100 protein-coding genes and 6 pseudogenes are annotated in these 102,390 nt (G+C 60.6%); 56 read left to right on the plus strand and 50 right to left on the minus strand.

Features of this window, described 5'->3' with window-relative positions:
• Positions 1–203: pseudogene (locus FJW08_RS32715) on the minus strand (hypothetical protein); the annotation flags it as partial.
• On the opposite strand from FJW08_RS32715, the pseudogene FJW08_RS23080 reads away from it, so the two are divergent.
• Positions 136–387: pseudogene (locus FJW08_RS23080) on the plus strand (cold-shock protein). The pseudogenes FJW08_RS32715 and FJW08_RS23080 overlap by 68 nt on opposite strands.
• A 134-nt stretch (positions 388–521) precedes the next feature.
• On the opposite strand, the gene FJW08_RS23085 reads toward FJW08_RS23080, so the two are convergent.
• Together FJW08_RS23085 and FJW08_RS23090 are read right to left on the minus strand one after the other, a co-directional pair.
• Positions 522–986, minus strand: a complete 465-nt coding sequence (locus tag FJW08_RS23085) for a MucR family transcriptional regulator (RefSeq protein WP_140812435.1) — start codon at positions 984–986, stop codon at positions 522–524.
• A 302-nt stretch (positions 987–1,288) separates the two neighbouring features.
• Complete coding sequence (locus tag FJW08_RS23090; RefSeq protein WP_140812436.1) at positions 1,289–1,861, minus strand: DUF309 domain-containing protein; 573 nt, start codon at positions 1,859–1,861, stop codon at positions 1,289–1,291.
• A gap of 304 nt (positions 1,862–2,165) precedes the next feature.
• On the opposite strand from FJW08_RS23090, the gene FJW08_RS23095 reads away from it, so the two are divergent.
• The 12 genes from FJW08_RS23095 to FJW08_RS23150 all read left to right on the plus strand — a co-directional run bounded on the left by FJW08_RS23095 (position 2,166) and on the right by FJW08_RS23150 (position 15,252).
• Complete coding sequence (locus FJW08_RS23095; RefSeq protein ID WP_140764284.1) at positions 2,166–2,414, plus strand: DUF982 domain-containing protein; 249 nt, start codon at positions 2,166–2,168, stop codon at positions 2,412–2,414.
• 317 nt (positions 2,415–2,731) lie between these two features.
• On the plus strand, positions 2,732–3,928 hold the full coding sequence (locus FJW08_RS23105) for a DUF932 domain-containing protein (protein ID WP_140812437.1): 1,197 nt from the start codon (positions 2,732–2,734) through the stop codon (positions 3,926–3,928).
• A gap of 408 nt (positions 3,929–4,336) precedes the next feature.
• Positions 4,337–5,212, plus strand: coding sequence for a polysaccharide deacetylase family protein (locus FJW08_RS23110; protein WP_181183018.1), 876 nt, complete (start codon positions 4,337–4,339; stop codon positions 5,210–5,212).
• Between the two features lie 495 nt (positions 5,213–5,707).
• Positions 5,708–5,953 carry a DUF982 domain-containing protein gene (locus tag FJW08_RS23115; RefSeq protein ID WP_140812439.1) on the plus strand — a complete coding sequence of 82 codons (246 nt, stop codon included), beginning with the start codon at positions 5,708–5,710 and terminating at the stop codon, positions 5,951–5,953.
• 64 nt (positions 5,954–6,017) lie between these two features.
• Complete coding sequence (tal, locus tag FJW08_RS23120) at positions 6,018–7,115, plus strand: transaldolase (protein WP_140812440.1); 1,098 nt, start codon at positions 6,018–6,020, stop codon at positions 7,113–7,115.
• Positions 7,115–7,342, plus strand: a complete 228-nt coding sequence (locus FJW08_RS32720) for a hypothetical protein (RefSeq protein WP_210241212.1) — start codon at positions 7,115–7,117, stop codon at positions 7,340–7,342. The genes tal and FJW08_RS32720 overlap by 1 nt, the downstream gene beginning before the upstream one ends.
• Before the next feature lie 20 nt (positions 7,343–7,362).
• On the plus strand, positions 7,363–9,474 hold the full coding sequence (gene tkt, locus FJW08_RS23125; protein ID WP_140812441.1) for a transketolase: 2,112 nt from the start codon (positions 7,363–7,365) through the stop codon (positions 9,472–9,474).
• A gap of 10 nt (positions 9,475–9,484) precedes the next feature.
• A complete protein-coding gene (gene pgm / locus FJW08_RS23130; protein WP_210241210.1) occupies positions 9,485–11,146 on the plus strand; it encodes a phosphoglucomutase (alpha-D-glucose-1,6-bisphosphate-dependent) in 1,662 nt (553 codons plus the stop codon).
• A 748-nt stretch (positions 11,147–11,894) separates the two neighbouring features.
• The gene (locus tag FJW08_RS23135) at positions 11,895–14,036 is read left to right on the plus strand and encodes a ParB/RepB/Spo0J family partition protein (RefSeq protein ID WP_140812442.1); all 2,142 of its coding nucleotides are present in this window, start codon (positions 11,895–11,897) and stop codon (positions 14,034–14,036) included.
• Positions 14,037–14,413: 377 nt separating this feature from the next.
• Positions 14,414–14,608: a hypothetical protein gene (locus tag FJW08_RS33385; protein WP_348642694.1), complete on the plus strand. Its 195-nt coding sequence runs from the start codon at positions 14,414–14,416 to the stop codon at positions 14,606–14,608.
• A 67-nt stretch (positions 14,609–14,675) separates the two neighbouring features.
• Complete coding sequence (locus FJW08_RS23145) at positions 14,676–15,002, plus strand: conjugal transfer protein TraD (RefSeq protein ID WP_140812443.1); 327 nt, start codon at positions 14,676–14,678, stop codon at positions 15,000–15,002.
• A gap of 1 nt (position 15,003) precedes the next feature.
• Entirely contained in the window at positions 15,004–15,252 is a 249-nt protein-coding gene (locus FJW08_RS23150; protein ID WP_140812444.1) for a conjugal transfer protein TraD, read from the plus strand.
• Between the two features lie 212 nt (positions 15,253–15,464).
• Here the strand turns inward: FJW08_RS23150 and FJW08_RS23155 are convergent, their stop codons facing one another.
• The 5 genes from FJW08_RS23155 to FJW08_RS23175 all read right to left on the minus strand — a co-directional run bounded on the left by FJW08_RS23155 (position 15,465) and on the right by FJW08_RS23175 (position 20,511).
• The gene (locus FJW08_RS23155; RefSeq protein ID WP_140812445.1) at positions 15,465–16,709 is read right to left on the minus strand and encodes an aminotransferase class V-fold PLP-dependent enzyme; all 1,245 of its coding nucleotides are present in this window, start codon (positions 16,707–16,709) and stop codon (positions 15,465–15,467) included.
• Between the two features lie 385 nt (positions 16,710–17,094).
• Complete coding sequence (locus tag FJW08_RS23160; protein WP_140812446.1) at positions 17,095–18,315, minus strand: FAD-dependent oxidoreductase; 1,221 nt, start codon at positions 18,313–18,315, stop codon at positions 17,095–17,097.
• 106 nt (positions 18,316–18,421) lie between these two features.
• Positions 18,422–18,745 (minus strand): 2Fe-2S iron-sulfur cluster-binding protein, encoded by a 324-nt coding sequence (locus tag FJW08_RS23165; protein WP_140812447.1) that lies wholly within the window; start codon positions 18,743–18,745, stop codon positions 18,422–18,424.
• A 24-nt stretch (positions 18,746–18,769) separates the two neighbouring features.
• Positions 18,770–20,092 carry a (Fe-S)-binding protein gene (locus FJW08_RS23170; protein WP_140812448.1) on the minus strand — a complete coding sequence of 441 codons (1,323 nt, stop codon included), beginning with the start codon at positions 20,090–20,092 and terminating at the stop codon, positions 18,770–18,772.
• Between the two features lie 29 nt (positions 20,093–20,121).
• Positions 20,122–20,511, minus strand: a complete 390-nt coding sequence (locus FJW08_RS23175; RefSeq protein ID WP_140812449.1) for a Rid family hydrolase — start codon at positions 20,509–20,511, stop codon at positions 20,122–20,124.
• A gap of 224 nt (positions 20,512–20,735) precedes the next feature.
• On the opposite strand from FJW08_RS23175, the gene FJW08_RS23180 reads away from it, so the two are divergent.
• Entirely contained in the window at positions 20,736–22,154 is a 1,419-nt protein-coding gene (locus FJW08_RS23180; RefSeq protein ID WP_140812450.1) for a PLP-dependent aminotransferase family protein, read from the plus strand.
• A 319-nt stretch (positions 22,155–22,473) separates the two neighbouring features.
• Here FJW08_RS23180 and FJW08_RS23185 read toward each other — a convergent pair whose 3' ends face one another.
• The 5 genes from FJW08_RS23185 to FJW08_RS23210 all read right to left on the minus strand — a co-directional run bounded on the left by FJW08_RS23185 (position 22,474) and on the right by FJW08_RS23210 (position 28,592).
• Positions 22,474–23,616 carry an epoxide hydrolase family protein gene (locus FJW08_RS23185; RefSeq protein ID WP_140812451.1) on the minus strand — a complete coding sequence of 381 codons (1,143 nt, stop codon included), beginning with the start codon at positions 23,614–23,616 and terminating at the stop codon, positions 22,474–22,476.
• A gap of 335 nt (positions 23,617–23,951) precedes the next feature.
• A complete protein-coding gene (locus FJW08_RS23195; RefSeq protein WP_140812452.1) occupies positions 23,952–24,248 on the minus strand; it encodes a cupin domain-containing protein in 297 nt (98 codons plus the stop codon).
• On the minus strand, positions 24,226–25,914 hold the full coding sequence (locus FJW08_RS23200; RefSeq protein WP_140812453.1) for a choline dehydrogenase: 1,689 nt from the start codon (positions 25,912–25,914) through the stop codon (positions 24,226–24,228). Before FJW08_RS23200 ends, FJW08_RS23195 begins: the two co-directional genes overlap by 23 nt.
• A gap of 193 nt (positions 25,915–26,107) precedes the next feature.
• A complete protein-coding gene (locus FJW08_RS23205; RefSeq protein WP_210241211.1) occupies positions 26,108–27,304 on the minus strand; it encodes a Xaa-Pro peptidase family protein in 1,197 nt (398 codons plus the stop codon).
• Between the two features lie 64 nt (positions 27,305–27,368).
• Entirely contained in the window at positions 27,369–28,592 is a 1,224-nt protein-coding gene (locus FJW08_RS23210) for a Xaa-Pro peptidase family protein (protein ID WP_140812455.1), read from the minus strand.
• A gap of 66 nt (positions 28,593–28,658) precedes the next feature.
• On the opposite strand from FJW08_RS23210, the gene FJW08_RS23215 reads away from it, so the two are divergent.
• Both FJW08_RS23215 and FJW08_RS23220 read left to right on the plus strand, forming a co-directional pair.
• A complete protein-coding gene (locus tag FJW08_RS23215; RefSeq protein ID WP_140812456.1) occupies positions 28,659–29,195 on the plus strand; it encodes a TetR/AcrR family transcriptional regulator in 537 nt (178 codons plus the stop codon).
• 139 nt (positions 29,196–29,334) lie between these two features.
• Positions 29,335–29,694 (plus strand): annotated as a pseudogene (locus FJW08_RS23220) (IS6 family transposase); the annotation flags it as partial.
• Positions 29,695–29,704: 10 nt separating this feature from the next.
• On the opposite strand, the pseudogene FJW08_RS33040 reads toward FJW08_RS23220, so the two are convergent.
• From FJW08_RS33040 to FJW08_RS23245, 5 genes and pseudogenes are all read right to left on the minus strand, one after another.
• Positions 29,705–29,879 (minus strand): annotated as a pseudogene (locus FJW08_RS33040) (IS21 family transposase); the annotation flags it as partial.
• Between the two features lie 395 nt (positions 29,880–30,274).
• Positions 30,275–30,634, minus strand: coding sequence for a hypothetical protein (locus FJW08_RS23230; protein ID WP_246682504.1), 360 nt, complete (start codon positions 30,632–30,634; stop codon positions 30,275–30,277).
• 340 nt (positions 30,635–30,974) lie between these two features.
• Positions 30,975–32,951, minus strand: a complete 1,977-nt coding sequence (locus tag FJW08_RS23235; protein ID WP_181183019.1) for a bifunctional diguanylate cyclase/phosphodiesterase — start codon at positions 32,949–32,951, stop codon at positions 30,975–30,977.
• A 401-nt stretch (positions 32,952–33,352) separates the two neighbouring features.
• Complete coding sequence (locus FJW08_RS23240) at positions 33,353–33,817, minus strand: DUF2231 domain-containing protein (RefSeq protein WP_140812459.1); 465 nt, start codon at positions 33,815–33,817, stop codon at positions 33,353–33,355.
• A 224-nt stretch (positions 33,818–34,041) separates the two neighbouring features.
• Positions 34,042–35,232 (minus strand): DUF1173 domain-containing protein, encoded by a 1,191-nt coding sequence (locus tag FJW08_RS23245; protein WP_140812511.1) that lies wholly within the window; start codon positions 35,230–35,232, stop codon positions 34,042–34,044.
• Between the two features lie 185 nt (positions 35,233–35,417).
• Between FJW08_RS23245 and FJW08_RS23250 the strand changes: the two genes are divergently transcribed.
• The 6 genes from FJW08_RS23250 to FJW08_RS23275 all read left to right on the plus strand — a co-directional run bounded on the left by FJW08_RS23250 (position 35,418) and on the right by FJW08_RS23275 (position 43,959).
• Positions 35,418–39,956: a bifunctional class I SAM-dependent methyltransferase/DEAD/DEAH box helicase gene (locus tag FJW08_RS23250; RefSeq protein WP_140812460.1), complete on the plus strand. Its 4,539-nt coding sequence runs from the start codon at positions 35,418–35,420 to the stop codon at positions 39,954–39,956.
• An 11-nt stretch (positions 39,957–39,967) separates the two neighbouring features.
• Positions 39,968–41,035, plus strand: coding sequence for a toprim domain-containing protein (locus FJW08_RS23255; RefSeq protein ID WP_140812461.1), 1,068 nt, complete (start codon positions 39,968–39,970; stop codon positions 41,033–41,035).
• Between the two features lie 247 nt (positions 41,036–41,282).
• A complete protein-coding gene (locus FJW08_RS23260) occupies positions 41,283–42,224 on the plus strand; it encodes a DUF2493 domain-containing protein (protein ID WP_140812462.1) in 942 nt (313 codons plus the stop codon).
• Positions 42,225–42,430: 206 nt separating this feature from the next.
• Positions 42,431–42,715 carry a DUF1778 domain-containing protein gene (locus FJW08_RS23265; RefSeq protein ID WP_140812463.1) on the plus strand — a complete coding sequence of 95 codons (285 nt, stop codon included), beginning with the start codon at positions 42,431–42,433 and terminating at the stop codon, positions 42,713–42,715.
• Entirely contained in the window at positions 42,716–43,225 is a 510-nt protein-coding gene (locus tag FJW08_RS23270; protein WP_140812464.1) for a GNAT family N-acetyltransferase, read from the plus strand.
• Between the two features lie 200 nt (positions 43,226–43,425).
• The gene (locus FJW08_RS23275; protein ID WP_140812465.1) at positions 43,426–43,959 is read left to right on the plus strand and encodes a hypothetical protein; all 534 of its coding nucleotides are present in this window, start codon (positions 43,426–43,428) and stop codon (positions 43,957–43,959) included.
• A gap of 611 nt (positions 43,960–44,570) precedes the next feature.
• On the opposite strand, the gene FJW08_RS32495 is transcribed toward FJW08_RS23275, so the two are convergent.
• Positions 44,571–44,984: a hypothetical protein gene (locus FJW08_RS32495; protein WP_181183020.1), complete on the minus strand. Its 414-nt coding sequence runs from the start codon at positions 44,982–44,984 to the stop codon at positions 44,571–44,573.
• A gap of 163 nt (positions 44,985–45,147) precedes the next feature.
• Here FJW08_RS32495 and FJW08_RS23285 point away from each other — a divergent pair, with 163 nt between their 5' ends.
• The 3 genes and pseudogenes from FJW08_RS23285 to FJW08_RS23305 all read left to right on the plus strand — a co-directional run bounded on the left by FJW08_RS23285 (position 45,148) and on the right by FJW08_RS23305 (position 48,767).
• On the plus strand, positions 45,148–46,662 hold the full coding sequence (locus tag FJW08_RS23285) for a polysaccharide biosynthesis C-terminal domain-containing protein (protein WP_140812467.1): 1,515 nt from the start codon (positions 45,148–45,150) through the stop codon (positions 46,660–46,662).
• A gap of 919 nt (positions 46,663–47,581) precedes the next feature.
• A pseudogene (locus FJW08_RS23300) lies at positions 47,582–48,107 on the plus strand (DUF2493 domain-containing protein); the annotation flags it as partial.
• A 237-nt stretch (positions 48,108–48,344) separates the two neighbouring features.
• On the plus strand, positions 48,345–48,767 hold the full coding sequence (locus tag FJW08_RS23305; protein ID WP_140812469.1) for an antirestriction protein: 423 nt from the start codon (positions 48,345–48,347) through the stop codon (positions 48,765–48,767).
• Positions 48,768–48,840: 73 nt separating this feature from the next.
• Here the strand turns inward: FJW08_RS23305 and FJW08_RS23310 are convergent, their stop codons facing one another.
• The 3 genes from FJW08_RS23310 to FJW08_RS23320 form a co-directional block, all read right to left on the minus strand.
• Positions 48,841–49,071: a hypothetical protein gene (locus FJW08_RS23310; protein ID WP_246682506.1), complete on the minus strand. Its 231-nt coding sequence runs from the start codon at positions 49,069–49,071 to the stop codon at positions 48,841–48,843.
• An 84-nt stretch (positions 49,072–49,155) separates the two neighbouring features.
• Entirely contained in the window at positions 49,156–49,437 is a 282-nt protein-coding gene (locus FJW08_RS23315) for a helix-turn-helix domain-containing protein (RefSeq protein WP_140812471.1), read from the minus strand.
• On the minus strand, positions 49,434–49,766 hold the full coding sequence (locus FJW08_RS23320; RefSeq protein WP_140812472.1) for a type II toxin-antitoxin system RelE/ParE family toxin: 333 nt from the start codon (positions 49,764–49,766) through the stop codon (positions 49,434–49,436). Before FJW08_RS23320 ends, FJW08_RS23315 begins: the two co-directional genes overlap by 4 nt.
• 212 nt (positions 49,767–49,978) lie before the next feature.
• Between FJW08_RS23320 and FJW08_RS23325 the strand changes: the two genes are divergently transcribed.
• From FJW08_RS23325 to FJW08_RS23335, 3 genes are all read left to right on the plus strand, one after another.
• Entirely contained in the window at positions 49,979–50,272 is a 294-nt protein-coding gene (locus FJW08_RS23325) for a hypothetical protein (protein ID WP_246682508.1), read from the plus strand.
• Positions 50,273–50,975: 703 nt separating this feature from the next.
• A complete protein-coding gene (locus tag FJW08_RS23330; RefSeq protein WP_027144402.1) occupies positions 50,976–51,299 on the plus strand; it encodes a DUF736 family protein in 324 nt (107 codons plus the stop codon).
• Positions 51,300–51,354: 55 nt separating this feature from the next.
• Positions 51,355–51,681, plus strand: coding sequence for a hypothetical protein (locus tag FJW08_RS23335; RefSeq protein WP_140812473.1), 327 nt, complete (start codon positions 51,355–51,357; stop codon positions 51,679–51,681).
• Between the two features lie 68 nt (positions 51,682–51,749).
• Here FJW08_RS23335 and FJW08_RS23340 read toward each other — a convergent pair whose 3' ends face one another.
• From FJW08_RS23340 to FJW08_RS23355, 4 genes are all read right to left on the minus strand, one after another.
• A complete protein-coding gene (locus FJW08_RS23340) occupies positions 51,750–52,028 on the minus strand; it encodes a WGR domain-containing protein (RefSeq protein ID WP_348642695.1) in 279 nt (92 codons plus the stop codon).
• A 199-nt stretch (positions 52,029–52,227) separates the two neighbouring features.
• Positions 52,228–52,710 carry an XRE family transcriptional regulator gene (locus FJW08_RS23345; RefSeq protein WP_140812475.1) on the minus strand — a complete coding sequence of 161 codons (483 nt, stop codon included), beginning with the start codon at positions 52,708–52,710 and terminating at the stop codon, positions 52,228–52,230.
• Positions 52,711–52,891: 181 nt separating this feature from the next.
• Positions 52,892–53,176 (minus strand): hypothetical protein, encoded by a 285-nt coding sequence (locus tag FJW08_RS23350; protein ID WP_227792322.1) that lies wholly within the window; start codon positions 53,174–53,176, stop codon positions 52,892–52,894.
• 53 nt (positions 53,177–53,229) lie between these two features.
• Entirely contained in the window at positions 53,230–53,931 is a 702-nt protein-coding gene (locus tag FJW08_RS23355; protein ID WP_140812476.1) for a ParA family protein, read from the minus strand.
• 441 nt (positions 53,932–54,372) lie between these two features.
• Here FJW08_RS23355 and mobC point away from each other — a divergent pair, with 441 nt between their 5' ends.
• The 4 genes from mobC (at position 54,373) to FJW08_RS23375 (ending at position 58,776) form a co-directional block, all read left to right on the plus strand.
• Positions 54,373–54,600: a plasmid mobilization relaxosome protein MobC gene (gene mobC, locus FJW08_RS33045; protein ID WP_246682510.1), complete on the plus strand. Its 228-nt coding sequence runs from the start codon at positions 54,373–54,375 to the stop codon at positions 54,598–54,600.
• Positions 54,600–57,428, plus strand: a complete 2,829-nt coding sequence (locus FJW08_RS23365; RefSeq protein WP_140812478.1) for a hypothetical protein — start codon at positions 54,600–54,602, stop codon at positions 57,426–57,428. The genes mobC and FJW08_RS23365 overlap by 1 nt, the downstream gene beginning before the upstream one ends.
• 4 nt (positions 57,429–57,432) lie before the next feature.
• Entirely contained in the window at positions 57,433–57,648 is a 216-nt protein-coding gene (locus FJW08_RS23370; RefSeq protein ID WP_140763081.1) for a hypothetical protein, read from the plus strand.
• Positions 57,649–57,867: 219 nt separating this feature from the next.
• On the plus strand, positions 57,868–58,776 hold the full coding sequence (locus FJW08_RS23375) for a nucleotidyltransferase and HEPN domain-containing protein (RefSeq protein ID WP_140763195.1): 909 nt from the start codon (positions 57,868–57,870) through the stop codon (positions 58,774–58,776).
• A 15-nt stretch (positions 58,777–58,791) separates the two neighbouring features.
• Here the strand turns inward: FJW08_RS23375 and FJW08_RS23380 are convergent, their stop codons facing one another.
• From FJW08_RS23380 to FJW08_RS23400, 5 genes are all read right to left on the minus strand, one after another.
• Positions 58,792–60,351: a M81 family metallopeptidase gene (locus FJW08_RS23380; protein WP_140812479.1), complete on the minus strand. Its 1,560-nt coding sequence runs from the start codon at positions 60,349–60,351 to the stop codon at positions 58,792–58,794.
• A 60-nt stretch (positions 60,352–60,411) separates the two neighbouring features.
• Positions 60,412–61,209 (minus strand): ABC transporter permease, encoded by a 798-nt coding sequence (locus FJW08_RS23385; protein WP_227792347.1) that lies wholly within the window; start codon positions 61,207–61,209, stop codon positions 60,412–60,414.
• Positions 61,210–61,255: 46 nt separating this feature from the next.
• A complete protein-coding gene (locus FJW08_RS23390) occupies positions 61,256–62,143 on the minus strand; it encodes an ABC transporter permease (RefSeq protein ID WP_140763075.1) in 888 nt (295 codons plus the stop codon).
• A 2-nt stretch (positions 62,144–62,145) separates the two neighbouring features.
• A complete protein-coding gene (locus FJW08_RS23395) occupies positions 62,146–63,249 on the minus strand; it encodes an ABC transporter ATP-binding protein (RefSeq protein WP_140812480.1) in 1,104 nt (367 codons plus the stop codon).
• Between the two features lie 94 nt (positions 63,250–63,343).
• A complete protein-coding gene (locus tag FJW08_RS23400) occupies positions 63,344–64,489 on the minus strand; it encodes an extracellular solute-binding protein (RefSeq protein ID WP_140812481.1) in 1,146 nt (381 codons plus the stop codon).
• Between the two features lie 226 nt (positions 64,490–64,715).
• Between FJW08_RS23400 and FJW08_RS23405 the strand changes: the two genes are divergently transcribed.
• From FJW08_RS23405 to FJW08_RS23425, 5 genes are all read left to right on the plus strand, one after another.
• Complete coding sequence (locus FJW08_RS23405) at positions 64,716–65,444, plus strand: GntR family transcriptional regulator (RefSeq protein WP_140812482.1); 729 nt, start codon at positions 64,716–64,718, stop codon at positions 65,442–65,444.
• Positions 65,445–65,612: 168 nt separating this feature from the next.
• Positions 65,613–66,911 carry an aspartate aminotransferase family protein gene (locus FJW08_RS23410; protein ID WP_246682518.1) on the plus strand — a complete coding sequence of 433 codons (1,299 nt, stop codon included), beginning with the start codon at positions 65,613–65,615 and terminating at the stop codon, positions 66,909–66,911.
• The gene (locus tag FJW08_RS23415) at positions 66,911–68,653 is read left to right on the plus strand and encodes an acetolactate synthase catalytic subunit (protein WP_140812483.1); all 1,743 of its coding nucleotides are present in this window, start codon (positions 66,911–66,913) and stop codon (positions 68,651–68,653) included. Before FJW08_RS23410 ends, FJW08_RS23415 begins: the two co-directional genes overlap by 1 nt.
• On the plus strand, positions 68,653–69,432 hold the full coding sequence (fabG, locus tag FJW08_RS23420; RefSeq protein ID WP_140812484.1) for a 3-oxoacyl-ACP reductase FabG: 780 nt from the start codon (positions 68,653–68,655) through the stop codon (positions 69,430–69,432). Before FJW08_RS23415 ends, fabG begins: the two co-directional genes overlap by 1 nt.
• A 47-nt stretch (positions 69,433–69,479) precedes the next feature.
• Positions 69,480–70,895, plus strand: a complete 1,416-nt coding sequence (locus tag FJW08_RS23425) for an amidohydrolase family protein (protein WP_140812485.1) — start codon at positions 69,480–69,482, stop codon at positions 70,893–70,895.
• Between the two features lie 8 nt (positions 70,896–70,903).
• Here the strand turns inward: FJW08_RS23425 and FJW08_RS23430 are convergent, their stop codons facing one another.
• The 8 genes from FJW08_RS23430 to FJW08_RS23465 form a co-directional block, all read right to left on the minus strand.
• The gene (locus FJW08_RS23430) at positions 70,904–72,298 is read right to left on the minus strand and encodes an amidohydrolase family protein (protein ID WP_140812486.1); all 1,395 of its coding nucleotides are present in this window, start codon (positions 72,296–72,298) and stop codon (positions 70,904–70,906) included.
• Positions 72,299–72,336: 38 nt separating this feature from the next.
• Positions 72,337–72,900: a GNAT family protein gene (locus FJW08_RS23435; protein WP_140758325.1), complete on the minus strand. Its 564-nt coding sequence runs from the start codon at positions 72,898–72,900 to the stop codon at positions 72,337–72,339.
• Between the two features lie 23 nt (positions 72,901–72,923).
• Positions 72,924–73,850: an EamA family transporter gene (locus tag FJW08_RS23440; RefSeq protein ID WP_140812487.1), complete on the minus strand. Its 927-nt coding sequence runs from the start codon at positions 73,848–73,850 to the stop codon at positions 72,924–72,926.
• Between the two features lie 9 nt (positions 73,851–73,859).
• Positions 73,860–75,197, minus strand: coding sequence for an aspartate aminotransferase family protein (locus FJW08_RS23445; RefSeq protein WP_140812488.1), 1,338 nt, complete (start codon positions 75,195–75,197; stop codon positions 73,860–73,862).
• A gap of 101 nt (positions 75,198–75,298) precedes the next feature.
• The gene (locus FJW08_RS23450; protein WP_140812489.1) at positions 75,299–76,555 is read right to left on the minus strand and encodes an aminotransferase class I/II-fold pyridoxal phosphate-dependent enzyme; all 1,257 of its coding nucleotides are present in this window, start codon (positions 76,553–76,555) and stop codon (positions 75,299–75,301) included.
• Between the two features lie 311 nt (positions 76,556–76,866).
• Entirely contained in the window at positions 76,867–77,427 is a 561-nt protein-coding gene (locus FJW08_RS23455) for a type II toxin-antitoxin system VapC family toxin (protein ID WP_140758329.1), read from the minus strand.
• 11 nt (positions 77,428–77,438) lie between these two features.
• Positions 77,439–77,807 (minus strand): hypothetical protein, encoded by a 369-nt coding sequence (locus tag FJW08_RS23460; RefSeq protein WP_227792314.1) that lies wholly within the window; start codon positions 77,805–77,807, stop codon positions 77,439–77,441.
• A gap of 152 nt (positions 77,808–77,959) precedes the next feature.
• Positions 77,960–78,664 (minus strand): response regulator transcription factor, encoded by a 705-nt coding sequence (locus tag FJW08_RS23465; protein ID WP_181183022.1) that lies wholly within the window; start codon positions 78,662–78,664, stop codon positions 77,960–77,962.
• A 414-nt stretch (positions 78,665–79,078) separates the two neighbouring features.
• Here FJW08_RS23465 and FJW08_RS23470 point away from each other — a divergent pair, with 414 nt between their 5' ends.
• From FJW08_RS23470 to FJW08_RS23485, 4 genes are all read left to right on the plus strand, one after another.
• The gene (locus tag FJW08_RS23470; protein WP_140812491.1) at positions 79,079–79,360 is read left to right on the plus strand and encodes a hypothetical protein; all 282 of its coding nucleotides are present in this window, start codon (positions 79,079–79,081) and stop codon (positions 79,358–79,360) included.
• A 172-nt stretch (positions 79,361–79,532) separates the two neighbouring features.
• On the plus strand, positions 79,533–80,255 hold the full coding sequence (locus FJW08_RS23475; protein ID WP_181178508.1) for an autoinducer binding domain-containing protein: 723 nt from the start codon (positions 79,533–79,535) through the stop codon (positions 80,253–80,255).
• Positions 80,256–80,344: 89 nt separating this feature from the next.
• The gene (locus FJW08_RS23480) at positions 80,345–80,911 is read left to right on the plus strand and encodes an acyl-homoserine-lactone synthase (RefSeq protein ID WP_181183023.1); all 567 of its coding nucleotides are present in this window, start codon (positions 80,345–80,347) and stop codon (positions 80,909–80,911) included.
• Between the two features lie 90 nt (positions 80,912–81,001).
• Positions 81,002–81,391: a hypothetical protein gene (locus FJW08_RS23485; protein WP_140758334.1), complete on the plus strand. Its 390-nt coding sequence runs from the start codon at positions 81,002–81,004 to the stop codon at positions 81,389–81,391.
• Positions 81,392–81,457: 66 nt separating this feature from the next.
• On the opposite strand, the gene FJW08_RS23490 is transcribed toward FJW08_RS23485, so the two are convergent.
• From FJW08_RS23490 to FJW08_RS23505, 4 genes are all read right to left on the minus strand, one after another.
• The gene (locus FJW08_RS23490; RefSeq protein ID WP_140758335.1) at positions 81,458–81,934 is read right to left on the minus strand and encodes a hypothetical protein; all 477 of its coding nucleotides are present in this window, start codon (positions 81,932–81,934) and stop codon (positions 81,458–81,460) included.
• A gap of 26 nt (positions 81,935–81,960) precedes the next feature.
• Positions 81,961–82,545 carry a thermonuclease family protein gene (locus FJW08_RS23495; protein ID WP_246682512.1) on the minus strand — a complete coding sequence of 195 codons (585 nt, stop codon included), beginning with the start codon at positions 82,543–82,545 and terminating at the stop codon, positions 81,961–81,963.
• An 89-nt stretch (positions 82,546–82,634) separates the two neighbouring features.
• A complete protein-coding gene (locus FJW08_RS23500) occupies positions 82,635–83,165 on the minus strand; it encodes a thermonuclease family protein (protein ID WP_140812495.1) in 531 nt (176 codons plus the stop codon).
• The gene (locus FJW08_RS23505) at positions 83,162–83,767 is read right to left on the minus strand and encodes a hypothetical protein (RefSeq protein WP_140758450.1); all 606 of its coding nucleotides are present in this window, start codon (positions 83,765–83,767) and stop codon (positions 83,162–83,164) included. The genes FJW08_RS23500 and FJW08_RS23505 overlap by 4 nt, the downstream gene beginning before the upstream one ends.
• 571 nt (positions 83,768–84,338) lie before the next feature.
• Here FJW08_RS23505 and FJW08_RS33050 point away from each other — a divergent pair.
• From FJW08_RS33050 to FJW08_RS23570, 12 genes and pseudogenes are all read left to right on the plus strand, one after another.
• Positions 84,339–84,812 (plus strand): lytic transglycosylase domain-containing protein, encoded by a 474-nt coding sequence (locus FJW08_RS33050; RefSeq protein WP_246682514.1) that lies wholly within the window; start codon positions 84,339–84,341, stop codon positions 84,810–84,812.
• Positions 84,813–84,824: 12 nt separating this feature from the next.
• Entirely contained in the window at positions 84,825–85,166 is a 342-nt protein-coding gene (locus tag FJW08_RS23515) for a TrbC/VirB2 family protein (RefSeq protein WP_140758339.1), read from the plus strand.
• A 3-nt stretch (positions 85,167–85,169) separates the two neighbouring features.
• Positions 85,170–85,469 carry a VirB3 family type IV secretion system protein gene (locus FJW08_RS23520; protein ID WP_140758340.1) on the plus strand — a complete coding sequence of 100 codons (300 nt, stop codon included), beginning with the start codon at positions 85,170–85,172 and terminating at the stop codon, positions 85,467–85,469.
• Positions 85,470–85,471: 2 nt separating this feature from the next.
• A pseudogene (locus FJW08_RS23525) lies at positions 85,472–87,886 on the plus strand (VirB4 family type IV secretion system protein).
• The gene (locus tag FJW08_RS23530) at positions 87,883–88,947 is read left to right on the plus strand and encodes a lytic transglycosylase domain-containing protein (protein ID WP_140812497.1); all 1,065 of its coding nucleotides are present in this window, start codon (positions 87,883–87,885) and stop codon (positions 88,945–88,947) included. Before FJW08_RS23525 ends, FJW08_RS23530 begins: the two are co-directional and overlap by 4 nt.
• 13 nt (positions 88,948–88,960) lie before the next feature.
• Positions 88,961–89,659, plus strand: a complete 699-nt coding sequence (locus FJW08_RS23535; RefSeq protein ID WP_140758343.1) for a type IV secretion system protein — start codon at positions 88,961–88,963, stop codon at positions 89,657–89,659.
• Between the two features lie 230 nt (positions 89,660–89,889).
• The gene (locus FJW08_RS23545) at positions 89,890–90,891 is read left to right on the plus strand and encodes a type IV secretion system protein (RefSeq protein WP_140812499.1); all 1,002 of its coding nucleotides are present in this window, start codon (positions 89,890–89,892) and stop codon (positions 90,889–90,891) included.
• A gap of 48 nt (positions 90,892–90,939) precedes the next feature.
• Positions 90,940–91,632 (plus strand): type IV secretion system protein, encoded by a 693-nt coding sequence (locus FJW08_RS23550; protein ID WP_140812500.1) that lies wholly within the window; start codon positions 90,940–90,942, stop codon positions 91,630–91,632.
• Positions 91,632–92,444 (plus strand): TrbG/VirB9 family P-type conjugative transfer protein, encoded by an 813-nt coding sequence (locus FJW08_RS23555; protein WP_140812501.1) that lies wholly within the window; start codon positions 91,632–91,634, stop codon positions 92,442–92,444. The genes FJW08_RS23550 and FJW08_RS23555 overlap by 1 nt, the downstream gene beginning before the upstream one ends.
• Positions 92,444–93,664, plus strand: a complete 1,221-nt coding sequence (virB10, locus tag FJW08_RS23560; protein WP_140812513.1) for a type IV secretion system protein VirB10 — start codon at positions 92,444–92,446, stop codon at positions 93,662–93,664. The genes FJW08_RS23555 and virB10 overlap by 1 nt, the downstream gene beginning before the upstream one ends.
• Positions 93,645–94,664 (plus strand): P-type DNA transfer ATPase VirB11, encoded by a 1,020-nt coding sequence (virB11, locus tag FJW08_RS23565; RefSeq protein ID WP_140812502.1) that lies wholly within the window; start codon positions 93,645–93,647, stop codon positions 94,662–94,664. The genes virB10 and virB11 overlap by 20 nt, the downstream gene beginning before the upstream one ends.
• A 2-nt stretch (positions 94,665–94,666) precedes the next feature.
• Positions 94,667–96,649, plus strand: a complete 1,983-nt coding sequence (locus FJW08_RS23570; protein WP_140812503.1) for a type IV secretory system conjugative DNA transfer family protein — start codon at positions 94,667–94,669, stop codon at positions 96,647–96,649.
• A gap of 229 nt (positions 96,650–96,878) precedes the next feature.
• On the opposite strand, the gene FJW08_RS23575 is transcribed toward FJW08_RS23570, so the two are convergent.
• The 5 genes from FJW08_RS23575 to FJW08_RS23595 all read right to left on the minus strand — a co-directional run bounded on the left by FJW08_RS23575 (position 96,879) and on the right by FJW08_RS23595 (position 99,350).
• Positions 96,879–97,133 carry a hypothetical protein gene (locus FJW08_RS23575; protein ID WP_140812504.1) on the minus strand — a complete coding sequence of 85 codons (255 nt, stop codon included), beginning with the start codon at positions 97,131–97,133 and terminating at the stop codon, positions 96,879–96,881.
• A 38-nt stretch (positions 97,134–97,171) separates the two neighbouring features.
• Complete coding sequence (locus FJW08_RS23580; RefSeq protein WP_140812505.1) at positions 97,172–97,474, minus strand: 4-fold beta flower protein; 303 nt, start codon at positions 97,472–97,474, stop codon at positions 97,172–97,174.
• Between the two features lie 10 nt (positions 97,475–97,484).
• Positions 97,485–98,156: a hypothetical protein gene (locus tag FJW08_RS23585; RefSeq protein ID WP_140812506.1), complete on the minus strand. Its 672-nt coding sequence runs from the start codon at positions 98,154–98,156 to the stop codon at positions 97,485–97,487.
• 34 nt (positions 98,157–98,190) lie between these two features.
• Entirely contained in the window at positions 98,191–99,021 is an 831-nt protein-coding gene (locus FJW08_RS23590; protein WP_140758351.1) for a thermonuclease family protein, read from the minus strand.
• A gap of 110 nt (positions 99,022–99,131) precedes the next feature.
• Entirely contained in the window at positions 99,132–99,350 is a 219-nt protein-coding gene (locus FJW08_RS23595; RefSeq protein ID WP_140812507.1) for a hypothetical protein, read from the minus strand.
• A 425-nt stretch (positions 99,351–99,775) separates the two neighbouring features.
• Here FJW08_RS23595 and FJW08_RS23605 point away from each other — a divergent pair, with 425 nt between their 5' ends.
• A complete protein-coding gene (locus FJW08_RS23605) occupies positions 99,776–100,636 on the plus strand; it encodes an ATP-dependent DNA ligase (RefSeq protein WP_140812508.1) in 861 nt (286 codons plus the stop codon).
• A 15-nt stretch (positions 100,637–100,651) separates the two neighbouring features.
• On the opposite strand, the gene FJW08_RS23610 is transcribed toward FJW08_RS23605, so the two are convergent.
• Positions 100,652–100,897 carry a hypothetical protein gene (locus FJW08_RS23610; protein ID WP_140758354.1) on the minus strand — a complete coding sequence of 82 codons (246 nt, stop codon included), beginning with the start codon at positions 100,895–100,897 and terminating at the stop codon, positions 100,652–100,654.
• Positions 100,894–101,187: a hypothetical protein gene (locus FJW08_RS23615; RefSeq protein WP_140758355.1), complete on the minus strand. Its 294-nt coding sequence runs from the start codon at positions 101,185–101,187 to the stop codon at positions 100,894–100,896. Before FJW08_RS23615 ends, FJW08_RS23610 begins: the two co-directional genes overlap by 4 nt.
• A 286-nt stretch (positions 101,188–101,473) precedes the next feature.
• On the opposite strand from FJW08_RS23615, the gene FJW08_RS23620 reads away from it, so the two are divergent.
• The gene (locus FJW08_RS23620; RefSeq protein ID WP_140812509.1) at positions 101,474–101,683 is read left to right on the plus strand and encodes a hypothetical protein; all 210 of its coding nucleotides are present in this window, start codon (positions 101,474–101,476) and stop codon (positions 101,681–101,683) included.
• A gap of 93 nt (positions 101,684–101,776) precedes the next feature.
• Positions 101,777–102,145 carry a hypothetical protein gene (locus FJW08_RS23625; RefSeq protein ID WP_227792300.1) on the plus strand — a complete coding sequence of 123 codons (369 nt, stop codon included), beginning with the start codon at positions 101,777–101,779 and terminating at the stop codon, positions 102,143–102,145.
• Positions 102,146–102,390: the final 245 nt, after the last annotated feature.

Genomic DNA, 102,390 nt, shown 5'->3' on the forward strand with positions numbered 1-102,390 from the left:
GGATTGTGGCGCATGCCGATCGTGCAAGGTCCAAGCCAGATCGGCTTTCCCGGACACAGATGCCGCGCCGTCGCGATAACCGAGGGGTAAACGGTCAACGTCTCCATGACCGAACGATCGTCCGCGGCATGGACGATGGCTGCGTTGCCGAAGAAGACGAAATCGGCGTCGCCGGTCGGTGGATTTCGATTGAAGTGGTTCAACAGCACCAAAGGATTTGGATTTATTCAGCCCGACAACGGCGGTCAGGATGTTTTCGTCCACGTTTCCGCTGTCGAACGCGCGGGCCTCTCGACTCTGAATGAAGGTCAGAAGATCAACTAAGAAATCGAACAGGACCGTCGCACTGGCAAGTCCTCTGCCGGCAGCCTCAGTAAAGCCGGCTAAATTTTCTCCTGCGTCCCGGCAAGAGGGAATGAACGCGAGATAAGGCGGAGTTGGTCTTCCGCCTTTCTTTCACATTCTGAGCAGATCATGCCGACAGCAGCCGCGCGCTCCCGCACGACGCTAGAGAGATAAAGTCAGGCCGCGACCTTCTTGCTCGCCCGCTTCGCCGGCGCCGGCTTTTCCGGCTCTTTCGGTTTGCGGCCGAGCCCCATCGTCTTGGCCAACGCCGAGCGCGCAGCGGCGTAATTTGGCGCGACCATCGGATAATCCGCCGGCAGGCCCCATTTGGCGCGGTACTCGTCAGGCGTCAGCCCGTAGTGGGTCGACAGATGGCGCTTGAGCGATTTGAACTTCTTCCCATCGTCAAGGCAGATGATGTAGTCCGCCATCACGGACTTTTTGATCGGGACAGCAGGCTTGAGAGCCTGCGGCTGTTCTACGGAAGCGCTGCTGGCCGTTCCTTTCAGCGCCGCATGTACTTGGCCGATCAGGGCGGAGAGGTCCCCCACTGGAACCGGATTGTTCGAGACATAGGCTGAGACGACCTCGGCGGTAAGCTCGATGAGGGCATCGAGGTTGTGGTCGGCTTCTTCTGTCATGAAATTCTCCAGGTCGTTTGAAAGGGGGCAGGGAAGTCTCACTATATAGTGATGGTTATGGCTGAAAGCAATAAATGTCTCAGCAGCTTAAGTATCGCCTAAGCTATCGCTGATAGGCGTCGGCATGGAAATCGTTTCGGCTGCCGGGCGCCGGAACCGATGCGCAGCCATGCCGTCTTGGGCTTTGTAACTCCGAAAATACGTGACGAAATTCCGCGCTACACGAAAATACGGCCAGTGAATTAAACCTGGCATTCCTCATTCGCCGGTGACGTTGACTCAACGAGCCCTCCTGGTGTCTTCTACGGATGACCGTTTCTTCTTTTTTGCGAACCGTTTGGCCTGTCGCCGGAGCTCGGTCCGAGAATGAAGTCAAACACGGGTTGGGGCTGACCGAGCACTGTCACCTGCAAGCCTGCCGGGGTCCGCACCGCGGCTTCTGCATGGTCGGCGAGCCCTGCGGGCGACATGCCGAGCGCGCGCTCGAAGGTATGATCCGCAGTGTTCAGCCGACGAAGGAGCGCCGCGGCGCGTCCGGCATGACGTATCGCTGCCACGTGCTTGCCCTCGCGGATCTTCACGCCGGCTGCCGATAACAGGATCAATCCCTTGAAGAGCGTCCGAAGCGGAGCGCCTCGGCCTGCAACTTGCCACAGCCCTTCCCACGCCTCATGGGCTTCCCAGTAATAGCCGTGGTTGAAGAGGTCGAGACCCCAGAGGAATATGTCTGAATCCAGCGACGCCTTTGCCGCCAACGGCATGGCTTCGCTGTTGTAGCTATGTCCCGCGGGATCGCGCACGGGATGCGGTTGCCTGCCCGGCAGATACGCATAGGACGGAAAGCTCTTTTCCGGCAGCCAGCGCCGGCGCACCATTGAACCAATAGCCATCAAAGCCGTATAGCACACCCGTGGGAGGACCCAACCTGCGGTATGCAGTGGGTAGCAGCGGGCAGCGGGAAAGTGCAGGCATAGGCTTCCACAAACTGTGCGAGACTGCCCCAAGGCACATTCTCAGAATTGAGCTAGCCAAATCCCACGCCACCAGACATTAACCAGACAGCGTTCATGACCACCGCTGCTTAGCGATCAAGCTTAGCAGTCGGGGATGCAGCCGAATCGTTCGGCTGAGGAAATATGTGCGAGCGAGGCTTTCGCCGCTGGGTCTAGAGGGGGAGTGATGACCGGCTCGAGCAGATTTGAAAGGCCAGTCGTTGTTCAGATCAGTCGCCACAGCTCGGAGCGTGTCGTGTTCGATATCAATGACGCGTCCAATATCTTGCTGCGACATCTCGATCGTCAGACTGAGAAGAGCAAGACAGCGATGGACGCCTGTCTGCGCGTATTGCGTGGAGAGGCTCATCCAACATCCGCTCGGCGTGCTTTCGTCGCTGCCGCGCTCGAAGCAAAGATTTTGCGTGGCGATTGAGAGCTATGACGGCGCTCATGAATCTCGTCCATCTCTGCATCGCCGTCGGAGATACTTTATGTGCGGGGCACCCGGTCCTGCCGAACTGGCAATGTCGGCATTGTGGCCGCTCCGAGCCGGGCCGAATTCCTTGACCTCGCCGACGAGGATCATCAGTTTTCTGGGACCGCTCTTCGGGGGCAGCGCGGAAGCAAGCGCGTAGGCGGCGCTTCGATAGGCGACGGTGCGGCCAGCAGAGGAGGAGGGCAGGCGGGGTTGCGGTTGGCGGATGAAGGTCCGGGAGAGAGGCTCCCCGGCGTCCGCCGCGGAGCAAACCCATGATACAGATGGAAATTCAGGCACCGACGCGGAACGCGCGTGCAGGCTACAAGGTGGATGTGAGCCGTGGCCAGTGCGTCGGCCGCGTGTCGTCGGAGTGGTTCAACCGACCGGCCGACGAGCGCTACCTGTCCCTCACCGACCTCCGGAACTCGGTAAGGGCGCGATCGCAGCGCAGCCGCACGCGCATTGTCGAAAGCGAACGGATCCGCGTCGAAGCCAGCCGCGACGACGCGGAACGCCTCCTACTCATGCTGCCCGATGCCGAGGCACCCGTTGCCCCCACGCATTGGAGTTTTGGTCAGCTTGCCAGCCTGGTCGGCGCACCGGCTGCATACCTGCGCCAGCTCCCGGCCCCGCTCGCCGCCATCAATCTCCAGTACGGGCTGAATTCGCAGCGGGCAGAGCAGGTAAAGACACTCGAAATCCAAAACGGTCGCCTTGAGTTGCGAGCGGTGACCGGTCCCGACTACGGCAGGATTTTCGACCATGAGTTGGTCGAGGCCGTGCAGAAGATTGCCGGCAATGGCACCGGGGATACGCGCTGGAAGGTGCCAGGTGTCCTCGACTGGGCGACGGGGATCTACAATCCGAACGTCGACATCTCTAAGGACACCACGACGCTCTACGCGTCTGATCGCGATGTCTTTTTGTTCCTCGTCGATGACTTGAACCCGATCGAGGCCGGGCGGCTGCTGAATGGGGAACCGGATCTTTATTTTCGCGGTTTCTACTGCTGGAATTCCGAAGTCGGAGCCCGCACCCTCGGGATCGCCAGCTTCTATCTGCGCGCCGTGTGTCAGAACCGCAATCTGTGGGGCGTTGAAGATTTCGAGGAAATCACCATCCGCCATTCAAAATATGCGGCCTCGCGGTTCGCAATGGAAGCCGAGCCGGCGCTGATCCAATTCGCCGATTCCTCGCCCATGCCGTTCGTCAACGGCATCAAGACAGCGCGGCAACGGATCGTCGCTCGGGATGACGAAGATCGCCAGACCTTCCTGCGCAAGCGCGGCTTCTCAAAGTCCGAGACCACGAAGATCATCGATACTGTGCTGCTGGAGGAAGGCCGGCCGCCAGAATCGATTTTCGACTTCGTACAGGGCATCACGCGGGTCGCGCGCGACAAGGCGCATCAGGATGTTCGCCTGGACATGGAAGGCAAGGCCAAGAAGCTTCTCGATTTCGCCGCCTGATCCTGCGGAGGCCGGCAGCGAAAACTTCGTTGCTGACCTCACGTCCGGTTCGCCATCTGCATCAATCCCAGCGCCGTCCTTCGAAGCACGAGGACGGCGCTTTTTTCGGGACGGATGAGGTGCCGCAAGAAGCATTCGGTCGCCCGTCGTGGAGCAAGCCGACGGACGAACCTTCGCTCGCAAGATTTTGCCGAGCACATCCTCGCCGGCGGCACAACTACACGCAGGGCACGTCCCCGCCGGTGCAAGGTCCACGGCAATGCGTTGGTCGCGAACCAAACCTAGACAGTCGAACTGGCAAGCCCCCGGTGAAGGCGGCAGGTTATGCCGATCACCCAGCTAAGGGGTTCCCCTAGGCTGATAAATTGGCAAAATGGCCCGTGCGGCCGCCCGCATAGAGGATTGAGAATGACGTTTGGCATTGGCGCCCCTGACAATCAAACAAAGGACTACGCAGCTCCAGTGAAACATCTGGTCGTCCATCATGATGATCTGGGGGCCAGTCATAGTGGCAACAAGGCATTCGTCGAGCTATTCGACTTGGGGGTTGTCACCTCGGGTTCGGTCATGGTTCCCTGCCCGTGGTTTCCCGAGATGGCGGCCATCTGCCGGGATCGGCCGGACCTTGATGTGGGTGTACACCTGACATTGACCGCCGAATTTTCGCGCTTCCGCTGGCGACCACTCACAGGAGTCCACCCCAATGGCCTTACCGATCGAGACGGCTTCATGTGGGCGAGCGTTACCGAGGCCGTTCATGCGGACCTCACTGCGGTGGAGACAGAGTTGCGCGCTCAGGTCGAAACGGCCTTGGCAGCGGGAGTGGACGTCACACATCTCGACGCGCATATGGGGACCGCATGGCAGCCCGCATTCGTTGATCTTTATCTGCGCCTAGGCGAGGCCTTCCAGCTTCCAGTCATTCTGTCACGCGACGTAAACAACATGGCACCGCGAGATTTCGACTACACGCCTTATTTTGAGCGTCTAGCCGCTCGTGGCAACCCGGATTTCCAGCGTTTCCTCACCACTCCATTTGGCAACTTCGCGCCCGATCACGCGACCTATGCCGATATCTTTAGCCGGGCTGCCCCCGGTCTCAATTGGGGCGGATTCCACTTCACTGCACCCGGTGACATCGCCCTGTATTCTGATGATGCCGCAACTCGTCTCGGCGAATACGAAGTCTTTCGATCCGGGCAAGCGCAGGAACTGCTCAATGCCGCTGGCATTGACTTAGTCGGAATGCGGGCTTTCCGCGAAACCATGAGAATCGTTGCTTAGACCGCCCGATAGATGTCCGCTTGAGAAACTATCATCCCTGCAAGGCGGCGCCGGCTTTTGTTTCCAGATGTATATCACCTGCTGAGTGAACGCCTCGGGCGCTACTTTAGACGCAAGGTCCCGGAGTTCATCGAAATGGTTGTGTCGTTTTGCAGTTAATCGCAAGACTCTCTGCAATGTGGAACGTTTTCTGCACAGAATCATGTTTTTCATGACGCCTATTACGCAATCAAGCGGTCTGCTCAGCTTGATTGTTTTCAATGTCGCGTCGCGGAGAAGAGACTTGGCCATCTGAACCGTACTGATCGGGTTAATAGGGGAATTGGGCTAAAAGTAAGCATCCGGGAGGGGCTGCGGCGGGCCGGGTTTGACCGCTCCCAAACGCGCCGCTGCTATTCACACTGCTTGGGCTCACGCAAGGGTGATCCCTGTCGATGAAACTTCACTCGACAAGGCGCGTTGTGAGAGTTCAGCCAGTTCGAGGCGGCCCGCCCGATGTATGATGCGTGGTTTTCCAAGCCGATATCCGTTGCCACCGGCATAACCGGGGACATTCGAAACCTGACCAACGCTCGACAGGCTTTTGACCTTCTTAACGACAATTGGCGCGCCGGTGGTAGCGCTAAGCACCGATCTGCGAAGCGAGCATGCCAACAGGCCTTGAACGGCAGCGTTTCGCCCGATGTCGCGAGAGATGCGTTCGTCGACGCAGCGCGGGAAGCACGCATATTGGTCGAGTGAATTTGCTCGCCGCATATGAGACTGGCCGGGGTGCATCACTTTCCCGCCCACTAGCGAGGTCGCCATGAACGCAACAACCCGATTGCATCAACTCGGCCAAAGCCTCTGGTTGGACAACATCACGCGCGATCTGTTGAGCAGCGGCACCCTCCAGCGCTATTGCACCGACTTTTCGGTGACTGGATTGACGTCGAACCCCACGATCTTCGATGAGGCTATTAGAAACAGCACTGCTTATGACGAGGCCCTTCATCGTAAAGCCAGAGGAGGGAAAGCGGGCGAGCAGCAATTCTTCGAATTGGCGCTGGAAGACCTGACGCAGGCCGCAGCATTGTTCGGTCCGGTCCATGAAGCGACGGGCGGCATCGATGGGTGGGTTTCGCTGGAAGTGTCGCCTTTGCTGGCTAACGATGCCGGCGCCACTGTCGAGGCCGCCAAGCGGTTGCACGCGCAGGCGCACTGCTCCAATCTCTTCATCAAGATCCCGGGCACACCCGCAGGCGTCGAGGCCATCGAGGAATCGATCTTTGCCGGCGTCCCCGTTAATGTGACGCTGCTGTTTTCGTGCGAGCAGTACATAGCGGCAGCCGACGCGTATTGCCGAGGCATTCAGCGCCGGATCAACGCCGGGCTCGACCCGAAGATCGCCTCGGTCGCCTCGATCTTCGTCAGCCGCTGGGACAAGGCGGTAATGGACAAGGTTAGCCCAGCGCTGCGGAACCGCCTCGGCATCGCCATTTCCGGGCAAGTCTATAAAGCCTACCGGGAGCGGCTTGCCTCTGCCGAATGGCGCAAGCTGGCCGATGCCGGCGCACTTTCCCAGCGGCTGCTTTGGGCGAGCACCGGGACCAAGGATCCGCAGCTTCCGCAATCCTATTACATTGAAGCGCTCGCCGCACCGGACACCATCAACACCATTCCGGAGAAGACGCTCCATGCATTTTCGAAAGAGGGGAAGGTGAACGGCGTCATGCGGGAGGACGGTGGCAACAGCGAAACCGTGCTTGCCGACTTCGCAAAAGCCGGCGTCGACATTCAGGCGCTTGCCGCGCAGCTCCAGTTGGAAGGCGCCCAATCCTTCACCAAATCATGGACCGATCTGATGGCGGTGATTGCGTCGAAGAGCGAGCAGTTACATCGCCACGGTACGGCCGGCGGATGATGAGCGCGCCTCTCGAGACCAGGACATTATCGCTCACGGAACTTCCGGCATGGAAGGCGTTGCTGACGCATTGCCAGGAAGTGGGCCCGTTGCATCTGCGACAGCTCTTCGCCGATGATCCCCAGCGTGGCAAGCGTTTCGCCATCGAGGCCTGCGGACTTTATCTCGACTATTCGAAAAACCGCATCACGGCTGAGACCGTCCAGCTTCTCATTCAGCTCGCATAAATCCGATCAAAGGATTCCCAATGAAGCAGGTGTCACTCGACCAGATCAGCATCAACACGCTGCGAATGCTTTCCATTGACGCGGTTCAGAAAGCAAAATCCGGCCATCCCGGAACGCCACTGGACGCTGCCCCGATGGCTTATTGCCTCTGGCAGCGCTTCCTTTGCTACGACCCCGCCGACCCCGATTGGCCCAACCGCGACCGTTTCGTTTTGTCGGCCGGTCATGCGTGCGCCCTGCTCTACAGCCTGCTTCATCTTTGCGGCGTCAAGGCAAAGGGCGCGAGCTATCCATCGGGCGATCGACTTGCCGTCACGTTGGACGATCTGAAGAGTTTTCGCCAGGCTGGCAGCCATTGCACCGGGCATCCCGAATATGGCTGGACGTCGGGCGTGGAAACCACCACGGGTCCACTCGGACAAGGGGCGGCGACAAGCGTCGGCATGGCAATTGCGCAACGGTGGCTGGCCGCCACCTACAATCGACCCGACTATGATCTGTTCTCGCACAACATCTACGCCCTGTGCAGCGACGGCGACATGATGGAGGGGCTCAGCAACGAGGCGGCATCGCTGGCGGGACACCTTAAGTTGTCGAACCTCTGCTGGATTTACGACGACAATCACGTCACCATCGAGGGGCCGACTGGCCTTACATTCAGCGAAGACGTGGCAACCCGCTTCATCGCGTACGGATGGCATGTCGAGCGGGTAAGCGATGCAAATGATCTGGTGTTGCTGGGTAGCGCTTATCAGAAATTCATCGATACGCATGACCGCCCAACGCTCATCATCGTTCAAAGCCATATCGGTTATGGCGCGCCGCACAAGCACGATACGAACAAAGCTCACGGAGAGCCACTGGGGGCCGAAGAAGTTCGGCTGACGAAGGAATTCTACGGCTGGGATCCGAACGCCAATTTCAAGGTTCCAGAGGAGGTCGTGGCGCATTTCCGCACACATATGGGCAAGCGCGGGCGCGCCGCTCATGCGGCCTGGCGGAAATTGTTTTCCGCTTACCGGGTGCAATATCCCGACCTGGCCAAACAGATCGACCAGATGCAGCAACGCGAAGTTCCCGCGGGGTGGGACGCCGCGCTGCCCGCCTTCGCAGCCGATGCAAAGGGCCTCGCGACGCGCGACTCCTCCGGCCAGGTGTTGAACGCCATTGCGAAACACATGCCATGGCTGCTGGGTGGCGCGGCAGACCTATCGCCGTCAACCAAGACGAACCTCGAATTTGAATTTGCTGGCGACTTTCAGGCGCAAGAGGGTGAACAGGCCGCCAGCTACCGCGGACGAAATTTCCACTTCGGCCTGCGCGAACATGCCATGTGCGCCATCGGCAACGGCATGAGCTTGTCGAAGCTGCGGCCGTTCGTCTCCAGCTTCCTGATCTTCACCGACTACTGCCGCGCGGCGCTGAGGCTGAGTTCGATGATGGAATTGCCGCTCATCTCCATCTGGACCCATGATTCCATCAGTCTCGGCGAGGATGGGCCAACCCACCAGCCCATCGAGCAGCTTGCCTCATTCCGCGCCATGCCCGGCATGGTCGTGCTGCGCCCCGCAGACGCGAATGAAGTCGTGGAGGCATGGAAAACCATCATGCATCTCAAGGAAAGGCCTGTCTGCCTCGTGCTGACGCGACAGGCAGCGCCGACGCTCGATCGCTCGACCTATGCGAACGCAAGTGGTGTGGCGCAGGGCGCTTATGTGCTGGCCGATGCTCCCGACGGCAGACCCGACGTCTTGCTGCTGGCGACCGGCAGCGAGGTCGCGCTCTGCGTGACTGCCTATGAACAGCTGAAGGCGGAGGGCATCAAGGCACGCGTCGTCAGCATGCCGTCATGGGAATTGTTCGAAAGCCAACCAAAGGAGTATCGCGACACTGTCCTGCCGCCAACGATAACCGCCCGCGTGGCAGTGGAGGAAGCATCCGGTTTCGGATGGGAACGCTATGCGGGCTTCGACGGCGCCATCCTCGCTCTGCATAGTTTCGGCCTGTCAGCGCCATCGAAAGTTGTCGCAGAACACTTCGGATTCGAGCCGGCCCACGTCGTTGCGGCTGCCAAGGGGCAAATCGCTGGCCGCCGGTCAATCAAACAAGTCGGGATTGCCCGAACCGAATGAGGCGACCAGCATGACCATGAACATCAGCCCCTTCGCCGGAAAGCCGGCCCCGCCCGACATATTGGTCAATGTAGCCAAGCTCGTCACAGCCTACTACAGCCAGGCGCCGGACGCTTCCATCCCCTTGCAGCGGGTGGCATTCGGGACATCCGGGCATCGCGGATCGGCATTCGAGAGAACATTCAACGAAGCACATGTTCTGGCAATCAGCCAGGCCATTTGCCGGTACCGCGAGCGACAGGGCATCGACGGCCCCATATTCGTCGGCATCGACACCCATGCGCTTTCGGAGCCGGCCTTTGCGAGCGCCCTTGAGGTGCTGGCCGCGAACGGAGCGGAGGTGTTGATGGCGGCGGGTGGCGAATATACGCCCACCCCGGCCGTTTCCCATGCAATCCTCAGTTACAACAAGGGCCGCAAGACCGGGCTCGCGGATGGCATCGTCATCACGCCGTCGCACAACCCGCCCGGCGACGGAGGCTTCAAGTACAATCCGCCCAATGGCGGGCCGGCCGATACCGACGTTACCGGCTGGATCGAAAAACAGGCCAATGATCTGCTTGGCAGCAGCCTGAAAGACGTGCGGCGGATGCCGTTCGAGAAAGCCCTCCATGCGCCGACTACCCATGCTCACGACTTCCTGAACGCTTACGTCAACGATCTCGGCAACGTGATCGACATGGACGCCATTCGCGGCGCCCATGTCCGCATGGGTGTCGACCCGCTCGGCGGCGCGGGAGTCCACTACTGGCCCGCCATTGCGGAGCGCTACAAACTTGACCTGACCATCGTCAATCGGCAGGTCGATCCCACCTTTCGCTTCATGACGGTCGATTGGGATGGCCAGATCCGCATGGACCCGTCGTCATCCTACGCCATGCAAGGCCTGATCAGCCTGAAGGACCAATTCGACGTCGCTTTCGCGTGCGACACCGATCACGACCGACACGGCATCGTCACGCGCAAAGCGGGGCTGTTGCCGCCCAATCACTACCTGTCGGTAGCAACCAACTACCTGTTTCAGCATCGCCCTGAATGGCGCAAGGATGCCGCCATTGGAAAAACGGTGGTGAGCAGCCAGATGATCGATCGCGTCAGCGCCAGGCTGAAGCGCAGGTTGTATGAAGTCCCGGTCGGCTTCAAATGGTTCGCCGAGGGGCTTCAGAACGGCTCGCTTGGTTTTTGCGGCGAGGAAAGTGCTGGCGCGACGTTCATGCGCAGCAACGGCGCCGTCTGGACGACCGACAAGGATGGCATCGTCCCGGCGCTGTTATCGGCGGAGATCACGGCGAGAACGGGCCGGGATCCAGGCGAGGTCTATCACGATCTGACAAAAGAATTCGGTGAACCAGTCTCCGACCGGCTCCAGGCTGCCGCAACCGCGGCACAAAAGGACAAGCTGTCGAAGCTCTCGCCGCAGCAGATCAAGTCTAAGACCCTGGCTGGCGAGCCGATCCAGTCGGTGCTCAGCCGCGCACCGGGCAACAATGCGGAAATCGGCGGCGTCAAGGTGGCCACGGAAAACGGCTGGTTTGCCGCGCGCCCGTCAGGCACCGAGGCTATCTACAAGATCTACGCAGAGAGTTTTCGGGGACAGGACCATCTGCGCGCCATCCTGGCCGAGGCGCAGACGATCGTCGACCAGGCGCTTGGTGCAGCCGGAAAGACCTGAACTGGCGGGCGGCAGGTCTGGTCCTGCGCAGCTTGCAGCATCCCGCATTTGGCAGCAGGCTCGGCAACGAATTCGGCGGGATATAGGACCGTGGCATCATCGCGAACGACGGCGCCAGGTGTCAGATGCGCCTCGTCGACATGTGACGGTCCGAGAATGTGCACTACATGCTTGCCTGCTGCGAGGGGACAGTCTGCGATGATCCGCCGGCGGCACCGCCACCAGACTGTTTAGGTGCACATAATCGTGCACACCTGCTGCGCGCCTAGCTCCCGAGGCAGGCAAAGCCAAGCCGGAAGGGCACTGTCAAGGCGTAGTCAGCGTAGTTGCGGAAGCTACGGACCCGCCAATATGTGTTGGGGGAAGGCTCCGCGCTGCGCGTCTTTCCTCGAAGACCGCTAGCTCGGCTAGATGCTCATAACCGATCTGCCACGGCGCCAATGTTGCCGGCAAGCTCTGCTGGTTGCGGGGGGTGCGCAACACGAGCCAGTCCGTCACCGTCGACCGGCAGGCACTGATCCATATGTCCGATGGACTACGCCAACGTCCTGGAGGCCCTCGGCGGCTCGGTCGCCTTGAAATCCGCGAGCCGAACCAGAGCAGCGCTCCTTATTCCGAGCCATCGATCGTTGCGGCAGGTGGATGGCGCTGGCGCGAGGCCTGGAGGCAGAGGGGGGAGGGGAGGGTTCCTGACGGGCTTGGAGGTTCGGGGAGAGGCCCCGGGCCGCCCGTCACGGAGAACCTGACCATGGCAAAGAACGCCATTCAGAAGATCGCGATGAACGCCGCGGAGAACATTCCCTATGACAAGCTGGTGCTGTCGCAGAAGAATGTACGGCGCATCAAGGACGGCTTGTCGATTGAGCAGCTTGCCGAAGACATTGGTCGGCGAAAGCTGATCCAGAGCCTGAACGTCCGCCCCGTACTCGACGGGGAGGGCGAGGAGACCGGCACGTTCGAGGTGCCCGCCGGCGGCCGGCGTTATCTCGCACTTGGCATCCTCATCAAGCAGAAGCGACTGGCGAAGAACGAGCCGATCCCCTGTGTCGTCAACCGCAGGCAGGAGACCTCGGCCGAAGAGGACTCGCTTGCCGAAAACCTGCGCCGCGCCGACCTGCATCCCCTCGACCAGTTCCGAGCCTTCAAGGCGCTCAGCGATCAGGGTCTCGATCCCGACGAGATCGGCGCCCGCTTCTTCGTGTCGCCGGCGACGGTGAGGCAGCGCCTGCGGCTGGCATCGGTGTCGCCAAAACTGCTCGAGCTCTACGAGAAAGACGAAATCCGGCTCGAACAGATCATGGCGTTTTCGATCTCGGACGACCACGGGCGCCAGGAGCAGGTCTGGGAACGAATCTCCAGCTCGCACACGCAGGAACCATACTACATCAGGCGCCTGCTGACGGAGACCACAGTCCGGGCCGATGATCGCCGGGCCGTCTATGTCGGGGCGGAAGCTTATGAGGCGGCTGGCGGCGTCATCCTTCGCGACCTGTTCGAGCAGGATTGCGGCGGCTGGTTCCAGGATGCGGCGCTTCTCGAGCAGCTGGTCTTCGACAAGCTGAAGGTTGATGCCGAGGCGATCCGCACCGGAGGCTGGAAATGGGTCGAGGCGGCGATCAGCTTTCCCTATGGCCACACCTCCGGCATGCGGCGCATCTACGCCGAGGCCCGGGAGCTCAGCGCTGAGGAGATCGAACGCTACGACGCGCTGAAGGCCGAATACGAAAAGCTCGATGCGGACTATGCCGCGGCCGAGGATGCCGACGAAGCAATCGAGGCGAAGCTCGATCAGCTGGGCGCCGAGCTCGATGCGATCGACGATCGTCCTCAAAGCTACGACCCAGCCCAAATGGCCATTGCCGGTGTCTTCGTGACACTTGCCGCCAACGGCGAGCTCCAGGTCGAGGCCGGTTTCGTGCGGTCCGAAGGCGAGCCTCGCTACGAAACGGACGACGTCGGTGAGGGCGAGGAAGCCGAGGGCCAAACCCGATCCATTGGTGACGACGATCGCGATGGTGTTGTCGTCAACGGCAAGCCGGTGAATGACAGTTCCGCCAATGACGGCGAGGACGACGGCATCAAGCCGCTGCCCGATCGGCTCGTCTTCGATCTGACGGCACAGCGGACGCTGGCACTGCGCAACGCGCTCGCCGGTGACGTTGACTTCGCTTTTGTCGCAGCGCTCCACGCCGTTGTGCTGCAGGTATTCTATCGCTTCGCGCCGAACAGCTGCCTGGAAATCAGCCTGAAGAGCGGCAGCTTCTCCCAGGTCGACGGTCTTGCCGAGACGTCCTGGGCCAAGGAGATCGACGAGCGGCACGAAGCCTGGGACCGCGAGCTTCCCGATGAGGCGGAAGGCCTGTGGGATTTCCTTCTCGGCCTCGACGAGGCAAGCCGCAAGGCGCTGTTCGCGCACTGCGTCTCGTTGACCCTCAACGCGGTGGTCGAACCATGGAACAGGCGGCCGCGGGCCCTCGAGCATGCAGACGTGCTGGCCAACTCACTCAAGTTCGATATGGTTGACGCCGGCTGGACGCCCACGGTCGAGTTCCTCGGTCGCCTCACCAAGGCGCGGATTCTGCAGGCTGTCCGTGAAGCCCGTGGCGCGGACTCCGCGCAACTGATCGACCACATGAAGAAGGACATCATGGCGCGTGAAGCCGCCCGTCTTCTCGAAGGATCGAACTGGCTGCCCGAGCCGCTGCGCCTCGATGTCGACGAAGTGGCTGACGATGCTGTCGACGCCGTCGCCGGCGAGATGCCGGAGGAGGCGGCGCTCGATAGCGATGCCGCCGAACTGCCGGCCTTTCTCGCCGACGATGCGGATCCGTCCTCCGATGAGCCGGTGACCGAGGGCGACGAGACGGACCACCTCCAGGCCGCCGAATAATCGACCATCCCGTTCCGCACCGGGCCCGGCACATCAGCCGGGCTCGTTCTGCTTTCCAAGATGGATAAATTCGCATGTCCGCAAATATCATCTACGAATCCGCCCCTTTGGGGAGCGTCATCCGCTACTCGGACGGCGCGGCGAAACCGCCGTCGCGCTTCACCAAAAAGCTCGCCGCCTAGGAGAGCCGCAACGGCGTCGGCCGTCTAGTCAAGAAGGAACCGCCGCGAACGCGCGCGACCTACTCCTCGCCCGCGTACTTCGCTCTGCATGAGGGTGATTTCGGGCAGGGCGGCATTATCGTCGTCTCGGTCAGACTCACCTGGTCCGTCGAGAGCGACCTGCGGTTCGAAATCGTCGAGCGCCCCAAAATCGGCATGGTCCGCGTGCTGCAGGCCCTCGGCGACAGCCCGGAGCTTCTGCGTCCGGCCGAAAACTCCGAGGCGGCCGAGCGCTGGCTTGCCAGCAACTCCTACGGCCGCGCCTATCCCGAGGAGGTCTCCGCCGACGAGGTCGGCGCCGACGTCGTCGAGGCGGCGCGCGGCCGCCTGATCGTTTCACCACATAAATGAGGGTCCGGGGTCGCGAGCGATCGCCGGGCCTGTTTCGTTTCATGGAGCTCGACATATTCGAAAGCAAATGCGCAAGCCACGCGACTACGATGCGGAACTGAAAGCTCTGGAGGACAAGGCTAGGGAACTTAAGACTCGCAAGGTGCAGCAACTCGGCGAACTGGCGATCGCCACCGGCGCCGATCAACTCAGCACCGACGAACTGGCCGGAGCGCTGGTCGCAATCGCTGAAACGAAAGACGACGGAAAGAAGGAGGCATGGGCCAAGCGCGGTGCGATGTTTTTCGAGAGCCGGCCACAGCGCACTGTTCTGGCACCTCAGCGCAACCTTCGCGGCGCTCCGGCGCAATCGGGCCGCCCACAATCGGCGGCGAGCGGCACAGGCTCGGAATGACATGCGCGCCTGGGAGGTTGACCGCCGCAAGCGCACCCGCCATCTCATCGAACTCGGCGGTCTCGTCATCAAGGCAGGCATCGTTGATCTGACCGCCGATGATCGCGCCGTCATCTACGGCGCGCTACTGTGGATCGCCGCCAAGCTGCAGAGCCATGAAGGCGAGCATGCGCGGGAGCTATGGGCCGCGAAGGGACAGCAGGCATTCGCTACGGGATGGCATGAAGACCAAAAGAGCCAGCGAATGTAGCGTCTTACGATTAAGTGCCAAGCGACACCAAGGCGTGCGGCCGCTCCGCCTCGACCAAGGTTGCGCGAACGCAGCCGACGCGGCGAACAATGCCGGGCAGCAATTTCCCATGGTTATCAGAAATCACGACCCTTCACAGCCGGGCTTCATCTCGACGGGCTGACCGTGCCCATGGTACTGGACGGGCCAATGAACGGCGTCGTATTCGTGGCCTATGTTGAACATGCGCTCGCGCCCGAACTGAGGCCAGGCGACTTTGTCGTGGTGGTCACGATCCCTCGGATTGCGGCCACGGTGTCAGCAATCTCCTCCGGGGTGTTGTAGTAATGGGGGGAGACACGAACAACACTTGGAAGGCGCCGTGCAGACGAGTCGACCGGTGTTGTCGCTGGAGGTGACACAGAAACGTTGATGCCCTGGGCCGTAAGCTTCGCCATTATTTCCTTTGCGTCGAGCGTATCGTGCGTAAACGACACGATCGACGCCAGGTTGACGCCGAGATCTCGTATGACAATCCCGGGCACCTTGGCCAACTCGGACCTCAGATCACCGGAGAGCTTCCGGCAACGCTGTTCAATTCTACGAAGCCCGACCGAAAGTGCAAAGTCTATGGCTGCCCCCAGACCCAGTCGAGCAGTGTAATTCGCTTCCCATGTTTCGAAACGCCGAGCATCTGGCCGCAACTCGTAGCGGTCATCCCCAACCCACGGCGCACCGAATAGATCGATGAAAGCAGGCTCGATTGCCTGAAGGAATTCCCGGCGGACATAGAGGAAACCCGTACCCCGCGGGGCCCGCAAGAACTTGCGGCCTGTTGCCGTGAGCATATCGCAACCGAGTTCAGCCACGTCTATGGGGATTTGTCCCGCCGCTTGGCATGCGTCCAGCAGGTACGGGATGTTGTGTGCCCGTGCTATTCGGCCGACTCCTGCCGCGGGGTTGACCAACCCCCCGTTGGATGGAACCCATGTAACAGCGATCAATTTGACCTTTTCGTCGATCATTTTCTCGAGCGCTATTGGATCGAGCGCTCCCGATGCGTCATCAGGAATGATTTCCACACGCGCACCCGTTTTGCGGGCCGTCTGTAGATAGGCGACATAGTTGGCGGCAAACTCAGCCGTCGTAGTCAGAATTCGGTCTCCCGGGAGGAAACGAAGAGAGTAAAAGACCCGTTGCCAGGCAAGCGTCGCATTCTCCGCCAGGGAAATTTCATCGCGGGCCGCACCAATCAACCGTGCAACACTGTCATATACCGCCTCTGTGCGACTGAAGGACACTGCATGAGCTTCATAGCCGCCGATTGATGCCTCATGCTGGATATGATCGATCATGGCACCTACAACCACTTGAGGCATCAACGCCGCGCCAGCATTGTTCATGTGAATTCGCTGGGTCACGCCCGGAGTCGCGGCGCGGATCGTTTCGATCTCGTGTTCAGAAAAATCCACCGGCATTCTCCAACTTTACCAATCTCACACGGACTGCACAGGCAAGTAGATGGGCATGCGAAGCGTGGCCGCCGCTCGTTTCCACGACATGATAGTCAAAGCGGACAGCTCCTCAGATTTTATCTACTGTGGAACACGTGGCGTCCTCGAATGCGTCAATGCAGGATGCTCGGCATGGCGGTCCGGTATTCACCGGGCGAGCGGCAGAAGCTCCGAGATTGTCGCCAGCAGAGTTCCGATGGCGATGCCGCCCAAGAGAGCGCGTCGGGTGACCCGATTCATTTGTTTTCTCCCTGGTGGCATCAAAAGTTATGTCGTTGCGGTGGCCTCGCTGTGACTTGGCGTTGATGAACCTACGCGATGGGTGGACATGGCCGCTTGGACAAAGCTCCTATAGTGCATTTTTCAACTCGAATGAGGGGTTCGCAGCATGGCTCGGGCAGACTGTCACGCCCGCCGCAAGAAGCCGCCGCGCCGCCATGTGATCGCCAGAGCGGTTCACAGATTCGACGCCGAGCAACTTTCCTTGACCATAGAAAAATACAGAGAATGAGTTTTGATCGGGGTCGCCGCGGACGACTGCCTCATCGTGGCGCTCAAAGAATCCGGCAATCTGCAGCTTATCGCTGCCTTGATCGCTCCAGAACCAGGCGACGCTCTCGAACGGTTTCGGCAGTCCGGTAAGGCGCGCGGCAAGACATTTCGCCTGATCCGTTGCATTCGCTACCGATTCAAGGCGCACGGCAGAAGGATAACGAGGGCTCGAAAACCGGGCGCAGTCGCCAATCGCGGAAATGTTTGGATCCAGGGTGGCGAGGTGCTCATCCACCGCAATCCCTTCCTCAGAGGGTAATCCGGCTTCCAGCGCCAATTCCACATTGGGAACCACGCCGATGCCCACGACAATGAGATCTGCGGCCAGCATCCGTCCATCATCAAGCAGCACGCCTTGCAGCCGGCCGTTGGCTGTCTCGATCGCGGCCACGGCGCGTCCGCAATGCACCCGGCAACCGGCAGCTTCGTGCCGCTTCTGGAAATATGCGGAAACCGTAGGTGAAACGACGCGTGCCATGATCCGCGGCGCCAATTCGATGATGTCGACGTCGATCCCCATCTGTGCCGCAGTGGAAGCGAACTCAAGGCCAATAAAGCCGGCGCCGATGACGATGACGCGTTTCACCTTGGCCAACCGGCCCCGGATCGTTTCACTATCCGCGAGCGTCCGCAGGTAGTGAACATCATCGTGGTCGGCGTTCGGCATCTGAAGCACCCGGTTCCGGGCTCCAGTTGCGATGACGAGGTGGCGATAGGTCAGCGAGTGCCCGGACTGGAAGATTGCTTTGCGCGCGAACCGGTCGATAGCGATGACCTCGTCGTCGACAAGGTTGATCCGCTGGTCTCTGAAAAAGCTTTGCGATCGAAAGGACACAGTCTCCGGATCAGCGGTCCCTTGAAGGAAGGCTTTCGACAGTGGGGGTCGTTGGTATGGAAGGTGTGGTTCGTTGTTGACGAGGACGATGGGGTCGTCTGAACCAAGCTGCCGCAACGATGCCGCCAGCTGTAAGCCGGCATGACCGGCCCCGACAATCGTAATTGGTTCATTGGCTGTCACAGCATTTCCCCAGTTTGCAGCTCAGGACCATTCTTGCTGTCCAGTTGCGTATTTCAGCCTGTTCGAGCGGTGCTTCGACCAAGAGCGGGCCAACAAGCAAGCGCGGTCATCCCTGCGTTTCAGGTATCTCCAACGTGAGCTCATCGAGGTCATCGGTGACGACGATCTGGCAGGAGAGACGACTCCCCTCCCGTCGTTCGGCAGCGACGAATTGCAGCATCTCTTCTTCCTGCTCACTCGGGGCAGGAAACCTTGAAGCGAACTCCGGCGCGACATAGACATGACACGTGCCGCATGAGAGCGCGCCGGCGCATTCGGCCTCGATGCCGGCAATGTTATTGCCTCTTGCAGCGAGCATTACAGATGATCCTACAGCGCCTTCGACCGTACGACGCTCGCCTTCGCGGGTAATGAAAACTATTCTTGGCAAGAATTTCCTCTCCCCACATTCAGCCTAACGCCGATCATTTTCTACGAAGCGGCCTTGAAGAGGTTTGGCGGCCAGCTGGTCTGCAAGCAGAACATCACGAGCTTCATTCGGATCAAGTCCGTGACGACTAAGCAGATCGGAACAGTCGTCCATCATCGCTTCTACTTCACTCATCATCTTCAGTCGCTTGTATACATCTTCGGCTTTGACGCCCATGCTCTGCCCGATCAGCTCCATTACATTGACGATTTCGAAGGCGACCCGTTCTTCGAAATGACAAAGCTCCCGATGGCATGCGTGGAAGATGGTTGCGAGCGTCGTGACGCCCGCATCTGCCGCGGCCTTGAATTCCTGTTCGCGAAGTTCATCCTTGAACTTTGGCGCAACTGTCAGATAGTTCGACATCAGACCGGCCCGTGGCACATTGAGTTCGACGAATTCCAGCTCCGGTATCGATTGCAAAATTCGCTTCACGGCGCGAACCACGCCGGGATATCCGGGGCGCTCGTTGAGCGCCACGCGTTTGCGCACGGGCAAGACGAGCAATTTCTCTAATTGATCGATGTGCCTCTCGAGAAATATGAAGAATGGCGTCAGTGCGAAATCGCTGTCGCCGGTCATTTTCTCATGGTTCGGAATGATGATCTCATCGAACTGGCTCTGGCAACTCGGGCACCAGGACAGCTTTTCCCTCGCCCCGATCTCGTCGATTTGCCTGAGCGTGCTCAGGCCCGCCCGACCCGAGGTTTCTCCGTCGCCCGACAGGAACTGAAATACGCCGCAACATGCCGTCGGGCCGCCTACAACTTCATATGTAAACCCCATCGCCCGGATAACCTCGAGGCAGAGGATGAGAATATGGGGCGTCTTGTGTGCGTTGCAGCCGGTGTAGAACGACACGTCGGGCGAAGTTTGGGGCCTGCTTCTTCCCGGCGGCGGCTGGAGCTTGTCGATGACCTCCGAGTCCAGTTGCAGCCTTGAGATGACGCGGACCGACTTTGCCATGGCACGAAACGACTTCATGGCATTGCCCTTGACCGCATCGCCGTCACGCAGTCGCGTCGAGGCGAAGTGCGCGAGACGAACCATCGTGCGAGGGTTCACGCCGTAGTCGCATGCCTCAATGCAATAACCGCTGCTCGAACAGGCGGACGCCCAGGATTCGGCTTCAGCATTGCCCGCATTTCCTCGAAGGAGATCCACGATGCCGGACAGGACCATCTTGGGTTCAGCATCACCTATCCCTGCGGGGCCGGTCATGGGGCAAGCTTCAAAACACTTTCCGCATTGCGTGCACGCAGCAGCGAATTCGTCCATGCGGATATTGAGCGCTTCGCCAAAGTCCATGATGGTACCGTTCTCTCTGAAGCCACTGCCTAGGCGGGGCTTACATGCGCGATCGACGCGATTTCCACCAAGAAGTCTTCCCGTACGAGCTTGGCGGCAATGCAATATCTGGCTGGCGGACTTTCGCTGAAGAACTCGCGGTATACTTCATTGACAGAAGCATAATCCGCCATGTCTTTCAAGATCACAGTATTGAAGGCAATATCTTGCAACGTCCCGCCTCCCTCATGAAGAATCTTCTGGATCGTCTCGATCACAAATCTCGTCTGCTTGCGCACGTCCCCAGCCCCGAATGTCTTGCCGTCCGTATCGAGCGGAAGAACGCCGGATACATAGATCGTGTTGCCGGCCTTCACGCCCACTGAATACGGAGCGAGAGGTGCGGCAAGCCCCGCGGGGTTCAATGGTGTAACGGACATAAGCGATCTCCTACGCAAAAGCTTGACCTTGCGTTTCTTCATGTTTGTTTTGGTATTTGCTCTCGCGATGCGATGCCTGCTTGCCACTTACAAAAATGCCGTTCCCCGATGCAGGGCTATTTTCATCCCCGCCATGCCTATGCTATTTCAGTCACATTGGCATAGTTCTTTGCTAAGTGAATGGGCCATTGTGGTAGAAAATTTGGCCCGGAAGGGCCAGCCGCATGCTCCAGATCACGTTGAGGGAAGACCACAAATCGATACCGCTCCACCGACAGATTGCGGATCAGATTCGCTTTCAGATTGAACATGGTGAAGTTGGCCGCGACACGAGACTCCCTTCGTCGCGGGATCTTGCTCGCCAACTGGGTGTGGCTCGGGGCACGGTAGTCTATGCGTATGAAGAGCTGTGCGCTGCCGGGCTTTGCGAAAGCCGCGTTGGTTGCGGAACGGTGGTCACGCACGTTAACGGTTTGAAGAAGCGGTACGAGAGCCCACGCGGGTTCGAAACGACACGGAACAAGCTTTATCGCGCTCCAGACGAGCCAGTGAATCTTGACCCGCGAGAGCTTTCATTTCTTCCAAGCATAGCCGACACGAGCCATCTGCCCATCACTGCATTGCGCGGCAGCTTCGACAGGGTCCTGCGCTATCCAAGTCACCTGAAATCCTTTGCTGAAAGCGCAGGCGACCCCATGCTGAGGCGTCTAATTTGCGAAAATATTCTGTCGGAACGCGGCATTGAAGCACATCCAAACGAAGTGCTGGTGGTGCCAGGCACCCAATATGGCGCCGTGCTGATCGCGCTGACGTTGGCACACAGCCATCGGAGGCTGCATTTTGGAGTACCGGGTTATCTCGACATCGCACGCAACTTCGCTCGCTTCGGCTTCGAGTTATGCGAGCATGCTGTAGACGCCGACGGGATCGTATTGTCGGCCACGGATCTCAGAGGCGATGATGTGGTCTATCTGATGCCGGAACATCATTTCCCGCAATGCGTCACGCTGACGGAACCACGGCGCGCGGAAATCCGCAGCGCAATGCTTCGAAACAATCTGCTTGTTATCGAAGACGATTACGACAGCGAATACTACTATGATCGCCAGCCGCAGCCCGCTTTGAAGGCAAGCGACTGTAGCGATGCGGTGATCTACCTGGGAACTTTCTCAAAAACGCTCTTCAACAGCTTGCGACTGGGGTACGTCGTTGCGGAACAGTCGCTGATCCGGGAAATGGCAACATTACATTGGAGTTTGTCTCGGGGGACCAGTACGATCCTGCAACGTTGGGTGGCGGAATTGCTCGCGGAGGGCACAATCACTCGCCATATCAATCGGATGCGAACCGTTTACCGGCGAAAACGAGACAGGATTGTGAAACTGCTCCATGATGGGTTCCCGGATTGGAATTTCAACGCGCCACCTGGTGGTCTGCAATTCTTCCTGGATCTGGGCAGCCCCTCGAATGCAAGAAAGGTGATGAAAATCTGCCAGGAAAAGCGACTGAGGATCGCTCATCCTTCAAACTATGTGATGGATGCCGAAAGCGAACAGCAATTCCTGGTACTCGGATTTGGGTCGGTGCCACTTTCACAAATCGAAAGCTGTCTGTCAGAGCTCAAACGAGCACTCGAAAGTTAAGAACCCGGGCCAATTGCGATCGCGTTCAATTTGCGGATCGAGCGAGTTGCATCGTGAGTGTTACGACGTCAAGATCTCCGGTGATAAGTGGTGAAGCGGTTGCGGCAATGGAACACCAAATTTCCCGTTGGCCATCACAGATTGCACGTCCGTGCAACCAACGCGTTCTGCCAGCGCCCGCGCGTCCGCCATCTTCACACGCTGTCGGTTGACGACAACGCTGCGCATAGCGCGACCGCTGGCCGCATGGTTCCTCATTAATCCTTCGGGCGTCTGCCGCAAGTTGCAGCCCGTCCTCTTTGACTCTTCGACGTTCTAGTCAGCGGAAGCGGCGGAAGAATTGCCGGACGTCGCCGACGAGGAGGTCCGGCACTTCGAGCGCGGCGAAGTGGCCGCCGCGATCGAAGGTCGACCAGTGGACGATGTTGTTCGAGCGCTCGGCGATCTTGCGCACTGACTGGAAATTGTATGGGAACAGGGCGACGCCAGTGGGGATCGGATTGGGCTTGTCGGGCGCGCCCGCGCCGCTCCGGGCATCCTCAAAATACCAGCGAGCGGATGAACCGGCCGTCTTCGTGAACCAGTAGATGGATACGTTCGTGAGAACCGCATCGCGGTCCCGCGGCTCGGGCGGCGCAAAGCGGCCCAACCCCATCAGGGGGTCGCAGATCCAGGCGAGCTGGCCTACGGGCGAATCGGTGAGGCCATAGGCGAGCGTCAATGGTCGAGTCTGGTGAACTCCCTGATGGCAGGAGAGGTCATTGAAGCCGGCGATGAACGTCATACGCTCCTTCTCCAAAGCCGTGAGGTCGTCCAATTCCCCCGGCGCACCGGTCGGAAAGTCCCAAATCTCGAGGACGTGGATACCCACCAGCCCGTCAGGCTTTGCAACGCCCATCTGGCGCGAGATGAACGAGCCCGCATCGCCGCCATGCGCCCCGTAGCGCGCGTAGCCGAGACCGCGCATCAGGGTGTCCCACACCCTTGCGATACGCGCGCTGTCCCAGCCCGGCGCCTGCGTCGGGCCCGAGAAGCCAAAGCCGGGGATAGATGGAACCACAACGTCGAAAGCTTCGGCCGGATCGCCTCCATACCGACGCGGGTCAGTAAGAGGGCTGATCATTTCGGCGAAATCGGCGAAGGTGCTCGGCCAACCGTGGGTCAAGATCAAGGGCAGCGCGTTCGGTTCGGGCGAGCGGACATGTATGAAATGGACCGTCTGGCCGTCAATCGTAGCCCTGAACTGCGGGAACCCATTGAGCATCGCTTCCTGCTTGCGCCAATCGAAGCCGTCGCGCCAATAAGCGACCATCTCCTTGGTCCAGGCGAGATCGATGCCATAATCCCAGTCCGAGCCAGGGATCGTATCCGGCCAGCGTGTGCGGGCGAGGCGATCCTTGAGGTCACTGATCTCGGCCTCGGGAATCGCAATCTTGAAGGGCTTTACGTCCAAGCTAGTCAACACAACACCCTCTATTGCTCGAAGTTCGACGAAGGCGTTCTAGGCGATGCAGTGCTGACAGCCTTATGTCAGCAATGATAGCGGAGCCAGCTCTTGTCGATGGAACCACAACGTCGAAAGCTTCGGCCGGATCGCCGACATACCGACGCGGGTCGGTAAGACGGCCGATCATTTCGGCGAAATGCTCGGCCAACCGTGCGTCAAGATCAAGGGCAATGCGTTCGGCTCGGGTGTCCGCCATTTTTTCGAGATTTCCAGCGCGCCAAAACAACGTATCTGCGCTTCGCGTACGTACGTGGTAGTAGCGGCGCACTTGTGCGATCGAATTCCAGCTTTCAAGTGTGGTATTGGTATCGATTCTCAATCGGCTCGATCACGCGCCAGACACCCTTGAGCGGCGGTCGGATCGTTACCAAATCGCCGGCACGCACATCAAGCAAGGTACCGTCATTGAAGGTGATCTCGGCATGGCCGCTAACCGCGAAAAATGTCACTGCTCGATCGTATTCGATTTCGAACGGCAGCGACGGCTCCACTCGCCACAACTCCCACGCTCCAGCTGTCGCAACGGTTTCCGGCGTCGACTCGCTGCGGGACACCAATTCTGATTTAAACGTTCTGTCCGACTGCATTGGCTAGCACCTCTTTTGCCGTGGCTTTAAAATAGTCGACGTGTTGGGCGGGGAGCGGGCTGCGGCCCCGAATGATATCGGATGCCTTCTCTCCGATCATGAAGACGGCGGCATTTGTGTTGGCGCTCGTAACAGACGGAATGATGGACGCATCCACGATGCGAAGGTTGTCCGCTCCGATCAGCTTGAGGTTTAGATCGACCACTGACCGCTCGCCATCCTCGGGCCCCATGCGAGCGGTTCCAACGGGGTGATACGAGCTTGAGGCATCGCGTCTGATGAACTCCCATAGGTCTATGTCGGTGCGACAAGTTTCGCCGGGAGCGTCTTCTCGTTTTCGGTACGAGGAAAATGCATTCTGAGCAAGGATGTCGCGTCCGAGCTTCAGGCCTGACAGCATCTCGCTTCGATCACGCTCAGTTGCGAGGTAATTCGGATCGATGAGGGGCCGCTCGGACGGGTCGGCCGAGCGGAGGTGCACGGTACCGCGGCTTTCAGGTCGCAAGGGTCCGACGCCGAGACGATACCCGCCCTTGTTCGGGTCTGGAATCCAATTGGGGCCGAAGAAGACCGGGAAAAAGTGAACCTGGAGGTTCGGGTGCGTGATGGTCGCATCGCTCCGCATGAACGCGCCGACATGGCATTGATTCACGCCGGCGGCTCCAGTCTTGAAGGCGAACCATTCCGCACCCGTCATCACCATCCTGTCGAGGCGAAGGTACTGATTGAGGCTGTACTTGAGATCGCATTCAACCTGGATATGCGTCTCGATATGGTCGTGAAGGTTTCGCCCGAGGTTGGGCGAGTCGAGTACGACGTCTATGCCCAGCCGCCTTAGTTCGTCAGCAGGTCCAACGCCGGACAACATCAGCGTCTGCGGCGTGCCGAACGTCCCGGAACTCATGATGACTTCCTGAGACGCAAAGATTTCCTTTGTCTCTGAGCCACGCCTCACACTGAGGCCGATGGCCCGGCTACCGTGGAACAGAACCCTGAGAACTTGGCAGCCTGTCTGGATGTGGAGGTTCGGTCGTTTAGGCTGAGAATGAAGGTATGCGTTCGAAGAACTCGAACGGACGCCATCACGCACGCTCATTTCGAACCTGCCGACACCTTCTTGGCGATAGCCATTGAAGTCTGAGACAAGTTGGTGGCCCGCCTCTTGCCCTGCGACAAGGAACGCCGAGTTCAACTCGCCGAGGTTCTCCTGACGTTGTACCTTGACCATACCATCCAAAGAACGGAACGGCTCCCGTCCGCCTGGGAGGTTCTCCGACTTTTTGAAGTATGGAAGGCAGTCCGAGAATGCCCAGCCTTCGCAGCCGTCGCGATTCCGCCAATCATCGAAGTCCTGCGGATTGCTTCGCAGAAATGTCATCCCGTTGATCGAAGAAGAACCACCTAATACCCGTCCTCGTGGTTGGTCGATCTCGCGATTGTTCAATTGCGGTTGCGGTGTGGTCTTGAACCAGTAGTTGTAAGCGCTGGTGGGCTTGAACGCCGATCTCAGCCCGGCGGGCATTCGCAATATCCAACTGCGGTCGCCGGGGCCGGCTTCGAGGAGAAGAACCGACGCTCGGACATCTTCACTGAGACGGTTGGCGAGAACGCATCCAGCCGTTCCCGCGCCAACGATGATGTAATCGTATCCTGCAGCTTTAAACATGGTCGAAAGTCTTTCTCAGCAGTCATGGCATCGCGATGCGCTGTCAGTACCCCCTAATCAACGGGAGGGCATGTAAGTTGCAAAGGGTACCCGCCGCGAAACACCGAAGCGTGCGCCCGAAAGCCTCAGCGGTGTGTGATGCTCGCTCCGGAGTTTCTTGTTTCATTGAGAGCAGCAGTTCCGGCGGTATCGGTTACCAGCGATCATTTTCGAACCGGTAGTGCGATAGAACTTCCGGCCCAGTGGAGGTTATGAGCACCTGTTGCTCAAGCTTCACGCCCTCTCGACCGCCGACAGCACCGATGTAGCTTTCGACACAGACGACCATGTTTTCCTCGAACTGACCATCATAGCCAGCGGCCTCCCAGTCCTGAATGTAGTAGACAAGCGGGTATTCAACACCGAGACCCGCTCCATGGATCATTTCGGCATATCGGTTCGGCGCGTAGATTTCAGGCATTGGCCAAGCCTTTTCCGCGAACTCACGGAACTCGACGCCCGGTCTGAGAAGCGCCATGTTGCACTCCAGCTGCTCACGTGCGAGATCGTAGATGGTGCGCTGCTCGTCTGTCGGCTTGAGATCGCCGACGATCCAGGCACGGGAGATGTCGACGAAGACCCCGTGACGCCCGATCAAGTCTGTATCGAAGGCCATCATATCTCCGGCTTCCATGACCCGGTCCGAGGTCTCCTGCAACCATGGATTGGTTCTTGGACCAGACGTAAGCAATCGGGTTTCCATGTACTCTCCGCCGCTGGCGATATTTTCGAGCGACAGGATCGCCAGCATGTCGCTTTCGCGCTCACCTGGGGCGAGCGCCGAATGCATAGCCGCCATTGCTCGCTCTCCGGCGGAGACTGCGTCCCGGATTGACTTGATCTCCTCGAAGGATTTGATCGCGCGAGCGGCTTCCGTGTACGGCTTGGCGTCGACGACTTCGATGCCCAGTTGGTGAAGTGCTTCCAGTGGAAGCAAGTCGGCTCGATCTATTGCTAGCCGCGCGCCATTTCCGCTGCTGCGCCAGAGAAGTTCGGAGATCTCGTTGGCCCAACTTGTCGCCTGTTCCCGATACCGATCGCCAGCAGCAAAGAAATCCCATGAGATCGCGGGGCGGATTTCGTTGATCGTTTCGAGATGTCGCGAAAGATGCTGTGTGCGACTGTAGTCGAAGAGTACAACAGGACCCGAGGCCGGCACGAACGCGTACCGACATGCGTTGTGCATCGTCCAAACCTGCATATTACGGCTTCCCGTCGCATATCGAATGTTGACGGGATCGAAGAGTAGGACCGCGCCGATGTCGGCGGCCGCTAGTGTCTTCCTGAGACGATCGAGCCGATAAGTTCGAATTGCAATTTCGTCGGCTGGCGTGATCGCGTGCGAGGACACGCCTCGTCCCGGGGTGAGCATGGCTAGGTCTTTCTGCGATTTGAATTTCGGTGCGGTGGGCGTTTCAGTTCAATAGACGCTCATCGAAGGGGGACTTGCTAAGCAACTCGAAACCGTTGGCGGTGATGACGACTTGCTGCTCGAGTTTCACACCGACAGATCCGCCCACCTTTCCGATATAGGCCTCCGCACACAGAACCATGCCAGGCTCAAGCGCCATGTCTGGGTACGGTAGCCCGTCAATGCCGTTCCGGTTTTCGACAAGAGGAAACTCGATTTCCACTCCAGCCCCATGGGCGACGCCGAGTGCAGCAGCTTGGTATGGCTCTGGCGGCACAAAGCACGTCTCGGAAATTCCGCGGAACGTGACGCCGGGTTTGAACAGACTCATATTGTGCTGAAGCATGTCGAAAGCTATCCGATAGGCCTCTTTCTGATCAGCGTTGGGCTGTTGGTCACCGCACAGATAGGCCCGGGAAATGTCACCGACGTAACCGAACGGCCCGACAAGATCGGTGTCGAACACGACCAGCTCACCGTTCTGGACAACCTTGTCACTCGCGGCGTTGTACCACGGATTGGCGCGCGCGCCTGCGCAAAGGAGCTGCGTTTCGATCCATTCTCCGCCTTGTTCAATGTTGGTCTGATGCAAGATCGACCAGAGATCGAGTTCGGTGACGCCCGGTCGAATAGCATCCCGGATCCTGACCGCGCCGAGGTCTGCGACATCGACGGCGGCGCGAACGCATTTGATCTCTTCGGAATTCTTAATCAGGCGCGCGCGCATCATCAGGGCGTCACCTTCGACGATGTCGACTCCTCGCTTTATCAGGTCCCGGCAGGCAATGGGTTCGAGACTGTCAATCGCCAAGCGACGGTCGTCGCCGCAATACTCTCGCATCAGTCCTTCGATCTGGTCACAGAACGCCTTCACGGCTCGGGCCTTGGCGTCGAGATTGTAGAAAGTTGCGAACGAAATCGCTGGCCTGACATCACCGAGGAATTCGTATTCGTCAGCCGACACCGGAGATTTATCCAGCGCGTATTCAAATAGGATTGGAAGGCCAACGGCGGGCACAAAGGCGTATCTGACAGGCGAGTAGAAGGACCAAATCAGATTGGTGTTGGCGATGTCTGTCGCGTACCGGATGTTCTGTGGATAAAACAACAGCACGGCTGGGACATCACTCGCCCTCAACTGTTCCTGAACACGCGAAAGCCGATAGCGGCGCAGTTCTCGGAGGTCGATGGCCTTTGCCGCTTTTTCTTTGATCGAGCCTTTGCCCATCGTGCCCCCCTCATGATAAAATACTCGAACTCAGTTCAAAAGTAGAACGATCACTGTACTTTTATCATGCGAGATACAAGAGTCAAGATTGCCTCTGCGGCAAATCAGCTTTTTGCGGAACGTGGTTTTGCTGAGCCCGGCGTAGAGGCCGTGCGAGCCGCTGCCGATGTGAGCATCCGTACCCTGTACAAGCATTTCCCCTCACGAAATGATATGATCGTGGGCGCGCTGGCGTTTCGGCACGAGCGATATCTCGAACATCTCAGACAGGATGCGCCGGTCGAAACAGGGCAGGCCGCAATCCTCCACCTATTCTCTCGGCTTGAAGAGTGGATGAAGGAAACCGGAACGCATGGCTGTCTGTTCGTACAGGCGCTTGCCTCCCATCCTCAAAGCATGGCCATTCGACAAGAAGTCGAACGAAATAAGCTTGCAGTGAGAGCGGAAATTTCGCGCCGGCTTGGCCCTGATCAGGCCCACCTTGCGATGCCGCTGTTCCTTATTCACGAAGGCACGACAGCGGCTTCTCCGAGTTTCGGTGCTTCCGAGGCAGGCGCCGAGGCAGTTAACGTGATCAAGCAGCTATTCAGGAAAGCTCCATAGCTTCGCGGCCATGTTCCTAGAAAGCCTCGCCGGTCGGTTTGGCAGAACAGTACGGATTCGTCAGCCCACGAGACGGTGTCAAATCCATCGTCAACCTTGGCCGATGCATGAGAGCTCCCCATTTCAGAGGAGCGTGTTCATGTTTTCAGGCCGCCATTTCGACCGTTCGGTGATCCTGCTGTGTGTAGGCTGGGATCTGGCGTACACAATCTCAGCTTGCGCGATCTGGAAGAGATGATGGCTGAGCGCGGCATTCACGTCGATCATTCTACAATCCACCACTGGGTCGTGAGGTTCTCGCCGCTGCTGCTTGAACGACACAATCAGCGCAAACGCTTGGTCACCGGCAAATGGCACGTTGCCGAAACCTTCAGCAAGGTTCGTGGTCAATGGATGTACCTGTATCGCGCCATCGACAGTGGTGGGTGATACGGTGGAATTCTTCTTGAGCGAGAACCGTGATCTGTTGGCCGCCAGACGCTTCATCCGCAAGGCGTTGCACCATCACGCAGGATGTTGAGGATCACCGCCGCCGATGAGACACCATGATCGAGGGCTTCCTGACAGGGCCGACTCGACCGCGTTCAATCCCTCACTCAGCACACAGGTGAGTATTGACACCATCTGCCGGTCGCCGTCATCGGCAGCCTTGAGCTTACGGCGCACCTTCTCCATGGCTGACGGCGGACGCAACGAGACGGTCTACGATTCCTGGCACTACGTTCCGGTCCTCGCTCGCAAGCCCGGTGGACTGCGATCCGCAACGCGCCAAGAGGAGAAGGGAGAGCGATGGGGACCTCTCGTAGCAGCGCACCTATGAAGCGCACTCACCTTGCCGCCGGCCTGATGTCCCGGATCGACGCCGACAAGCGTCCGAGGCGCAGACGCCGTGGAACAAGACCGGCGGTGAAGGGGTTTGGTCAAACGCCGCGAGACGGGCGACGCGCAGAGCATCGGCGAGGCTGACCTTTGCGTGTGCGGGTTGGGCTGATGTGGATCCAGTAAAGGAGCAAGTGGCCCCGCCTGTGATGGCCGCCAACGAGCACTCCCCAGAGCTAGATTGACGGCGTAGGTTTTGATTACTTCAGGTGGCCGGAATTGCGAAGCTTTGCCAGCAGGATCAGTGCAGTCCCGTGATACTCCGCTTGCACATGCTCGCTCAAGGGAGACGATTCCCAGGTAGTTAAGGTCGCAACCAAAGTTGATGCATCGCCGTTCACCGACGCGCATCTTAGGTGGCTGCTCTTCTCGAGCACGACTACCGCCGCATCCGCTTCACCATACCCTATTGCGGCCATTCGCTGAATGTAGGTGTCACCATCTACGCGGACATCGAACAGGACAGATCCCGCGGTTTTCTCAGCCGCATCTATCACCCTGTCGGAAAACGGACGCTGGATGCCGTCTGTGTTGGCGATCGATTGCTCGAAGAGAACCATTTCGACGTGCCCAGCCACCATTCAGCGACAGTGCGCCGTCCACGGCGATTAGCAATAGCTAATGCGGAACATACACATAATGTCTGCTGCTTTAGCTGAACCGCGAAGGTCGGCCATTCACGGTCAATCCGCTCCAGCAAGCCGGGACTAAACATGTAGTTGGAGGAAATAGGTTCTGCTCCTTCGCGGCACCGACCAGTTCGTGGACTGGATGTTCAACGAAGGCATCGGTCACGTCCGAATCGATGTGACACGCGCACGATGCCGGTTTCGTCCAATCCCGTCAACTTGAACGCTGCGTGGTCATGTGGAGAGAACCGGGTCCAGACCGGCCGGCTCCTCAGGCCACACTCTGTTGCCGCGAGGGTTTTTTTCTGAGGCTCTGGGCCAGCGAGTTGGCGAATATCGGCGCAACCTCCTCGACTGGCACCGGTCTTCCGAACAGGTAGCCTTGGAACTGATCGCAAGCGAGTTCGCGCAGGATCTGCGCCTGGCGCTCGGATTCGATACCTTCAGCGGTGACCTTCATATCGAGTTTGTGGGCAAGCAAAACGATGGTGTCGAGCACCTCTCGCGCTTTCTTGTCGTCCACATCGAGGGCGCTTACGAAAGATCGATCGATCTTCAGCTTGTCGAAGCCGAATTGCCATAGATAGCTGAGACTGGAGTAGCCGGTGCCGAAGTCATCCATGGCGATTGAGACGCCGAGTGCCTTTAGCGCGTTTAATTGATACGCGATATTGTCAGTGTTCTCCATCAGAACGGATTCGGTGACCTCGAGCTCAAGCCGATGCGGCTCAAGGCCGGCGTCCTTTAGAGCCTTCTCGACTGACGCAACAAGCGATTGATCCGCAAACTGACGCACGGAAAGATTGACCGCAACGAACGTGTTCGGAGGCCATGTGGCAGCGGTTCGCGTTGCCTGGACGATGACCCAGCGGCCGATTGTGCCGATCACCCCCATCGATTCTGCAATCGGGATAAAGGATACCGGGGACACGAAAGCGCCCGTTCGGTCTCTCAACCGCAATAACGCTTCGAAGCCGATGCACGCGTTATCTTCGGCGGCAACCAGGGGCTGGTAGTGGATCTCGAAGCCTTCCGTGGCTACTGCCTCTCGAAGGAGCTCCTCGATTTCGCGACGGGCGCGCATACGCTCCTCAAGTTCACTCGAGAACATCCGAATCCTGTTCTTTCCGTCGATCTTCGACTGGTAGAGGGCGAGATCCGATCGGTGCAGGGCTTCTTCGACGCTCAGGGCTTCGCCGGAGACGATGCAGACACCTGCGCTGACATGGGCGGCGACGTGCCGGCCCCGGACGCTGATGGGTTCGCCCACAAGGCTCATGATAGATTCGACGTCGTCGGTTATCGCGGCAGCATTGCTTCGATGCATCCCGATAACGAATTCGTCTCCGCCGACCCGTGCGACAAAGTCTTCGGTGGAGCAGAAGCTGCTGATGGCCCGTGCTACATGCTTGAGAAACTCGTCGCCGGCCTCATGGCCGAATGCATCGTTGACGAGCTTGAAGTCGTCGACGTCGATAAAGATGAGACCAAGCACTTGATTCCGAAGCGGCTCAGCGATCCGCTTCGCGAGGATTTCCGAAAACCGGGTCCGGTTAAGGAGGCTTGTCATCGGATCATGGGTGGCCAAAAATTCGGCCCGCCGATGCGCCTCCTGAGACTGCCGATTCTTGGCAAGGTAGGCCAGCATCGGCAGCCCGAATGCACAGGCAAACCCAAACCCGAGCACAACGGCCAACCATCCGAACGCACTACGGAAGAAAGCTTCGGTCTTCGTTTCGTCGACGTAGGCTTCCGTGATGGCGTGCAGTTTACCATTGGCATCGAAGACGGGCACATAGGCTTCGGCGTAAAGCGCCGGCATATTGCGCTCTTTCGTACCTTCATTGATAGAAACGATCGGCGCCTTCGTTTCGACGACCTCCGAAGCTTCGTCGTCGATGTGATCCTCATCCTCGTCTCTCACGAAGCTTGCGAGGTCCGACTGCGCGACGGTATTGCCTTTCGCATCGTAAAGCTTGAAGCGGAAGACGTTGCCGATTAAGGCGCTAGAGACGACCGTCCTCTGCCGATCGGTCAGCTTGCCGTTCGCGAGTAGCGCATCGAAATCAGGAACGGCGGAAACAAAGTACTTCGCCCAGTCCTCGGCACGAGCCTTGGCGTCCACGGAAACGGCGTGATCGACAGTCAGATTAACGCCGAATGCGACAAGCGTTGCCAGTGCGGCCGTGCCGAGAAACCCGATCCAGATATAGCGCCGAAAGTGGATTGCGGAATCGCGCCTGAACATGGTGTCTCCCGTCATAGAAGCCATTTTCACTGCTGACCTTTAACGGGCGCTTAACTTTCGACAGAAACGGCTGAAGCTGCGTCGCCGATTACCGACGGATGGGACGGGTGACACAGCGCTCTTCGGCCCTGCTAGAGAGGTTTACGTCACCGCGCGGGCTAACGGCGCTGAGCCGGCACCCATTCGAATAATCGACCCAATCCTAAAAGAAAGAACGGATAAGTCACCATCTGGAACACACTGGCGGCCGGCACGCTACTCGCCGCCGGACGCGGCAAGAACGTCAAATCATCATCGACGCCAAACGGCATCCGCAAAGATCAAGAACATGGCGTCGAAAGCGAGGGGATTGCGCCCAGCTAGTCGGCATCGGCAGCGGAATTCCCGCCGACAACGCGTGTTCAGCGCAGCTCGTCCGAACCGTCGGCGACGCCGACGCGATGTCGATAGACCATTTCCCACCCTTTCCAACCTGTAAAGAGCAGGATGAGAACCACTATCAGCGACAGGATCATGCCCATGGGCAGCACGGCCGCCTCCCCATGGCTGTATCGGGAATACCAGTTGTAAAGCTCGATCAGCACGACGAGCACATTTCCTCCTGCATGAAGCCAAGCGGCAGTCAGATTGCGAATTTGAACGTCACCCAAGACATCCGTCAGGCCCGCAAGAGCGGCCAGGGCGGCCATTATCAGCCCCGCTCCGAGAAGCCAGAGTGTAGCGGTGACCCATCCCGGAGTGCCTGTTCGCCAGAAGATCAGGTCGCAAACGAAAGTAGCGACGAAAAAAGCGATCGGGAACGGAATCAACATGGGATGAATTGGGTGGCCGGCGATGCTTGCTGTGCTGTGTGGATTGTGCGTCATGACGATGCTCCAACAAACGTGGCGCGCGTAGCCTGCGACGCGTGGCGCGCTGAGAGTACTCAGTGCCAGGCAAGGGCAAATGGCCCGAAATTCTAGGTAGAACGCCGGGCTTCGCCGGAATGTTCCATAACCCGGCGACGATGCGTGCCCGCGTCGCTGCACAGCGCCGATCAATGAAGGGCCTCGCCGACATTGATGTCCATCCTGAGATGTCGTCGCCAGCCCTATGGAAGGGCCGGCATCTCCCCGTCACCGACCCGCCAGGTCCAGGCACCGATCTCTGGCCGGTTCGCGATCATGTCCTGCAGCGAAACCTCGAACGCTTCGTCCGCTCCAGCCGGGACGACAAAGAGCGCGAACGGCTCATCCCTGTTCTGAAGCAATGCGTTGGCGATCGGCTGGTCGGCTTGCAGGTCGTAGCGCAATCCCTTTACGCTCTTCTCGCGAAGACGGGCGAGCGCGTCGACGAGCCGCTTCTCAGGGATCGTCTCGTAAGGAATCCAGTTCTCGGACACGACCATCAACGCGATCTCCTCGACAATGGCGAGGCCGGCCGAATTCAGTCCGAACGTCGCGATAGCCATGAGATGTGAGCTCGAATCCGCTCCCCACAGCGACAACTCCCTCTCGAAGCGCGCCTGCAATCGCTGATGCAATGCGTCGTCGATGATAAAGGGAAAACCGGGCAAATGCCTGACGACAAGTTTCTGACCCGATCGAGCAGACACGATCTCCTTCACCTCGCCGACGAGGAGCAGCAACTTCCGCGGTCCGGATTTTGGCGGAAGTGCTGTAGCAAGAACCGCGTTGCGACGCTGTTCGATCGCTTCCTTGTTCTCGGCCCGGAACGGCTCGGGGACGAACAGGATGTCCGAAAGCGCTCCGCCTCTCACTGTCATTTGCCCGGCCGCCTCGATGAGGTGCCAGCGGACATTCCACCAATGTCGCTTGCCGGCCCATCTGGACGTCCAGACAGTCAATTCAGCCTCGTGCCAGAGATAGTGAAGGAGGCCACGCAGTGACATCCTCCTGGGATCTCCGGCCACGCTGGCGGAGTTCTGGCCAGCAGGCACGGACGCCGCACGACTTCCCGTCTTCGACAGGCTGAAATCCAGCTTCAGCGCCGCCATGCCGTTTTGCGGATCGACCTGGATCGCGCTGCCCATCAACGCGCCGAGCCCCGACAGCTCGTAAGGCGATTCATAAGAATCGCAGGAAGAATCGTGCCCGCCGCCGCTGAGCGGCATGCGCTTGATCAGATGGAGGTCACCGATGCGGGCGACGTACATCGGGCAGCCCGGCTCACGGCACAGGCAGAGTGGACGCTCCCTGCGGGCATAGGCGTTCGCAAGCGCCGCCTGCAGGTCAGGCGCGCCCTCCTCGTAGACGTCACTTCCAATTCGGAACCGTCGCATCCCCTCCGCAGCTCCAGGTCGCCGCCGCATCCCTGTGTGCACATTCAAGTCATGGCTTTGCGCTGAGCGCAACCGGTTTGATGGACCGACGCCAGAGGGAGAGGGGAGCCGGGAGGAGTGCGGCCCGGCCGGCGCGGAGAGAGTGCCGGCGCGGGGGCCATTCCCCTCTCGCGAAGGACATCTCCATGAACATCGTTTCGACCACATCCGACGTTGCCCGAACGGCCGCTCCCCTCGGCACGCGGGCACCCGCTGCCAGCGACAGAGCCCAGGTAATCTTTCAGGCGGCGTTGCTGCTTCTACCTTTCCTAGAGCAGGGCAAGCCAGTCACCACCGCCGCGCTCCGCACCGCCATGACGGACAGCTTCGGCGGCACGGACGCACAGGGCTTCTGGGTCTGGAAGGACGCCTATGAAGCGCTCGAAGCGGCCCAGGTGCTGTTCCTGCGCCGCTTCGGATCGGCGATCCTGTCCCGGTCGACTACGCCGCAGGCGACCCTGGCGATGATGAAGCGGATCGCCAAGCTCATTCCCACCCACACGCGACGGTCGCACGAGAGCCAGGCCATGCAGCAACTCTCCACACCACTGCCGCTTGCCTTCGTTGCCGCGCATGCCGCTGCAATCACCTCTTCAGACCTCGTTCTCGAACCCTCGGCCGGCACCGGCCTGCTCGCCGTACATGCCGAGATCGCCCGGGCTTCGCTCGTGCTCAACGAGCTTGCCGCGACGCGCGGCGATCTTCTCGGCCGGCTGTTTCCGCGAGTCCCCGTTTCCCGGCACGATGCAGCCCATATCGACGATCATCTCGATGCCGCCATCGAGCCGTCCGTCGTGCTAATGAATCCACCGTTCTCGGTCGGGGCCTATGTCGACGGCCATGTCGCCGATGCCGCGTGGCGACATCTTTCCTCCGCATTCGCACGCCTGCGTCCAGGCGGCCGTCTTGTCGCCATCACTGGCACCGGCCTGTCTCCCGAAAACCCCAAATGGCGGGCTGCCTTCGAGCGGCTGCAGCAGCAGGGCACCGTCGTCTTCACCGCGGCGATCGACGGCCGTGTCTATGCCCGCCATGGCACGACCGCCGAAACCCGGCTGACAGTCATCGACAAGATACCGGCCGCCGATCCGTCGCGTTTCGTCGCGTCGCCGGGCAGGGCGTCCGACGTCGAGACGCTACTCTCCTGCATCATGGATCTGCCGCCCCGGACACCGCGCGGCTTTCCGGACTCGATCGGCGCTCAGTCGAACGGGATCCTGCGCAATGCCGCCATGCACATGGCCGGTCGGCCCACGGCAGTAGCTGTACCCGCCTCCGCAACATCGTTTGCGCCAAACTCTGTCCGACCGGCTCGCCCCGTTGCAAGGGCAACGCTCAGCCACCCGGCTCTTGCGAGCAGCGCCCCGGCGCTGCCCCTGACCTACGAGCTTCGCGAGTGGATGCCGGAGGAGAGTGGAAGCCTCACCGACACGATCTACGAGCCTTACGCCCTTCAGTCGATCCACATTCCCCGCGCAAAGCCGCATCCGACGCCGCTCGTGCAGTCGGCCGCCATGGCCGCCGTCGCACCCCCGAAGCCTTCCTACCGGCCCCTTCTGCCTGACGCGATCGTCGACGAGGGCCTGCTGTCGGACGCCCAGCTCGAAAGCGTGATCTATGCCGGGGAAGCGCATTCCGGTCATCTCGCCGGCGCCTGGACGGTTGACGAGACCTGCGATGTCCTCTCGGCCGCGCCGGAAGAAGCCCCGAACGCGGTCCGCTTCCGCCGTGGATGGTTTTTGGGCGATGGAACAGGTTGTGGAAAGGGGCGACAGGTCGCAGGCATCATCCTCGACAACTGGCTGCAGGGCAGGCGCCGCGCGATCTGGATCTCGAAGTCGGACAAGCTGCTGGAAGACGCCCAGCGCGATTGGGCCGCACTTGGCCAGGAGAAACTCCTCGTCCAACCCTTGTCCCGTTATCGGCAGGGCACCCCCATCCGCCTCGCCGAAGGCATCCTCTTCACCACCTACGCAACCCTGCGTTCGCAGGATCGCGAGGGCAAGAAGTCGCGCATCGCCCAGATCCTCGACTGGGTCGGGCAAGAGGCGAGGAGGGCCGAAGGCCCGACGGGGAACGAAGAAAACCCGGCGAGGAGGGCCGACGGCCCGACGGGGACCAAACGGCTTTTCGATGGCGTCATCATCTTCGATGAGGCGCATGCCATGGCCAACGCCGCAGGAGGAAAAAGCGAGCGCGGCGACGTCGCACCCTCGCAGCAAGGCAAAGCGGGCCTGCGCCTGCAGCATGCGTTGCCTGACGCCCGCATGGTCTACGTCTCGGCGACCGGTGCAACCGCGGTTGAAAACCTCGCCTATGCGCAGCGCCTGGGCATCTGGGGCAGCGAGGATTTTCCATTCGCCAACCGTACGGAGTTCGTCGCCGCTATCGAGGATGGCGGAGTCGCGGCGATGGAGGTGCTTGCTCGCGACCTCAAATCGCTCGGCCTCTACACGGCGCGCTCGCTATCTTACGACGGCGTCGAATACGACCTTTTAGAGCACGAGCTGAGCGACGAACAGATCCGCATCTACAACGCCTATGCGGATGCCTTCCAGGTGATCCACAACAACCTCAACGCGGCGCTCGAGGCAGCCAACATCACCAGCGAGACCGGCACGCTGAACCGCAACGCCAAGACGGCAGCGCGCTCAGCCTTCGAGAGCACCAAGCAGCGCTTCTTCAGCCATCTCATCACCTCGATGATGGCGCCGACCTTGATCGGCGCGATCGAGCAGGACCGCACCGACGGTCATGCGGCCGTGGTGCAGATTGTCTCGACCGGCGAGGCGCTGATGGAACGACGGCTGGCCGAGATTCCGACCGAGGAATGGTCGGATCTCCATGTCGACGTGACACCGCGCGAGTATGTCGGTGGGTATTTGATGCATTCCTTCCCGACCCAGCTGTTTGAAGAATATTCGGACGCTGAACGGAACGTCTATTCGCGGCCAGTCCATGACGAAGACGGCAACCCGGTCCAGTGCCGGGAGGCGGTTCGCCGGCGCGACGAGATGATCGAGCGCATCGCGTCGTTGCCGCCGGTCGGCAGTGCGCTCGACCAGATCATCCATCACTTCGGCACCGACACCGTCGCTGAGGTGACGGGCCGCTCGCGCCGTATCGTGAAGAAGACCGGCAGCGACGGCGTCGACCGGCTTGCTGTCGAGAACCGTCCGGGCTCGGCCAATCTTGCCGAGACCCAAAGCTTCATGGACGACGACAAGGGCGTGCTTATCTTTTCGGACGCCGGCGGCACGGGCCGGTCCTACCACGCAGACCTCGGGATGAAGAACCAGAGGTTGCGCAAGCATTATCTGCTCGAGGCCGGCTGGCGCGCCGACAACGCCATCCAGGGCCTGGGACGGACGCACCGCACCAACCAGGTGCAGCCGCCGCTCTTCCGGCCCATGGCCGCCAATGTGAAAGCCGGAAAACGTTTCCTGTCGACCATTGCGCGCCGGCTCGACACACTGGGTGCGATCACGCGCGGCCAGCGCCAGACCGGTGGGGCAGGGCTGTTCCGATCCGAGGACAATCTGGAAAGCCCCTATGCCCGCGCTGCTCTTCGCCAATTTTACTGGCTGCTCCACCAGGGTAAGATCGCAGGCTGCTCGCTCACGACCTTCGAGACGGTCACCGGCCTTTCGCTGACCACCGACGAGGGCGGGCTGCGCGACGAACTGCCGCCGATCACGACCTGGCTTAATCGCCTGCTTGCGCTGCGCATCGAGACCCAGAACCTGCTGTTCGAAGTGTTCCAGCAACTGACGACGGCGAAGGTCGAGGGCGCGATCGCTGCCGGCTCCTATGACAAAGGTCTGGAGACAATTGCGGCGGAGAGCATCGTCGTCACCGATCGTCGCACCGTCTACACGCATCCGGTCTCGGGTGCGCAATCGCATGTGCTGACCGTCGCCCGCAAGGACCGTATTCGGCCGCTCGGTCTGGTCGATGCGCTGGCGATCGCTCGCGCGGAGCCGCAATCTGTGCTGTTGGTGAACACGCGGTCGAACCGCGCGGCGATACAGCTGCCGACCGCGAGCCTGATGCTCGACGACGGCACGATAGAGCACCGCGTACGCCTGCTGCGGCCGACGGACGAGGTGCGCTTGGGCCTCGACGCCCTTGCCGAAACCCACTGGCAACCGGCCGACCGAAAACTGTTCTGCGAGCTGTGGGAAGCCGAAGTGGAGGCCGTCCCGGAGTTCACAACCAGCACCTTCCACATCGTCACAGGCCTTCTCCTGCCGATCTGGCGGCGGTTGCCTGACGACGATTGCCGGGTTTACCGCATCCAGACGGACACCGGCGAGCGCATCATCGGCCGTCACATCGCGCCGACCCTTGTCGCAACCATGCTCCGCAATCTTGGGCTTGATCATGTGCCCTCGCTCGCACCGGAAGATGCCTGGACCGGGCTTGTGGAAGGCAAGATCGAGCTGCAACTCGCCGACGGCCTGATCCTGCGCCGTAGCCGCGTCATGAACGACTACCGTGTCGAGCTGATCGGCTTCACCGACGCAATGGTGCCACGGCTGAAGGCGCTGGGGCTGATCTCCGAGATCATCTCCTGGAAGCTCAGGCTATTCATCCCGACGGCCGCGCAAGGGTCCGCCGTCCTCGCCTCGCTTCTCGATCGCCATACGCTGGTCGGGCTCACCGACCGTACGGTCGCGGCTTGAGGGAGGTGATCATGACCGGCTCGGCTTCCGAGCTGGCGCGGCGCCTTGGCGAACATGCCGAGGCGGTGTGCCGCGAATATCTCTCTAACGGCCATCGCGCGGGCAATCACTGGATCGTCGGCGATGTCCGCAACACGCGCGGCCGCTCCATGCATGTGCGGCTGAAGGCCAACGCGAAAGGACCAGCCGGGAAGTGGGTCGATGAGGCGAACGGGCAACATGGCGATCTGCTCGACGTCATCGAGCACAGCTGTGGTCTGGTCGACTTCCGCGAGGTGGCGGATGAAGCACGTCGCTTTCTCGCCATGCCGCTGCCACCGCCCCAGCCCCAGACTCAGGCCCATGGCGCGCAGGGCCAAAATGCTGCGGCACGCGGTTCTCCCGACGCTGCGCGTCGCCTGTTCGCCATGTCACGGCCGATCGCCGGCACGCTGGCCGAACGATACCTCGCCGGTCGCCGCATCGTGCTTTCCATAAGCGAGCGCGCCCTGCGCTTCCATCCCGGCTGCTACTACCGGGATCTCGTGACTGGCGAGACGCAGATGCTGCCAGCGCTGATTGCAGCCGTCACCGGCCTCAACGGGCGCATCACCGGCTTGCAGCGTACTTACCTGTCCCCTTGGCTCGATCCGAACGGCAACGTCGGCAAGGCGCAACTCGCTGATCCGCGCCGCTCGCTCGGGCATCTTCTTGGCAACGGCATCTGGCTCGGCCTCCAGCCCGGTGTGCCTGTTCCGGTCATGGCCGCCGGCGAGGGATTTGAGACGATGGCGTCGCTCAGGACGGTGATGCCGGCGCTGCCGGTCGCCGCCGCGACCTCGGCCAATCATCTCGCCGGCCTGATCTTTCCGTCGGGCTGTCGCCGCCTTTACATCGCCGCCGATGCGGACGCCGCCGGACGGCATGGAATCGAGCGTCTCAGCCAGCGCGCAGGTGCGGCCGGAGTCCTCACTCTGGAATTGCGACCGCGGCTCGGCGACTTCAACGACGATCTACGCCATCTCGGGCCGACCCATCTCGCGGCATGGCTCAGCGATCAGCTCATCCCGGAGGATGCCCGTCTCTTCCTGCCGTCCTGATGAACGCCTCGAGCCGGCAGGTGGGGCCGGCGTCACCGGAAGATCTATTGGCATGGCGGCGGTCCGCCGGGAGAAGCCGCGCCCGCGGCCTGCCCGAGAGGCGACCCCTGCCACGCCCCCGTCACGGCCGCAACGGCTGCGCCGTCCTCCGCTCGCGCTTCGGCCTTCGGTGCGGCCGCGCCCGGGCCGCGGCCGGGATGCGCTGTCAGGCCGCGACAGGCGCGGCCACAACCGACGGAGACACGCCATGACCTACGACCTTCCTTTCGACGACGCCTACGAGCCCTACCACACGTCCTCACCGACAGACCGCGTCATCCTCGAACTGCAGATGTACGGTCATCGTCCGCATCAGGACGAGCCCGATCCTCGGCCACTTCCAGACGACGAAGTGATCCGAACCGGCCTCGCCGGTATCGTCGAGACCTTCGCCGGCATGCTCGGCGACACCAGGCTCGAGCCCGATCTCGACGACCTCCTCTGGTCCTTTACCAACGTCTTCCATCGTGCCGCCGAGCGCGTCGCCCGCAGCCTCGACCGCAACGAGGAAGCGCAGCGCTCGAGCCAGGGCGAACAGGACGGTTCCGAGGTGAAGTCGGTCGAGCTGGAACGGCTCACGGCCGAGGGCATCACCTATATCGAGCGGCGCAACGTGCTCGAAATCATGCGCGATGAGGCCGCCGACCTCTACGAGGCGCAGACGGGATCAGCATGGCGGCCGCGCACCGGCTCCAAGGTCTCCCACCAGTCGATGACCGCCGCGGTGATCGACTCCCGCGACTTCCTCGCCGCCCGCCGCCACGCCGAAACCGAGGTGCTCGTTCCGGCCGGCACTAAGATCGCCTTCGCCGGTGGTCTCGACTGCAACGATCACGACCGGATCTGGGACGCGCTCGACAAGGCCCGCGAGAAGCATCCCGACATGGTCCTGCTCCACGGCGGCAGCCCGCGCGGGGCCGAGCGCATCGCCGCCTGCTGGGCCGAGAACCGCAAGGTCACGCAGATCGCCTTCAAGCCGGACTGGAACCGGCACGCCAAGGCCGCCCCGTTCCGCCGCAACGATCAGCTCCTCTCGGTCGTGCCCTACGGGCTGATCGTCTTTCCTGGTTCCGGCATTACCGAGAATCTCGCCGATAAGGCCCGCCGCCTCGGCATCCCGGTCTGGCGGTTTGCGGAGGACGCCGCGTGAGCGTCGGTTTCCTCGCAATCCGCACCATCGAACCCGACCGCGCGCGGCCGGTTTCGGCGCGCGCGAAGCCACCGAAGCCCGCACGCGAAGCACGTACCCTCCACCTCCACTAATCGGATCGAAGCGGTGGAGCGTGCCGCCACACAACCTGGTATTGCGATTCACGTTACACCGACGTACATACATCCGCAGCACAGGAGCGCGCCATGGCCACCACAGCCACGAGGAAGGAAATACCCGTCTCGATGCGGTTTCGCGATGATGATCTCACCATCATCGACCGCGGCGCGGAGCTGCTCGGCCTCTCGCGCACGGAGTTCATGCGACGCGCAGCACTCCACGAGGCGCAGGCGGCCATCCTCAACGAAACCGTCATCCGCGTGTCCCCGGAAGCCTATGACGACTTCATGCAGGCGATCTCGGCGCCTGCCGCCCCGCCCACGCCGAAGGCGGCCGAGCGGCTGCGTCGGTCGCCGCCCTGGGACCGCTAGGTGGCGCTTTCAGGCATCGAACTCCTTGACGACGCGCATCGCCTCGACAGCTTCGATTGCGGCAAGCCGGCGCTCAACGCTTGGCTGGCCGGCTTCGCGCGAACGAACCAGGCCCGCGGGTTCACACGCGTCCTGATTGTTCACGACGAGGGGACAGTCGTCGGCTATTACGGCCTCGCGCCGGGCGTGATCCAGCCAAACAGCGCGCCCCGCGCCATCCGCACCGGTCGCCCGCCCGACCCGATCCCCTGCCTGCTGATCGGACAACTCGCCGTCGACCATCGCTATGCCGGACAAGGCATCGGCAGCGGCCTGGTCAAGGACGCGCTGCATCGCTGCGTCGCCGGCGCCGACATCGTCGGCGGCCGCGCGGTGGTGGTGCGGGCGATCGACGCCGAGGCCGAGCAGTACTGGCAGAGCTGGGGCTTCATCCCCGCGCGGGACAACCCGTCGGTGCTCATGCGCTCGATCCAGGACGTGAGCCTCTGGCTGGCCGACAAAGGCCACTAGCTCAACGCGCGTAGCGCCTCCGGCAGCGGCAGGGTCCGGGCGCGCCGGCCTGTGGCCGGCCGGGCTCTAGTCGCGGCGTCCCGCCGCTCCCCCGCGCCGGCTTCGCCGTCTCGGCCTTCGGGTGACGATCCCTCGCGCAGGGCCAGAGGGAGAGGGCGGCCGGCGCGGGCGGGGGGACGCTGGAGAGAAGGAAAGTCACGATGTCGATGATATTCATAGGCGGATCACGCGAGATATTCGAGCTGCCGGAACCTGCCATCAGTCGCATCGGCGCAATCGTTGCTGCCGAGCACGGTGTGCTGATTGGCGATGCGTCTGGAGCCGATACCGAGGCGCAGGGCTTGCTCGCCGGCTACAATTACGAGCATGTCGGGGTCTTCCATGCGGGCAAGGAACCCCGCAACAATCTGGGCGACTGGGCCGCCTACCATGTTCCTTCTCCTGAGGATGCCAGAGGGTGCTGGGTCCACGCCACCAAAGACCGGGAGATGGTGCGGCGCGCCGACTTTGGCATGATGGTCTGGGACGGCGCATCACCCGGCACGGCCGTCAAGGTGCTTCGGCTGGCCATAGCGAACAAGCCGTGCGTCATTTACGATCTGGCCAGAGGCAGCATGGCGACCACGTACACTGTGGAAGACTGGTGCGCCATGCTCCGCCATGCCGGTCCCGACATTCGCCGCCAAGCCGAAGCCTGCATGACTCCGGACGAGCGTCTGGCGTTGCCGGGATGATGTAGGCGCAGTCCCGCCGACAGCCCGGCGGGTCCGAACCGATATGCCGGATCCGGCACCGAGCCCCAACTCTGAATGAGCGGCCGGAGCCGGCCCCTTCCGAAATCGGCCACGCGCAGAGCCGCAGGGCGTTGTGCAGGACAATCATCTTGCCCGTCTCGCGTCTGAAGCGGGTGCAGCGTGCCGAACATCCTGGCTTGCGCGGTCATCCATCGTGGCTTCGAGGGATTGCTACCGAGGGGCGTGAAGTTCGCTGCCAGTCGGCTCCGATCTCAAGACCGCTGTACCGCCATCCCGAATACCCAAGGCGGTTCGCGCGATGCTGCTGTTCGAAGTGTTGACGACGCGCCGCATCGTCCAACGCGCCTGCTTCATTCGAACAGACGAGGACAGCGGGAGAGCCTGCTCATAGCGTGGAGTTGGGAGGTGTACGCACAGGGGCACGAAACCAGGCCATGAGAGCAGATCCAGGAGCGAGCCATTTCGCGCGATCGGGATGTCGCAGGCATGCAGGAGGGGCAGGATGAGCCTGCACCTGGTTTGCGTCGGAGGCGAGGACCACCGGCTTAGAATCTCATTCCTGCTGGCGCTGCGCGAAAAAGGGTTTCGGGTCACCGCCATCTCGAGCGATGTCGGAGGCGTCTTTTCACCGTATGGCATTTCGCATCGCCGATTTGGGTTCGAGCGCTTTGCCAGCGGTGGTGGCGATGCAGCGCTGCTCTTCGGGCGATGATGTACGATGCTAAGCAAGAGAGCTTCAAGCGGCCCGCGTACGCCTTCAGGTACCAACTCGCGATGCCTGTATCTTGGTACTTCTGTTTGGTTGCAAGCTCATAGCTCGCGATCTCGTCGTCGTAATTGATGGGCTTGGCCGCCGGTGCCCTCGATATGATCTGATCCATCTTCAAATCCTCGGTCATCGGCTCACTTTCGCTGTTGTCTTTCTTGCCGGGTTCGCTGCCGATTAGCCAAGATTCAAACGACCGTTGGCTTGCGACGCGCGATTGGGCCGCTTGGAATTCCATCCGCTCGAAGGCCTATGTTGCGGAAGGAGATCAGAAGGCTGCTTTGCATCCGTCGAACGAATGAAGACTTAGCTGGAACTGAGGCTACAGTGCTGGCCTTTCTGATTCATCGCGGGAAGCTCCCGATCGGCCTTTGTCGGAACTGGGCAGGAACGGAAAGCCGATGGAGGACGAATCCAGAAAACCGGTAAAGGAAACGATGGAGTTGGAACGCCAACTCGCGGCTTCGGCAATGCCCGTTTACGGCAATTTGGCGACCGACGCCCTCGGAGTAAATGGCGATAGCTTAAAGAGGATCTTCGAGCCAGCTGGCCAGCAATCTACGGCCAAGGAAGGCACCGGCAACCATGGTTTGACCCGACGCCTCTCACACGCAAGCGTTTGGTCCTTGTTCATTTACGCGGCGGGTGCCGGGTTGACCTTCGTAACCCAGATCGTCATCGCACGGCTGGCGGGCGCGGAGAGCTTTGGAACATACACTTACGTGTTCGCGTGGATCACACTCCTGTCTTATGGTTCGACTCTTGGCTTTCACGTAGCCGTTCTGCGGTTCGTGCCGGCCTACGAGACAACAAACCAATATCCGATGGCGCTCGGATTCATCCATTTTGGGTCCAAAGCCAGCATTACGGTGGCAATTCTGATCGCCGCGGTTGGCGCGCTGGTTGTGCTCGGATGGCCTCACCATCTGGAACCGGAACTTGCCATCAGTGTGTTGATCGGCTTGGCGACACTTCCGCTGATCACAATTTATCTCACCGGTGCAGGGGTCGTACGCGCCTTTGGAGGCGTTATTTCCGCGCTCCTTCCCGAACGAATTATCCGCGACGGACTTATGCTCGCCCTCCTCGGCCTGGCGGCTTTTTTCACGCCATGGCGGTTGGACGCGACGGCTGTGATGTGGATGCTGCTGGTCGGTTCAGCCGTCGCGGCCTTCACAACGGTTCTCAGCATACGAGGCCTGTGGCCCGCTGGCCTGAGTGCCGCGCCTCCGACTTATGCATTCCAGGATTGGTGGCCTTCGCTTCTTCCGATCATGATCATGACATTCGTGGACGTCCTGATGAACCGCACGGCTGTGATGCTGCTTGGAAAGATCGGCTTCATAAAGGGGGCTGGGATATTCGCGGTCGGGTCGAACGTCGCGCTGCTTCTCACTCTGCCGCGTGTTGCGGTGAGCACCGCATTCGCACCGGCTATTTCGCGTCTGTTCGCGCGTGCGGATCTGACGGGGCTCCAGGCATTGTTCGCGAGAGCCACCATATTATCTTTTTCAGGCGGCGTTGCGCTGGCGCTTCCACTGCTCGTGCTTACCGAACCGGTGCTGCATGCGTTTGGCGGTGAATTCACCTCCGGTGCGCTCATAGCCAGGATTCTGATTGTCGGGCAGCTATTTGCTGCCGCGGTCGGGCCGCAGCAGCAACTTTTGACAATGACAGGCCACGAGCGCGCCGCGGCTATGCTGATGTCGGTCGCGGCAATCATCAATGTCCCGGGCTGCATCGTCGGCATCGCGCTGCATGGAGCGGTTGGGGCAGCCATTGTCACCAGCGCGACGATGATTTTCTTGGGCGTTTGTCAAGCGATCTACATTCGCTACCGATTAGGGATTCATCCCGGATTGATCTGGGCGATCAGACACGTGTGCGAAGCCGTGATGGCGGGTCGGTTGCGCTAGCGAACCGATAAAAGGAGTCGATGGATGCTCATGGCCGCGGAGGTAACGATGACGGGACTGACGACAAAGCTCATGGAAGGACACGGCAATCGGTGGACGTTTTGCGAACCGATGGGGTTGGTCGGTTCCCCCAACTGTCGGCCTTGTCGCTTAGCGAACCGGCCAGGTCTTAATGGCTTCGTCGTCGTGTAGCCGCCGACGCACGGAGCGCCTTCAGTTCCGCGTCGAAATCCCGTGGCTTTCGCATCATCGTCTCCACAAGTTGTTGATGAAGCGAAGATAGTCGAGCATCCGGCACAGTGCTGTAAGCTCATCGAGCCTAGCCGGGACGGGCTGGTCGCTCCCGAGAATTTTTTAGGGAGGGCGCGCTTATAAGAAACTTGTCTCCGAAAGGGGAAGTAGCGCTTCATCTCTACTCCACCATTTGCACGTCAAAGCGCACGTCGGCACGACGCTCCATCCCTCTCCCCGAACCGGACAGGCAAGTTTCCCTGCATCCGGCTCTCTGTGCATGAGCGAGAGATCGCTCATGGGTGTGCCTCAGTCCGACGTGAGGTGGTAGAACGCGTCCCAGAAGTCGCCCACGCTCTCGCGCTGACGGTGCCGGGATTGGGCATCCCATCCGTTCGGTTCTCGATGCTTTGGTGAGGGTAACGCATGGTTCGGCCGTCGCGGAGGAGCCTCAGGCGCTTAGTGCCTTCGGCCCATCGATGCCGTTGTCCCGTGACGTTGACGGTGAAGCGGCGACGCAGCTCTCGCCACGTTGCCTTCGATGCTTCTTACGCAGCCAACGTCCAACGCGCTCCCAAATCCATTTGTCGAGATGGCTAAAGTCCCGACACCTGCGTGGCATATCGGTAATAGTTCCGCCACCCGAGCAGGATCGGGTCGAGGGTGCCGACGACTTTGGTGAGCGGCCATGCGCGACGAGGCCGCCGACCTCTACGAGGCGCAGACCGGATCGGCATGGCGGCCGCGCACCGGCTCCAAGGTCAGCCACCAGGCGATGACCGCGTGTGATCGACAGCCGCGACTTCCTCGCCGCCCGCCGCCACACCGAAACCGAGGTGCTCGTTCCGGCCGGCACCAAGATCGCCTTCGCCGGTGGTCTCGACTGCAACGATCACGACCGGATCTGGGACGCACTCGACAAGGCCCGCGAGAAGCATCCCGACATGGTACTGCTCCACGGCGGCAGCCCGCGCGGCGCCGAACGCATCGCCGCCTGCTGGGCCGAGAACCGCAAGGTCACGCAGATCGCCTTCAAGCCGGATTGGAACCGGCACGCCAAGGCGGCTCCGTTCCGCCGCAACGACCAGCTTCTCTCGGTCGTGCCCTACGGGCTGATCGTCTTCCCCGGTTCGGGCATCACCGAGAAGAACCTGGCCGAGGCACGCCGCCTCGGCATACCGGTTTGGCGGTTCACCCAGGAGGGCGGCGCATGATGAGCGCCACCCCACCATCCCTGATTCCGACCTTCCCGGCCCCCGCTCAGCGGGCGGCCGGTTCCAGTGTGCCAGTCCGGACGGTCACGGCGACCCCAGCGACCTCTCCGATACAAAGGCTTCTCGCGATGGCGGCCTATGAGAGAGCCAGAGGTGGTCGAGACCGGAGGGCGGTGCGGGCAGGTGAGAGAGAGGCCCCGTGCCGCTTCCATCCCGCTCTCTCTGGAGGTCCAGATCATGACCACTCAAGACACTACCACCCGCGTCGCCATCGTTGTAAGCGAGGACCGTCGGGTGAACTTTCTCCCCGGCCTGTTCGGGCTCCAGCACCTGATCGTCGCCGAGAACACCCTCTACGGCCTCATGGAATGGCTGAGCCCACTCGATTATGGCGGGGGCTTCTGGCGGTTCTACGAATACGAGGGCAAGCCGCTCTATCTCGTGCCGACCTCGAAGGACCGCTACCGGATGACCTGCGAGACGAACGGCTACGAGGGGGAGGTATCCGCCGACGCGGCAGGCATCATCGCCACGCTGTTCGCCCTTTCGCATCTTTCGTTTCGATATGAGTCCGACCTGCTGGCCGAGGGTTACGCCCGCCTCTACGCATTTGCGGCCGAACATCCGGAAGCCTCCGAAATATTCCAGGCGATCGACTAACCGCCATCGGCGCCTGACAGGCGCAAGGGGCCGCGGTTGCGGCTCCCTTGCAGACTGCCCGCATGGCGATCGTCTAGTCCGGATCGGTCTCGGTGAAGGGCGAGGGCAGCGTGGCTTCCTCGGGAAGCTGGGCGACAGCCTCGATCGCTCGTTTAAGCCTGTGGCTGCGAAAGGCGCTGTCGGCGAACCACAGCTCGATCTCGGCCGGATCCAGCGTGTCGACAAGCGCCGAGGTCGGCACGGCGCAGCCCGAGTCCCGGATAACGCGGATATTGTGCTGATAGCGCCGGATGCGTTCCGCCATCGGCATCTCCGGGCCATGCTTGAGCAACTTGTCTTTCGGCCATTCCGGCATCGCATATCTCCCGCGCCGGCCTTCGCCTCGTGGTCACGCCGCTTTGGCGATGTTCATTTCCACGTGCATGCCGGCTGTCGCCACCATGTTGACCAGCGTATCGAGGCCGAACAGGTCGATCTTGCCGCGCATGAGATCGGAGATGCGCGGCTGGGTGACGCCGAACAACCTGGCGGCCTGGGACTGGCTCAGCCCTTCCGTGGCAATGTGCTGCTTGAGCGCCATCATCAACGCCGACCGCAACTTCATGTTCTCGGCCTCGGCGGGCGTATCCGCGATGGCGTCCCACACACTCTCGAAGCGCTCGTTGCTCATCGGTTCAGCTCCTGCACCAGGTCCTTGTAACGTCCCGCGGCGAGCGTGAGGTCCGTCCGCGCCGTCTTCTGCGTCTTCTTCTGGAAACAATGCAGCACATAAACAGCGTCGGCAAACCGGGCCACGTAGATAATCCTGAATGCGCCGGCCGCATCCCGGATCCTGATTTCCCGCACACCCTGCCCGACCGTGTTCATCGGCTTCCAGTCGTCCGGCTCGCGGCCGTTCTGAACCTGGTCGAGCTGATGACCAGCCTCGCGCCGCGCCGCCGCGGGAAAGGCGCGCAGATCGTCAAGGGCGCTCCCACGGAACTCGACAGACTTGGTCATCAAACCTACCCATACAAAATTTTATATGGGCTGGCAACTGCGACCGTCTCCGAGTGCTGGGATGGGTGATCCCCGCGATGAATTCTCATCGATCGCGCTGTGAGGACTGTCGGGCCTATCCGGCTGCCCCGGACGGGGCTCTATTGCCCCGCCAGAGGCGGCTCCACGAAGCCTGCTGACGCACTCTTCGCCCTTTGCGGGGTCACGATCCCTTGCGCGACCCCCACGAGCAATTTCAGGACACACTTCACACGGGAAATGGCGCGCGCCGGGCCGATTATGGCCTGATGATCTGGGATGGCGCATCACCCGGCACCTTCCTGAATGTGCTGCGCCTAGTGTTGATCGCTTCGCCCTGCGTCGTCTACGACACGATGCGGAGCAGGGTGACGACCGCCTGCAGCGTGGCTGAATGGCGAGCCATGTTCGAACGCGCCGGCGCCGACGTCGCGCGCGAGGTCATCGCCCGGATGACGGCAGAGGAGCGGAAAGCGGTAGCGGCGTAAGCGCAGATGGACACCACCTTCATTCACGTTGGGCGATCGGCTACGGTCTCGGCCAGCCTCCTATTGCAGCGCAACCCGGCCCCCTGCGAAGCCGGCATGACGCGCTCAGGACGGCCCCAGGCATACGGCGACCTTCTTGCTCTCTTCGCCGCCGGGAGCCAGGACGACAACCCTGAAGCACGATTGCACGCCGCCCTCGCGCGGCGGTGCAGTGCCTCTCTCGCCGAACCGCTGGTGACAGCTTCGTCGGCAGCGGCGATCATGACAGTCGTTGTCGGCCTGCCGAGGCTGCGGAGAGACCAGGGTGCTTCCTCGCCGGAGTTGGCGGTGCCGAACGATGGTCAGGATCGATGACGGGAGCGGTCAGGGATCCTCCCAGCGGCCGCCGGCCAGAGGTCACGCCTTGCGACCGAGGCAGCCACAGAAGATCGTCCCGGCTTCGGTTGCAACGCGAGGCATTCCCTTTTCATGTCGCCTTTGTAGAGGACCGCCTGCTTTGTGCGGTCAACCCCCGTTGGGGGTACACTCTGCGCAAATTCAGGAAAATTCGATTTCAATTTTTGTTTGCGGGCAGGCGAAGGACCTGCCCGCGGTTTTCGGCAAATAGAATTTTCCAGAATTTGCGCCGAGATGACCGCAGCAGGACGCCCTCTCCTTCGACGCCATCGGGAATGGTTCCCGATGCAACCGAAGGAGAACTATCATGGCTACCACGATCGCTAACCTCACCACCAAGTCGGACGGTTCGATGGAAGGCGTCTTCGCAACGCTCCGGATCAACGCTCCGATCACCGTCATCCCGAACGGCAGCAAGGCCAGCGAGGAAGCGCCCGACTTCCGCATCCTCAACAAGCGCACCGGCTTCGAGATCGGCGCGGGCTGGTACCGCAAGTCGCAGCGGTCCGGCGAGGAATACCTCTCCGTCAAGCTTGAGGCGCCCGAGATCGGCGTGATCTTCGGCAACGTCGCCCCGGCCCCCGGCGGTGATGAGAGCAAGAAGGTCATCCTCTGGAATAACCCGCAGTGAGCGATCGGTGGCCGGCCCCGCAGGGCCGGCTTACCCCTGCCAACAGGAGGCTGCAATGAGCCGCTACACCATCACCGCCACTGGACACGGCCGATTGGACCCCGAAGCCATCATCGGCTACGACCCGCCGCTGCGAACCTATTTCCTACAGGCATTCCCTCACGAAGAGACCGACGAACCAGCCCTGTGGCTCGGCACTCACGATCGGGACTTCGACACGATTGTCGCCCTGCACGCAGCGGCCTTTGCCAAAGGATACGACTTCACGCCGCTTCCCGAGGAAGTCGCCGCGCAACTCGCCGCCGACAAGGCGGAACACGCCGGCCGGCCACGCCACGGCGGCTGTCTCGGCGAACCTCTGCGAAAGCCGCAATTCGAATAATCACTGGACAGCCAAGAGGTCTGCGCCGGCGCAGGCCTTTTGCAGTCCCGCCGATGACATCCCAATCGTCAACCATTCCCTGACGCATCATGATAGCCGCGTCGTCTTTTGGCGTGCTCGATCGCTAAGCGAGCCGCGTGCGCCTCCTCCGCTTCCTGGTAGAGGTCGATACGGATACGGCCCGGTCGTCCGATCCTCCCCCACTCCCGCACAACACAGATGTCGCCGAACAGGCTCGGCATTGTCGACAAGCTATAGTACCGCGCCATGTTGCACGCGGGATCGATGCGGTGGAGATGTGTCGCGGCATCTGTCGGCATGACGCGACATTCGCCGCTTACGTCCATCTCGTCCAACGAGTTCGATGAATCAGTCCGGCTTTATCGATTCACAATTCTGATGCGTGGAAGTGGCGCTAGCTTTGGGCGAGCCGCCTTCGGCGGACGGCACAACTTACGGCGTGCCGGCGCTCCCCGAGCCGGCGTCGCCCTCTCGGCCGCCGGCGACGATCCCTCTCGCGGCGCCCCGGTCGGCGTCTTTGCCCACCTATTTCGATGGCTGCTCGGAAGTTCTGTCTTCCCCCACCAGACCTTCGATCATGCTGAGCAGGCTGGATGCGGTCGAGGCGGGCATGTCCAGAATGCGCAGCACGAGCTTCAGCTTGTCGTCGGCCTCCTTGCGGCTTTCGCCGAAAAAATGCGGTGCGGCGGCGTGGATCATCTCCACCGGCGAACAATCGAGGATTTCGCAAAGGTGGATCAGCCGCGTCGCCTGCAGCTTCGAAAACGCCCGCTCATAGCGCGCGAAAATCGTCTCATGCAGCCCGACCATCATGCCGACCTGGGCGCGATTGAGCCGCTTCGCGTCGCGATGCTCGCGGATGAACTGGCTGAATATCTGCTCCATCTCGCCGAAGCTTCGAATGCCCTCGAAACCTGGCTTGCGATAGATCGGTTTCTCCGATTCTTCGTCGCTTGTTTCGACGAGCCCACATTCGTCGATATATTTCTGAACATCCTTGATCGCCATGTCGCCGGCTTTAGCCCGCTCCTGTTGCCCCAAAAACACGTCGCTATGACGCGTGTCTTCGCCCCCATTGGTCCTTCCACCGTGAAATCAGGACCAATTTGACATCAGCCTAGCAGCAAATAGGCGCTCCGATCAAATGTCCTTGGACAGCGAGCCGGGAGGCTGGAACCTGATCGGACTATCAAGCGCCAATCTCGTCGAGATATTTGACGATCGCCGCCTCGATGATCGCCTGCATCGATGTCTCCGCATTGAACGATGCCAGCTTCAGCCGGCGCTTGGTCCGCCGATCAAGGCTCACATTGACGAAAAAGTTCTCCCCTTTCACGCGCTCCCGTTTCACCCGCCGCAGCGCCTTTCTCGCCTCCTGACGGATATTGATATCGGCTTCCGCCGTGTTGGCCGGAGGCTCCGGCAGCCTCGCATCTGCCTCAGGCGCGCGCGCGTCCGGCACGTCGACAGCCACCTTCTTTTTGGGAGCGGTCACGAACTCATCGAGCGATAGATGCTCTTTTCCGCTCACCGTCCGCCCCCCGTCTCTCCATCAGCGCCCAAAAGCTCATCGATCTCCTCCACAACGCTTTGCGTCTCCCGACGTGCCTTCGCGATCGCTTCCGTCAGTTCCTGCATCTGCAAGGTCCCGATGCCGTTCTGGATATCCTTGTACACGTTGCGCTCCATCACCTCGGTCCGGAAGAGATAGGTTCCGACCTTGTCCTCGATGATCGGCCGGATCTTACGATAAAGTTCGGTGTGCCGTACGGTCAACGAGACCCGCGTCCGCAGCACACCGTGACGGCAGCCGCGGCCGAGCGCCTCGTTGACGCGCAGGACGGATTCAAAACAGTCGATCGCGCCGAGTACCTCCCGCTTCGATGCCTGGATCGGCGAGATGACAAGATCGGACCATCCAATCACCGGATCAACGATCGCCGTGTCCTCGCCCGGCGTGTCGATCAGAATGTAGTCGAAGCCGGCGCCTGCGCGATCCAGATAAGTGCCGACCGCCTTGGCCGTCTTGTGGCCAACGACATCGACGCGCTCGGCCTGGGCTTCCTTCTCCCGGCAGTCGCTCCACCACTTGGTCAGATTGCTGCGCGCATCCATGTCGATCATCGCTACGGTTCGACCTCGAAGGGCATACTCGCCAGCGATGTTCATGAGAGCGGTGGTCTTGCCTGCGCCTCCCTTGCCGTTGATGGCGGAGATCACGGTCGGCATCCTCTTCTCCTACAAATATGGGTTTCTACTCACACACGAATCCGCGATTGCAGGGATGTGGATTCATGTGACGCAAGGCTCAGATGAATATAGAAATGTAGAGTCATCTTGACCATATAAAAATGGACGATGCGCCAGAATTACTTAATATCGATGTCGATTTGGTTGGCAGGATACGGAAAAATGTGATACATTTTTCCTGACGATCGAGGGACAAGCCCTCGATCCGCGGCCTGTGGCCGCAAAGGCCAAGAAGGATCATCGATGACGGCGTCGAATGGATCGCCTCCCAAAAAGCCCGCCAGGCGAGAAAGGGTCGCCCACATCCGCTTTTCCGACGATGAAATGTCGGCTGTAGAAGGCGCGGCGGAACGGGCCGGGCTTTCGGTTTCACGCTTTATGCGATCACTCTCGTTGGAAGGCGCCGGTGTCCGACCGTTTATGAGCAGGCAAGACCGGGCGATCATCGGGGTGCTCGTCGAGGACATGCGCGCCGTCGGCGGCAATCTCAACCAGATCGCCCGTGCCCTCAACGCAAGTCGGTCGGTGGCGGGTTCGGATCTCACGGGAGCGATCGACGACGCCCGCGCGATAGCCATCACCGTCGCCGCGGAACTCTCGTCCATGACGAAGCGCGCCGGTGCTGCCCGGCGTGGCGAGGCGGCCTGATGGAGTTTTTTCTCGGTGCCTTCGAACGGGATTGGGAGCACCGGCGCGCTACACTGCTGCATGAGCTGCAAATGGGCGAGCATGAGGGGATCGATTGGGACAGACCGCGAAGGGGAGGGGTGGCGCATCTGCCGGAGGAGGGCGCTGGTCGGCAGCAGCGTGGCGGCAGGAGGCCCGGCAGCGGAAGCGGCCCCGCCTTCCGGGGCGGAACTGCTCGGCCGATGCCTGTCCGGTTCGCGGCGCTGGCGCGGGGAAGCCAGCCGGCAGTGGTCAAGCTTGCCTCCTATGGTGGCGGCGTTCGGGCGGCTGCAATGATGAGCTACGCGTCGCGCAGAGGGGAATTGCCGGTTGAGAATGAGAGGGGCGAACACATCACCGGAAAGGCGGCGCTCGCCTCACAGCGCGGCGATTGGGAGCATCTATTCGACAACCGGGCCACCAGTCGCGATGTCGGCATGTTTGAGGTTACGATTGCCGACACGCTCGTCGGCCGTGGCAGGCAGGAACTCGTTCGCGAGATACTGAGCGCGGGCTTTGGAGACCGGCGTTTTGTTTATGCCGTCGAGGAGCGGAATGCCGGCGAGATCGAGGTGCGTGGGGTGGTCGTGCTACGAGACCGGAACGGCGAGCGCCTGACTGCTGACGCCAAGGCAGCGGACATTGCCCAGGAGAGGTTTGAGAATTCCGAGGTCGGCTGTGAAGCGGAAGCCCGTTTCCGGTTCCGCGGTCATGGCAACGGCGTTGAGTTCGCGACGGCGCGGGTACGGGAGCTCGTCGAGCGCGTGCAAGGCGACGTCAAGGACGAGACGGGACGGGTGATCCAGACGTTCGATCAGTCGGGCGATCTGGTCCAGAAGGAGTGGCGGCGCGAACTGCACAGCCGCAAGGGCAGGGACGTCATGCATCTCATCGTCTCGGCGCGCGCCGGCACGAATGCGACAGCATTCCACGGCGCGGTGCGCGATTTTCTCGGCGAGCAGTTTGGTGGACATCGCTATATTTTTGCGCTCCACGATCCTGCCGATGACCCGAAGGAGACCCGGCAGGGCGGTCGGCGGCCGCACATCCACGCCCATGCCATCGTCACCATGCGCTCCGAGACAGGCGAGCGGATCCAGACCAGCCCGCAGGTGTTTCGGCAATGGCGCGCTTTGATGGCTGAGAAAGCCCGCGAGCATGGCATCGACATGGAGCTCACCGACCGGCGCGATCTCGCCAGCCCGCCGGCCTATGGCCGCAATCAGGCGCGGCCGGTGAGCTATGTCGGGCGAACCGAGCATGAAGGCACAAGCCGCGCCGCACAGGCCCGTTACGATGCCAAGCGCGCCAATCGGCACTCTGCGGCACGATGGGAGCGCAGCGTCGGCTATGCCGTCGAAGCGGCGCAGGCCTGGGGCGAGGTCGTGCGCTCGGATTCCGACAAGGCCGTTTCCGAGTTCGCTGCCGAGCAGATCGGCCGGCTACAGGCGGCACTACGAGAAAGTCAAATCGACATCGAGAAATTTGAAAATTCGCTGAGCCCTACAAATCTGAATGCCAATATGATAGAGCCTGATAAGTTGATCGGAGCCGGAGAGACTCCCATGCGCGCGATGACACGACCAGAATTCGAGGCTTATGGAAAGCGTGTCGAAGCCGTGCTGGCAGCTGTCGAAGCTTCGATCGAGCCGGCCGAGCGCAAGGAATTCGACGAGGTCGCCGCGACCGCGCGCGAGGTGGTGAACATTCGCCGCGAATATCTCGAACTTTCAGAACGACAGGGTGGGATTGAGCCTGTCGAGGCTGATCGCGATGACAATGGCAAACAGACTTCCACCAGGGACGAGCAGCATCTTCAGGAGGTGGGTGGATTTCAGCCGACCGAGCGCGACGATGGCGAGCGACGCATCGAAGGAAGACCGAGCACCGATCGGGATCAGCAGCACAACGATGGGCAGGCAAGCACGTCTCGAGACAGTCCGTTCGATGATGCAGTCGCTCGCCATGGCGAGAGTGCGGTGCGTGAAGGAGACGAGATCCTGGCGGAATACGATGCTGCTTTCCACTCGCTTGATCGCGCGACCGACAGATACTCGACCGAGTATTTCCGCGCTGACATATCCGATGATGAACGTGCAGCCGTTCGCGCTGACTATTTTGCGGAGTCAAATCGGTATGACACCTTGCTCCAACGATACGCCCGGGAAGCCCTTGATGGGAACACCTATCTCTACGAGCGATCAAAGGGGGAGGAAAGCCTGCTTCAGGCACTGAACGACGAGGCTCAGGTCCGAGCTTCCCGTCGGGCGATCGATATGTACGATCCCACACGGAACCTCCCCGCGAGGCAAAATGACGCGCAGGCGGTTCGCGCCGGCGACGCGTTGTTCGCCCAGATCGACGCCGCAAAGAGAGATGTCCATCGTTATTACGAGCCTGAAGCGCGGGACATCCGTTCGACGGGGAGGTCCGGTCGCGTGGAAGGCGAAGCCGAGGGTGTGGCTCGGATTGCGAGGCTGAGTGAGGCCGAAATCAGACATGCGGATCTGCTGCGGGAAGCGGCCCGGGCCGCTCTCGACGGCAACGGCTATATCCGTGACATGGCAACGATCAGACACGACCTGAACAACGAAATCCAGTTGGAAATCCGGCGTCGCGCAGAAGCTGAACGAGGACGTCACGAGAATGTACGCGAGGCAGCCAGACCGTCCGAGTCGGGCGATCGTACCGCGCGGGTGACCCAGGACCACAGGGCGGATCCACCGCAGCAGCAAGTTCCGCGGCTACGCGAATTGGAGCGCGAAGTCGAAGAACGCCATCATCGCACGCTTGAAGACCGGGAACGCTAGTTCAATGAAGCAGCATTGGCACGTCAATCCACTTCCACCGCCGGACGAGAGTTCTGATCGCCCGGACGGTTCTGTGGGACTCGCGCTGTGGGCTCTGATCGTGATTGGTCCCATGATTTATTTTGGACATCAGCTGGGTGCTGTGGAGACTTGGCTGCTGGGCGCCTATCAAATGCTCGAAAGCTTGCTCCTGCCAATTCGAGACTGGCTCTTGGGCTAGTCGTCGTCCCATTGGAACGCCTCGTGATCGAGATCCTGAAACACCCGCCAGATATGACCCATTATTGCAACCGCGAAGTTGCGCAGCACAACCCAATCAGGCATCGTCGCTGATCGATGAGAGGTTCCCTTCATTGGCGAACTTCCCTTAACCGACAGCAATGGCAGAAGCGATAGAGCCGTCCTCTACTCTCGATCCGGATTGCAACACCCCGTGATGATGAAGACCAGCATCGATCATCTGCCTGAGCACAAGCAGGGCGAACTCGGCCGGATCGTCGATATCCTGCACGAGGAGTTCGACGATGCGCTGGACAACGGCACGGCCGAGTTCAAGAAAAAGGGCCGTATCCTGAAGATCATCCTGTTCGGTTCCTATGCGCGCGGCGACTGGGTCGACGAGCCGCATACGATGAAAGGCTACCGATCGGACTACGACTTGCTCATCGTCATCAACAACCGCAAGCTTGCCGACTTCGCCTACTGGTACAAGGCAAAGGACCGGCTCATACGCGACAGGGGCATCAAGACGCCGACCAGCTTCATCACACATTCACGGCGAGAGGTGAACACGGCGCTGCGCGAGGGACAGTATTTCTTCACCGATATTCGCCGCGACGGCATCGTGCTCTACGAGCTCGACGAAGAGCCGCTCGCCGAGCCGAAGGCGATTACGCCCGCGGCTGCCTATAAGTTTGCCGAAGAGCATTTTGATGATCGCATACCTGGCGCACGGGACTTTCTTGACGCCTTTCGGTTTGCGCTGGAGAAAGGACGGCTGAAGAACGCATCTTTTCAGCTACATCAGGCAATTGAGAACACCTATGCAGCTCTTCTCTTAGTGTTCACAAATTACAGTCCGCCATCGCACAAACTCACATTCCTCCGGGCGCTTGCAGAGGAGCAAGACCGGCGGCTGGCCGAAGCATGGCCGCGCGACCAGCAGCGCTACCGCGCGTGGTTCAACACACTCAACGAAGCCTATGTCAAAGCCCGCTACTCCAAGCATTACGCGATCAGTGAGGAAGCGCTTGTCTGGCTCGGCGGGCGCACCGCCGATCTGCACCGGCTCGTCGAAGAGATCTGCCAAGCCCACCTGACACGGCTGAAGGAAGCCGCCGGCGGTTGACGCCAGGGATGGCTTTTAACGGTCGCTCAGTGCTGTCGCCACCCTCACGGATTTGCCGTATACAACAGTCCTGATCTGAGGGGCAGGGATCTTGTGTTCGGGCCAGAACCTGGCCTTCTTCCGCTGCAGTAGCCTTGGGGTGTAGTAGCCAATTCCCGGCGTTGCGACGCTCAGCGGCGTGCCTATCCCGGCAAAATTCAGCTTGAAGTGATAGCCGGATTTCACCACGACGAAATCCTGGGCCGCGACATCGATGCCCTGGCTTACAAAAGCTGCCGGGTCGTGGGTGAAGCCCGGCTTGCTTGTCAGCAGGACGCTTAGCCGGTCATCGACAACGAACACCGCGGTTCGCCCGAGAGACGACTCTTCGCCGGCACCGAACGGTCCCGTTATCACGAAGCGGCCGTCACCTACGTCTGCGACAAAACCGGAAACCGTAAGAGGCGCGAACCCCGGTGTCATGCGCCCGCCCATGGCGAGCGTGACATGCGCGCCGGGCCCGGCCGTTGTGGAGGTCTCGACACTCTCAGGATCAGTCAGCGGTATGGCACCGCGAAGGCAATCGCCGCGAGCCAGCGCCCGTTCGATAATCGCTGTGCTGTCGCCAGGCGCTCCGGCCAGAACCCGATCGCCCATGTCGGCGAGAATGTATGGGCGCCGGTTGGCATCTCGCGCAACGAGATCAAGGGCACCATCGATCGTAAGAAGATCGTCCCGAAAATGCTTGCGCCAGGACCAAAAGAGCTGGGCGAGTTCTGTCGCAACCGCATGCGCCAGCCTACTCGGACCATCCGTCAGCACGACCACTGCCTGGCCAATATCGGCGTCGTCGGCATGAGGATAGACATTGAACAGGGAGATGTCCCGGATCTGCGGATGCCCCTTGGCAAGGGCCCGCGCACGCGCATGAAGCTCGGCAAGCGGGCCGGCACCGGTTTCAGCAGCACCCGGCAGGATCATGGGTACCTTGGCCATGGTGAGAACCGGCTCAAGCTCACCATCGAGAACGGCTGCCACGCAGTCGACAACGCGCTCGCCACAGGAAACCACGTCGGAATGCGGGTTCTCCTTGCATGCAATGCAGATGTCGACCGACCGCAGCATGGAATGCGTGACGTGGGCGTGCAGATCGAGGCCGATACCAATCGGAACATGCGATCCAACCCCCTCGCGCAATCGCGTAAGAAGATCCCCTTCCGCGTCGGGAAGTTCGGCCGTTGCCATGGCGCCATGCAATTCAAGCGCGATGGCGTCGTATTTCTCCTGGCGTGCCAGAGCGATCAGCCTGTCGCGAATCTGAACATAAAAGTCGTGATCCACGAGACCGCCGGGTGGAGCAACGGCCGAAACCGTGGGGACCGCCTCGTAACCAAGTTCCTCGGTCCGATTGACGATGCCGCCAAGGGTGGTCCCGGACAGCCTTGCGTGTGCAATCAGCCCTTCGCCCTGCCTGATTTCGAAACGGTCGCTCGAAGTAATCTGCGGGCTAAAACTGTGCGATTCATGAAAGAAGCGCCCGACTAGGATACGTGGACGGGCCAATTGTTTCCTGGGGCGATGTTTCGGTTCGGGCATCGTTCTCGCTCCAATTTGTCTCACACTTCGGGCGCGACGGCGCAATTGACGCCCGGTGCTTCAGCCTAGGCGGCCGTTCCCGCTGCGCTGTCGCGCGATCTCGATCGTGCTCATGAGGACGAGCGAGACGAGGGTGAGAACGGTGGAAACCGCCGCGATGACCGGCGTCAGATTGAAATCGATGTCTTCGAACATCTTGCGCGTGATGGTCTTGCCCTCGATCCCCGAAATGAAAAAGGCGACAGTTGCCTCATCGAAAGAGGCGAGGAAGGCGAAGACGGCACCCGCGGCGACGCCGGGCCGTATATTCGGCAGCACGACATGAAGGAACGCCTGCAGTCGCGTGGCGCCGCAATTGAGCGCCGCCAGCTCGAGGTTCTGGTCAAAGCGCTGGAGGGCAGCGCTGACCGTGATCACCACATAGGGCACCGCGAGCATCGAATGGGCAATGACGAACCCGTAGAAACTGCCGGTCAGACCAAGCGGGGCGAAGACTAGATAGAGCGCCACGGCTATGACGATGTGGGGAACAATCAGCGGAGCCAGGGTGAACGCCTGCAGGATCTCCTTGCCAGGCAGCCGGCCCCGGACCAAAGCGACGGCAGCAAGCGTTCCGATGACCGTGGCCGACATTGTTGTCGCGACCGCAATGCGAACGCTGAACCAGGTAGCCGCCATCCAGTCCGGATCGCTGAAATACGCCTCGTACCACTTGAAGGTGAGCCCCCGTGGCGGGAACTCAATGTAGGGTGAGGTGCCGACAGACATCGGGATGACGATGAGCGTCGGCAGCAGAAGGAAGAACAGGACCAGCCCGATCGCCAGCGCGGCAAGAAATGCTGCCGCACTGTTGACGATATGGCCTTTTTCTCGAACGGCACGTTCAGCAAGAACCAGGTCAGCGCTAGCCAAGTTTGAACCCCTTGTTGAAGGCCAGTGTGCGTCGGAAGACGACGACCAGAAAAAGTGTGGCGGCGAGCAGAACGGCGGCCAGCGCTCCTGCGAACGGCCAGTCAAGAAGTTCCGTCGTCTGCTGGCCAATCAAAGTAGCCATCATGAGCGTGCTTGGCCCGCCAACGAGCGCTGGCGTTATGTAGAACCCGAGCGACAAAATGAAGGTGATGAGCACTCCTGCGGTGACTCCGGGAAGGCTCAGCGGCAGCGTCACGCGAACGAAGGCCTGGAGGCTGCCGGCGCCGAGATTGCGCGCCGCCCTTACAAGGTCGTCGGGAATGTTGCGGACCACCGAATAGATCGGCAAGATCATGAAGGGCAGCAGCACCTGCGTCATCGCCGCGATCACGGCGCCTTGTGTATAGAGGAGCCGCAAAGGCGTCTCTGTCAGCCCTGTCTCGATCAGTGCGTTATTCACGACCCCGTTGCGCTGGAGGAGCATTATCCAGGCATAGGAGCGAACGAGAACGCTCGTCCACAACGGGATGAGAACGCAAGCGGCGATCAGTATTGCCGCGCGCCCTGGAACGCGCGCCATCGCCAGAGCCACGGGATAACCGAGCAGCAAGGCGAGAGCGGTAACGACGAAGGCGATCTCGAACGTCCGCCACAGGACAAGCAGGAAAAGCGGCTCCTGCAGGATGCGCGCGTAATTCGCAAACGTCGCTTCCGGTACGAAGATACTGCCCCAAAAGAGCTTTCCGACCGGATAGAGGAAACCCCCGACGAGAAGCAGGACAAGTGGACTGACGAGAAGCAGCGACAGCACCGGCCCATATTCCCTCGCCGAAGTTGGGCGGCTCCCAAGTGAACCCTCCGCGGACGGTTTGGCGTGCATCGTCACTGCCTCCGATCAGGAAAGACCTGCACTGCCTGGCTTGGTATGGTCAGGCCGACGCGCTCGCCTTCTTGCGGATACGCCATGCCATGATCCGTGCCGGCCTGGACATGGATGAGCTCGCCTCCGGCAAGCCGCACCAAAAACGTCCGGAATGAGCCGACAAATATCACGGCTTCAACGACGCCGTTGAGCGGCGGCCTATCGCTGTCTCCCGGACGCAAGATTCGTATCTGCTCCGGGCGCACGGCCAGACGCATTTTGTCGCCTGGCCGGGGCGGCGAGGGCAGGGTGGGCGGGCATTCTTTCAGGTGAATGAAGCCGCTTTGGCCAAGGCCGAACTCAAGACCGGTTCCGTTGCAGCTGTGACAAACAGCTTCCAGGAAGTTCGTCTTACCGACGAAATCCGCCACAAATGGCGTGGCGGGGTTGTCATAGAGCGCGATCGGTGAACCGATCTGCTCCAGCGAGCCGTTGCGCATCACTGCGATACGGTCCGACATGGTGAGCGCCTCCTCCTGATCGTGAGTCACATAGATGACGGTCACACCCAACCGCCGCTGCAGGTGCTTTATTTCGATTTGCATTTGCTCACGCAGCTTCTTGTCGAGCGCGCCCAGCGGCTCATCCATGAGAAGTACGGGCGGCTCGAACACCAAAGCGCGCGCCACCGCAACGCGCTGTTGTTGGCCACCCGACAACTCGCTCGGCAAACGTTTGCCAAAGTCTTGAAGTTGCACCAGCGCGAGGGCGTCGGCGACGCGACGCGCTATCTCGGCTTTCACAACTTTGCGCATGCGCAGCGGAAAGGCGACGTTATCGGCGACCGTCATGTGGGGAAATAGCGCGTATCGCTGGAACACCATGCCGATATTGCGCCGGTTCGGCGCAACATAGGTCACGTCCCGATCGCCAATCCGGATCGCGCCCTCAGTTGGCATCTCGAAGCCGGCAATCATCATAAGGAGTGTCGTCTTGCCGGACCCAGATGGTCCCAGCAGCGAGAGGAACTCGCCGGAACAAACCTCGATGCCCAGCCCCTTTACGGCGCGAACCGCGCCGTACCGCTTGCCTAGCCCCCGAACTGAAACACTTGCTCCATCCACTGCTCGGCTACCTCCAAAAGTCCAAAGTTCAGGGACAACATCTCAGGATCGCCAAGCCCGAAGGTTCCGGCAGTCCTGGCATTCAGAAATCAGTTCAGCTCGCGATCCACGTGCTCCAGCGCTGCAAGACCTTCTCGCGGTTTGCGGCAAGCCATCCGCGGTCGACACGAACGATGTTTGACCAGTTGGCTGGCTGCAGCACGCTTGAAAGCTTGGCGTCCGCTGGCAGGAAATCGAGGGCTCCGCGCTGCGCCGTCGAGCCGAAAGACTCCGCCGCGAATTCGGCATGCGCCTTCGGTCGCGTGTAGATGAAATCGAGCAGCGCAAGCGCGGCGTTTGGATGCTGAGCCGCTCTGGTCACGGCCCAAAACGCCGCGTCCAGAGGCGCACCGTTCCAGCTGATGCCGAGCGGAATTCCCTCGCTGCGCAGCCGGAAAGCGCGGCCCGAAAACAGCATAGCCATCGCCACTTCGCGCGTGCGAAAGATCTGCTGGCTCTGGTCGCCACTCTTCCACCATACAGTGACGTGCGGCTTGATCTCGTCCAGCTTGCGAAAGGCGCGATTGATGTCCAGCGGGAACAGCGCATCTCGGCTCACGCCATCCGCCTCAAGCGCCGCAATCAATGACCACCACGGATTGCCGATGTTCGGCAACGCCCTCGGTCCAGGGAAGGCCTTCACATCCCAAAAATCCGCCCAGCTTGCCGGCTGTGCCTGGCCCTCGGGAAAGCTGCGTTTGTCGAAAGCAAGGACGCCGCCTCCGATATCAAACATCACGCCCTCACGCAGACACGAACCGTCGACACCCTGGCTGACAACGTCTGGCAAGTCGGCGCAATCACCAAGGTCGCGAAGCAGGTTCGTGACGTCTGGGGCGAGCGAGTCGATCGAAAGGGTAATGACGTCCCATTCGACCTTTCCAACCGATGCCATCGCCTTTAGCTTGGCGAGCTTCTCGCCATAGCCGCCGCCGGTGGCGACCACCTCTATGCCCGTAGCTTCCGTGAACGGTAGATAGAAGTGTTTCTTGACAAGATCCCCATAGGCGCCGGTGCCGCCGGCCACCACCACCTGTCGCTCGCCAGCCTGGCGTGCGCGTTCGACGAGTTCATCCACAGGGGCAGCCATGACAAGCTCGGGCAATGTCAGGCCAACGCTCGCGGCCGCCACCGCCTCAGCGGCCAGGCTAAGCATTTTGCGCCTGTCTATCGGCGCTCCCTCGATTTGCAATTTGCCCATTTGTCCATCCTCCCGGTGCTGCGTGCCTGAATATGTCGTCCTTTTTAAAATATGAAATTTGGTGTAACAAACGGTTCATACATCTGTCAAGCCGCCGAAACCCTCGTTGTCGCCCTCTGGCGCAGGGCACGCCCCAAGACTAGGGTTTAGCCGCGATTTCACAGCGAATCGGGCGGGGGCTCATCAGGTTCCCGATCGCACGCATGACAGGATGGATGGTTCACCGATGTTTGCTGCGCCAAAAAAAGGCAAGGAAACGCTTCTGGGCGATCTTGCGCCGATTGATCGGCACAGCAGCCTTGGCGAGAGCGCCTACGCGACTTTGAAAGACTCGCTCATTCGAGGAGCGATGCAGCCAGGCACCAAGCTTACGCTTCGTTCGGTCGCCCAAGTCCTCGGGGTCAGTACCACCCCGGCGCGTGATGCCATCACCAGACTGATCGGCGAAGGAGGGCTCATCAACGCCGGCCCTAAAACCGTCATCGTGCCTTATCTGAGCCTTCCAGACCTCGACGAGATCACGGCAATTCGCCTTTCCCTGGAGGGCCTGGCGGCCGAGCAGGCCTCCAACCACGTGACCGAGCCGGAGATCCATGAATTGGAAAACCTACAGGAGCGCATCAATCGTGGTCTGGACGAGGGGCGATACACTGAAGTTCTCGATGCCAATAAGGATTTTCACTTCCTGATCTATCGCCGCTCCGGCATGCGTCGGCTCGTTACCATCATTGAATCGTTGTGGCTTCGCATGGGGCCGGCGTTCAACGGCCTCTATCCGGAGTTCGCGCAGTCGCGCACCGGCGTTTCCAACCATTTGTGGGCTTTGCGAGGATTGCATGACCGCGATCCCGCGGCGGTGCGAGCGGCAATCGAAAACGACATCCGCAGCGGCTACCGGCGCTTATCCTCGCAACTCGCTGCTGTCGGGGAGCAGGATGGAGGATCGATCTCCTAATTTTTTTGTTGCATCAAATTTCAAAATCTGTTTTTCCTCACCCCATATTCCTAAGGTCGCATTGTTCGATGCCGCGACCGCTCATGGAGGCGAGGTGTGATCCCTGTTCCGGCCAGTTCACAAACGACGCAAGCAGCCGCGTTCCCACCTGGACCGCTTTCACATGCGTTGTTTGAACGCGCTCATGCCGTCTTCCCGGATGGCACGACACGCGTCACCATCGAACGGGATCCGGTGCCCCGCTACATTGCCCGCGCAGAGGGAGCCTATCTGACCGATGTCGACGGAAGACGCTTCCTTGACCTCAATCTGAACTTCACCACGCTCATTCACGGGCATGGTTTTGAACCGGTGCGCGCAGCCGTCGAAAGCCAAATGAGGAACGGCACCTGCTTTGCCAACCCTACGGAGGCGGAAGTCGAGCTCGCCTCCCTATTATGCACACGTGTGCCTCGGCTCGAGCGCATCCGCTTCGTCAATACAGGCACGGAAGCCGTCATGTTCGCCATCAAGGCAGCCCGCGCGTTCACCGGACGATCCCGGATCGCCAAGATCGAAGGCGCCTATCACGGTGCCTATGATTGGGTGGAGGTCGCTCAGGCAAGCGTGCCGGATAACTGGGGACCCCCAGATCGCCCGGCGGGGACGCCTTATTACCGCGGCATGCCGGCTTCGGTGCTCGACGATGTGGTGGTGCTTCGGTTCAACGATCCAGCTGGAGCGCGTCAGTTGCTGTCCCGGCACGGCAGTGACATCGCCGCCGTGCTGATCGATCCGATGCCGAGCCGTGCCGGGCTGATCGCTCCCGCACCGGAATTCGTTTCCGCGCTCCAGGAAATGGCACGCGAGCACGGGATTCTCATTATCAGCGATGAGGTCCTCAATTTTCGTCAGGACTATCGCGGCGCAGCGGCGCGCTATGGCCTTCAGCCGGACCTGTTCGCCTTGGGTAAGATTATCGGAGGCGGCTTCCCGATTGGAGCGATTGGTGGTCTGGGCGACGTCATGAGCGTGTTCGACGGCAGCCGCGGCCGTCCGTTGCTTCCGCAAGGGGGGACATTTTCCGCGAACCCGATCTCGATGGTGGCTGGCCACGCCGCGATGGAGGCCCTCGATCAGATTGCCTTCGCCCGGCTTGAACGGTTGGGTGACGGACTGCGCAGCCGTTTGGTGGACGCCATTGCACGGGCAAATGCGCCGCTTAGCATTACCGGGGCGGCTTCGCTCTTCCGCCTTCACCCGAAGCCGACGCCTCCGCGCGAATTCCGGGAAGCGCATTTGAGCCCTGCCGAAGCCAAGGTCATGAAAGAGATGTCGCGATTTTTCGCGGCAAACGGCATCATTCTGCCAGTTGGCGCGGCGGCCTGTCTTTCGACGTCCATGGGCGAAGCGGAGGTCGATGCGATCGCCGACGCCCTTGAAACATTCCTTGCCGAAAATTCCGCGCTCCTTGAGGAGATATCGTAATGTCCACGCCTTGTGCCGAAACCGTCGCCATGCGTATCGCCAAGGCCTTAAAACGCCACGGCGTACAGCTCATTTTCGCGCAAAGTCTTCCGTCGGCGGTCATCCTGGCGGCCGAGGCGGTTGGCATTCGCCAGATCGCCTACCGCCAAGAGAATATGGGCGGCGCAATGGCCGATGGATATGCCCGACGATCCGGCCGCATTTCCGTGGTTGCAGCCCAGAACGGCCCGGCGGCTACGTTGCTGGTTCCGCCACTCGCCGAAGCGCTGAAGGCAAGCGTGCCAATCGTGGCGCTCGTCCAGGAGGTGGAGCGCCCCTATCTCGATCGCAACGCTTTTCAGGAACTCGATCACATAGCCCTGTTCCAGGCCTGTGCCAAATGGGTCAGGCGCATCATTACTGCGGACCGCGTGGATGACTATGTCGATGCCGCCTTCGCAGCGGCGGGCAGTGGTCGGCCTGGTCCAGCAGTGTTGTTGCTGCCCGCGGATTTGTTGCGGGAGATTGCGCCCGAAACTGGGCATCCGCGCCTGGCGGCGCTCGGCTCATGGCCAATCGACAGATCGCGCCCAGGCGATGCAGCCATTTCTGCGGCTGTGGAACTGCTGGCAGAGGCGCGCCAGCCTGTCGTCATGGCCGGCGGCGGGGCCCTGACGACCGGTGCTCCGCAGGCGCTTGCTCGCCTGCAGGACTTGGCACACTTGCCCGTGATGACGACCCCCATGGGCAAGGGGGCCGTGGATGAAACCCACCCACTTTCGCTGGGCGTGCTTGGCCCGCTCAACGGGCCAGGATCATTGGGGCGCCATTCGAGACGGTTTCTAGAAGAGGCGGATGTGATCCTGCTTGTCGGGACGCGCACCAATCAGAACGGAACTGACAGCTGGCGCTCGATTCCCCGCTCCGCCCGCATCATTCATTTGGATGTCGATCCGGTCGAGATCGGTCGTAACTACGAGGCGCTCCGTCTCGTCGGCGATGCGGCGGAGACGCTGGTAGCCCTGTCGGAGATGCTCAATTGCCGTGACCTTTCGCATCGCCTGGCGGGACGCGATCAACTGGAGGGAAAAATCGCGCAAATGCGTGCTGCGTTTGAAGCAGATCGCGGCGCGATTTTGGCGCGCAACGCTGCGCTGCTTCGCCCTGAGCGCATCATGATGGAGCTCCAGAGCTGCCTTACGCCCCAGACGACGGTGGTGGCGGATGCCAGCTATTCTTCGATGTGGGTGGTCGGCCAACTCACCGCCTTGAAAGCCGGTCAGCGGTTCCTCACGCCGCGTGGCCTCGCCGGTCTTGGCTGGGGGCTGCCCATGGCCATTGGCGCAAAACTCGCTGACTTCGACGGCCCCGTTATCGCCTTGGTCGGCGATGGCGGATTTGCCCACTCCTGGGCGGAGCTTGAAACAATGGTACGCCTTGGCATCGACCTCACTGTCATCGTCCTTAACAACGGCGTCCTCGGCTATCAGAAGGATGCCGAAACCGTGAAATTTGGCCAATACACCAGCGCTTGCCACTTCGCACCGGTCGACCATGCCGCGATTGCCAGCGCATGTGGCTGCAACGCCATAAAAGTCGAGCATCATGAGGACATTCTCCCCGCGCTTCGACGCGCACTTTCTGAAGACGGACCCTGGTTGATCGACATCGTCACGGACCCCGATGCCCATCCGCCGTTGTCTCTCTTTGATGGAACGCTCGACCGGTCTCAACCGTCTCGCTCTCTCATGGAGGAGGTCTGATGGTGGAGCTCGGCGACGAGATACCGGTTGCTGTCATCACCGGCGCCTCAAGCGGCATAGGCTTTGCAAGCGCCGATGCCCTCCTGCGGGCCGGCTACCGTGTGGCCTTCTTCAGTCAGCAGCCGGAACGCGTTGCGACATCCACCCGCGCCTTGGCCGGTTCTTATGGGAACGAGCGCGTACGATCCGCGGTTGTCGATCTACGCGATCCGGAGGCTGTGCGTGGATTCTTCACAGATCTCAAAGCGGATTGGCCGGGGCCGGCGGTCCTCGTCTGCAATGCCGGATACTCCCCGAAACGCAATGGCGGGCGCGTTCCCATCGAAGAAATCGACCTCGCTGAATGGCACGAAGTCTTGGCGATCAATCTGACCGGTGCGCTGGTTTGCTGCCAATGCGTGCTGCCTACCATGGCCGAGCGTCGATACGGGCGCATCGTCTTCATCGGTTCGCTCGCCGGTCGAACGATGCCGCGGATCGCCGGCGCCGCCTACACGGCATCCAAAAGCGGCCTTGTCGGCCTGGCGCGCTCTATCGTGAGCGAATACTCGCAATTTGGCATCACGGCCAACACGATTACGCCCGGTCGCATCGTCACCGATATGGCGGGTCCCACGGAGTCGCCCATCAACAAGGAATCGCTGGCGCGCGTACCCATTGGCCGTCTAGGTCGGCCAGAGGACGTTGCTCGCGCCGTTGCGTTCCTAGTGGCGCCGGACGCCGACTTCGTGAATGGCGCGGTGCTCGACCTCAACGGCGGTGAATTCACGCCGCCGTAAGTCCTTTAGGCGCCTTCGACACCGCTGACCTATCTCGGAACCGTATCATGCCTATCTCAACCACCACCTTCAAAGAACCGTCCGAGTCAGGGCAACCACAACGCTGTGATCTCATTGTCCACAATGCCACGATCCTCACGATCGATGCGCATGATCGCGTCGTTGTCGACGGCGCCTTTGCCGTGCGAGACGGGCGCATTGCCGCACTCGACGCCCAAGCGCGGATCTTCGGCCGTTACACCTCGGATACGCTGTACGATGCGAACGGTGGGGTGGTCCATCCGGGCTTCATCGACCCCCATGTCCATATCTCCCAATACACGGCGCGCAGCGTCCTGCCCTTGATGGAAGGGACCTCCGTTACGATGGGGCACTGGAAAGGCGCGCTGACGCCCGAAGATGAGCATGCGAGCGCGCTTCTGGCCTCTCTCGACTACCTGAAATGTGGGTATACGGGGTTTGTCGATCCCGGCACCATTTTTTCGCCGGACGCGGTCGCGGCTGTCGCGGACGAAGCTGGCATTCGCATCTGGCTCACCGATCCCTATGTCGCTGACGGTGCCGAGGCGCTGGCCGAAAATCTGCCTGAACTGGTCAGCCCGAATTTTCTTGCGCGCTGGCCAAGAACTCAGGACGAAGCGCTGAAGAGACTGGGGTCGCAGCTTTTTCGAAACAGAGATCCGGATAGCCTGGTCAAGGCTTTTGTGGGTCTCTACGGCGAGGCGACCGACTCGCCAGAACTCTACAAAGCCGCATTCGACCTAGCCCAGGGTCATGGTGTGCGGCTGCAAGAGCATCTTGGATACCTTCCCGCCTTTCAGCGCAAGCGGGAGCTAATGCTGAGGCGGCCGCTGCTGAAATGGTTCGAGGAACGCGGCTTCCTGGCTCCGCATGTAACTTTTGTCCACATGAACCTGGTTCGCGAAGACGAGGTTTCCCTTCTCTCCAAGCATGGGGTGCGCGTTGTCTGGTGCCCATGGGGCCAGTTGCAGATGCTCGGGCAACCCGATGCACAGGCGCGCATGGTTGAACTGCAGCGGTCGGGCGTGGCCGTCGGCATTGCAAGCGACATCCCCCGGGTCGCGGATTTCGACGCGCTCGGAACGCTGGCGATGTCCGCGGCCGCGGCTTCTGGACGGCCGGCAACGCCACGTGAAATCCTGCGGATGCGCACCCACGGTGCCGCTGCAACCGTCGGCGCCGAGGGAGATCTGGGCAGCCTTGAGCTCGGCAAGCGCGCCGATTTCGTCGTCCGGTGCCCCACCACGTCCGTCAATTTCGGCTTCGATCCAGCGCTTGAAATGGCTGTGATAGGCGGTCGCGACACGGTCGAAGCCGTGTTCGTCGGCGGCCGCCAAGTCGTTGACCGCGGGCAGGTCGCCAATCTGGACGCGGGCGCCATTGTCGCCGACGCGCATCGATCGGCACGATCGCTCGCTTCCCGAATTGGCGTTCGCGCCTGAGGCGCTCGTTAGGCAAGGCCAATGCGGGCGGCAAGTCCGCGCACCGAATCCCGGGCGCGAGAAATCACGGCATGATCGTCGGCGCGCAGGACCTCGCCCTGGCTTACGACGCATTCGCCGTTGACGAAAACGAACTCGATACTGTTGGCATCGGCAATGACCGCGAATTCCAGGGCGTAATCGCGCCCTAGATTTTCGGAGACGTCTGGCCTGCGGACCACGAAATCGGCGCGCTTTCCGACTTCGAGGCTGCCGATCTCCGAGGCGGCGCCTACCGTGGCCGCGGATCCACTCGTGCGCATGCGCAGGATTTCGCGGCCCGACGCAGCCAGGCCCGTTGCCGCGGCAGTGACCGCGACCAATGATCCGAGGCCGCTGAAATGGACGGCGCGAGGAATGTCGCTGGCGATGCCGACCTTTACGCCTGCGCGGTGCAATTCCACCATCCGGCCTTCGGCGCCGCCTCGGCCGAGCATTTGAAGTTGCCCGTAAGGGCACCATACGATGCCGACCTCATGCGCCGCCAGGATCGGGACGTCGCCGCCGTGGACAGCGTTCATGTGCACAAAGGTGACATGGCCGTTGAGAAGGCCCTCTTCGGACATGTGCTGCATCATGCTTACCCCAAATGCGGATTCCCGCTGACGGTATGGGAGGGGCGAATAGCCCAGATGCTCCTGCATCTGCACGCCGTGCTGGCGGGCGAGGTCGAAGGCGGCGCGAAACAGCTCTTCAGAATCCGTGCCTTCGCCATAAAGACCGATAAAGGCCCTCACGAGACTGTTCCGCTCTTTGTTGCGAAATAGTTGAGAGCCCAGGCGGCGAAAGGCTTCCTCCTGATTTTTCGGCCAGCGGGCAAGAAACGAATCGCTGACAAGTTCCGGAAAGTGCTTCTTGAGCTCCACGCCGGCGTCAGCGACATAAGGGTCGGTCAGCCATATGCGAATACCGAATTCTTCCGCCACCGACGCGACTGCGTCCGGCGAGAAGATCGTCCCTGGGTCGACGAAACCGGTGTAACCGCTCTTGAGGTAGTCCATGGCTGCCAGGGCTGCGCTGGCGTGCTCATCTTCTGGCGTAAGCGCGCTCTTCCAGTCACCCATCGTCACGCCGGTTCCCTCCATGCAGGAGAGAGCGCTGCGAGAAGTGTACTGGGAAATATGAACGTGAGCGTCGATGAATCCTGGATGGACAATACCGCCGCCGGCATCGAGGAACTGCCGGGGATTGTACCTGGCGAGGATGTCGTGAGCGGCGCCGACGGCAGCAATCGCGCCGTCACGAACCGCGATGGCGCCGTTCGCGATAACCCGGTCCGCTTCATCGACCGTCAGAAGCACCGCGTTGTGAACAACGAGATCGCAAACCTGCTTCTCACCGATGTCCGTGGTGACCATGTTCATGAGTTCTCTCCATGTTACAGGCGAACGGGCGCCCGAGTTCAGCTCGCATGCCTCCCGGATCCACTGGTCTTCAGGGCGACTCCGTACTGGCTTGGGCGCACGTCGTAGAAGCCCTTCACGCGGTCGCCATATCGTCGATCTTCGACGTGGCTGAACCCAATCTTTTGCGCCGCGCGAACAGCACGCTCGTTCTCCGGCCGGATCAGCGCGACCACGCGCTCCAGACCGAGTTCCTCGAATGCGTGGCGCAGGATCGCCCGGCCGAGTTCTGGGCCGAGCCCGCGACCGACAATATGGCCAAACAGGCAAAGGCCGTATTCGACATCGCTCGTGTCCTCGAAGCGGCGCAAGCCTGCCCGGCCGGCGAACTCGCTTTGCTCCTGTAAATTTCCTCTCAGGAACACCGAGAAAAAGCCGAAGCCGTTCTGCTGCCAGTCACGCACATATAGCTCGACCTTTTCGCCCGTGCTCTCGCGCGATGGAGGCTCTCCGGAAAACAGCGATTGCACGACAAGAGGATCGGTATGAAGGCGATGAATGGCTTCGAAGTCCGACATAGCCACGGGGCGCATGGAAAGTCGTGGCGTCTCAAGCACAGGCATGATCGTTCTCCCTAAAAGTCGGGTCAGAATTTTCGTGATATCAATCCGCGCGCAATGAAGACGCTCGCGATTACCGGCGTCATGAATGCGATCTGGTCTAGATCTAATCTTTCATCCAAAAATACCGCGCCGATCGTGATGCTTGCAGCCGGAACAAGGTAGTGATGCATGCTGGCGAAGGCCGGCCCGCTCAGTCTTATCAGTCGATAGTAGACGACGTAGACCACTGCCGTGGACATCACGCCAAGCAGCAGCAGGGCTGTGAGAGCGGGAGCCGTCAGGGCGATCGCCCAAGGACGCTCGAAGGCGAGGCTCAGCGGGAGCAGCATGGGAATGGCGCAGATCATCACCGCCGTTCCCGTCACGATGGCATTTGCGTCCTTCAGCCGGGCCACCGAGCGACTGGAAAGAGCATAGCTTGCGGCCGCGGCCAAAAGGGCCAGACGCGGTGCCGCGCTCCCATTCGAGTGCAAAATGGATCCCGCGGAATGGCCCAGGAATGCGGCCAGACCAAAAAAGCCAACCAATAGACCGAAGATGGTCGCGCTTGACGGCCACTCGCGCCGCGAAACATGGGCAAAGAACGCTGCGAAGAGAGGGGTAGTGGCAACCAGGGTCGCCATTTCGCTGACCGGCACGGTCATCGATGCCCAAGCGATGAGATAAAGGGGAAGAGCGTGGCCGAACAGTGCAATCTGGGCATAACCGGCCCATGAACCGAGCTTCGAGGGAAGCGAGCCAGCACGGCTGAGCCTCAGCCAGACGAGCAGCACGGAGGACGCGATCAGGAGCCTCGCCGTGGCAAGCGTCGCTGGCGGCACATCGACAACGGCAATCTTAATCAGAAGATAGGAGCCCGCCCACCAAATGGAGACGAGGGCAAGCAGGCAGTAGGCCAGGAGCGAAAAGCGGTCGCTCGCAGCGGCAATGGCGCTCTTCATGTCCGTCATTCTCCAGCCTCATGCGACGGCGGCGGAAAGCGCTGTGTCCGCAAGCCTGGCCAAAGCCCGACCGAACCGGACGACCAGCGCTGCGATCTCGGCGTCAGCCATGGGAGTGGAGAGGGCGCCCAGACCGATGCGCGAAAATAGAACCCCTTCGTCGCGACAGAACGAGATCAGCTGGGAGAGGCGCTGCTTTTGCTGCCAGGCATGATAGGCGCTTGCGTAGTCCTTCACGTCCCTATCGCCGATGAATATGCAAAACAGAGAACCGGCGCCGGTAACATGACCTCCTATGTCGGAGGCGGCGAGCGCTTCGTTAAGTTCAGACCGCGTTTGTGCTCCGAGAGCATTGAGCCGCTCGATCTCGACTTCGGTCAGCGCGCGCATGGCGGCAGCCCCCGCCACCATACTCAGTGGATTGGCGGTGAAGGTGCCGGCCTGTGAGACGGGCGGTTTGCCACGGCTGGGGTCAAATACCCGCATCGTCTCGGCTCGGCCGGCAATGGCGCCAATCGGCAGTCCGCCGCCGACGATCTTGCCGAAGGTGCATAGGTCCGGTTCAATCCCGTAGGTGGCGATCGCCCCGCGATAGCTCAGCCGGAAACTCAGAACTTCATCCGAAATGAGCAGAATTCCATGGCGGTCCGTGAACTCGCGCAGGAAACGCAGATATGCGAGATCAGCGGGCACAAGCCCGGCCCGTGATGGAAGCGGATCGATGATAACGCATGCCAGCGTCTGCTTGTGGCGCTCCAGGACCAGCTTCGTCGCAACAACGTCGTTGAACGGAATGACAACCACTTCGCCCAAGACGGACTCCGGGGTTCCTCGGTTGTACGCCTTTGCTTCTGCGGCTCCCGTTTGCCAGTCGGCAGGAGGGGGATCCAAACTCGCTTCCACATAGTCGTAATTGCCGTGATAGGCGCCTTCACACTTGGCGATCTTCGGGCGCCCTGTGATGGCGCGCGCTGCCTTGATGGCCATCATCACCGCTTCCGATCCGGTGTTTGTAAAGCGCACCTGCTCGAAGAAGGGTACCCTTGCGCAAACGATTTCGGCGAGATCGATCTCGCACTCGCTCGGATTGGCGAAACTGAGCCCCCTGCCGATTTGAGCCGCGAGGGCCGCATTGACATCGCGGTGGCCATAACCGTGGATCAGCGCCGTGAAATTGTTCTGGAAATCTAGGTAGGAGTTCCCGTCGATGTCGGTCACATACGCTCCCTTTCCTGCTGCCAGATAAAGCGGAAAGGGCGTCTCATAGACGCTGCTGCGCGTGTTGCCTCCTGGCATGACCTTCTTGGCACGCTCATGCGCAAGCCGGGAGATCGCAAGTTTGTCATGGCTGGCCATGATTCGAACCTCCAGTAGTCAGTGTCGTCCGGATGAGACTTCGTTCGGAGAAGAGCTGCCTCGATGTGAGCCGAGTTGTCGGCTTCGATGATGTGGGTGGCTCAGGCCGCAGTCAGTGTTTGTTGTCCGTAGCTCAGGATCTTGGCGCAGAGCCGTTCTAAGTCCGTCAGGTCATGGCTTGCGGTCAGGCAGATCCGTATGCCGGCGTGGCCGTGGGCAACCGTCGGGAAGAATGTCACGGAGGTGTAGTAGCCCTCATCGAGCAGCCGCTCGGCGAAATCGATGGAGGCGAGTTCGTCGCCCACCTTGATCATACGAATGGGCAAGGGTGTGTTGCGCTGATCCGTATCGATGCGCTCGTCGAAGAAGGCAATGCGCTCTGCCAAACGGCCTTGGCGCGTCTGGAGCTCGGTGGTGCGGTGAATGTCGGCCGAGGCGAGGGCGGCGCCGATGGCTGCGACGTTCGGCGAAGCCGAGAACGCATGTGGCATCGAGTAGCGGCGAAACAGAGTTTCCTGACGCGCCGTTCCAAGCATGAGCATGCCACCCGACGCGCCGAAGCCCTTGCCGAGCGAGGCCGCGACGATGGTCCGCTCGCCGAGGTCACGCGGCAATAGCGAGCGCGCAAAGCCTTCACCATTGTCGCCAAACAGCGAAATTCCGTGCGCGTCATCGATGTAGAGAAAAAGCCCGTACTTCTCCTGCAATTGAAGAAGCCCTCCGATCGGCGCGAAGCCGCCCATCGAATAGACGCCGTCGCACACATAGGCGACGACCGGATGCTTACGGCAAATCTGCTCCAAGGCATCGAGATCGTTGTGAGAAATTGCCTCGACTTGCGTCTCCTCCGCCACCACTGGCTTGTGGAAGGCAAGCGAGGCATGGGCAAGGCGGTCGAAGACCATCACGGGTCTCTGCCCGCGCGTCAGATGGCCGGAGGCAATGATAGGCAGCGCGCCCATATTGGCGACCATGACCGTTGAATACGCAATGACGCGTGCCCGAAAAAGTTGGGAAAGCGTCTCCTCAAGATCGCCTATGAGTGCGAAGTTCAGCCGCGTACGCGCACAGGACCAGTGGAGTGCTCCATACTGTTCTATTGCGCCAATTGCGCCGGCGACGATGGCTGGATGATTGTCCAGGCCGAGGTAGGAACAACGCACGTAGTCTGTGATGGTATTGCCTCTGCGCTCCCCTCCCGTCAGCGATATAGCCCTCCCTCGCACAGAGCGGGCATAAACGGCCATGAGCCCGCGGCGGTGAGCCTCTTCGAAATACAATCGCGTCCGATCGATCACCGAAGCGGTGTTGCGGAAACGACTGGTGCGCCCACCGCCTGAAGCCTCTGTTGTTTTCATCGAAAAATTTCCTTTCACAAATTAGCAATTGTAGAAGGAGGCTAGTCATTCCTGTCGCTTTATTGAAAAAGCTTTGTTAAAACCGGTACTACGTCAAAATCTGTATTTTGTGCGTGAATTAATATTAAGAGTTTTTGCGTGATCGCTTAATAATTTTAGCGGCAGGCGTCACAATTCCGCTGGAAAAGGCTTGATGGCGGGCCATCCATCAAAACAAACCCTCACGATTTTGGCAGCAGATCACCATCCATTCAGCCGATTACGGGGAATGGCTATTTCGAGATCTTGGGGGTGCGAACGCAGACGTGGCGCTATCTGTAGAAAAGGACCTTGCCACTAGGGATAAGTTGTCGGCAAAAGTCGTAGTCGGCGATGTTCCGAGTCAACAGGACAAGCCCCGATTTCGATGCCTGCAGATAAAGAGTGCAGTCATGCAGGCAGCGCAGCTTCTGGTCGTCTTGGTAACCTTGCAGGCGACAGAGCACCCCATTCATAACAGCAGCGCGGCCCAAGACGTCAGCATCGGGCGTAAGGATTCGGTGCCCGGGCATCGATCGGATGAGCTCGGACACGGCGTTATGCACGGCTGCGGTGCGGTGATCGTCGGGCTTCAGGACACCAAGCGTATGGGCCAACTCCTGGATGCAGACAGATGAATGGTTATTGTGCCGACCGTCCATGATCTGCGTCACCAACGCGGGGGCTTTGCCTTGGAGCCTGTCAATGTACACACAGGTGTCGAGCAAGAGGGCCTGCCCACCGAGCTCGCCCTCGTTCACGAAGGGCAGCTGATCATCAGGTCGGCGAGCAAGTGTTTTGGTTGGAAAGCCACGGAGCGAGCGAAGGGCTGCTTCCACATCGAATTCTGACACTCAAACCTCAATCAGAAGCCGAGTTTGATGTCTGGATCGATGGTTCCCGCGAGCTTGTTCATGGTTGCGGGAAAATTGTCCTCGAGCGCAACATTCGCGAGAGCGAATTCAAGCAGCTCGGTGTCACCCTCAATGCCCGTCTGGCGCTTGGCCTGCTCGATGAGGGCATGGCTCAAACGTGCGGTGATCCGCTCGTCCTTAGAGCCGATCAGGCCTTTGCGAATGGCAGCACGAAGCGTCTGCCGAACGACAAACTTCTGCTCGCCTGGCCTGTCCTTGTTGGCGTCCTTGCGGATTAGGCTCCGCACGCGCTTCTTTTTCGCGACGAGGCGCTGCTGCGGAGCCGTCGATGACGACGGCCTTTTCAGCGTCTTGGTCATATCACCATCTCCCACGTTGTTAGCCATTTCGGTTATTTTGTCGAACATAACAGATGCAAGCAGCCGTGTCACTTGCGAACTCGTTTTGATCACTGAAGCCGCCAGCAGGCGCTTACCCCCGGCCGCCCCCAACGCGACAACGGTTCTGTCGCTCAGGGACCGTTCTTGTCATCAAGCATGTAGCCTGCGGACCGGACCGTCCGGATGACCCTGCGAACGCCAAGCCTCAGCAGCGATTTGCGCAGCCGGCTTACATGCACGTCTACCGTACGGGCGCTGACATGAATATTGGTTGGCCAGGCAACGGCGATCAGGTCCTCGCGGCTGAAAATGCCGCCTGGATTTTCGAGCAGGTGTCGCAACAAGCGGAATTCGATCGCGCCGAGCTGGATCTCGCTTTCACCACGCCGGACACGAAAGCTTTCGGAGCGCATCTCCATGTCGCCGAAGGTGAGAACGCGGTGGCCGACAGTGCTGCGAGCCTCCGCCGTTCGCTTCGAACGCAGGGAGGCAATCAGCTTTGCCGGTACCAAAGGCCGCACGAGGCTGTCGTCCACGCCTGCTTTCAAAAGCGCGATATGCTGGTCTTCCGCGCCCGGTGCGATCAGCGCGATAGTCAAAACAGCGTGGGTCGCCGGGTCCTGCTTCAGTCGAGCGCACAACGCGGCAACCGGAAGCCCGCCGCGGCGACAGTCCAAAATGATGGCTGCGGGCGAGGTTTCCCTGGTCCGTTCGGTCGCCTCCTCGACATTGCCGGAGAGAACGGTTTTGTATCCGTCGATACTTAGGATGTAGTCAAGGATAATATAGAGTTCTGCGTCTTGTGAGCAGATAATCGCCACTGGCTCCATCGGCATGCCCGCTCCCAGTCGAAGGCGAGCGGGTCCTAACATGCGAGAGCGCGCGGGCGTTCTCTTCTCGCCGGAACTTTGCCACCCTCTCTGGTTAACCAGCTAAAAGGATGACACAGTCAGCGCCCACGGTTAGCGCAATCGGCGGCAGCGGCATAGGTGGTATAATTACCACCTTCTCGGAACGCTTTTCCGGGTCGGGAACACTACCTGCGATTTGCCTTTGCAGCATCGATCTGAAATAGTCGCTGACGCCAGTGGGGCTTAACGGCATCGATGCCGCGCCTCAATCGCAAGGCCAGGGACGGCACGAAACGTCCGGGCAGACGCCCGAGACTGTGGCTCATTTCCGTGGGTTTCAACGTCCGGCCTTAAGGCTCCCTCCGCCCGCGCCGGACGCAACCCGCGGGAGATTTTGGCATGGCACAGAACGATTACGAGGACATACTGGCAGGCGGCAATCCGTTGACATTGTGGCATTTCGGCAGTCCCTCTGAAGCTGTCGATGCGGCTGTTGGCCTTTACGGTTCGAAGGCATCGCTGGCAGCCGCGTCCGCGGCCTTTAGCGCGCGCTATGCCGGTCGCGAGGACGATTTTCAATTTTGGTTCACTGTCTTTTCGCAACTGAGACAGCAGGAGAGAGATGAGCCTCCAATGCAGAAGGCTCGCCGGTCGGATGATGTTGGGCCGGCCGCTCCGTAGCCACTGCGGCAAGGAAGACTAAAGACGCATCTCGCCCGATTATTGTTGCAGCATCAAGGCTTGTGCAACTTCAGCTTGCGTCATAGCTTCGAGAGGCTAAAAATAACTTCGAGCGGGCTTACATAACAAAGCTCCCGTTGTTTCCGTGGCGTTCATGCGAGGGAGCCAGGCAATGAATACCGCGCAAGTGCTTCACAACGCACTGCAGCTGGCTAACGCCACCAGCATCGAGGCACTAGTCGGCCTCTATCGCACGGCAATCGACCATTTCGGGTTCAGCCACTTCATAGTCACGGGCTTGCCGGGCCACGGGCAGCGTTTCGAAAATCTGGTTCTAGAGCGCTTCTGGCCTGAAGACTGGATGTCGCACTATGTCTCGCGCGATTATATCAAGCGCGATCCGGTCGCGATTGCTTCCAATGTGCTCAGCACGCCCTTCACCTGGAACGAGGCTAGGCTACGCGCCAGTGCGTTAGGCCCCGCCAGCGATCGCATCATGATGGAAGCAGCCGATGCCGGCCTCAGGGACGGCGTATGTGTACCCATTCCTGTGCGCAACGCGCTCGCCGGCTGCATTTCGCTCGCAAGAGAAGTGCCGATCACCGAGACAGATGCCATCGGACCCCTGAACGTTCTTTCTCTTACCTTCGCAAGCAGGCTCCAGTTGCTGGTCGACCATAAGCGCCGGCCTAAAGGTTTGATGCTTTCGGAGCGAGAACGTGAAGTGCTGATGTGGGTGTCAGAGGGCAAGACGGCATGGGAGATTTCCCGGATCCTCGGGATATCCGACTCCACTGTCAACAAGCACATCGCCGGCGCCATGCGGAAAACGGGCTCTGTCACCCGCACACAGGCCGTCGCCAGGGCTTTAACCGCGATGGAGATAGCCGGCTGAACGGAGCCTGTGCGTCAATGGCTAAGGATGGCCATGGCGGCGCAGGTGCCTCGCGGTGAATGTCGCTCCAAACAGGAGTGGCAGCCATCATGATTCGCCTCATCACCGGGAGCGCCGACCCCCGCCATCAGGATCTCCTTGAAGAGCACTACAGGTTGCGTCACGAGATATTTGTTGGCGAACGCGGGTGGTCAGCGATCGCCCGACCCGACAGGCGCGAGATCGACGCTTATGATACGCCGCAGACCATTTACGTGCTCGCGCTCGACGACGGTGGCGTCGTCGGCGGATACAGATTATTGCCGACGACCGCCCCCCACCTTCTGCAGGATCGTTTTTCACATCTGGTCGGCGGACCGGTGCCGCGTGGGCGTGAGATCCACGAATGGTCGCGGTTCTTCATAAGAGAGGGCTATCGCGGAGGAAGTCTCTTCCGGCAATTGATCGGCTCCGTCCCAGGGGCGTGCCAGCTCCTTGGCATAACCAGTCTCACCAGCGTCATTGAGCCTGATTGGCTGTCACGCTTCGACGCCGCCCGCTTTCGCTACCAACTGCTTGGGTCGTTTGTCGAAACCGCCGGCATGCAACTCGCCGCAGCGCAGATCGACATTCAGGAGGCTTCGGCGTCGGGCCGCGCAATCGGCTGGGACAGCTGACATTCATGCGAAACAGATCAGCGCGACAGCCACGCAACGAATGATCTATGTTCGGTCGCGATCGATTGTCGCGAGATCGCCTATTCGTGAATGAACCAGCAATTCAAAATACAGACTTTGGTCAGACGTCTTGGCAGACTTGGTGGCATGGCTTGGTGTATCGAGCTGCATCGACGCTCGCTGCTAAGTGCAAGTTGGTTCTCCAGGCGAAGGGATAGGCTCGGCACCAGCGCCCTGCATAACATTGCGATCTTGACCGGGTTAAAAATTAGTCGGTTTCTCGAACGGACCGCGTGGCGACATCTGGCTCAGCGTCAGGCTCGCACCATGTTAGAGGCTGAGCAAAAATCCCTCTACGTGATCGCTGCGATATTCGCGCGACCAAAAACGATGCAGGACGGCGATGTCTCCGAAATCGTCGCTAGCGTGGCCAAGTTCAAAGGGCGACTCGGTGAATTGCTAGGAAAAGTTGGCCGATAGCACTGCGAACCGGCCGCCCTCAACTTCGTAGTTGCGATCGAAGTGCGCTCGGATTGGGATCGATGGCTAGTGCCGTAGATTGAACCAATGTCTCGCTGCCGGCCCGCTATCGGCCGGAATGTCGAAATAATAGGGGTCGTCACGTACTGGCCTCACGATCGAGGCCGTCTCGCGGCATCCGTCGCGTCGACCGCAATCCCCGCTGTGTTTGACGCAGAGATTCGGCTCGCTGCGGCTTCCATGCCCGACTTCGCTGTGCCCCACGATCCAACCAGCCGGGCAATCGGCGTATTTTTCATAGCCGGGTTTGCCGGTTCCAGCCTCGGGACAGGTCGGCCACGAAAACCCCCAACTGGCCATGGCGGCAATAAGCCGTTCCATTGGCGGGTGGCAGGCGGGGACCCCGTGCCAGGAAGGACTCGTGGACGATGCACATAGCAAAACTTCGCATCCCCATTCGCTAGCCTTCGCGTTGAGAATGCCAACTGGAGGTGAAATGACTGCCATCGCCACGACGGTGATGATGGATTTGATGAGCCGCATGATCCTGCCTCCTGAGCACGCACAACTTACCGGTCGGTTCCAGCCGGCCGTTTCCGAGCGTCGATGAACGGCGGAGAGATCTCGCGCTTTCGTTCCGCCAGCAGATTGAAGTCGGCGATCGGTTGTCTTTGCAGCGTTCGATCGACTGCCCCGGCGCGCCACTCATCCATGTCGAGGACGTAGGTGGCCCACATGCCATGGCGAGCGACCATCGCGTAGCGTTGCCAGCTGATGTATCCCGGTGGCGAGGGGGAGTTTACCCGTGCCCAGCCAACACGGAGCATTTCGACAGCGAGGTCGTGTCCACGCGCGGAGCAACTGCCGACGTAGGCGCCGTTTGAATCGACAGCGATAACCGTGCATGTCACCCGGCTATCGCCCACTATGCGTTTCAGCCAAGCTCTGGCGAGGGGTCCGCACGGTACGGGCTTGAGGGTGCTCTTGCCATATCGCGTAGGATCGAAGCTCCATTGCGGTAGTTCGCAGGCATCGATACCGGCGAGGCGGACTTTTTGCGCTGATCGCGGGAACCAGAGGGTGCGCCCATCGATCAGCGCCACCCGACCGACGATCATTTTTGAAACAGTCTCGTTGATCGCCTGCGGCGCCATCTCCAGTCTAACGGCGTCAGCTGGCCAGCAAGGGGAGGGGAAGGCGACTGACGTCGCGAGCAGCCAAGCCAAACAGGTCGTTCGGGTTCTCATCGGTCTCTCGAACTTCCCGCTGCGGCACGGCCAAGCAAGATTGCGGGGTATTGCACATCCTTGAACTGCCAGAGACCGGCATGTTTTTCGCGGGCGACCTGCTCGGCAACGGCATACGCGGGAGAATAGGGCAGGCCATCTGGCTGCAGGGCCGCAAAAGCGTAGCCGGACGTAATCACCAGATTGCCGAAATCCAGCCGGTCGGCGCCGACCGAGGCGTAGCAGACAACGTGGGCTACGTTGGCGATGGTTGCCACGGGGGCGCAGACGGGCCTGGTATCGGCAATGAATGCCGCCAGGACGGCCAAAGAGGCTTCGCCGCAATCGGCGCGATGGCCGGATCGATCCGTATAAAACGTGCCGCGCAGGCAGGCCTGGACGCCGTAGAGATGGTATCTCTTGCCGGCGTCCATCCAGCTGTCACCACTTTCGAGCGCCACCCCGGGTCGCAGATCAAAGTACCCTGCCGGTGCAGCGGCGGCAGGCCCCGAGACGGAAACGGCGATGAGGGCGGCAAGGACCTTCATTGGACTTTGATCCTGGGATCGGCCCACATACCGTATCCACCGCGGCCGATCTTTTCGGCTTGTTCGAGATCGGGCCGCGCGAGACTGCCGTCCGCCTTCTTTGCGATCCGATGCGTACCAAGCGAGACGAGCTGCTCCTCGAACATGTCGACCGTGTCGAGGCTGCCAGGATAGTTGTAGTAGCCATAGCAGGTCGCATCCTGGACCGGGGCGTTGGCTTCGCTGACGAAGGCCCGGCAATAGATAACCTTCGGTGACTTCAACAGCGTCGCGAGCCCTCGCTCGGCATAATCGGCGCAGCTGCCGGCGAAATTCTCACGGCGGTTCACCATGTCGCCGTCGCACGGCTCGATGCCGAAGAGATGGATGGCAATCTTGTCGTTGGCCGCGAAATCGGTGGGCGAGACCGCCTTGAACCCGCTTGCTGAAGCGAAGCCCGTGCGATCGCCCACGCCGCCCTTGCCGTCATAGTACTCGATGACCAGCACCGTCTTTCCCGGAGCCGCAAGCGAGCGAATGTAGGCCTGATCGACGGGTCCAGCTGCGAGAGTTGGCATAGCCATCGCCAAGCAAAGACCAAGGCTGCAAACGCAGCGTTTCATACCAACCTTCCTCCGCAATCGCGTGGTCGCTGATCACAATGTGCTCTTTTCGCACGCCCGCCGCAAGAAAAAATCATAGGCAAATTGACATTCTTTTTTATCTGACATACCGATTGCCGCATTCGACGCTGTTTGTCTTGGATGATTTGGGATGGTTCAGCCGCGTATTCACTCACGAGCATGGCGCCTACCAGCGTCAGTCGTACTGACGGTCACGAGCTTGCATCTCGCCGTGGCTGCGTCTTTGGCCGAACAAGTCGATCGGCAGGGAGAATCTCGCAACCATTCGGAACGGCTTGTGAATTCTGCTGCCCCTCCAGACGCGGTCGACACGGTTTTTCGGAACCGTTGGCTGGACAGAGACAGGGAGTACGTCGTCCGCACTGATGGCCAAATTCAACCAACCGACAGCTCGCTTGCCATTGGCCATACGGATGGGACAAACGCTGCCATCACTAGCAATGGAAGCGTTGCCATACATAGTCAATTTGACTTATCTGAAAGCGATACGGAATACGCGTGCGGTCCTTCACCGCTAACGACTTCACAAATCGCCCAGCTGGTGGTCGGAGTGGCGCGACGCTATGGGGTCGATCCCGGCTTTGCGCTCGCAATCGCGACAACCGAGAGCCGGCTGGATCGCGATCGCAACTCGCCGAAGGGCGCGCGCGGACCGATGCAGCTTATGCCCTCGACCGCGGCATTTCTCGGCGTCGCAGACATCTGCAATCCCGCCGAGAACATCGACGGCGGTGTGCGGTTCCTCAAATCGCTGCTCGAGACCTATCGCAATCCGCTGATCGTGGCGGCCGCCTACAACGCTGGTGAGGCAAACGTCCACAAATATGGCGGCGTACCGCCGTTTCCGGAAACCGTCCGCTTCGTCGCGGAGGTGACCAATCGCCAGCTCGGCTTGCAGTTGCCGGGACCGAAGGACGGAGGCAGGAAAGTGTCCTCGCATCCGAACATTGACGACGACCCGAAGACCGGCGTGCTGGCCACCGGAGAAGCCCGCCGGTGGGTTGGCGGCGTCATGCAATTCTAGAAGGAGGCCGACATGAAGAACCAGATCGTCCCTAATTTCGCTTCGCCAAGGGCGCGGCCAGCATTTCTCCTGCTGGTCGTTGCGGCGCTCGTAATCACGGCCGCAGAACCGGCCTTTGCGCAGCAGACATCGGGCGCTTTCGCCCCGCTCGAGACCGCCGTGCAGATGATCGTGGATTTCATCACCGGGCCGTTCGGTCGGCTGCTGGCGATCATCGCGGTTATCGGTCTCGGCTTCCTCGCCTTTGCTGGTCGCCTGTCCTGGTTCACCGCCGGTGCCGTCGTCATCGGCATCGGCCTGGTCTTCGGCGCACCAGCGATCGTCGACCAGATGATCTCTGCGGTCGGGAAGTGAGCCATGAACGAGCCCTCCGACGACAAGCCTCATCTGACGCCGCTGGTGATCGGCCTGACGCGGCCGCCGATGATGTGGGGCATTCCGCTCACCGCTTTCTATCTCATCATTGGCGTAACCCTGATCGCATTCCTGGTGACGACCAGCTTCTGGGCCGCGGCCATCGCGCCGGTCGCCTATCTGGCGCTCTTTGCTCTCACCAGCCGCGACATCCGTATCCTGGACCTCGCCCAGGTCGCCGGCCGCCGCACGCCCCGGACGCCGAACAAGTTGTTCTGGGGCACGAACTCCTACGGACCATGATCATGTTGAGCGTCGTTGCGAATGAGCTGGGCTTTGGACGGGAGCATCGGCGTGAACGATCGATCGCGACACACATTCCCTATATGCGGCATCTCTCCGACACCGTGATCGGTCTCGAAAGCGGCGCGGTGCTCTCCGTGATCAAACTCGATGGTCTGTTCTTCCAGACCGAGGACCAGGCCGAGCTTAACATGCGGGCCAGCGTCCAGAACACCTTGATCCGGGCGCTCGGATCAAGCCGCTATTCGCTTTGGTCGACGGTCATCCGCAGGCAAGTCAAACCGGAGCTTGGTGGGTCGTTCTCCGATCCCTTCTGCGATCTTCTCAATGGACGCTATATGGCGGCGCTTGGCGAGAAGCGCATGTTCACAAACGAGCTCTACCTCACAATCGTGCGGGCCGGCATGCGCGGGCCGCTTGGAAGCGCCGAGGCCATTTCACGGCTCTTCGATCGATCTGCCAGACCGGAAGTTCGTCAACAGCGCACGCATGAACGCATAAACGAACTGGAAGAGGTCATCGGCAACGTCACGCGCGAGTTGCAGAAATACGGTGCGCATGTTCTTGGCATCACCTATCGCGACGGCGAACCTTATTCAGAGCCATGCGCTTTCTTCAACGCCATACTGACCTGCGGCCTGTCGCGGCCGATGCGCCTGCCACGTATGGGGATCCGGAGCTATGTCGGAACATCGCGGCTGCACTTCTCCAGGCGGACCTTGCTAGCGCAAGGAGCGACGGAGACCGACAATCGCTTCGGCGCCATGCTGTCGATCAAGGAGTATCCGCCGTTTTCGGGTCCTGGCATGCTCGACGGGCTGCTGCAGGTCAACCACGAGTTCATCCTCACCCAGTCCTTCACGCTGGCCGACAAGCCGGTCGCACAGGAACGGATCTCGCGTCTGCAGCGGCAGATCCGCGCCTCCGATGAGGCGGGCAGCACGGTCGAGACCGACATCGACTTTGCCCTGAATAGCCTCCTCAACCAGGAGGCGGTCTTCGGCTACCACCATTTCAGCCTGCTTTGCCTGTCGGGCGATCTGACCGGGCTCGACAAAGCCGTGTCGGAACTCGGCGCCTGCCTCACCGACATGAACGTCAACTGGCTGCGCGAAGACCTCAACATGGAGGCCTCGTTCTGGGCGCAGCTTCCCGGCAATCACACCTACATCGCCCGCTCCTGCATGCTGTCGAGCGCCAATTTCGCCGGCTTTTCTTCCCTCCACAATTTTGCGACAGGGAGGACGTCAGGCATGCATTGGGGTCGGCCGATCTCGATCCTGGAGACGACGTCGCAGACGCCCTACTGGTTCAACTTTCATCAGCGCGACGTCGGCCATTTCCTGGTCACCGGCCCGACAGGGTCTGGCAAGACCGTCGCGCTCACCTTCCTGCTCGCGTAGTCGTTTCGCGTTGCGCCCGAGCCGAGAGCCGTCTTCTTCGATAAGGACGAAGGCGCCTCGATCTTCATACGGGCCATCGGCGGCAACTACGAGGTCCTGCAGCCGGGGCAGGCGACCGGCTTCAATCCGCTTCAGCTGGAAGACACCGCCGCCAACCGCGAGTTCCTGCTCCGCCTTTTGAAGGCCATGCTGCAGCCCGCCGACGGCGGCGGCTTCGCTCAGGAAGAGGAAGACACACTCGAGAGGGCGATCGGCCGCATCTGCCAGGAGCCCCTTGAACAGCGGACCCTCGCCAATCTTTCCGGACTTCTCATGGGGCGGTCGCGCTCGGAGGCCAACGACCTGCAATCGCGGCTGAGGCCCTGGTTCGAAGGCGAGAAGGCTTGGCTGTTCAACGCGCCGCGCGATGCGCTGTCCTTTTCCGGCCGGCGCATCTTCGGCTTCGACACGACGCACGTCCTCGACAATGTCGACGTGCGCACGCCGGCGCTGATGTACCTCTTTCACCGCATCGACGAGTTGCTCACCGGCAATCCTGTCCTGATCTTCATGGACGAGGGCTGGAAGCTGCTGCAGGACCCAGCCTTCTCCAGTTACATAGTCGATAAGATGAAGACGATCCGCAAGCTGAACGGGATCGTCGGCTTTGGCACCCAATCCGCCGCCGACATTGCGAAGGCGGCTCAGTCACATACGCTGATCGAGCAATCCGCGACAAACCTGCACTTTCCGAATCCGCGCGCGGATGAGGAAAGCTACATCCGTCGCTTCGGGCTGACAGCCAAGGAATTCTCCTTCATCCGCAACACGCCACCGGAGCGGCGGACCTTCCTCATCAAGCACGGCAACGATTCCGTCATCGCCCGGTTGGACCTCTCGGCGATGCCAGACATCGTCAAGGTCCTGTCCGGGCGCAAGGACACGATCGAGGCCTGCGCGGCGCTGAGGGCGCGCTTTGGCGAGGATCCGGCGGCATGGCTCTCCGAATTCTGTGGCTGGGGGAGGGCGGCATGATTCGACGTCTCCCTCTCATGCTTATCCTTCTGAGCACACCTGCTGCGGCCGACATTCCGACTATCGACGGGACCGTGCTGGATGAGCGCCGGGATCGCAACGACGAGACCACCAAGATCGACAAGGTCGACCGTGACCGCTACACGAACAATGAGAGCGTTACCTGCGCGGTCTATCGACCCGGCCGCAAGGATGACCCGGTCGCGGCAGCCAACGCCAACCCCTCGATCGCCGGCCTGGTGCGGCGCGTGGCGCGGGAGGAGGGGATAGACGAAAACCAGTTCCTGGCGCTGGTCTATCAGGAGAGCCGCTTCAACCCTTGCGCCAAATCCGGCGCCGGCGCGATCGGCCTTGCCCAGCTTATGCCGGGCACAGCCGCGGATCTCGGCGTCAATCCCTACAACATCGAGCAAAACCTGCGCGGCGGCGCGCGCTACTTCAAGCAGCAGCTGCGACGCTTCGATGGCAACGTCTCACTGGCGCTTGCCGCCTATAATTCCGGCTCGGGCAATGTCGAGAGCTATGGCGGCGTCCCGCCGTTTCGCGAAACGCAGGATTATGTCCACAACATTACCCAGAAATGGCTGCCGGCCTTTGGCGGATCCGACAAGTCGGCCATTCCGCTGAACTATGGCGGCACGAGTACAGCCTATGAAAGCATGCGCTCAAGCACCGTCAACGCCATGGGTCTATCGAGTGCCACAGGCGATGGGTCAGGTGATGTCGCATCCTGGTTCGAGCAGTTCGGCGGAACCGCAACCGGCACGGTGCAGGACAGCTGGGACCAGAACTCCGGCGCCCGCAACGCCAACATAGACATGCTGAACCGTATGGTCGCGCTGGGGGCCAGCTTCGCCGATCTCGTCAATTCCAAAAACGCGGTTACCCTGAGCGACATTTCGGGAGCCAGCCGCTCGGGCCGCTATCAGGACAGCGGCGGCGGAAGTTCGCAAGACGTCACAGGCTTCTGTGACGATCGTACTGGTCTCTTCTGGGATTCCAAGGCGAAGGCTTGCGTCAAGAAAACCGACCAAAACGCCGAGCTGCTCCTCCCCCAATGATCGGAGGCCCTCTATGAAATGCTTTCTCGCTCTGGTCGCCACGACCGCCATCGGTACGACGGTGGCGCATGCCGACATTCCGGTGATCGACAAGACAAATTATGCCGTCGCCAAGGACACCGCCGAGAAGACCGCCAAGATCCTCGACACCAACAAGGATATTCTGACGACGGTCGATAAGACGCTGCAGGCGGTTACCGGCGACCGCGGCAGCGATGCCGCGTCGCTGAAGGATATCGCGATCGGCAACGGCTTCAGCGTCACCTCGGTGCCGTCCTTCGATAGCCTCCTGCAGAGCGGCATGCCCAATTTCGGCTCGATGGGGCCCGAGATCGCCAAGGCGGCGACGCTCTTCGTGAACGGGCTGCAGCTGGTGAAGTCGCTTTCGGGCAAGGACGACAGCTCGCTCGCCAGCGACAAATCCTATGAGGAGCTGGTGAAAACCGTCCTTGGCGTTTCGGCGCTGATCACCGGCTCGCAGCAGGCGGTCGAGACCCGGCGGTCGGCGCTGGAAAGTGCGGGGCAGGGGATAGGCAGCTCGAAGGACATCAAGGGATCGATCGATCAGAACACACAGCTCCAGGTGCAGACCGGCCTCACCCTCAACGAGATGATCGGGACGATGAACGGCGCCGTGCAGTCGCTACAGGCCGACAATCAGCGCAAACTCACCGACATTTCCAACACCAGAAAAGCGCTCACCTACAAATGAGCAAGGCGAGGATTTTGACGGGTATGATCGTTCTCGCGATCACAGTTGTCTCGGGAGGCTGCGGCACGCCCAAGGAGAAGAGCGCGCCGTGCAAGCGGCCGGCCAATCTCACCGGCTATTCCGAGGATACCCGTACCGAGTGCGGTTCCATGCGACTGGTCAACCCGGGTGGCACAGCTGCGCTTGCGGCGATCGATAGTCGCGCATAGCAATCGGAGTAGGGCAGGGCGGTGGAGGATTTTATTGGAGAGCTGCTGCAGCGCATTGATGCATCCGGCGAGAATTTTTCGCAGCGCGCATACGAGGCGTTAGCCAAGGACATCGAGCCGCTGTTGAGGCTGCTCTTCGTTCTGGTCGTTCTGTTCTACGGAACGCAACTTTTTCTAGGAACCTCCCGGCTGAGCGTCGTCGAGATCATCAGCCGTCTAGCCCGCGTCATCATCATATTCATCCTTGTCGGCACCTGGTCCAACTTCGATGCACTCATCTATGACTGGCTGACGAAGGTGCCGGAGGCTGCCGGCCGCGCGGTGCTGGCCGCCTCGGGTACCGGCGTCACGGAGCCTACCAACGGGCTTTCGCAGATCTGGAAAACGGCCAATGTTGCGGCCTCAACCTTTTCCGAACAGGCCGGCTATTTTTCGGTGCTGCCGGCGCTGATCGGCATGGTGATCATGGTCTTCGCCGGGCTCTTCGTGGCGATCGCGCTCGGCATCCTGGTCCTTGCCAAGGTGATCCTGTGGGTGTTGCTCGGCACCGCGCCGATCTTCATCTCTTGCATGTTCTTCAATCCGACACGCAACTACGCGATCGGCTGGCTGAATCAGTCGCTGCTTTATGCGCTGATCCCGCTCTTCGTCTATGTCATCGCCGCCTTCCTGATCGCGGCGATGGCGCCCGAACTCACGAAGATCAACGCGATTTCCGGCAATCGGGAACTGAAGCTCAGCGATTTCGCCGCCTTTATCATGCTTTGTCTCGCAGGCTCCTTCGTCCTCATCCAGATCCAGTCGCTCGCCCAAGGCATCGTCGGCGGTCTGGCCACACCAATCGGCCATCGATCACGCGCCTTCACCGACCGCGGCATCATGCTCGGGCGCATGGCGATCGGTACGTCCTCGCGTCAGATGCAGGCCGCGGTCCACCGGGTGCAGGCGCAGCTTCATCCGCCGCGCACGCTTGCGCGCGAGGCGATGCAGCGCGCGATCATGGCTACCGGAACGCCCAGATAGACGATCGAACGATACCGATGATTGCCCGAACCAACCTCGACGGAAAGCATGGCAGACAGCACCGACGACAGACTGCGATCGTACTTCCAGGAAGGAGAGATCTGGGAGGCCGAGATCATCAAGCGGGCAAAACGCTCCAGCCGCGTTGCCTGGTTCTTCGCCCTGGTTTTTGCGGGGATCGCGGCGTTCAGCCTCGTCGCCGTCGTGCTGATGCTGCCGCTGAAGAGCTTCGAGCCTTACCTGGTCGAGGTCGACAAGAACACCGGCTACATCGAGGTGAAGTCGGGCCTGACGCGGCCCGCCAATCTCACCGAGCAGGAGGCGGTAACCCAGGCCAATGTCGTGCGCTATATCCGCAACCGCGAAGCCTACGACCCTTATGCGATCGAGGAAAAATTCGGGATCGCTGCCCTTCTTTCGACTGGCGATGCCGCGCGCGAGCTGCAAGCGCTCTACAGCGTCGCCAATCCGCAAAACCCTGCCAAGGTTTATGGCAAGCTGAAGCGGGTGCTGGTCGACATCAAATCGGTCAGCTTCCCCAACAGATCGACGGCGATCGTGCGCTTCTCCACCACCGAGAAGAGCGAGACCGAGGCAATCGACCGGCATTGGATCTCCGTCGTCCGCTTCCGCTACACCGACACGCCGATCAAGAACGAGTGGCGCTTCGAGAACCCGCTCGGCTTCCAGGTCACCAGCTACCGGCGCGACCAGGAGACCGTGACGCCGGGGAGCGAGTGATGGGGACGAAGATAATCCTCGCCACGGCGTTGTGCCTTTCAGTACTCGGCTCTGTGGCAAATGCCGCGCAGACGCCGAAGGGCGGGGCTCTTGATCGGCGCATCACCAGCGTCGTCTATCAGGAGAACAACGTCGTCCAGGTCTTTGCCACCTATGGCATCTCCACCATGCTCATTTTCGACGGGGACGAGAAGTTCCAGACGATCTCGCTTGGCGACACCGACAGCTGGCAGGTCGTCCCCGCGGAGAAGGGCAACATCCTTTTCGTCAAGCCGATCGCAAAGAACGCCACCACCAACATGAACGTGGTCACAACCAAGCGCATCTACTATCTCGAGCTGCGCGACAACGCGCCGGAAGCGGCTAGGGAGGTCTTCGGCATCCGCTTCATCTATCCTGAGAAGAACCTCAACGCTTCCTTGCGCAAGGAAGCCGAGCAGCGCGCGGCCTGGCCGAACATTGCCGGCATCGACAAGGCCAACGTCAATATCGACTATTCCTTCTCGGGCGATGTACGGCTGAAGCCGCTGATGGTCTTCGACGACGGAGCCAAGACTTTTTTCAAGTTCGACCGCCGCGTGCCCGCGATCTTTGCCGTCAACTCGGACTTCTCCGAGACACTCGAGAATTTCCGCAAGGAGGGCGACTACATCGTCGTCGACGGGACCGCCACGCAGTTCACGCTGCGCGACGGCGACCAATGGGTCTGCATCTTCAATCTCAGAAAACCCGATTTTGGCGCGCCTGATCCTGGCGTTCTTGGACCGGAAGAGGATCCTCACGCGATCAAGCGCAGGAGGAGCGGCAATTGATCCAGCGCAGCCCCGAGCTTGAGGCCCTGGCTAGCCGTGATGAGCCGACGATCTCCGACAGAACCGTTCGGCGCAAGCAGTTGATCGGCGGTGGTACTCTCATCCTGGCCGGCATGATTGCAGGCTACTTCGTCGTCGCCGGCGGGCGGCCGCAGCAGCGCGACATTCTCGCCGGTGACGAGGAGTTCTCCACCACAACGTTTCGGCCGCCATCGTTTGTTCCCGATGGTGAGCCGCAGCCGAAGCCGACTGAGCCTGAGGTCATCCAGCTGCCCCCGCCACCTCCGCCACCGGCGAAGGAGGAAAAGCATTCCGATACCACGGAGTTCAACGTTCCGCCTCCGCCCGCGGCCACACGCACGCCCGAAACGACGGCGGTTCCGCCGGAAGATGAATTCCCGGAGCGCTACCGCTCGAACATGATCGTCTTCGACAACAAGGCTTCGAGCGGCGAACAGCTCGGATCGGCAGCCACGGAAGGGCAGGGCGCCACCGTCGCCGGCGAAGATCGCAACAGCAAATTCCTGGCGGCAGCGATCCGCCTCGGCGACCGCACCGCAAAGGCCCGGAAGATCGATCGCATCGACGCGCTGGTGCCGGAAGGAACGCTGATCCCCGGCATCCTGGAGACCGCGATCGTCAGCGACCTGCCCGGCCAGATCCGCGCCATCGTCTCGCAGGACATCTATTCCTTCGATGGTAGGCGCGTCCTCATTCCGACCGGCACGCGCCTCATCGGCGAATATCAGTCGGACATCGTGCGCGGCCAGACGCGGATCTTCGTGATCTGGACGCGCATGCTTCGCGATGACGGCGTCAGCGTTCGCCTCGGTTCCATCGGTGCCGACAGCCTCGGCCGTTCCGGCCTGACCGGACGGATCGACAACAAGTTCCGGGAGCGCTTCGGCGCCGCCATCCTGCTTTCGATCGTCGGCGGCGGCGCGAGCTATCTGACCGGCTTAGGCAGTCAATCCGCGACGGACAACAGCGACGACGGTCAGCGTGCTGAGGACATCGCCCGCACCACGCTCGCCCAGACCATTTCCGACATGGCCAATCAGGCGCTTAGCGACAGTCTCAAGATTCCGCCGACCATCAGCGTCGCTCAAGGCGAACGCATCTTCGTGTTCGTGCGCCAAGACCTCGACTTCTCGGCGCTCTACGATGATCCCTTATCCGAAGCGCTCAAGGAGATCCGTCATGAACGTGGTCTCAACTGAGTTCGGCCGCAACGATCGCCATTATTTTCTCTACCGCGCGCTGGAGCCGCTGAAGCCGTTCCTCAATGACCCTCGTGTCGTGGAGGTCTCGATCAACCGTCCGGGCCATGTCTATGTCGAGCGGCTAGGCGACGAGCATATGGCGTTCTTTTCCGTTCCCGAGCTGACGACGGCAGAGATCGTCAACATCGGCGAGCGCGTGGCGGCCTCGACAAGCCAGTTTATCAGTCCCACCAACCCGATCCTGAGCGCTGCCTTGCCGACGGGCGAGCGCATCCAGGTCGTGCTGCCGCCGGCGGCACCCGACGGCGGCGCCGTCTCGCTGCGCAAGCAGGTCCTCAGCGATTTCAGCCTGGACGACTATCGCGATAACGGTGCGTTCGAGCGGGTTTCCGTTGCCATCGGTAGTGTGAGTGATATCGACCGTGAACTGATCCGGCTCCTCCGCGCAGAGGATGTCCACGGCTTCGTCCGGTCAGCGATCGCCAATCGCGTTTCGATCCTCATCAGCGGCGGCACCTCGAGCGGTAAGACGACCTTCCTCAATGCCTGCCTCAAGTCAGTCGACAGCCGCGAACGCATCGTCACGCTGGAAGACACGCGGGAGCTGTTTCCACCCCAGGCAAACTCGGTACATCTCTTGGCATCGAAGGGCGACCAGGGCACCGCCAACGTGACAATCCAGAGCCTGCTCGAGGCCTCGCTTCGCATGCGCCCGGATCGCTTGTTCGTCGGCGAGGTGAGGGGATCGGAAGCCTTCACTTTCCTTCGAGCAATCAACACCGGACATCCAGGCTCGATGACGACGGTGCATGCCGATACCCCGCTCGGCGCTTACGAGCAGCTTGCCATGATGGTCATGCAGTCGGGCCTTTCCGCTGCCTATCCGAAAGCAGACCTGCTCTCCTATATCCGAAGCGTGATCCCGATCGTCATTCAGCTTCGCCGCGACGGCGGCCGCCGCGGCGTATCAGAGATCTTCTTCGCGCGCATGGAATGACCATGACCGGCACCCTGCGCCTCGTCTATCTCTTGTTCTGTCTGGCGATCGCATTCGCCATCTGGCTGCTTGGCTATGGCTTGGCGTTGAAGCTTCTCTACGGCGACGCCCGCGTCATCGAGGCCACGATCACCACGAACCCGTGGGCACCTCTTCAGCAGCTCGCGCTCTATGCCGACAATCCGGTGCTCCAGCGGGTCGGTCTTGGAGCCGCCGCCCCCGCGCTTTTCATCGCTGGCATTGTTGCCTATGTCGGTCTTCGGCCAGTATCCAACCCCCTTGGCGATGCGCATTTTCAGACAATGGCGTCGCTCCGCCGCGGTAAATGGTTTCGCCGCAAAGGGCACATTCTCGGGCGTTTCAGCCGCCAGATCCTGCGCGTCGATGACGAGCGGCATCACCTGGTCATCGGACCGACCCGCTCAGGGAAGGGTGCTTGCTACGTCATTCCGAACGCGCTCACCCATGAAGGATCAATGATCGTCACCGACCTAAAGGGGGAGATTTTCCGGTCGACGGCCGGCTACCGAAAATCGAAAGGCAACCAGGTCTTCCTCTTCGCGCCTGGATCGGATCGCACGCACCGCTACAATCCGCTCGATTTCATCCGGCCCGACCGCGGTGACCGCACGACCGATATCCAGAACATCGCCACCATTCTGGTTCCCGAAAGCGTCGACTCCGAAAATTCGATCTGGCAAGCAACCGCCCAGCAGGTGATGGCTGGCGCAATTAGCTACATCAACGAGAGCGTGTTTTACCGCGACCGGCGCAATCTCGGCGAAGTGACCGCCTTCTTCAACAGCGGTGTAAACCTTCAGGCTCTCATGGCCCTCATCAAGGAAAAGGAGCCGAGCCTCTCGCGATTTACCGTCGAGAGCTTCAATGCCTATATCGCGCTTTCCGAGCGCGCCGCGGCTTCCGCTCTGCTCGATATCCAGAAGGCCCTGCGGCCCTTCCGCAACGAGCGGGTGGTCGCAGCGACGTCGGTGACCGATATGGATTTGCGTGCTCTGAAGTACAGGTCGATCTCGATCTATCTGGCGCCGAACATCACCGACATAACGCTGTTGAAGCCGCTGCTGGCGCTTTTTGTCCAGCAGACGCTCGACACGTTGCTGCTCGAGCATGATCGGCGGCCGCTCCAGGTCTATTTCCTCCTCGATGAGTTCCGCCAGCTGAAGAAGCTCAGCGAGATCACCAGCAAGCTGCCCTATGTTGCCGGCTACAACATCAAGATGGCCTTCATCGTCCAGGATCTGAAAAACCTGGACGAGATCTACGGCGAGACCGCGCGGCAATCCCTGATGGGAAACTGCGGCTATCAGCTTGTCCTTGGTGCGAACGATCAAGCGACTGCCGAGGCCGTCTCGAAAAGCCTTGGTCGGCGCACAGTTCGCTACAAGACCGAGTCGCGGACGATCGAATTGATGGGCCTTCATCGCCGCACCAAGGTGGAGCAGCTAAGGGAGCGGGACCTGCTAATGCCGCAGGAAATCCGTCAGCTCCCCTCCGATAAGATGCTCGTGCTTGTCGAGGGACAGAACCCGATCCTTGCTGACAAGCTGCGCTTCTTCGCAACGAAGCCTTTCCGAGAGCTAGAGGCTTTCTCACGCAGCCACGTTCCTTCCGTTCCGGCAATGGAATTCCTTCCGCGAAGGGCCGTTCCTGCGACGACCGAGACCTATGAGAATTCGGGTGAGACCGGCGAGGTTTCATCCGGCCAACGACATTCGGCCGTGCCTGCTGACACATCAAAAGGAAATGGCAACTCTGAGGGATTGGTGCGCGGAGTGCAGACGGTGGAGGCAATTGAAGCTCAATTCGATTCGGCTGCGCGGAGATTGAAGACTCTTGCCATCAGATCGAGAGCTCTCCAAATCCGGAAGGGAGGGAGGGACTGGTCGGCGATATTCGACGAGACGGTACCAGATGCCGGACCGGAACTCCGGCTGGAGACAGGGATAATCCCTTCCGGCCCTTGATGAGGGACCATGTACTATGGCATGCACGGCAGGATTTAAGGTGCAACGTCCCATTGCGCTGAGGGTGACGTGCAAGCGGTCACATTATTAACACTCTGGTGGATGCTGTAAGCCCACTATAAGGATTGCTCTTCTACTTTCGACGACCTTGCGTCAAGATTGGTCCCACATAGGCGCGTCGAGGCAGGAAACCCAACGGGCGTAGAAAGACCCGCTCGGTCACGAGCCATCATTTTCGATAGCGGCCTTTCTCGCACCAGTACCTGACGAGAACACCTGGCTGTGCTTGAAACAGATCGGCGGCAATCTGACAGTTTTCGTGATTATAGGCTTCGCTCTCGGTTGCATCGAAGGTCGCAACGTGGATTCGCATCTCTCCCGTGACCGAACCACGATAGAGGGTGTAGGTGCTTGAATCGTCTGCCTGCGCGCTGCAAGCCGCCAAGCAGCCAGACGCGGGGAGCAGTTTCGCCAGCAGCTTCATTTCCCCTCTCCCCTCCCTAAAGCGGCGGCAATTGAGCGTCAGACTGATTCCGGCAGCGGGAATTCCTCGTAGCCGCCTGGCAAATCGAAGGGCACTTCGTCCATGGGCTTTACAGTTGTTCCGACCATCCGGATCATTGGGACGCCGCCGACTGTTTGATTGCCGACCTTGGCTGTCTGCGTAAGAAGACGATGGTTGCGTACCTCGCCGAGGTATTTGCCTTTGACACTGACAATTTGATCCCGTCGCCGAAAGCCAACGTGGCGGCCGTCTTTGCTGTAAAGAGCGCCCTCGTAGAGCCATCCAAAATATTCGCCATTCCATCGGTGCACGAAGATCACGGCCGTCCCCCTAGCGGTCTAGTTCTCGACTTATACAGGCTCTCCTTCGTCTCGCCGCCTCAAGGAGTGTGGGTGGGCTGGCGGGCGGCCGGATGCTGCCGCTAGGGCGATGCCGATATACGTTGGCGGTTTGTTTGACCTCCTTCATCTCTCTATCGAGTTTGACGCCGGCGGCCAGGAGACATTCGCACGGTTTGTAAAGGTCGAACCAATCTGGCTCTCCCACTGAATAGCTCAAAGCTTCAGCAAGAATCGGCTTGCCAGCAGCGGAGTTGAATCTTCTTTGCGCAAACGAAGGTGCCGGATTGTCGATGACAATTTGACCATTCTGGTCGAGGATTTGAAATTTGGCCACGCCCCTACCAAACCTAAAGTGCGCTGTCTCCAACTCCATAATGAAATCTACCAATAGCCGGCCCTCGAACGAACGGACCGTACCAATCACATCAACATGCGATTGGCCGATAATTCCGGCGACGATCGCATTCATTTCCCTGACGGCCAACTTACCGGCGTCATAGGCTTCACGCGGGGTTGAAACAGCGCTCAATTGGGCCGCCTTCAAAACAAAGTACTCCTGCCCATCTTGGCTGAGCACTTCAACCGATGGGTCGAATGGGGCCGGAAACAGATCCAGCCAATCACGTCGATCCGCTGTGTCAGCTTTCAGAAGCAGCCACATTTCGCGCCTCGCGCTCCGGCCTGTTCGATTCCACTCAGCACAGCGTCTCACACGCCACGCCGTCGCTGTCCCGATCCAGCTTCCCGCCCCACGAGCAGTTGTGCAGATACCATTGGGCCTCATCACACGAGCCAATTTGCTTGCACGTCCGCCGCGGTTCGCACGAATAGCCGCTCTGCGCGACCAGCTTGCGGCTGACGATGCCGAGCGGCTGGCTCGCCGGCGCCGCGGCGCCGGCATGCGACGCACGCCAGTCCCATGGCGCTTCGAATTTGCCGACCCACAGACCGACCTTTGCCGCTTCCGCCTTCGCCTGTTCAGTGGCGTAGGCGCCATGGCTGTAGCGCGGCCAATCCAGGGCCTGGCCGTGCTCGACCATCCAGGCGGCGACGCTGGCGCCATCAGCGCGCCGGCAGTTGCCGACAAAGCGGTGATAGCGGTCCCAATCGACGAAGCTGCATTGCACCGGCCTCGAGGCAGCCAGGAAGGTGTCGAGCGCTTCGGCCGATCGCCGGCCACACGGATATTCGAAGCCCTTGGCATCATCGCAATACTGCCGGCTCTCGGGCGCGTCGATTCCATTGAAGCGGATACGCTGGCCATGGATTTCGACCGTGTCGCCGTCGATGACGGATGCCACGCCAGCGATCGGTTCCGGCTTCGGCTCGAGCAAGTTCGACAGGTTGAGCTCCGGCAAACGGTCGCTGTGCTGCAGGAAGGCTTGAGCGGCCAATGCGCCGGCCGCAGTGACCGTGACAACGATCAGGCGCTGCGGGACGCTCGCCCATCTGCGTGCGCGCGAGCGCCTGGCACCGGCGCGCTTGCGCCATTGGTCAGAACGATTGCCGTATCGGTATTTGTCCACGCCCCCTCGCTCCCCGAGGGAGGATGCGATTGTTTCTGCCTAGAGTCCAGAAGAGTGCGTACATGGCCAAGTCAGCGCAACCAAACCATCCGCCGTTGTCGCGAAGCGCGTCAATGGATTTTGGGGATTTTGGCGATGGAGAGGTCTTGGAAGACCGCACACCACAAATTGAAATCGGCCAGTCGCCCGGCGAAGTGTGCTTCCATTGCACAATAGGCCGCTGCTGTCTGCGCTTCCGGCCCATAGAGCTCGATTGCAGCATCTGCCGCATCGCTAGGACTGGCAAAATCTGAAAGCCTCAGTGCCGCGCCATTGTCAGTCCGGAGCATGACGCCTTCCTTCTGTTCAGCGCCTTTCATTCAACGGGGTGGCGAATGTATGCGCCCCAGCAACATCAGCGAAACATGCGAACGAAGGAAGGGGCCGCTAGCTGGAGCCGGCTTTTCTATTGCTCGGCCGTCGCTTTGGGAATCTGAGGATCTTGGCCTCGGGTTCCGGTTCAAGCGGCTCATGACCAGGCCGCTCATGCCAGAAGACTTGGCGCAGATCGCGTTGGTCGACCGGCTGGCCACATGCAGGGCAATTGTAGAAGTGAAGGTGCTCGTCGATCTGCCGCCCTCCATGCAGTTTGCCAGGAATCGGGGGGCCAAGGTCAGATAGCTTCGTCATGCGGGCTGCAACATCCGGCCATGCTAAATGTTCCGGAACTATTTTAGCTAAAGCTGATTGAATCGCCGTTCCACGAGTCCAGTGCATGCGTTTGAAGTTCATTGAGCCGCTGATGCCGACCTTGGTTGAGAAGCCTCCCGAGGGCGAAGGCTGGATTCACGAGGTCAAGTTCGACGGCTACCGATCGCAGATGATCAAGGACGTGGGCGGCGTGCGCATCTTCACGCGGCGCGGTCTCGACTGGACGGCGAAATACCGCGACCTCGCCAAGGCGGCCGACGAGCTTGAGGTGGAAAGCGCCATCATCGACGGCGAGATCATCGTGCTGGACGATGCCGGGCTGTCTGACTTCGGCGCTCTGCGCAAGGCAATCACCCGCCGGCAACATGACCTCTATTTCGTCGCCTTCGATCTCCTGCACGTCAACGGCCACGATCTGCGCGACATGCCGCTGGAAGACCGTCGCGAAATCCTTTCCGAGATGATCCCCGAGGGGCAGCGCATCCAATTCAGCCAGGCGCTACCAGGGGAGGCCAGCGCTATCTTCCACCTGATCGACGAGGCCGGCATGGAAGGCATGGTCTCGAAGCGCAAGGACAGCAAATATCGCAGCGGCCCATCAACGAACTGGCTGAAGGCGAAATGCTATACCGTCGAGGAATACGCGCTGCTAGGCGTCGAACGAGAGCCAGGCAAGCCTGCTTTCGCCCTGATGGCCGATCGGCAGACGGGGCAGTATGTCGGCTCAGCATTCATCAACTCCAGCCGCGCCATTCGCGAGCGGCTATGGAAGCGTGTGCAGGAGCACGCCGGGCCGGCGCCCAAAGGCATGAAGCGGCCGGCAACGCAATGGGTAAAGCCGGGCATCATCGGCCGCGTAAAGCATTTGCGCGGCGAAGAGGACTTGCGTCACGCTTCGCTGCAGGATTTCCGCGAAGAAAGTTGAAGCCACGGTCAGCATCTAGAGCGACTTGCCCGCCCGGATCATTGCTCTGGCAATCGCCAACTCTGCCTCGACCTTCGCATTCTCTTTCTGGGTCATGTTGTCGGCCGCGATCAGCCGGCGCAGCGCGCGCATCACCTCGCCACGCGTCCAGCCTACCTCAAGCATGCAGTCGACGATGGCTTGAAAGCCGGGCTCCATCGCCTCCTGACAATCGACCTCGCGATCGGCGTACTCGCAATCGTGCCTTGGTGCATTAATCATGCGTTGCCGTCCACCGTGCTCTCTTCGTCCAACTGGTGCGGCACCGGCAGATAGGCATTAGCCACCAGCCACTCGGCGATGATCGTATCCACCAGATCCAGCTTCGCCTTACCCATCTCAGCAGCTAGGCCGCTCAGTACCTCGTCGGTCCGGGGGTCGAGACTGAGCCCGCCGACGTTTCTGAGCAGTAGCGCGGCTCTCCGTAGCATTACTTGCAAATCGGCTCGCGAAGCGTCTGCGATCTGATCGGCGGCGCTTTCCAGTTCATGCACGAATTGATCACGAGACATCGCTTGTTCCTTAAAGGAATTTCTCTCCTTCGTCCCGATGCTCAAAGCAGAACCAGTCCGGGGCATGCTTCGGCTTGGCAAAGCCCCATCCCGCATCCTTGGTGCATCCGCCGTGCTCGCAAGCCTGGTGCTGTACTCCCGCCGGAGTGGCGTAATCGGGCTCGGGCAATCTGACTTCGTCGGCCATGAGCGACAGTGAACAAAATAGGAACAAAATTGTCAAGAGCCTCTTGACCGACCAGGAATATGTTCCTTATTCCTCAAGGCGATCTGAGCAGGAAAGGCTATGCGAAAGCGCCAGAACGCGCCGAGTGGCGAAGCTATGTCGGAATTTGAAATGGCGGCGCAGCAGGCCATCGCTGCGGCCGGCGGTGATCCCGTGATTGCGCTGCAGAATGTTCTGGCCAGGAACGTGGAACTCGAACGTGAGCTCGCGCCGTCGCGCGTGGCAATTTCCAACGGCTTCTCTCGCGGATGGCATAGGGCGCGATCCTGAATGGCAGACACGGCCGAAGACAATTTCCGCATCGAGGTATGGGACCGAGAGGAAAAGACCCACCTCGAAACAATATCTCGATCGCCGGACGCGATGGTCAGCCAGGCGGCTTGGCAGGCAGCGATCCGGCGCCGGCCGGGCATGCTGCTAATCCACTTCAACAGCCGCCACGTCATGGAAAAGATCATCACGCCTGGCGATGTGAAAATCCCGCCACAGACGATTATCGATGGCAGCATTCACGCCGGTCTCGACGTCGCGCTCGGGGATCTGCGCGAATGGCACAAGCTGCGGGCGTGGTGCAAGAATTGCTCCCATCACGCCGAGGTGAAGGCGGCGGCGCTGATCCGCCGATACGGCAAGGACGCGCTATTCAGCACGGTTGAGCGAGCGCTTCTCTGCACGAGTTGCGATCGTGGCGGGCCGGTCCGGCTGGAAATCCACAAACTGCCCCGGAACTAGGCCCGACGAGACACGACCGTCCTATTCGTCGCTGTTCTCCTCGTCGTTTCCATCGTCAGATTGGTTATTACGACTTGCGTCATCCGCGTGCTCTTCTACGAGCGCCTCGGCGGTCACGTATGGGCTTACATCCGAGCTTGGATAGTCTGACTTACTTTGCGCCTACAACAGATGTGGCGGCGATGTAGAAATGTCGCTCGCTCTGCAAAGTAGAAATGTCGCATTGGCCGTTCCAAAGGGGCAGG

It is taken from the genome of Mesorhizobium sp. B3-2-1 (genome assembly GCF_006439515.1).
In the GTDB taxonomy this organism is placed as follows: domain Bacteria; phylum Pseudomonadota; class Alphaproteobacteria; order Rhizobiales; family Rhizobiaceae; genus Mesorhizobium.

Excerpts from the sequence above, each read along its gene's own strand:
- FJW08_RS23245 (WP_140812511.1), bottom strand. The coding sequence starts at position 35,232 with ATGCGACGGTTCCGAATTGGAAGTGACGTCTACGAGGAGGGCGCGCCT.
- FJW08_RS33385 (WP_348642694.1), top strand. The coding sequence starts at position 14,414 with ATGGTCCGCGTGCTGCAGGCCCTCGGCGACAGCCCGGAGCTTCTGCGT.
- FJW08_RS23155 (WP_140812445.1), bottom strand. The coding sequence starts at position 16,709 with ATGCCGGTGGATTTTTCTGAACACGAGATCGAAACGATCCGCGCCGCG.
- tkt (WP_140812441.1), top strand. The coding sequence starts at position 7,363 with ATGAAGCAGGTGTCACTCGACCAGATCAGCATCAACACGCTGCGAATG.
- FJW08_RS23310 (WP_246682506.1), bottom strand. The coding sequence starts at position 49,071 with ATGGCGGAACGCATCCGGCGCTATCAGCACAATATCCGCGTTATCCGG.
- FJW08_RS23150 (WP_140812444.1), top strand. The coding sequence starts at position 15,004 with ATGCGCGCCTGGGAGGTTGACCGCCGCAAGCGCACCCGCCATCTCATC.
- FJW08_RS23605 (WP_140812508.1), top strand. The coding sequence starts at position 99,776 with ATGCGTTTGAAGTTCATTGAGCCGCTGATGCCGACCTTGGTTGAGAAG.
- FJW08_RS23170 (WP_140812448.1), bottom strand. The coding sequence starts at position 20,092 with ATGGACTTTGGCGAAGCGCTCAATATCCGCATGGACGAATTCGCTGCT.
- FJW08_RS23320 (WP_140812472.1), bottom strand. The coding sequence starts at position 49,766 with ATGACCAAGTCTGTCGAGTTCCGTGGGAGCGCCCTTGACGATCTGCGC.
- FJW08_RS23345 (WP_140812475.1), bottom strand. The coding sequence starts at position 52,710 with ATGGCGATCAAGGATGTTCAGAAATATATCGACGAATGTGGGCTCGTC.
- FJW08_RS23475 (WP_181178508.1), top strand. The coding sequence starts at position 79,533 with ATGAATACCGCGCAAGTGCTTCACAACGCACTGCAGCTGGCTAACGCC.
- FJW08_RS23195 (WP_140812452.1), bottom strand. The coding sequence starts at position 24,248 with ATGCAGTCGGACAGAACGTTTAAATCAGAATTGGTGTCCCGCAGCGAG.
- FJW08_RS23255 (WP_140812461.1), top strand. The coding sequence starts at position 39,968 with ATGACCGGCTCGGCTTCCGAGCTGGCGCGGCGCCTTGGCGAACATGCC.
- FJW08_RS23535 (WP_140758343.1), top strand. The coding sequence starts at position 88,961 with ATGAAATGCTTTCTCGCTCTGGTCGCCACGACCGCCATCGGTACGACG.
- FJW08_RS23235 (WP_181183019.1), bottom strand. The coding sequence starts at position 32,951 with ATGTTCAGGCGCGATTCCGCAATCCACTTTCGGCGCTATATCTGGATC.
- FJW08_RS23315 (WP_140812471.1), bottom strand. The coding sequence starts at position 49,437 with ATGAGCAACGAGCGCTTCGAGAGTGTGTGGGACGCCATCGCGGATACG.
- FJW08_RS23335 (WP_140812473.1), top strand. The coding sequence starts at position 51,355 with ATGAGCCGCTACACCATCACCGCCACTGGACACGGCCGATTGGACCCC.
- FJW08_RS23530 (WP_140812497.1), top strand. The coding sequence starts at position 87,883 with ATGATTCGACGTCTCCCTCTCATGCTTATCCTTCTGAGCACACCTGCT.
- FJW08_RS23500 (WP_140812495.1), bottom strand. The coding sequence starts at position 83,165 with ATGAAGGTCCTTGCCGCCCTCATCGCCGTTTCCGTCTCGGGGCCTGCC.
- FJW08_RS23355 (WP_140812476.1), bottom strand. The coding sequence starts at position 53,931 with ATGCCGACCGTGATCTCCGCCATCAACGGCAAGGGAGGCGCAGGCAAG.
- FJW08_RS23485 (WP_140758334.1), top strand. The coding sequence starts at position 81,002 with ATGAACCAGCAATTCAAAATACAGACTTTGGTCAGACGTCTTGGCAGA.
- FJW08_RS23180 (WP_140812450.1), top strand. The coding sequence starts at position 20,736 with ATGCTCCAGATCACGTTGAGGGAAGACCACAAATCGATACCGCTCCAC.
- FJW08_RS23375 (WP_140763195.1), top strand. The coding sequence starts at position 57,868 with ATGAAGACCAGCATCGATCATCTGCCTGAGCACAAGCAGGGCGAACTC.
- FJW08_RS23435 (WP_140758325.1), bottom strand. The coding sequence starts at position 72,900 with ATGCCTGTGCTTGAGACGCCACGACTTTCCATGCGCCCCGTGGCTATG.
- FJW08_RS32720 (WP_210241212.1), top strand. The coding sequence starts at position 7,115 with ATGAGCGCGCCTCTCGAGACCAGGACATTATCGCTCACGGAACTTCCG.
- FJW08_RS23115 (WP_140812439.1), top strand. The coding sequence starts at position 5,708 with ATGTATGATGCGTGGTTTTCCAAGCCGATATCCGTTGCCACCGGCATA.
- virB11 (WP_140812502.1), top strand. The coding sequence starts at position 93,645 with ATGAACGTGGTCTCAACTGAGTTCGGCCGCAACGATCGCCATTATTTT.
- mobC (WP_246682510.1), top strand. The coding sequence starts at position 54,373 with ATGAGCAGGCAAGACCGGGCGATCATCGGGGTGCTCGTCGAGGACATG.
- FJW08_RS23305 (WP_140812469.1), top strand. The coding sequence starts at position 48,345 with ATGACCACTCAAGACACTACCACCCGCGTCGCCATCGTTGTAAGCGAG.
- FJW08_RS23550 (WP_140812500.1), top strand. The coding sequence starts at position 90,940 with ATGGCAGACAGCACCGACGACAGACTGCGATCGTACTTCCAGGAAGGA.
- FJW08_RS23370 (WP_140763081.1), top strand. The coding sequence starts at position 57,433 with ATGAAGCAGCATTGGCACGTCAATCCACTTCCACCGCCGGACGAGAGT.
- FJW08_RS23625 (WP_227792300.1), top strand. The coding sequence starts at position 101,777 with ATGGTCAGCCAGGCGGCTTGGCAGGCAGCGATCCGGCGCCGGCCGGGC.
- FJW08_RS23265 (WP_140812463.1), top strand. The coding sequence starts at position 42,431 with ATGGCCACCACAGCCACGAGGAAGGAAATACCCGTCTCGATGCGGTTT.
- FJW08_RS23610 (WP_140758354.1), bottom strand. The coding sequence starts at position 100,897 with ATGATTAATGCACCAAGGCACGATTGCGAGTACGCCGATCGCGAGGTC.
- FJW08_RS32495 (WP_181183020.1), bottom strand. The coding sequence starts at position 44,984 with ATGGAATTCCAAGCGGCCCAATCGCGCGTCGCAAGCCAACGGTCGTTT.
- FJW08_RS23275 (WP_140812465.1), top strand. The coding sequence starts at position 43,426 with ATGTCGATGATATTCATAGGCGGATCACGCGAGATATTCGAGCTGCCG.
- FJW08_RS23440 (WP_140812487.1), bottom strand. The coding sequence starts at position 73,850 with ATGACGGACATGAAGAGCGCCATTGCCGCTGCGAGCGACCGCTTTTCG.
- FJW08_RS23400 (WP_140812481.1), bottom strand. The coding sequence starts at position 64,489 with ATGGGCAAATTGCAAATCGAGGGAGCGCCGATAGACAGGCGCAAAATG.
- FJW08_RS23505 (WP_140758450.1), bottom strand. The coding sequence starts at position 83,767 with ATGAAACGCTGCGTTTGCAGCCTTGGTCTTTGCTTGGCGATGGCTATG.
- FJW08_RS23615 (WP_140758355.1), bottom strand. The coding sequence starts at position 101,187 with ATGTCTCGTGATCAATTCGTGCATGAACTGGAAAGCGCCGCCGATCAG.
- FJW08_RS23380 (WP_140812479.1), bottom strand. The coding sequence starts at position 60,351 with ATGCCCGAACCGAAACATCGCCCCAGGAAACAATTGGCCCGTCCACGT.
- FJW08_RS23095 (WP_140764284.1), top strand. The coding sequence starts at position 2,166 with ATGACCGGCTCGAGCAGATTTGAAAGGCCAGTCGTTGTTCAGATCAGT.
- FJW08_RS23240 (WP_140812459.1), bottom strand. The coding sequence starts at position 33,817 with ATGACGCACAATCCACACAGCACAGCAAGCATCGCCGGCCACCCAATT.
- FJW08_RS23330 (WP_027144402.1), top strand. The coding sequence starts at position 50,976 with ATGGCTACCACGATCGCTAACCTCACCACCAAGTCGGACGGTTCGATG.
- FJW08_RS23105 (WP_140812437.1), top strand. The coding sequence starts at position 2,732 with ATGATACAGATGGAAATTCAGGCACCGACGCGGAACGCGCGTGCAGGC.
- FJW08_RS23575 (WP_140812504.1), bottom strand. The coding sequence starts at position 97,133 with ATGAAGCTGCTGGCGAAACTGCTCCCCGCGTCTGGCTGCTTGGCGGCT.
- FJW08_RS23470 (WP_140812491.1), top strand. The coding sequence starts at position 79,079 with ATGGCACAGAACGATTACGAGGACATACTGGCAGGCGGCAATCCGTTG.
- FJW08_RS23430 (WP_140812486.1), bottom strand. The coding sequence starts at position 72,298 with ATGAACATGGTCACCACGGACATCGGTGAGAAGCAGGTTTGCGATCTC.
- FJW08_RS23450 (WP_140812489.1), bottom strand. The coding sequence starts at position 76,555 with ATGAAAACAACAGAGGCTTCAGGCGGTGGGCGCACCAGTCGTTTCCGC.
- FJW08_RS23425 (WP_140812485.1), top strand. The coding sequence starts at position 69,480 with ATGCCTATCTCAACCACCACCTTCAAAGAACCGTCCGAGTCAGGGCAA.
- FJW08_RS23520 (WP_140758340.1), top strand. The coding sequence starts at position 85,170 with ATGAACGAGCCCTCCGACGACAAGCCTCATCTGACGCCGCTGGTGATC.
- FJW08_RS23480 (WP_181183023.1), top strand. The coding sequence starts at position 80,345 with ATGATTCGCCTCATCACCGGGAGCGCCGACCCCCGCCATCAGGATCTC.
- FJW08_RS23085 (WP_140812435.1), bottom strand. The coding sequence starts at position 986 with ATGACAGAAGAAGCCGACCACAACCTCGATGCCCTCATCGAGCTTACC.
- FJW08_RS23110 (WP_181183018.1), top strand. The coding sequence starts at position 4,337 with ATGACGTTTGGCATTGGCGCCCCTGACAATCAAACAAAGGACTACGCA.
- FJW08_RS23495 (WP_246682512.1), bottom strand. The coding sequence starts at position 82,545 with ATGGCGCCGCAGGCGATCAACGAGACTGTTTCAAAAATGATCGTCGGT.
- FJW08_RS23215 (WP_140812456.1), top strand. The coding sequence starts at position 28,659 with ATGCGAGATACAAGAGTCAAGATTGCCTCTGCGGCAAATCAGCTTTTT.
- FJW08_RS23210 (WP_140812455.1), bottom strand. The coding sequence starts at position 28,592 with ATGGGCAAAGGCTCGATCAAAGAAAAAGCGGCAAAGGCCATCGACCTC.
- FJW08_RS23445 (WP_140812488.1), bottom strand. The coding sequence starts at position 75,197 with ATGGCCAGCCATGACAAACTTGCGATCTCCCGGCTTGCGCATGAGCGT.
- FJW08_RS23585 (WP_140812506.1), bottom strand. The coding sequence starts at position 98,156 with ATGTGGCTGCTTCTGAAAGCTGACACAGCGGATCGACGTGATTGGCTG.
- FJW08_RS23230 (WP_246682504.1), bottom strand. The coding sequence starts at position 30,634 with ATGGTTCTCTTCGAGCAATCGATCGCCAACACAGACGGCATCCAGCGT.
- FJW08_RS23340 (WP_348642695.1), bottom strand. The coding sequence starts at position 52,028 with ATGGACGTAAGCGGCGAATGTCGCGTCATGCCGACAGATGCCGCGACA.
- FJW08_RS23135 (WP_140812442.1), top strand. The coding sequence starts at position 11,895 with ATGGCAAAGAACGCCATTCAGAAGATCGCGATGAACGCCGCGGAGAAC.
- FJW08_RS23175 (WP_140812449.1), bottom strand. The coding sequence starts at position 20,511 with ATGTCCGTTACACCATTGAACCCCGCGGGGCTTGCCGCACCTCTCGCT.
- FJW08_RS23405 (WP_140812482.1), top strand. The coding sequence starts at position 64,716 with ATGTTTGCTGCGCCAAAAAAAGGCAAGGAAACGCTTCTGGGCGATCTT.
- FJW08_RS23390 (WP_140763075.1), bottom strand. The coding sequence starts at position 62,143 with ATGCACGCCAAACCGTCCGCGGAGGGTTCACTTGGGAGCCGCCCAACT.
- FJW08_RS23460 (WP_227792314.1), bottom strand. The coding sequence starts at position 77,807 with ATGACCAAGACGCTGAAAAGGCCGTCGTCATCGACGGCTCCGCAGCAG.
- FJW08_RS23555 (WP_140812501.1), top strand. The coding sequence starts at position 91,632 with ATGGGGACGAAGATAATCCTCGCCACGGCGTTGTGCCTTTCAGTACTC.
- FJW08_RS23090 (WP_140812436.1), bottom strand. The coding sequence starts at position 1,861 with ATGGTGCGCCGGCGCTGGCTGCCGGAAAAGAGCTTTCCGTCCTATGCG.
- FJW08_RS23285 (WP_140812467.1), top strand. The coding sequence starts at position 45,148 with ATGGAGGACGAATCCAGAAAACCGGTAAAGGAAACGATGGAGTTGGAA.
- tal (WP_140812440.1), top strand. The coding sequence starts at position 6,018 with ATGAACGCAACAACCCGATTGCATCAACTCGGCCAAAGCCTCTGGTTG.
- FJW08_RS23515 (WP_140758339.1), top strand. The coding sequence starts at position 84,825 with ATGAAGAACCAGATCGTCCCTAATTTCGCTTCGCCAAGGGCGCGGCCA.
- FJW08_RS23490 (WP_140758335.1), bottom strand. The coding sequence starts at position 81,934 with ATGCGGCTCATCAAATCCATCATCACCGTCGTGGCGATGGCAGTCATT.
- FJW08_RS23200 (WP_140812453.1), bottom strand. The coding sequence starts at position 25,914 with ATGTTTAAAGCTGCAGGATACGATTACATCATCGTTGGCGCGGGAACG.
- pgm (WP_210241210.1), top strand. The coding sequence starts at position 9,485 with ATGACCATGAACATCAGCCCCTTCGCCGGAAAGCCGGCCCCGCCCGAC.
- FJW08_RS23415 (WP_140812483.1), top strand. The coding sequence starts at position 66,911 with ATGTCCACGCCTTGTGCCGAAACCGTCGCCATGCGTATCGCCAAGGCC.
- FJW08_RS23620 (WP_140812509.1), top strand. The coding sequence starts at position 101,474 with ATGCGAAAGCGCCAGAACGCGCCGAGTGGCGAAGCTATGTCGGAATTT.
- FJW08_RS23365 (WP_140812478.1), top strand. The coding sequence starts at position 54,600 with ATGGAGTTTTTTCTCGGTGCCTTCGAACGGGATTGGGAGCACCGGCGC.
- fabG (WP_140812484.1), top strand. The coding sequence starts at position 68,653 with ATGGTGGAGCTCGGCGACGAGATACCGGTTGCTGTCATCACCGGCGCC.
- FJW08_RS23465 (WP_181183022.1), bottom strand. The coding sequence starts at position 78,664 with ATGCCGATGGAGCCAGTGGCGATTATCTGCTCACAAGACGCAGAACTC.
- FJW08_RS23595 (WP_140812507.1), bottom strand. The coding sequence starts at position 99,350 with ATGCTCCGGACTGACAATGGCGCGGCACTGAGGCTTTCAGATTTTGCC.
- FJW08_RS23260 (WP_140812462.1), top strand. The coding sequence starts at position 41,283 with ATGACCTACGACCTTCCTTTCGACGACGCCTACGAGCCCTACCACACG.
- FJW08_RS23570 (WP_140812503.1), top strand. The coding sequence starts at position 94,667 with ATGACCGGCACCCTGCGCCTCGTCTATCTCTTGTTCTGTCTGGCGATC.
- FJW08_RS23145 (WP_140812443.1), top strand. The coding sequence starts at position 14,676 with ATGCGCAAGCCACGCGACTACGATGCGGAACTGAAAGCTCTGGAGGAC.
- FJW08_RS23250 (WP_140812460.1), top strand. The coding sequence starts at position 35,418 with ATGAACATCGTTTCGACCACATCCGACGTTGCCCGAACGGCCGCTCCC.